Annotated in this window: 93 protein-coding genes, 1 tRNA gene and 4 pseudogenes (1 of these 98 running past the window's edge); 43 read left to right on the forward strand and 55 right to left on the reverse strand. The window is 62.1% G+C overall.

The window, feature by feature from the left end:
- Positions 1 to 59: 59 nt before the first annotated feature.
- The 3 genes and pseudogenes from IEW00_RS15015 to IEW00_RS15025 form a co-directional block, all read right to left on the reverse strand.
- Positions 60 to 722 (reverse strand): annotated as a pseudogene (locus IEW00_RS15015) (nucleotidyltransferase); the annotation flags it as partial.
- 54 nt (positions 723 to 776) lie between these two features.
- Complete coding sequence (locus IEW00_RS15020; protein WP_188515248.1) at positions 777 to 1025, reverse strand: RNA polymerase sigma factor; 249 nt, start codon at positions 1023 to 1025, stop codon at positions 777 to 779.
- Complete coding sequence (locus IEW00_RS15025; protein WP_229737073.1) at positions 1022 to 1912, reverse strand: ArdC family protein; 891 nt, start codon at positions 1910 to 1912, stop codon at positions 1022 to 1024. The genes IEW00_RS15020 and IEW00_RS15025 overlap by 4 nt, the downstream gene beginning before the upstream one ends.
- A gap of 418 nt (positions 1913 to 2330) precedes the next feature.
- On the opposite strand from IEW00_RS15025, the gene IEW00_RS15030 reads away from it, so the two are divergent.
- From IEW00_RS15030 to IEW00_RS15040, 3 genes are all read left to right on the forward strand, one after another.
- Entirely contained in the window at positions 2331 to 2549 is a 219-nt protein-coding gene (locus IEW00_RS15030; protein WP_373282654.1) for a helix-turn-helix transcriptional regulator, read from the forward strand.
- Between the two features lie 12 nt (positions 2550 to 2561).
- Positions 2562 to 2912: a hypothetical protein gene (locus IEW00_RS15035; protein ID WP_188515250.1), complete on the forward strand. Its 351-nt coding sequence runs from the start codon at positions 2562 to 2564 to the stop codon at positions 2910 to 2912.
- A 709-nt stretch (positions 2913 to 3621) separates the two neighbouring features.
- Positions 3622 to 4155 carry a hypothetical protein gene (locus tag IEW00_RS15040; RefSeq protein ID WP_188515251.1) on the forward strand — a complete coding sequence of 178 codons (534 nt, stop codon included), beginning with the start codon at positions 3622 to 3624 and terminating at the stop codon, positions 4153 to 4155.
- Between the two features lie 217 nt (positions 4156 to 4372).
- Here the strand turns inward: IEW00_RS15040 and IEW00_RS15045 are convergent, their stop codons facing one another.
- The 7 genes from IEW00_RS15045 to IEW00_RS15070 all read right to left on the reverse strand — a co-directional run bounded on the left by IEW00_RS15045 (position 4373) and on the right by IEW00_RS15070 (position 12139).
- Positions 4373 to 5458 carry a glycosyltransferase family 2 protein gene (locus IEW00_RS15045; protein WP_188515252.1) on the reverse strand — a complete coding sequence of 362 codons (1086 nt, stop codon included), beginning with the start codon at positions 5456 to 5458 and terminating at the stop codon, positions 4373 to 4375.
- Positions 5459 to 5540: 82 nt separating this feature from the next.
- Positions 5541 to 6014: a GNAT family N-acetyltransferase gene (locus tag IEW00_RS15050; RefSeq protein WP_188515253.1), complete on the reverse strand. Its 474-nt coding sequence runs from the start codon at positions 6012 to 6014 to the stop codon at positions 5541 to 5543.
- Positions 6007 to 6993 carry a hypothetical protein gene (locus IEW00_RS15055; RefSeq protein ID WP_188515254.1) on the reverse strand — a complete coding sequence of 329 codons (987 nt, stop codon included), beginning with the start codon at positions 6991 to 6993 and terminating at the stop codon, positions 6007 to 6009. The genes IEW00_RS15050 and IEW00_RS15055 overlap by 8 nt, the downstream gene beginning before the upstream one ends.
- Positions 6994 to 6995: 2 nt before the next feature.
- The gene (yhhB, locus tag IEW00_RS15060) at positions 6996 to 9101 is read right to left on the reverse strand and encodes a cyclophane-forming radical SAM/SPASM peptide maturase YhhB (protein WP_188515255.1); all 2106 of its coding nucleotides are present in this window, start codon (positions 9099 to 9101) and stop codon (positions 6996 to 6998) included.
- Between the two features lie 12 nt (positions 9102 to 9113).
- Positions 9114 to 9275, reverse strand: a complete 162-nt coding sequence (yhhA, locus tag IEW00_RS17695; protein WP_373282655.1) for a YhhA family cyclophane-containing RiPP — start codon at positions 9273 to 9275, stop codon at positions 9114 to 9116.
- Between the two features lie 580 nt (positions 9276 to 9855).
- On the reverse strand, positions 9856 to 10878 hold the full coding sequence (rtcA, locus tag IEW00_RS15065; RefSeq protein WP_229737075.1) for an RNA 3'-terminal phosphate cyclase: 1023 nt from the start codon (positions 10876 to 10878) through the stop codon (positions 9856 to 9858).
- Positions 10879 to 10912: 34 nt separating this feature from the next.
- Entirely contained in the window at positions 10913 to 12139 is a 1227-nt protein-coding gene (locus IEW00_RS15070) for an RtcB family protein (protein WP_188515256.1), read from the reverse strand.
- Between the two features lie 256 nt (positions 12140 to 12395).
- Between IEW00_RS15070 and rtcR the strand changes: the two genes are divergently transcribed.
- Positions 12396 to 13991 carry an RNA repair transcriptional activator RtcR gene (gene rtcR / locus IEW00_RS15075; protein ID WP_188515257.1) on the forward strand — a complete coding sequence of 532 codons (1596 nt, stop codon included), beginning with the start codon at positions 12396 to 12398 and terminating at the stop codon, positions 13989 to 13991.
- Positions 13992 to 14287: 296 nt separating this feature from the next.
- Positions 14288 to 15373: a DUF5694 domain-containing protein gene (locus IEW00_RS15080; RefSeq protein ID WP_188515258.1), complete on the forward strand. Its 1086-nt coding sequence runs from the start codon at positions 14288 to 14290 to the stop codon at positions 15371 to 15373.
- Positions 15374 to 15481: 108 nt separating this feature from the next.
- Here IEW00_RS15080 and IEW00_RS15085 read toward each other — a convergent pair.
- Positions 15482 to 15781, reverse strand: a pseudogene (locus IEW00_RS15085) (DUF938 domain-containing protein); the annotation flags it as partial.
- A 584-nt stretch (positions 15782 to 16365) separates the two neighbouring features.
- Positions 16366 to 16728: a metalloregulator ArsR/SmtB family transcription factor gene (locus IEW00_RS15090; protein WP_188515260.1), complete on the reverse strand. Its 363-nt coding sequence runs from the start codon at positions 16726 to 16728 to the stop codon at positions 16366 to 16368.
- An 89-nt stretch (positions 16729 to 16817) separates the two neighbouring features.
- Between IEW00_RS15090 and IEW00_RS15095 the strand changes: the two genes are divergently transcribed.
- Together IEW00_RS15095 and IEW00_RS15100 are read left to right on the forward strand one after the other, a co-directional pair.
- On the forward strand, positions 16818 to 17780 hold the full coding sequence (locus IEW00_RS15095; RefSeq protein ID WP_229737076.1) for an acyl-CoA desaturase: 963 nt from the start codon (positions 16818 to 16820) through the stop codon (positions 17778 to 17780).
- Positions 17777 to 19099, forward strand: coding sequence for an SRPBCC family protein (locus IEW00_RS15100; RefSeq protein WP_188515261.1), 1323 nt, complete (start codon positions 17777 to 17779; stop codon positions 19097 to 19099). The genes IEW00_RS15095 and IEW00_RS15100 overlap by 4 nt, the downstream gene beginning before the upstream one ends.
- 139 nt (positions 19100 to 19238) lie before the next feature.
- Here the strand turns inward: IEW00_RS15100 and IEW00_RS15105 are convergent, their stop codons facing one another.
- Positions 19239 to 20150, reverse strand: coding sequence for a hypothetical protein (locus IEW00_RS15105; RefSeq protein ID WP_188515262.1), 912 nt, complete (start codon positions 20148 to 20150; stop codon positions 19239 to 19241).
- A gap of 791 nt (positions 20151 to 20941) precedes the next feature.
- Between IEW00_RS15105 and IEW00_RS15110 the strand changes: the two genes are divergently transcribed.
- From IEW00_RS15110 to IEW00_RS15145, 8 genes are all read left to right on the forward strand, one after another.
- Positions 20942 to 21694: a helix-turn-helix transcriptional regulator gene (locus IEW00_RS15110; RefSeq protein ID WP_188515477.1), complete on the forward strand. Its 753-nt coding sequence runs from the start codon at positions 20942 to 20944 to the stop codon at positions 21692 to 21694.
- A gap of 153 nt (positions 21695 to 21847) precedes the next feature.
- Positions 21848 to 22471, forward strand: coding sequence for an acyl-homoserine-lactone synthase (locus IEW00_RS15115; protein ID WP_188515263.1), 624 nt, complete (start codon positions 21848 to 21850; stop codon positions 22469 to 22471).
- Positions 22468 to 23334, forward strand: coding sequence for a phytanoyl-CoA dioxygenase family protein (locus IEW00_RS15120; protein ID WP_188515264.1), 867 nt, complete (start codon positions 22468 to 22470; stop codon positions 23332 to 23334). Before IEW00_RS15115 ends, IEW00_RS15120 begins: the two co-directional genes overlap by 4 nt.
- Positions 23331 to 23924: a GntR family transcriptional regulator gene (locus IEW00_RS15125; RefSeq protein ID WP_188515265.1), complete on the forward strand. Its 594-nt coding sequence runs from the start codon at positions 23331 to 23333 to the stop codon at positions 23922 to 23924. The genes IEW00_RS15120 and IEW00_RS15125 overlap by 4 nt, the downstream gene beginning before the upstream one ends.
- 329 nt (positions 23925 to 24253) lie before the next feature.
- Positions 24254 to 24811 carry an RNA polymerase sigma factor gene (locus IEW00_RS15130; RefSeq protein ID WP_229737077.1) on the forward strand — a complete coding sequence of 186 codons (558 nt, stop codon included), beginning with the start codon at positions 24254 to 24256 and terminating at the stop codon, positions 24809 to 24811.
- Positions 24808 to 25836: a FecR family protein gene (locus IEW00_RS15135; RefSeq protein ID WP_188515267.1), complete on the forward strand. Its 1029-nt coding sequence runs from the start codon at positions 24808 to 24810 to the stop codon at positions 25834 to 25836. The genes IEW00_RS15130 and IEW00_RS15135 overlap by 4 nt, the downstream gene beginning before the upstream one ends.
- Positions 25837 to 25940: 104 nt before the next feature.
- On the forward strand, positions 25941 to 28484 hold the full coding sequence (locus IEW00_RS15140; protein WP_229737078.1) for a TonB-dependent receptor: 2544 nt from the start codon (positions 25941 to 25943) through the stop codon (positions 28482 to 28484).
- Positions 28485 to 28563: 79 nt separating this feature from the next.
- Positions 28564 to 30693 carry a prolyl oligopeptidase family serine peptidase gene (locus IEW00_RS15145; protein WP_188515268.1) on the forward strand — a complete coding sequence of 710 codons (2130 nt, stop codon included), beginning with the start codon at positions 28564 to 28566 and terminating at the stop codon, positions 30691 to 30693.
- On the opposite strand, the gene IEW00_RS15150 is transcribed toward IEW00_RS15145, so the two are convergent.
- The 7 genes and pseudogenes from IEW00_RS15150 to IEW00_RS15180 all read right to left on the reverse strand — a co-directional run bounded on the left by IEW00_RS15150 (position 30668) and on the right by IEW00_RS15180 (position 36447).
- Positions 30668 to 32419: an asparagine synthase-related protein gene (locus IEW00_RS15150; RefSeq protein ID WP_188515269.1), complete on the reverse strand. Its 1752-nt coding sequence runs from the start codon at positions 32417 to 32419 to the stop codon at positions 30668 to 30670. The two genes, IEW00_RS15145 and IEW00_RS15150, sit on opposite strands and share 26 nt — an antisense overlap.
- Complete coding sequence (locus IEW00_RS15155) at positions 32419 to 33060, reverse strand: lasso peptide biosynthesis B2 protein (protein WP_188515270.1); 642 nt, start codon at positions 33058 to 33060, stop codon at positions 32419 to 32421. Before IEW00_RS15155 ends, IEW00_RS15150 begins: the two co-directional genes overlap by 1 nt.
- Before the next feature lie 59 nt (positions 33061 to 33119).
- Complete coding sequence (locus IEW00_RS15160; RefSeq protein WP_188515271.1) at positions 33120 to 33263, reverse strand: benenodin family lasso peptide; 144 nt, start codon at positions 33261 to 33263, stop codon at positions 33120 to 33122.
- A gap of 509 nt (positions 33264 to 33772) precedes the next feature.
- Positions 33773 to 34687, reverse strand: a complete 915-nt coding sequence (locus IEW00_RS15165) for an HNH endonuclease (protein ID WP_188515272.1) — start codon at positions 34685 to 34687, stop codon at positions 33773 to 33775.
- Positions 34688 to 35259: 572 nt separating this feature from the next.
- Positions 35260 to 35966 (reverse strand): annotated as a pseudogene (locus IEW00_RS15170) (tyrosine-type recombinase/integrase); the annotation flags it as partial.
- 65 nt (positions 35967 to 36031) lie between these two features.
- Positions 36032 to 36289, reverse strand: coding sequence for a hypothetical protein (locus IEW00_RS15175; RefSeq protein WP_188515273.1), 258 nt, complete (start codon positions 36287 to 36289; stop codon positions 36032 to 36034).
- On the reverse strand, positions 36286 to 36447 hold the full coding sequence (locus IEW00_RS15180; protein WP_188515274.1) for a hypothetical protein: 162 nt from the start codon (positions 36445 to 36447) through the stop codon (positions 36286 to 36288). The genes IEW00_RS15175 and IEW00_RS15180 overlap by 4 nt, the downstream gene beginning before the upstream one ends.
- 179 nt (positions 36448 to 36626) lie before the next feature.
- On the opposite strand from IEW00_RS15180, the gene IEW00_RS15185 reads away from it, so the two are divergent.
- Positions 36627 to 38198, forward strand: coding sequence for a Fic family protein (locus IEW00_RS15185; RefSeq protein ID WP_188515275.1), 1572 nt, complete (start codon positions 36627 to 36629; stop codon positions 38196 to 38198).
- 697 nt (positions 38199 to 38895) lie between these two features.
- Here IEW00_RS15185 and IEW00_RS15190 read toward each other — a convergent pair.
- The 3 genes from IEW00_RS15190 to IEW00_RS15200 form a co-directional block, all read right to left on the reverse strand.
- Positions 38896 to 40716 (reverse strand): recombinase family protein, encoded by a 1821-nt coding sequence (locus IEW00_RS15190; protein ID WP_188515276.1) that lies wholly within the window; start codon positions 40714 to 40716, stop codon positions 38896 to 38898.
- Between the two features lie 208 nt (positions 40717 to 40924).
- Positions 40925 to 42148, reverse strand: a complete 1224-nt coding sequence (locus IEW00_RS15195; RefSeq protein ID WP_188515277.1) for a tyrosine-type recombinase/integrase — start codon at positions 42146 to 42148, stop codon at positions 40925 to 40927.
- A 219-nt stretch (positions 42149 to 42367) separates the two neighbouring features.
- Positions 42368 to 42454, reverse strand: a tRNA-Leu gene (locus tag IEW00_RS15200).
- 228 nt (positions 42455 to 42682) lie between these two features.
- Between IEW00_RS15200 and IEW00_RS15205 the strand changes: the two genes are divergently transcribed.
- On the forward strand, positions 42683 to 43630 hold the full coding sequence (locus IEW00_RS15205; protein ID WP_188515278.1) for a complex I NDUFA9 subunit family protein: 948 nt from the start codon (positions 42683 to 42685) through the stop codon (positions 43628 to 43630).
- Between the two features lie 6 nt (positions 43631 to 43636).
- Here IEW00_RS15205 and IEW00_RS15210 read toward each other — a convergent pair whose 3' ends face one another.
- Positions 43637 to 44233: a TetR/AcrR family transcriptional regulator gene (locus tag IEW00_RS15210; RefSeq protein WP_188515279.1), complete on the reverse strand. Its 597-nt coding sequence runs from the start codon at positions 44231 to 44233 to the stop codon at positions 43637 to 43639.
- 60 nt (positions 44234 to 44293) lie between these two features.
- Here IEW00_RS15210 and IEW00_RS15215 point away from each other — a divergent pair, with 60 nt between their 5' ends.
- Entirely contained in the window at positions 44294 to 45220 is a 927-nt protein-coding gene (locus IEW00_RS15215; RefSeq protein WP_188515280.1) for a metal-dependent hydrolase, read from the forward strand.
- Positions 45221 to 45333: 113 nt separating this feature from the next.
- On the opposite strand, the gene recR is transcribed toward IEW00_RS15215, so the two are convergent.
- Positions 45334 to 45930: a recombination mediator RecR gene (gene recR, locus IEW00_RS15220; RefSeq protein WP_188515281.1), complete on the reverse strand. Its 597-nt coding sequence runs from the start codon at positions 45928 to 45930 to the stop codon at positions 45334 to 45336.
- A 56-nt stretch (positions 45931 to 45986) separates the two neighbouring features.
- Here recR and fmt point away from each other — a divergent pair, with 56 nt between their 5' ends.
- Both fmt and truA read left to right on the forward strand, forming a co-directional pair.
- Positions 45987 to 46892: a methionyl-tRNA formyltransferase gene (gene fmt, locus IEW00_RS15225; RefSeq protein ID WP_188515282.1), complete on the forward strand. Its 906-nt coding sequence runs from the start codon at positions 45987 to 45989 to the stop codon at positions 46890 to 46892.
- Positions 46889 to 47629, forward strand: a complete 741-nt coding sequence (gene truA / locus IEW00_RS15230) for a tRNA pseudouridine(38-40) synthase TruA (protein ID WP_188515283.1) — start codon at positions 46889 to 46891, stop codon at positions 47627 to 47629. The genes fmt and truA overlap by 4 nt, the downstream gene beginning before the upstream one ends.
- 189 nt (positions 47630 to 47818) lie before the next feature.
- Here the strand turns inward: truA and IEW00_RS15235 are convergent, their stop codons facing one another.
- From IEW00_RS15235 to IEW00_RS15285, 11 genes are all read right to left on the reverse strand, one after another.
- On the reverse strand, positions 47819 to 49708 hold the full coding sequence (locus IEW00_RS15235) for an XrtA/PEP-CTERM system amidotransferase (protein ID WP_188515284.1): 1890 nt from the start codon (positions 49706 to 49708) through the stop codon (positions 47819 to 47821).
- Between the two features lie 6 nt (positions 49709 to 49714).
- Positions 49715 to 51259 carry an exosortase A gene (gene xrtA / locus IEW00_RS15240; protein WP_188515285.1) on the reverse strand — a complete coding sequence of 515 codons (1545 nt, stop codon included), beginning with the start codon at positions 51257 to 51259 and terminating at the stop codon, positions 49715 to 49717.
- A 1-nt stretch (position 51260) separates the two neighbouring features.
- On the reverse strand, positions 51261 to 52484 hold the full coding sequence (locus tag IEW00_RS15245; protein ID WP_188515286.1) for a TIGR03087 family PEP-CTERM/XrtA system glycosyltransferase: 1224 nt from the start codon (positions 52482 to 52484) through the stop codon (positions 51261 to 51263).
- Positions 52484 to 53578 (reverse strand): FemAB family XrtA/PEP-CTERM system-associated protein, encoded by a 1095-nt coding sequence (locus tag IEW00_RS15250; RefSeq protein ID WP_188515287.1) that lies wholly within the window; start codon positions 53576 to 53578, stop codon positions 52484 to 52486. The genes IEW00_RS15245 and IEW00_RS15250 overlap by 1 nt, the downstream gene beginning before the upstream one ends.
- Positions 53578 to 54468 carry an XrtA system polysaccharide deacetylase gene (locus tag IEW00_RS15255; protein ID WP_188515288.1) on the reverse strand — a complete coding sequence of 297 codons (891 nt, stop codon included), beginning with the start codon at positions 54466 to 54468 and terminating at the stop codon, positions 53578 to 53580. Before IEW00_RS15255 ends, IEW00_RS15250 begins: the two co-directional genes overlap by 1 nt.
- Positions 54469 to 54521: 53 nt before the next feature.
- Complete coding sequence (locus IEW00_RS15260) at positions 54522 to 55760, reverse strand: XrtA/PEP-CTERM system-associated ATPase (RefSeq protein ID WP_188515289.1); 1239 nt, start codon at positions 55758 to 55760, stop codon at positions 54522 to 54524.
- A 31-nt stretch (positions 55761 to 55791) separates the two neighbouring features.
- Positions 55792 to 57498: a hypothetical protein gene (locus IEW00_RS15265; RefSeq protein WP_188515290.1), complete on the reverse strand. Its 1707-nt coding sequence runs from the start codon at positions 57496 to 57498 to the stop codon at positions 55792 to 55794.
- A complete protein-coding gene (locus IEW00_RS15270; protein WP_188515291.1) occupies positions 57495 to 58472 on the reverse strand; it encodes a P-loop NTPase family protein in 978 nt (325 codons plus the stop codon). The genes IEW00_RS15265 and IEW00_RS15270 overlap by 4 nt, the downstream gene beginning before the upstream one ends.
- A 14-nt stretch (positions 58473 to 58486) precedes the next feature.
- On the reverse strand, positions 58487 to 60001 hold the full coding sequence (locus IEW00_RS15275; RefSeq protein ID WP_188515292.1) for an XrtA system polysaccharide chain length determinant: 1515 nt from the start codon (positions 59999 to 60001) through the stop codon (positions 58487 to 58489).
- A 50-nt stretch (positions 60002 to 60051) separates the two neighbouring features.
- Complete coding sequence (locus IEW00_RS15280; RefSeq protein ID WP_188515479.1) at positions 60052 to 60672, reverse strand: XrtA/PEP-CTERM system exopolysaccharide export protein; 621 nt, start codon at positions 60670 to 60672, stop codon at positions 60052 to 60054.
- 273 nt (positions 60673 to 60945) lie between these two features.
- Positions 60946 to 62724: a HAMP domain-containing methyl-accepting chemotaxis protein gene (locus IEW00_RS15285; protein WP_188515293.1), complete on the reverse strand. Its 1779-nt coding sequence runs from the start codon at positions 62722 to 62724 to the stop codon at positions 60946 to 60948.
- 308 nt (positions 62725 to 63032) lie between these two features.
- On the opposite strand from IEW00_RS15285, the gene IEW00_RS15290 reads away from it, so the two are divergent.
- Positions 63033 to 63521: a nuclear transport factor 2 family protein gene (locus IEW00_RS15290; protein ID WP_188515294.1), complete on the forward strand. Its 489-nt coding sequence runs from the start codon at positions 63033 to 63035 to the stop codon at positions 63519 to 63521.
- A 34-nt stretch (positions 63522 to 63555) separates the two neighbouring features.
- Here IEW00_RS15290 and IEW00_RS15295 read toward each other — a convergent pair whose 3' ends face one another.
- Positions 63556 to 64968 (reverse strand): dihydrolipoyl dehydrogenase family protein, encoded by a 1413-nt coding sequence (locus IEW00_RS15295; protein ID WP_188515295.1) that lies wholly within the window; start codon positions 64966 to 64968, stop codon positions 63556 to 63558.
- An 85-nt stretch (positions 64969 to 65053) separates the two neighbouring features.
- On the opposite strand from IEW00_RS15295, the gene IEW00_RS15300 reads away from it, so the two are divergent.
- The 5 genes from IEW00_RS15300 to IEW00_RS15320 all read left to right on the forward strand — a co-directional run bounded on the left by IEW00_RS15300 (position 65054) and on the right by IEW00_RS15320 (position 70092).
- Entirely contained in the window at positions 65054 to 66106 is a 1053-nt protein-coding gene (locus IEW00_RS15300) for a methyltransferase domain-containing protein (RefSeq protein WP_188515296.1), read from the forward strand.
- A 298-nt stretch (positions 66107 to 66404) separates the two neighbouring features.
- Positions 66405 to 67427: an SDR family oxidoreductase gene (locus IEW00_RS15305; RefSeq protein WP_188515297.1), complete on the forward strand. Its 1023-nt coding sequence runs from the start codon at positions 66405 to 66407 to the stop codon at positions 67425 to 67427.
- A gap of 160 nt (positions 67428 to 67587) precedes the next feature.
- Positions 67588 to 69024 (forward strand): amidohydrolase, encoded by a 1437-nt coding sequence (locus IEW00_RS15310; RefSeq protein WP_188515298.1) that lies wholly within the window; start codon positions 67588 to 67590, stop codon positions 69022 to 69024.
- A gap of 134 nt (positions 69025 to 69158) precedes the next feature.
- Complete coding sequence (locus IEW00_RS15315; RefSeq protein WP_188515299.1) at positions 69159 to 69563, forward strand: hypothetical protein; 405 nt, start codon at positions 69159 to 69161, stop codon at positions 69561 to 69563.
- Between the two features lie 199 nt (positions 69564 to 69762).
- Complete coding sequence (locus IEW00_RS15320; protein WP_188515300.1) at positions 69763 to 70092, forward strand: hypothetical protein; 330 nt, start codon at positions 69763 to 69765, stop codon at positions 70090 to 70092.
- A 246-nt stretch (positions 70093 to 70338) separates the two neighbouring features.
- Here IEW00_RS15320 and IEW00_RS15325 read toward each other — a convergent pair whose 3' ends face one another.
- The 5 genes from IEW00_RS15325 to IEW00_RS15345 form a co-directional block, all read right to left on the reverse strand.
- Entirely contained in the window at positions 70339 to 71136 is a 798-nt protein-coding gene (locus IEW00_RS15325) for a crotonase/enoyl-CoA hydratase family protein (RefSeq protein ID WP_188515301.1), read from the reverse strand.
- The gene (locus IEW00_RS15330; RefSeq protein ID WP_188515302.1) at positions 71133 to 71762 is read right to left on the reverse strand and encodes a 2-hydroxychromene-2-carboxylate isomerase; all 630 of its coding nucleotides are present in this window, start codon (positions 71760 to 71762) and stop codon (positions 71133 to 71135) included. The genes IEW00_RS15325 and IEW00_RS15330 overlap by 4 nt, the downstream gene beginning before the upstream one ends.
- A gap of 193 nt (positions 71763 to 71955) precedes the next feature.
- Positions 71956 to 72645, reverse strand: coding sequence for a glutathione binding-like protein (locus IEW00_RS15335; RefSeq protein ID WP_188515303.1), 690 nt, complete (start codon positions 72643 to 72645; stop codon positions 71956 to 71958).
- Between the two features lie 70 nt (positions 72646 to 72715).
- Complete coding sequence (locus IEW00_RS15340; RefSeq protein WP_188515304.1) at positions 72716 to 73429, reverse strand: winged helix-turn-helix domain-containing protein; 714 nt, start codon at positions 73427 to 73429, stop codon at positions 72716 to 72718.
- A gap of 122 nt (positions 73430 to 73551) precedes the next feature.
- Positions 73552 to 74763, reverse strand: a complete 1212-nt coding sequence (locus IEW00_RS15345; protein WP_188515305.1) for an LL-diaminopimelate aminotransferase — start codon at positions 74761 to 74763, stop codon at positions 73552 to 73554.
- 180 nt (positions 74764 to 74943) lie between these two features.
- Here IEW00_RS15345 and IEW00_RS15350 point away from each other — a divergent pair, with 180 nt between their 5' ends.
- From IEW00_RS15350 to IEW00_RS15360, 4 genes and pseudogenes are all read left to right on the forward strand, one after another.
- Complete coding sequence (locus IEW00_RS15350) at positions 74944 to 76776, forward strand: PHA/PHB synthase family protein (protein ID WP_188515480.1); 1833 nt, start codon at positions 74944 to 74946, stop codon at positions 76774 to 76776.
- A 175-nt stretch (positions 76777 to 76951) separates the two neighbouring features.
- Positions 76952 to 77860, forward strand: a complete 909-nt coding sequence (locus IEW00_RS15355; RefSeq protein WP_188515306.1) for a phasin family protein — start codon at positions 76952 to 76954, stop codon at positions 77858 to 77860.
- A gap of 259 nt (positions 77861 to 78119) precedes the next feature.
- A pseudogene (locus IEW00_RS17700) lies at positions 78120 to 78185 on the forward strand (SEC-C metal-binding domain-containing protein); the annotation flags it as partial.
- A gap of 18 nt (positions 78186 to 78203) precedes the next feature.
- Entirely contained in the window at positions 78204 to 79808 is a 1605-nt protein-coding gene (locus IEW00_RS15360) for a hypothetical protein (protein WP_229737080.1), read from the forward strand.
- Between the two features lie 198 nt (positions 79809 to 80006).
- Here IEW00_RS15360 and IEW00_RS15365 read toward each other — a convergent pair whose 3' ends face one another.
- Positions 80007 to 82538, reverse strand: a complete 2532-nt coding sequence (locus IEW00_RS15365) for an ABC transporter permease (RefSeq protein WP_188515308.1) — start codon at positions 82536 to 82538, stop codon at positions 80007 to 80009.
- A 121-nt stretch (positions 82539 to 82659) separates the two neighbouring features.
- Positions 82660 to 83370 (reverse strand): ABC transporter ATP-binding protein, encoded by a 711-nt coding sequence (locus tag IEW00_RS15370; RefSeq protein WP_188515309.1) that lies wholly within the window; start codon positions 83368 to 83370, stop codon positions 82660 to 82662.
- A 53-nt stretch (positions 83371 to 83423) separates the two neighbouring features.
- Between IEW00_RS15370 and IEW00_RS15375 the strand changes: the two genes are divergently transcribed.
- From IEW00_RS15375 to IEW00_RS15385, 3 genes are all read left to right on the forward strand, one after another.
- The gene (locus IEW00_RS15375) at positions 83424 to 84092 is read left to right on the forward strand and encodes an arylesterase (RefSeq protein WP_188515310.1); all 669 of its coding nucleotides are present in this window, start codon (positions 83424 to 83426) and stop codon (positions 84090 to 84092) included.
- 145 nt (positions 84093 to 84237) lie between these two features.
- Positions 84238 to 86904 (forward strand): TonB-dependent receptor, encoded by a 2667-nt coding sequence (locus tag IEW00_RS15380; RefSeq protein WP_188515311.1) that lies wholly within the window; start codon positions 84238 to 84240, stop codon positions 86902 to 86904.
- A 19-nt stretch (positions 86905 to 86923) separates the two neighbouring features.
- Positions 86924 to 87970, forward strand: coding sequence for a tyrosine-protein phosphatase (locus tag IEW00_RS15385; protein ID WP_188515312.1), 1047 nt, complete (start codon positions 86924 to 86926; stop codon positions 87968 to 87970).
- A 129-nt stretch (positions 87971 to 88099) separates the two neighbouring features.
- Here the strand turns inward: IEW00_RS15385 and IEW00_RS15390 are convergent, their stop codons facing one another.
- From IEW00_RS15390 to IEW00_RS15420, 7 genes are all read right to left on the reverse strand, one after another.
- Positions 88100 to 88951 (reverse strand): universal stress protein, encoded by an 852-nt coding sequence (locus IEW00_RS15390; protein WP_188515313.1) that lies wholly within the window; start codon positions 88949 to 88951, stop codon positions 88100 to 88102.
- Between the two features lie 126 nt (positions 88952 to 89077).
- Entirely contained in the window at positions 89078 to 90316 is a 1239-nt protein-coding gene (kynU, locus tag IEW00_RS15395; protein WP_188515314.1) for a kynureninase, read from the reverse strand.
- On the reverse strand, positions 90313 to 91254 hold the full coding sequence (locus IEW00_RS15400) for an alpha/beta hydrolase family protein (RefSeq protein WP_229737081.1): 942 nt from the start codon (positions 91252 to 91254) through the stop codon (positions 90313 to 90315). The genes kynU and IEW00_RS15400 overlap by 4 nt, the downstream gene beginning before the upstream one ends.
- 100 nt (positions 91255 to 91354) lie before the next feature.
- Complete coding sequence (locus tag IEW00_RS15405; protein WP_188515315.1) at positions 91355 to 95578, reverse strand: translocation/assembly module TamB domain-containing protein; 4224 nt, start codon at positions 95576 to 95578, stop codon at positions 91355 to 91357.
- Entirely contained in the window at positions 95578 to 97860 is a 2283-nt protein-coding gene (locus tag IEW00_RS15410; RefSeq protein ID WP_188515316.1) for an autotransporter assembly complex protein TamA, read from the reverse strand. The genes IEW00_RS15405 and IEW00_RS15410 overlap by 1 nt, the downstream gene beginning before the upstream one ends.
- Before the next feature lie 53 nt (positions 97861 to 97913).
- A complete protein-coding gene (locus tag IEW00_RS15415; RefSeq protein WP_188515317.1) occupies positions 97914 to 98669 on the reverse strand; it encodes an arginyltransferase in 756 nt (251 codons plus the stop codon).
- Between the two features lie 395 nt (positions 98670 to 99064).
- Complete coding sequence (locus IEW00_RS15420; protein ID WP_188515318.1) at positions 99065 to 100291, reverse strand: threonine ammonia-lyase; 1227 nt, start codon at positions 100289 to 100291, stop codon at positions 99065 to 99067.
- A gap of 59 nt (positions 100292 to 100350) precedes the next feature.
- On the opposite strand from IEW00_RS15420, the gene IEW00_RS15425 reads away from it, so the two are divergent.
- From IEW00_RS15425 to IEW00_RS15445, 5 genes are all read left to right on the forward strand, one after another.
- The gene (locus IEW00_RS15425; protein WP_188515319.1) at positions 100351 to 101235 is read left to right on the forward strand and encodes an NAD(P)-dependent oxidoreductase; all 885 of its coding nucleotides are present in this window, start codon (positions 100351 to 100353) and stop codon (positions 101233 to 101235) included.
- Positions 101232 to 102905, forward strand: a complete 1674-nt coding sequence (locus IEW00_RS15430) for an amidohydrolase (protein WP_188515320.1) — start codon at positions 101232 to 101234, stop codon at positions 102903 to 102905. Before IEW00_RS15425 ends, IEW00_RS15430 begins: the two co-directional genes overlap by 4 nt.
- A 242-nt stretch (positions 102906 to 103147) precedes the next feature.
- A complete protein-coding gene (locus tag IEW00_RS15435; RefSeq protein ID WP_188515321.1) occupies positions 103148 to 103369 on the forward strand; it encodes a hypothetical protein in 222 nt (73 codons plus the stop codon).
- A 469-nt stretch (positions 103370 to 103838) separates the two neighbouring features.
- Entirely contained in the window at positions 103839 to 104600 is a 762-nt protein-coding gene (locus IEW00_RS15440; protein WP_188515322.1) for a 16S rRNA (uracil(1498)-N(3))-methyltransferase, read from the forward strand.
- Between the two features lie 101 nt (positions 104601 to 104701).
- A complete protein-coding gene (locus tag IEW00_RS15445) occupies positions 104702 to 106090 on the forward strand; it encodes a glutamate--cysteine ligase (protein ID WP_188515323.1) in 1389 nt (462 codons plus the stop codon).
- Between the two features lie 245 nt (positions 106091 to 106335).
- Here IEW00_RS15445 and IEW00_RS15450 read toward each other — a convergent pair whose 3' ends face one another.
- Positions 106336 to 106779: a hypothetical protein gene (locus IEW00_RS15450; RefSeq protein ID WP_188515324.1), complete on the reverse strand. Its 444-nt coding sequence runs from the start codon at positions 106777 to 106779 to the stop codon at positions 106336 to 106338.
- Positions 106780 to 106898: 119 nt separating this feature from the next.
- Here IEW00_RS15450 and IEW00_RS15455 point away from each other — a divergent pair, with 119 nt between their 5' ends.
- Positions 106899 to 107630, forward strand: coding sequence for an extensin-like domain-containing protein (locus IEW00_RS15455; protein WP_188515482.1), 732 nt, complete (start codon positions 106899 to 106901; stop codon positions 107628 to 107630).
- Between the two features lie 62 nt (positions 107631 to 107692).
- Here the strand turns inward: IEW00_RS15455 and IEW00_RS15460 are convergent, their stop codons facing one another.
- Both IEW00_RS15460 and ccmA read right to left on the reverse strand, forming a co-directional pair.
- Positions 107693 to 108364 carry a heme exporter protein CcmB gene (locus IEW00_RS15460; RefSeq protein ID WP_188515325.1) on the reverse strand — a complete coding sequence of 224 codons (672 nt, stop codon included), beginning with the start codon at positions 108362 to 108364 and terminating at the stop codon, positions 107693 to 107695.
- Complete coding sequence (gene ccmA / locus IEW00_RS15465) at positions 108361 to 109008, reverse strand: heme ABC exporter ATP-binding protein CcmA (RefSeq protein ID WP_188515326.1); 648 nt, start codon at positions 109006 to 109008, stop codon at positions 108361 to 108363. The genes IEW00_RS15460 and ccmA overlap by 4 nt, the downstream gene beginning before the upstream one ends.
- 48 nt (positions 109009 to 109056) lie before the next feature.
- On the opposite strand from ccmA, the gene IEW00_RS15470 reads away from it, so the two are divergent.
- The 3 genes from IEW00_RS15470 (at position 109057) to IEW00_RS15480 (ending at position 112173) form a co-directional block, all read left to right on the forward strand.
- The gene (locus IEW00_RS15470) at positions 109057 to 109344 is read left to right on the forward strand and encodes a 4a-hydroxytetrahydrobiopterin dehydratase (protein WP_188515327.1); all 288 of its coding nucleotides are present in this window, start codon (positions 109057 to 109059) and stop codon (positions 109342 to 109344) included.
- Between the two features lie 101 nt (positions 109345 to 109445).
- Positions 109446 to 111152, forward strand: coding sequence for a PHA/PHB synthase family protein (locus IEW00_RS15475; RefSeq protein ID WP_188515328.1), 1707 nt, complete (start codon positions 109446 to 109448; stop codon positions 111150 to 111152).
- A 187-nt stretch (positions 111153 to 111339) separates the two neighbouring features.
- A complete protein-coding gene (locus IEW00_RS15480; protein WP_188515329.1) occupies positions 111340 to 112173 on the forward strand; it encodes an alpha/beta fold hydrolase in 834 nt (277 codons plus the stop codon).
- A 107-nt stretch (positions 112174 to 112280) separates the two neighbouring features.
- On the opposite strand, the gene IEW00_RS15485 is transcribed toward IEW00_RS15480, so the two are convergent.
- Positions 112281 to 114383 carry a malate synthase G gene (locus IEW00_RS15485; RefSeq protein WP_188515330.1) on the reverse strand — a complete coding sequence of 701 codons (2103 nt, stop codon included), beginning with the start codon at positions 114381 to 114383 and terminating at the stop codon, positions 112281 to 112283.
- 170 nt (positions 114384 to 114553) lie between these two features.
- Here IEW00_RS15485 and IEW00_RS15490 point away from each other — a divergent pair, with 170 nt between their 5' ends.
- On the forward strand, positions 114554 to 115343 hold the 5' portion of the coding sequence (locus IEW00_RS15490) for a hydrolase (RefSeq protein WP_229737082.1). The gene runs 431 nt beyond the window's last position; only the first 790 of its 1221 coding nucleotides appear in the window; the start codon lies at positions 114554 to 114556; the stop codon falls past the right edge of the window.

Genomic DNA, 115343 nt, shown 5'->3' on the forward strand with positions numbered 1-115343 from the left:
TATGAACGCAAACCATCCGATCAGCTGCTGCTTGAACCTTGTAAGCGAGGGGCCGTCCACATATGGGGCGTGTAGAAGGTCGTCACTAGCAACACACAATGGTATAGAAACTCAGTCGCTTGATGGAGATCAAATGCTGCCGGTTTGAGAAACCCTTTCTCACGCGCTGTGTTGGCCAAATCGAAGCGCTGCATGGCTACTGGAAACCAATCGTCAAAATACTCCCTTGCCATGGCCAGCGCCTGATCGGGCGTCTTGGGTTTGGGCGTATGCAGCGCCCGGTCATCCGCCTCGTGCAGTGCAATACCGTCCTTCGCTACGTCCATGAAGAAGTAGCGGCCATGCGCCAGTCCATCATTCACCTCCTGGAGCGTGTGGACGATGAAATTGACCGGCGTGTGCAGCGTCCGGTCAATGGCAAGCTCACGGATCAGCCGGTCTTCGAGCTTCAGCCAGTAATCCACGCGCTCAGTCAGCCGCTTGTCGTTGACGATGATCAGCAGATCGAAGTCGGAGCGATAGCCCTTGGCGGTGTGCGGCTCATCGACCCAGCCGCCGCGCGCATAGCTGCCGTAGAGGATCAGCTTCTCGATCCGGCCCTTCTTCTTCCACTGGTGCGTGGCAAGCGCGAGGGCGTCTTCGAACTCTTCGAAGATGATCTGCTTTACGCGCTCGAGCTCGCGCTGCTTGTTGGCCGGGAGATGATCGATGTCGGTTCGCATGGTCCTGTTTACCCTGTAGCTGCACGGGTCGATTGGCAAGGCGGAAGCGGGCGATCATCGCCAGAACTGCCACCACTTGTGGTGGCGTTCGTGCATATGCCGGTCGAGGATGCGCAGCGCGCCTGCAAAGTGATGCTCGACTTGCGCAACGGTGATGCCGTGGATTTTGCCAAGCTCCGCATAGCTAAGCTCATCGACGCGGATGCCGAGGAAGATCTCGCGCTGCATTGGCGACATATTATCGACGGCGCGCTCGGCGCGGCGCAGTTGCCGGCGTTCGGCTCGGGAAAGACGCGGGCTCATGCTGCGTCTCCCGTGAGGGCCAGCAGATAATCTGCGGCCTTGCTGGCCGCACTGGCGGCGCGGAAGATGGCCTTGTCATCTTCGCGCAGGACTGTGAGCCAGGATGCGATGTAATCGCTGTGGCGGACAGTCGGTGCAATGCCAAGTGATGCGCAGGTGAACGCGGCTGCCATTTCGGCAACAAGCTCTTCGCGGGCATAAGCCTGAGAACCGAAGCTACCCTTTTGATCGCGGTCCAGCCGGCTGGCATGGCCGGTCCAGTGACCGAGCTCGTGGAGCGCAGTGCGATACCAGTTGATCGGCTCGCGATAGGCGGCCTGTGGCGGCACCTGAACGAAGTCGTGAAACGGGCTGTAGAACGCAGCATGGCCGCCAATGTTGAACGTTGCACCGCTGGCGCTGATGATTGCATCGGCCTCGGCGATGGCGAGCACCGGATCGGTCGCAACCGGAGCTGCGGTCATGTCCTCGGGCAGACCTTCGCACTGGTCGATGTTGAACACCGTAAACCGCTTGAGGAAAGCAACGGTCCTGGCTTCGCGGTCTTCGCCGCGTGCCTGTTCGGCTTCTGCCTTCGGCGTGAAGCGGTCGGCATAGCAGACGGTGGTACCCTTCTCGCCTTTGCGGACATTGCCGCCAGCGGCCTTCGCCTGGCGGTAGGTCAGCCAGCGCTGGGAACCGTAGCCCCTCATAACTACTTCGGCCCACAGGATCAGGACGTTGATGCCCGAGTACCGCCGGTCGGTTGCTGCGTTGTGCGGCATGGTACAGCCGCAGAGTGCTGTGTCCCAGGGCTGGACCCAGGGAAGCCGTCCCTGCTCGAGCTCGGCGATGATGCGTTGTGTGACCTCAGAATAGAGGCTGTTGCGGGTGGTAGTGTTTTCCATGGCCTTGTCTCCTTCCATCCGGCCCCGGCCCGGAAGGGGCGCTGGGGGGCGGCGAGAAAGAGCTGGCAGCCACGCTGCAACGGACAGCGCGCATGCGCTAAGCACCGCAACGAAGAGGAGGACCCGCACCGCGGGTTGAGCGGTGGCCTGGCGTGGCTAGAGGCGATTGACGGCCCCCGGTGTCCCGCCCGAGCGGGGCAAACGCCGCAGCTTTGCTGCGACCGCAGATGCGCTGCTGAATGATGAAACACGATGAGACGCCGTGAGCAGAAATATTCTGCTTACGCTGCCGTATCCGGCGATCAGCCAGCAGCGCTCCCCTGCCCTATTGCCTGCGACATCATCGCAGGTGGCTCGATTGACGCGCAGCGGCACATCGCCAATCTCAGTCGCAGGCAGGAGCAGATCATATCACAGGATGGAGACAATGGCCATGGCATCCCATGCACCCGAAAGGTTCCTGAGGCTCAACACAGTGCTCGATCGCACCGGGCTTTCCAGAGCGACGCTTTACCGAAAGATCCAGGCGGGCACGTTCCCAAGGCAGGTCAAGCTCGCCGAGCGATGCTGCGGATGGCGGAAATCGGCTATCGAGGAATGGCTGAGGAATCCGATGTTCTACGAGGTAAGCGACTGACGATCAGGCAGCGTGGAAATCGAGCTCCGGAAGCAGTGGCAGGGGTGCAGGCGCAGCACGGTCGATCATGACGCCGCTGTATATTCCGACGGTGATCCATTCGACGGACCAATGGGAAACAACGCGTTGGTCTTTGATCCGCACAATGGCAGCGCCTTCGCGCGCTACGGACTAGGCACATCGCAGCTGTTCGTCATAGGTGCCCAGCAGCAATGGGCTATCGCTGATCCAGACAAGAAAGCGGTCATCATCGTCAAACGGGACTTGCAGCACGGCCTCGATATCGCCGCTGGCTTGAAGGGGCGGCTACCCCGGCACACGCAAAATCGTGATGTTCATTGCAGAATCAACTTTCCTACTTAAGAACAAACATAGAACATGGCTCCACAGGAAGGAGTCTGCAATGATCATTATCGATGGATCGTTTCTGCTGGGCCTCGCTGCCGTCGTGTCGAGTCTCGGCGCACTTTGGCGAGCCGTCCGCAGTCAGGCTGCACCGCCATGCCAGCATCTGCCTGACTGCTCAAAATCGTGCAGTGCAAGGCGCTTTAGCTCGGAGAAATCGAGTGATTAGCCGGAATAGATGAACATAGGTTAAATTTCACCCGACATTCCAATATTGTGCACACGAATTTCAAGCGTTCAGAGTGAACGTCGCGCGCTGGCCATAACCTTGACTAAACAGACAATGGGAACCGACGGGACGCTGCGGTTCGGCGAATCCGAACATGCGATGCGGCACGGTCTAATGCCGCGGGATGTGTACTGAAGACATGTTCGATTCTGGTCGGCTTGTTGCCGCCAACCTCGGGCTCGAACGTGTCGGGTGAGACATCTCAATTCTTCCAATTCGGTTCCACCTGGCAGTCGCTCTGAGCAGACAAATAACCCGTCCGGCAATCGTGAAACTCTGACTGGCGTGCGAATACTATTCGTGAACGTCAAGAAGCGACCTGCCTGACGTTAACCGCCTTCAGGAAGCAAAAATCAGATCGGTTGAAGTGCCGTTTGACAGGACAGCTGACGGGGCGCAGGCTGTTCCTTACGGTATGTTGCAGGCGGGAGAAATTAAATGTCGTCGAACAGATATGCTCTGGCGCTCGTTTTCTGCGTAGGCCCGGCTTCAGTCGCGCTGGCACAGGAGAATGTTTCGCCTTCTCTGGTAGCTGCACCTGTCGCAACGCCAGCCGCTGCTCAAGCAGCGCCATCGGCCCGCTCCGTGCCGCCCAGTACGGTTCTGACCGTCTCGCAACTTGCCGAAATCACCTCGAAGCGTATCGAGGAAGGCGACAAGTTTCAGTTCAGCGTCGTTGCTGATGTCGTCGAGGGCGGAATCATCGCTATCCCGCGAGGTAGCCTGGTTCAGGGCACGATCACCTGGAAAACCGGTCGCGCAATTGGCGGCAAATCGGGCAAGTTCGAAGTGACATTCGATCACGTCACACTGAACGGAAGGAATTACAAATTAACCGGCCTTCACCGGCAGGAAGGTCGAGGCAACAGCGTCGGCGCGTTGCTAGGTTCTATGGTCGTATCGGGCCGTTCAGCAGTCATGCTGCCCGGCCAGATGGCTAATGCCATCACGGCAGAGCCAATTCCGTTTTGACGGCAATGTTCACCTGCCTGATAGGAACGTGCGCTTAGTCATGACAGCTGCCTTCGCTATAGTCGCCGATGACCCACGAGGTGGACCGTTCAAACCCGAAAAGGCAGCAATCCGGAATACTCCCATCCTGTCGGCCACAGACCTGCACGCGGCTTTCGGGCAGTCATCGGTTCAGCAAAAGTGGTATCAAGAAGATGAGATCCGGCCGTCAGAGAACTCAATCGACCCCTGTGAACGACTGGTCGAAAAGCATGGGGCGTGTATCGATTAGCTGCAACGCGTCTTCTATTGCGAGCCCCGGCGCGGCGATCAGCTCGGCTCTGGTTCGTCGGGGCATCGCATTCAGCGCTGCCTGCACATCGGGCGGCGTCAGATAACTCTCCAGTTGCGGCTTACCGACGGCAGAAACTAGGGCCGGGAGATACCGGAACAGCGCCAGCAAATGGGCCTGACGAAGACGAGTGGCTGTTGCTTCGCGGCCTTGCATCACACTCAGGGCAAATTCCTCGATGTCTTGCTGCTTTCCGCTAGCTTTAACGCGTTCAACCCATGAATGCGTTCTGGGGAACCCCATGGTCACGAAGTGAAGATAAGGGTCCTCGATTACTTTGCGACGCGAAGGGTCGGCACCGGCGAGATTAACGCGCGCCTTGCGCGCGTCGGTAGCCAGTCGCGCGCGGATGAACATTCTCGAAGTTTCAGCGTGTAGCAGATCTCCCGCCTGGTCGGTTTCCTCCAAAAGCCCTCCCCAAAGCTCGTAGTCGGACAGCCAATAGGCACAGACCTTATCATCTACGACAACATCGTCTTCGTCTTCTGCTTCAAGTCTCTCTAAGCCTGTATCATACAGGCATTCAGCGGCAATGTAGCCGGGATAGTCTGTCACAAACTCCAAGGGGTGCCTTGTTGCCCCTTCGAGAAGGACGCCCGATCCGGCCGCATTTGCGGCAGATTGCATCGCGCTGACATACCCGCTGCGATATTGGGTATCCGCATCTGCCTGGAGAATCAGAACGTCAGATGACCGCTTCCCACAGGCTGAAGCTATTTCAGTCGCTATACGCACTCCGGTACAGCGCGGTGGCACATAACCTCTGCGACTTTCATGACCGATGGTGACACGCCCCGCGTATCGTTTTTCAATATCATGCAGGATTGTGATTGTGCCGTCATTTGACCCGTTATCTACGACAATAAGTTGGACCTCAGGCGGGCGGTGATGCTCTGGCTGCAAAAGTGACTGGACCGCATGCTCGATATACCCCACCTCATTCAGGCATGGCATCACGATGAAGGTCAGCACGTTTTAACCTCACAAAAGCTCGCCTCCGGATCACAGTCGATTGGGACCTGCTTTTTTGTGCGAGACATCGCGGCTTCTGTGATCATGGACTATTCCTGTGCCGTTTCATGATCCGTTGGATGATTTCAGGCTGGGACACGTCAAAAAAACCCGCGTGCTCGGCAGCAATCCGGGAAGCATCGTTTGACTTGCGCATGTGAAGATAAATCGGGTCGTGCCGGCTTGCATCAGCCGCCAGCCGATAGGCTACCCGCCCTATTCCCTGGCCCTGAGCTTTGGCGTTAAGAAAAATCTGAAGTGATGCATGTACTCCGACCGGGTGTTCGTCGATGAGATTGACGAAAACTTCGCCTGCCCGTTTTCCATCGCACTGAATTTCCCAGTACTCGCCCTCATTCCCGTCGCCCTTTCCCTTTCTTGCCCGCTTCGCAATCAGCGTGATACGAGCTGCGTCGATTTTTGGGCCTCCCTTTGGTGGCACAATGACCTTTGGCTTTGAGGTCGGGCGGGCGGGCCTGCGCCTCCGCTGAACAGGCGGGCGCGGCTCCTCAGTCATAAAGCTCAGCCAACCCGGCACCAAGTCGCGCCCCTGCGGTGGCCCACATCTCTGCCGGGAAAAAGCCTGGTGAAAACGCTATTACTGCGTCCTCCACGCGGCGAAGAACGTCTGCGCCTTTTAACGCGGCGACCACTTCATCTATATGCGAGACGACATCTTGAAGGGGCGGGTCATGGCGAGGGTGGCGATCAGGCCAGTCACCGTCGCCATCATAGCGGTTGTTGAAGTAGTCCATGTCAACATGAAGCAAAACTGGCCCCGGGCCTATCCCATCGAGCCAGTCGTCAAGCTTGTTCGTTGCGCGATATCGCCCGGGCCCGGTGCCAATGACGGATTCAAGCAAGATTGCGGGACGGAGGTGCCCCGGACGAAGCAGGTCGTCCGAATAAGTGGAAGGCAAAAAAGCCCAGTCCCGGGTTTCTGTTACCTTGGGCGGCTGGGCGAGCTGCCGGACGTCACAGTTTGGAAATGCAAGCAGGAAGGGCGTCATAAAGCTCCCCATGCCTATCGCGCCACTCTCGCACGCAGCCAGAACAGTGTGTGGTAGCGTGACATCGAACGGCTGGTTCGTGATCATGTCAACCAGTCCGTCTTCAATCATATCAAGCCTGGGGGAACCAAGATCGCGATGATCGTCAAGGTGAAGAACTGTTATACGGTCGTCAGCCGTCACCCCTGCTCTCTTCGCCCACTCACTCCAGCTCAAAAGTGTCCATGTGTCATAAAGTGCCGTGAGCACTGATCCCGAACGTTGACGCGCGAGGCCCATGCCCGATAGCGGAATACTGTTCCAATCTGTGAGTGCCGCTTCAATCATTGGGTCGACATGACGGCGCGTGCCATCGGGCCATTCAAGCTTGATCTGCCAATAATCGCCAACGAGCGTCGCCGTGGCATCCTTATCGTGAAAATATTCCCGTAACCGGCCGTGTCTGCCGTGCAGGTCGTGCGGCAACAGGGTTTCAGGAATCAGCACGATCAGGCGACAAGCGGCAGTTGCCGCCCGCTGCTTTCCAGAATGTCGACCAGAGAGCGGCCCACCCTCGTCAGATCGCAGCTACGTAACGTCTCAAAAGCCTCGCCAAGATTTCGTTCGGTGTCTTCAAGTTGAGCAATTGCGCGGTTGTGAAGACGCTCCGGCCCGGCGTCCCGTATATGTCGCCAGAAACGGCGCAGCTCAACGAACACAAATGCTGCATGAATGAGTCCGGACACCGGCCTGAGATCCTCACGCCATGGCGAAGCTACCAAAGCGCCCGGTCTGGAAGTGGGATACAGGCGCTCGAGCAGATAGAGCTTCTGATGTCGATACTCGTGAACAAGGGAATCTGCGAGATCGTAGGCATCAATAAGACCGTCGCTCCGATAAATTGACACAAAAAGGGCGCCTGGAACGGAATCATCGCTGAAGGAGACGATTTTATCAGGATGAGCAGAAGGGTCCCGAATGAACTGGACAGCCGAACAGATACTACGCAGTTCTGCGCCAATTGAAGGTCGCCACTCGTCTATGATCGCTAATGCCTGCACTACGAGGTCTCTACCGTTAGCAGAGAGTTCCTCTGGCTCAAACACGATGCTTGTTCCGAACGGTTTGCGGAGCCACTCATCGGCTGCCCCCAGTTCGAGCCTCTCACAATCGCTTGCACGACCAAGGACCCAACCGAGATAGGTGTCATCAACATCTATCGGATTGCCATCCACATCGCGGACCTGTCGCCCGCTGCCAATCAGACTACGCGCCCTTTGCCAGCCAATTGTACCTGCCCGGCGGGCAACATTCTCGAGTACATCATCTTCGAAACTGTCAGGCCGATAGCCGGCGTCAGTCATTGCATGACGCAATCCGTCGAGATCTGCATCAAACGCAGTCTTAGCCAGTTCATTCATTATTGCTGAGCTCAGCTCGGCAAATTCAAAAGCCGCGATGTCGAAGCTGGCTGGTTCATCCGACCCTCGCATGCTTTCAACCAGGCTCTCATTTAACCGGCGAACCACATGCCGAATAATGGCCCGCATTTCAGTGCAGTACACAGTGGGGTTACTAAACCCGCCATCACGAAACCTATGGGGGACAGCTCCACCACCACAGATTTTGACCACATCACATTCGCGGCAGATTGGTGATAGCCCATCCATGGTCAGCAGATGGCGATGCAAAGCCAGTCGCGGGGAAGATGCAACTACTGCAATCGCGGTGTCATCAACCGTGCCCATCAGCCTGCTTGCCCCCTCGCCAGCAACCTTAAGAACATCAAGATCGTGCCATGTCCCGTCAGTCTCAAGTGTGATCAGACTGACGTCCCCAAAACCGAACGCATCCGTACCTGAAGAGAGCCCCGCAGCCCCATCAAGCAGCGCCTCGAACGTCCTTACTGCCAGCTGAGGATAGTGATCCAGCCACATGTCGAAAGCGCGGATCAACCACCGTTCATAAAGGCCCGGATCGGTAGCGCGACCGGGCGGGAGTGTGCCATGATGCGCATCCGGCAAAAGAAAATCAATTTTGGGCACTGCGTGGCGGTCAAAAAAATCGAGCAGGGTTGATGGGCAGACTGCCGGGTCGATGACCGCGATTACTCCTGCGAAAATTTTCGGACGTTGCTTCAACCGCTCAAGGGCGGCCAGGGCGCGATTGAAGCTCGATCGACCCTTGCGCGACGTACGGTGAAGGTCCTGAGCTTCGCGCGGCCCGTCCATGCTCAAAGAGACCCCGATGTTTTCGGCTTCGAAAGCATCGAGGGCGTCATCAGTGAGCAGCAGCCCGTTCGTCTGCAGACCTATGTCCAGCTGAGCCACCTCGCCGACTGCAGATCTTAATCTGACTGCCAGGTCGACAATCTGCGCATGTCCCATAAGTAAAGGCTCACCGCCATGGAATATCACGGCAATACGGCTCAACCCGGCTTCGCGAGCGTAATCAGCCAGTCTGTCTGCGAACGCATCCTGGTGTGCAACTGATAAATACCGCGGTAGCTTTCGCCATCCCTGGTCGGCATGATGATACACGTAGCAGTAATCGCAATCGAGATTGCATCTCGATGCTACCTTCACCAGGAACGACGTGATGGTCGCCCCGCTCATAGCGATGCCGTCCTAGGAACGATTGTGTCGGTGGTGCATCCGATCGTAGCTCGTGATCAGCTCGCTGGCTTTCGCACCTGTCGCAATACGTGCCTGGAGACGCTGAAGGGCCGGATTAACGGTCTTCGATTTCAAAAGACTCACTCGTACGTGTTCAATGTCAACTGCAGCCATGACGTTCTCCTTAGGGCGGTAGACTAAGTCTCCAGCCCAAGGTGTTCAACTGAAAACTCCATCCATTTTGGAGCAATCCTCGCTGTAGTGAATGTTACCTTTTGGCGCGCCCTTTAGGGCTGGAGCAATCCGGAATGCCGAGAAATATTTTCTACATTTGCCACCAGCATAGTACCCGGGAGCTTAGGCAGAATTCTGAAATTTGCGGCGCCGCGATCCTGAGGTATTTCAAACACGTCGATTGGTGTATTTTAGTTAGCATTCGTACCATGAATTTGTACAGGCAGTGAGGCCCCGGCCCCTGTCAACCTGGATGAGATCGCTGTGCCGATCGTCGGCATTGACGACACCAATCGGCCGCTTCTTTCGGCAGCAGGCGCTCATAGTTGTCGATGGGAATGACTGGCTCCAGGCAGAGTGCAGCCAAAGATCACTAAAGCCGCAACTTGGACATACCTGCTGGCCGCTACCGCTATTGGGAAGGTTGTTGAATGGCCGGTCCTTGCCACGATAGGTCTGAAGCCACATGTCGGCTTTCCGACAGTTGCTGCAGGGTATCCAATGGCCGCATGTGTGGTGGTTACCCGATCTCTACCAGTTGCCGCTTATGCCCATCTTCTCCAAAACGAATACTGCGCCCCGTGAAAAGCTCAATGAGCTTCGCTGCTGTGCGCGTGTGGTCGCTGATCTTCACGCTGGTGAACGCCCCGCCTCCTGCGATAGCCATTGGCAACAGCAGCTGATCCTGCAAATAGGGGCCGCAGAAGGCGCCTGACGCCTCGTAGCCAGCCATGCGCTTGCCCGCAGTCACCCCGATCTTCTCGGCAGACAGACCGAGTTTCCCGAAGCCCGAAACCACTTCGGCGACATGCTCGAAACCGGCTTCCAGCAGCAGGGCAACGCCTGGCCCCTGATCAGCGGGCAATTCGCGAACCGTGATGTCGTCGTCCGCCCAGCCGGGCACGTTCTTGAGCGCTGCCTTGCGGATACGCCTGGCAATATCGCCGTCGAGCGATGCGAACAGAACTGTTCCGGCGCGTGAAACTTGATCCCCCCGGGCGAGACACTCTATCCTGCGCAGCGGTGCAGGATCGATTTCGATCTCGATCCGTCCACCGCCGCGCGGGAAAAAGCCGTGCCGCTTGATGGTCGCCGAAACGCGCGGCCCCATCCGCTCGAAAACGGGCAGGAAGCAGCGCGCCATGAAATCGAAAGGCGGTGCCATCGCCGCATGTGTGCCGCCTTCGATCACGAGGCGCGAGGGCGCGCCAGCCAGCGCCAGCGGCACCAGCAACGTCTGGAGCACAAGCGCGGTCGATCCGGCGGTGCCCACCGCGAAGCGGTATTCGCCGGGCGACACCCGTCCGGGACGGAAGGTGATGCGATTCGAGCCGAGCTCGAGCCCTTCGCACTCCGCACCGCCCACCGCACAGGCGGCCTCGATCGCGGTCATGTGCTGACGCATCAGCCCCGGCTGATCGCGACCAGCGCGGATCTTCTCGATGATGAAGGGCTCTCCGGTGAGGAGCGAAAGCGCGCAGGCATAGCGCAGCACCTGCCCGCCGCCTTCGCCCTCGGAGCCGTCGATAGTGATCATGGTCATTCTTCTTTGTCTTCCAATGGCGACGCGAAGGGGTTTACCCCTTCACGCACACCACCTGCTTCAGCGTATGCACGATCTCGACCAGATCAGCCTGTGCGGCCATCACTTTCTCGATCGGCTTGTATGCACGCGGGGTCTCGTCGATTACGCCTTCGTCCTTGCGGCAGGCGACACCCGCCGTGTCGGCGATATGCTCATCGAGTGTGACCAGCTTCTTCGCCTCGGTGCGTGACATGATGCGCCCAGCTCCGTGCGAGCAACTGTCGAAGCTGTCGGGGTTGCCCAGCCCGCGCACGATGAAGCTCTTGGCGCCCATCGAACCCGGGATGATCCCCAACGTTCCCTTAGCAGCACGCACCGCACCCTTGCGGGTGACGAGCACGTTCTCCCCGAAGTGGTTCTCGCGCGTCACGTAGTTGTGGTGGCAGTTCACCGCTTCGCACGCCGCCTCGAAGGGCTTGTCGATCTGCGACCGCAGGGCGGCGATGACATGGGTCATCATGACCTGGCGGTTCAGCCGCGCAAAGTCCTGCGCCCACTCGACCGCCTCGACATAGTCGTCGAAGTGGTCGGTCCCTTCCGGGAAGTAGGCGAGGTCCGCATCGGGCAGGTTGATATGCCACTTGCGCATATCCTGCTTGGCGAGCTCGATGAAGAACGTTCCGATCGCGTTCCCCACCCCGCGGCTGCCGGAATGGAGCATCACCCACACGGCTTGCGCCTCGTCGAGGCACAGTTCGATGAAGTGGTTCCCGGTCCCGAGCGTGCCCAGGTGGACCAGATTGTTGGTGCGTGCGAGCCGCGGGTATTTCGCCACGATGCGATCGAACCGGCGCACCAGCGTCGCCCATCCTTCGATCACCTCTGACGGCGGATCACCCCATGCCCCCTTGTCGCGCCCGCCACGCCCCGAGGAACGCCCATGAGGCACAGCACGCTCGATTGCGGCACGGATGCCTTCGAGATTGTCCGGCAGGTCGCTTGCCATGAGCGAGGTACGTGCGGCCATCATCCCGCAGCCGATGTCTACGCCGACAGCGGCGGGGATGACTGCGCCCTTGGTCGGGATTACCGAACCCACGGTCGCACCGATCCCGACATGCACATCCGGCATCGCCGCGACGTGCTTGAAGATGAACGGCATCTGCGCCGCACGAGCAAGCTGCGCGCGCGCCTTGTCGTCCACCGGAACGCCGCGGGTCCATGCCTTGATCGGCGCGCCACCTTCGACTTCGTGCAGTTCGTATCCGGTCATGGTCATCGCTTCGGTTCCTGCTTTGGCAGTCTCCTGGGGTGGCCGGCCCATTCCGGCCACCCCGACCGCTCGCTGCCGGGCTGTTTGACGGACCCGGCGCTGATAGCGTTGCAGCGACCGTGCCAAACGACCCGTATGTTCGATTGAACTGCGTATATGACTGTAAAATAACGACTTCGTGCACTGTGCTCGTATGCAGCCATTTTGGCGCAACCTGCAATTCCTTATCGCACCCTATCGCTTTTTATCCTACAGTATAGGCATGGCACGCACAACGGTGATCGGGTTTCTGGGCAGCACGCTGGATGGCAGCAAGCGCGATTCCTCGCGCTGGCACAAATGGCGTCCCACCGTCGGCTTGTGCATGCACCAGGACCTAAGGGTCGATCGCCTCGTGCTGCTGCACGGTGCAAAGCATGCCGATCTCGCCCATTTCGTGATCGCCGACATCGCCTCGGTCTCGCCCGAGACAGAAGTTGTGCCTCATCTGGTCCAGTTCGACGATGCCTGGGATTTCGAGGAGGTTTACACCGGCCTACTCGATTTCGCGCAGGGCTTCAGCTTCGACCCCGAGGCGGAGGACTATCTTGTCCACATCACTACCGGCACGCATGTCGCGCAGATCTGCCTGTTTCTGCTGGCCGAAGCGCGCTTCATCCCTGCCAAGCTGCTTCAGACCCAGCCGCCGCGTGGAATGCCTGACCCGGCGGGAACATGGAATGCGATCGACCTCAACCTGTCGCGCTACGACAGCATTGCCCGCCGCTTCGCCGAGGCGCAGGAAGACAGCGCTGCGCTTCTCAAGAGCGGGATTGCGACGCGCAACGCGGCCTTCAACCGGATGATCGCCGAAATCGAGCGGGTCGCCACACGTAGCGCGGCTCCGATGCTGCTGATGGGGCCGACCGGCGCCGGCAAGAGCCAGCTCGCCCGCCGCATCTACGAGCTCAAGGCAAGCCGCCACCGCCTTTCCGGCCCCTTTGTCGAGGTCAACTGCGCGACTCTCAAGGGCGACGGCGCCATGTCGGCGCTGTTCGGGCACCGCAAGGGGGCCTTTACCGGTGCCATGACGGAGCGCGCCGGGCTTTTGCGCAGTGCCGATGGCGGCATGCTGTTTCTCGACGAGATCGGTGAGCTTGGCCTCGACGAGCAGGCGATGATCCTGCGCGCGGTCGAGGAAGGCCGGTTTCTGCCGCTTGGCGCGGACAGGGAAGTAACGAGTCGCTTCCAGCTCATCGCGGGGACCAACCGTGAGCTGCTGGCCGAGGTGACGGCAGGACGGTTCCGCGAGGATCTGTTCGCGCGGCTCAATCTTTGGACCTTCCGCCTGCCCGGCCTTGCCGAACGGCCCGAGGACATCGAGCCCAATCTCGACTACGAGATGGACCGGTTCGCTGCGGCCCAGGATTTGCGCGTCACCTTCAACAAGGAGGCGCGAGAGACCTATCTTGCGTTCGCCACAAGCGCCGCGGCGACATGGCAGGGCAATTTCCGTGATCTCTCGGCCAGCGTCACCCGTATGGCGACGCTGGCCCCCTCCGGTCGGATTGATCGCGAGACCGTTGAGCAGGAAATTGCGCGCCTAAAGTTCCTATGGTCGAATGGGGCATCGTCCGAGCCTGACGTCCTTGCGGAGGTGCTGGGCGAGGAGGAACTGACCAAAGTGGATGCATTCGACCGCGCGCAGCTTGCGGAGGTGGTGCGTGTCTGCCGCCGGAGCGCCAGCCTGTCGGAGGCAGGACGAACCTTGTTTGCCGCCTCCCGCCAGCGGCGCAGCTCGACGAACGACGCTGATCGCTTGCGCAAGTATCTCGCGCGATTTGGGCTGAGCTTCGATCGGCTGCTGCTTTACAAATGACCAGATTTGGGCCGGTTGTTGAAGGGCAGGTCCTAGCTACGAAACGGCCGAAGCCGCATGTCGGCTTTCAGGCAGCGGCCGCACGGCGTCCCATGGCTACAAGTGGGTGGATATCGGAATGGCGGCTCCCCGGATAGCTGCTTCGCCGATCGCTGCCCACCGAGAAGGCTTCACCTGCCTGTGTTGCAGAGCGTTGACCGCTCAAGGGCGAAATATTTTGACGTCGGATAATGGCGTGATGCACGTGCGGTCCTAAGGAAGCCGCAGTTATTATGCCGGTCACAAGGGGTTCAAACATGAAGGGTTTCGCTGCGCTGTCGCTTATCTGCCTTGCATCATTTCTCGGAGCCGCGGACACCAGCGCGCAGGAGTTCAGTCCTCGCGAGTATCGACGCGAAATCGAGAACCCAACGCAGGTGGTGGTTCTGGGAACCACGCATCTGAGCGATGCGGCGGAAGGATGGGACCCCAAGGTCCTCGACCTTCTCTTGGACCGGCTCGCATCCTTCAAACCCGATGTCATCACCATCGAGAACCAGCCGGGACCTACGACCAGCAAGCTATGGTCCTATCGCAGTGTCTATCCTGAGGCGGCTGCCGCCTACGCCGGGCGTGCGTTGTTGATGTCGTCGATCGCCGCACTGTCGCTCGACATGGATATGCCGCAGGCCGAAGCCGAGCTGCGGAGGCATCTTGGCAAGGTTGGCGAGAATCCGACGCCCGCTGCGAGGCGCCGGTCGACCGCGCTGTTCGCCGCCTCGGGCGATCCTTATTCGGCCTTGGTGCAATGGTGGCGGCTGCCCTCCTCCGAGCGGGTTCCCGGCGATGGTGTATCGCGCCGGTTGGCCGCGCTGCTGGAGGAGCTGGGGCTGGAACGCGAGGAGGGGGTAGTGCTTGCCGCTAGCCTCGCCGTGCGGCTCGGGCTCGAGCGCGTCTACCAAATTGATTCGCAGGAGGACGATGTCCTCACACCGGAGGAATCCGATGTGTTTTTCCAGAAGGTCTTTCCAGTTGTGGCAGAACGCTACAACGCGGACCCTGCTGCGAAGGAGCGTGGCAAGATTGAGAACATGACAACGCCCGAAGCCGCCCTCGCCGCCTATCGGAAGCTCAACGACGACCGGATCGAGCGCCGTCTTTCCGAGATCGAATGGCTGGGGGCGATCAAGGAGCGGACCGAGGGGAACGTGGGACGCAAGCGGGTTGCTGCCTGGGAATCCCGCAACCTCAGGATGGCCGCTAACATCCGCGAAGCCAGCGCGCGCGCTCCTGGTGGACGTGTTCTCGTCATCGTCGGAGCCACGCATAAGCTTTGGCTGGAAGCCTATCTCGGCATGATGAGCGACATCGAGATCGTTTCGACGGACACGATCCTAAGATAGATCGCGTTCACCTGCCGATACCGTCTTCGTCCGCAAAGGGTCGTTTGCCGAACGGCAGCTTTTTTCTCGCACCTATCACGAGCGGACATAGCAACGATTCAACTCGCGCTACGCCGAACGCTTCCGGTAAACCAGCGTGAGATTGTTGGCTGGCATTGCGTGGAGGCTGGTGCGCGCGAAGCCATGGTCCGATGCTACGCGATCCATGTCATCAAGGTGGCGCAGGCCCCATGCCGGGTTTCTCGCCCTGAGCGAGTCATCGAACGCAAGATTGGAGGCTGCCGTCTCCACGCCCCGCTCGAGATACGGCCCATAGAGAATAATGGGCGCCCCCTCAGCGAGCACCTGGGCGCAGCCCTTGAACAATCCCAGCGTCGCATCCCACGGGCTGATATGCACCATGTTGATGTACGGCAGGCTCCTGCGGGTCCGCTTTCAGGACCTCGAATCTGTCGCCTGGATGACCGAAACTGGGTGGAAAGCTGCCGTATCGTCAGAGTCGGTCTAGGAACTTATTGGTGGTTTTGTCGTAGCAGAATGCGGGCGACGGACGATGAATGAGAACACCGCGTCGCAACACGACAATCACTATGCAATGTTTCGTTTGTCCCTCGAAATAGAACCCTGCTGTCTCATCATACCGATCATAGGTTTTGCGTTCTTCTGGATCGAGTCGACGTAATGCGTCATCTAATATAACTGTGTCGATATCACCACCAATTCGCAGATCATCCAAACGAACGAACTTCGAGTCTGCGGAGCTGTTCGACGAACATGAAATCGCCATTAGCGCGACGGTTAGAGATAAACAAACTCGCATCCTTCACTTCTGCCGCAAGATTCTGAAGTCAGCAATGGGGTCGGCAAAAGAATTTCCGGTTTTGGCGACATCGCTGCGTTAGCTGCCTGACCAGTTTTGGATGCGCGCCGATCCGGCGTAAGCGACCGATTGTGAGCAGATTCTTGAACGTCCGGTCAAACACTGGTGATCTTTACACGGCATCGCCGGCCGCACTTGGTGGCTCTGGTCTGTCGCCCTTGCTTTGGCGGTCACTCTTTCCTGAAAGTTCGGCACTTTCACGCTTCAATGGCCGCGAAACCGGACATACTTCCTGCACGTAGGAATTGAGTGTGTTGACGAGGTTCTCGGGGATCATGCGGTAATAGACAAATTGCCCGCGCTTCTCGCTTGCGATTAGGCCAGCGTTTTCCAGGATCGAGAGATGTTGGGAAACCGCGGGCTTCGACATGTCAAAGCGCGCGGCGATCTCGCCCGCGTTCAGTTCGGCCTCCGATAGGTAAGCAAGGATCTTGCGCCTTGGCGTCGAGGCGAGCGCTTCGAAAGTTTTCTGCATGGTCCTATTTAAGGAATAAGCTAATCGCTTGACAAGCGCTTTTAGACGATTAAGCCATAAGTTAAATACTTTGTGTAAGGGAGTGGCGAGTGGAGATCGAGGGCGACTTGGTAGACCGTTGCCGGGTAAACAGCCTCGTTGAGGTGCCCGGCTGCGAGCCTGTCCACGGATTGGTGCGCTGGGACCCGGTGCATTCGGTATGGAACGGCGGGATGCTGAGCGCATCACTTGTGCTTGGCCCGGTGTTTCTGACTTGGGACGCAGTGTTGGCATTCGTGATTTTGACCGGTGCCTCACTGTTGCTGGGGCACAGTGTGGGATTTCATCGCCGCCTGATCCATCGCAGTTTTGCCTGCCCGCTGTGGCTTGAGCGTGCGCTGGTCTGGATCGGCACCTGCGTGGGCATGAGCGGCCCCTTGTGGATGATTCGCACCCATGACCTGCGCGATTGGGCGCAGCGAAATCCGCAATGCCATGATTACCTTGCGCATCGCGGTGGGATGTTGCGGGACTATATCTGGCAGGTCCACTGTCGCCTGATACTCGACCATCCTCCCGGCTTCGATCTTGGAGGTGCCGGGCGCGACCCATTCTATCGCTTTCTGGAACGGACATGGATGTTGCAGCAGTTGCCGATTGCCGCGCTGCTGTTTCTGCTCGGTGGATGGGGTTGGGTGATCTGGGGCGTTTGCGTCCGGGTGACGGTATCGGTGACCGGGCACTGGTTTGTGGGCCATCTAGCCCATACACGAGGGCCGCAAAGCTGGCAGGTCGTGGATGCAGGTGTGCAGGCGCATGATGTGCCATGGGCCGCCATCCCGACCATGGGTGAGGCTTGGCACAACAACCATCACGCCTACCCCGGTTCAGCGCGGATTGGCATCCACCCTGGCCAGTCGGATTGGGGCTATGCCTTCATCTGCCTCCTTCGGCGCGCGGGTCTTGCTTGGGATATCGTGCTGCCGGAGCAGCTTGACCGGGCCGAGGCGATCAAGCGCGTCGCTTCGCCGCCTAGCAAAGCCGCGGAAGGTCTGACGGAGGCCCGGACATGAGCGCCGGTTGGCCCGAATTGGTGCGGCGATCGGCCTATTCTGCAGCGTCATTTGCCCTGATCGCCAGTCAGAATCTGGTCGCCTGGGGCGCGATAAAGGCTTTCTCCGTTGAACGAGTGCTTGATGTCGAATTCTGGCTGACGCCGCTCAGTAGTGCGATGTCGATATCATCTTTGCCGCCGATCTGGGGCGCCGTCATCTTCGCCTATTCCTTGCTGGTGGCGTGGCTGCTGGCCTTGATGTCCTTCCAGCTGGCGCGGCGGACAAACCGGGGTTTCATCCTCGCGGTGGGCAGCGTCGTCCCGGTACTGCAGCTGGGAGCCATCCTGCTCAACGCGGTGCTCCCAGCGCGCAAAGCGGTTGATGAAATGCAGCAATCCAGAGCGACCTCGGCGAAAAACGTCACGATGGGACTCATTGCCGGGATCGCGCTCGTCGTACTTGCGGTGCTGATTTCTGCCGTGACCTTTGGCGCCTACGGTTATGGGCTATTCGTCATGACTCCCTTCCTCGTCGGGATAACGTGCGGTTACCTGGTGAATGAGCAGAGCGACCTTGGTGCATCGACCACCATGAAGCTGGTGATTGCGGCAGCGGGTTTGGGAAGTCTGGCCCTCGTCGTTCTCGCCCTTGAAGGGATTGTCTGCATCATCCTCGCGGCACCGCTGGCAATCCCTATCGTCATGCTCGGCGGGGTCATAGGCAGAGGGCTAGCGATCGCACGCCACAATCGGCGCACCCCGCTCGCCAGCGTCGCCATCTTGCCGATGGTCTTCATGCTGGAGGCTGCCATGCCGCCCGATGCGCCAATCGTAACACAATATGATATCGAGATTGCAGCACCCGCGGAACAAGTCTGGCAGGCGCTGATCAGTTCGGAACCGATCGCTCCAGTACCGGGTCTTCCCGCGCTGGCGGGCCTCGCTTATCCAATCAAGGGCACGCTGAAAGATGAAGGGCTCGGCGCAACTCGCATGGGCGTGTTCTCGACCGGAACGGCAATCGAGGTCGTGACCGAATGGGAACCGAACAGGTTGCTGGCTTTCAGGGTCGAGGATGAAGCGCCGGCAATGGAGGAAATGAGTCCCTATCGCCGTGTGCATGCCCCACATGTTGAGGGCTATTTCACCACCGGCGAAACGCGTTTTGTGCTGGTGCCGCTGGCGGGCAACCGCACCCGGCTGAAAATCTCTTCAGAACACCGTCTTCGGATTGACCCCGTGCCCTACTGGGAGCCGATCGCGCGGCTTACCATCCACGAGAATGTCAGCCGTGTGTTGACCGACATCAAAGCCAAATCCGAACTCGACCACACCTGAAAGTGATGCTCTTTAGGTACTATGGCTTGCTCCGCTGGAAGCCGTGACGGTCTACCAAACACTTGAGAGAAGGCTCAAAAATGTGACCGCAGGAATCACCGTTTCTGTACTTAGCTGGTCGTTCGTGCAAACGATCTATTCAGTCTGGAGTGTTGTTGCTTGCTGAAGCTCTTTTCGAGAAAAGGGCAATTTCACGGTAAACCTCTCGCACCGTTTCGAACAGCGAGTGAAAATCACAATGCGAGATCGGTGCATGGCGGAAAATGCCGTATCGATTCTCCGGGTGCATTGTCATGATTCTATCGTCATAGAACTCTTCAAAGAAGCGCATGCCCGACTGATCCTCATCAAAAAGATGGTGAACGAAAGCCTGGGCGTCATATGATGATGGGTTGGGGTTGCCCATCTTTATAAGTTGTCGCCGAATAAGCGAGAATAGAGCATCTAAAGCTACGTAGAGGGGGTAATTTGCTTCTTCCGCAAGCTCGAAGTGCATCGCAATCATTCGAGACTTTAGCAGGGCATGAAGTCCCCGCATCATAAGATCGTCGTCCCTGCTAACCGCTGAAAATACGTCTGCTAGTTTTGTAAGGCTCAGCGGTAAATGATGATACTCAAATGGGGCTCCTTCGCTCGCCACAATCGGTGGCGAGGTAGCAAAGCGGCGCATCCCCTCGATTTCCGCTTGCAAAGCTCCTCCCGCCTTTCGTAGGAAGTCATGGTCGTGTAGCGGCCCGTTGTATTCGACGGCGAAAGAGTCCGACACCGGGTACGGAGCCACGACACCTTCGTCTAAGCCAAGAGCCATAACCATAGCGGAGAGGAATCGAACTTCGACGTCCGCGAGGTCATCGAACTCGGTATAGTATTCCCGGTCTTTTGCATTTGGAATGTGACGGCACGCGGTAAACATGATGCTCTCGGTTTGATGGGCTACGGCCTCCACCAAGCGGATCGGGTCTGCCCAATACCGGCCAAATGGAGACATTGGCCGTAGCACGACGTGAGGTCGGCCTTTCCAGTGAGGGACGTTACGCAAGGTCAGGTTCACCAGCACAGCTTGACCTGTCCTACTTCAAAAGTCACGCGAACTATCAAACGCCGATTTGCCTGATTTCCCCTGCGCGCCTCCGAAAGCAAGAAATCGCCAACCTCAACGGGCATGGTTTTCAACGATCGGGGCTACCGGGCAAACGGCCTACGCTCGGTCTTAGGAACAGCTGCCGCAAATCGCGGCCATCTCGATAACCCGCTAAGCCCCATACCCAGCTACGATTGGCAAGTATGTCCGCTTTCAGGCAAACGGGGGGCGAGCTACAATGACCGATATTAGGGCGCAAACCTGACTGGCCGCTCTGGAGCTTCCGTTTAGCAGTCTCTGCAGAGCAGCTATTCGCAGCAGCTGCCAGAACGGCGTGCTATGGGTCGGGTACGGGCGCCGACCGCAAACGCCTGATATATTAGCATGAGCTGTGCAGCACCCGCGCAACCGCCGACATCGTACCCCTTTGGCATCGAGCGCGCGTATCACGTAGCGCTAATCGTTCACCGACGTCGCGAACCCCAGCGACTTTTAGTTACTGCGTCGCAATAGAACCAATACTGGTCCAAACTCTCATCTCAAGAGACTTTCCCGTAAAAACCTGGGCTGATAAGCTATCCTAGCTGTCGCCATCGCTAGATCGCGGGCTGCGGTAACAGCAGCATAATGATGGGATAAACAGAGGCACATGGTGCATCAACCATTCGGCGATTCCGGACGGGAACCGGAGATTGCCGATCTGAAGGGGTGGCTTGCAGGGTCGACGTGTCGGAACCGCGCCTGCTGCCGGGTTTTTGAACGTGAACCAATGGCACCTGACACAGGAGCTGTCGCAGGAGATTTCCTGCGCGACGGATGAAGTCGCTCTCTTTGCTGCGCTGGAAAAGGCGACAGCGCTGATGGACTTCGATCATTTCGCACTGACATATGACCGACGAGGTCTGTCGGAGCCCGGCAATCTGCTGGTGCACAACTACCCTCAGAGTTGGGCCACAGTGTACAACGGGTTCGATCTTGGCAAGGCCGACCCGGTGCGCCGAGCCGGCGAGCGCGCGCTAACCGGGTTCAGCTGGCGCCAGCTCGAGCACTATATTCCGCTGACCACCGGGGACAGGCAGATGCTGGCGGTCGGCCGCGAAAATGGCCTTGCCGATGGTTATACGGTGCCAAGGCACCTCGTCGGCGAAGCGAGCGGGACCTGTACCTTCGTCATCGGCTGCGAGCGGGATATGCCTGACTATGTCCTTCACTGTGCCGAAATCGTCGGCGCAACCGCCCTGGCTGCCGCACGCAGAATCAGTGGATCAAAACCTGTTGATCCAAGGCCTGTTCTGAGCGAGCGGCAACGCGAATGCGTCTTGTGGTCGGCGCGTGGCAAGACAGCAGGTGAAATCGCAGCAATCCTGGGAATCAGCGAGGAGACGGTAGTCCAGCACCTCAAAAATGCCCGCGAACGATACGATGTGCACGGCCGCCAGATGCTGATCCTGTGCGCGCTGTTCGACGGGCTCATCGGGTTCTCCGATATTTTCGACTGGTGGACGCCAGCCTGAGTGCCCTGCCAGTCCGGGGAATCCTGGTGGAAGCGAATTCGCTGCCTCTGAAACGGCGGGCAGCGGCGGAACACCCCATCCCCTGAAACTGGTATACCAGCAAATGCGCGGTCGTGGTCTGTCTGAAGGACAACAGTCCTCAAAGGAACAGCCATGATCAATGTCTCCGCCCGGGTTCAGCCTTCATGCCAGAAGGAGGCCATGCGCGCCATGTTTGCCGCCCGAAAGCAGGTGTTCGTCGACCTGCTGGGCTGGGATCTGCCGGTGCTGGAGGACAGGTTTGAGATCGATCAGTTCGACACACCTGATGCACGCTACCTGATCCTGCTCGGCGCCGAGGGACAGCACCGCGCCTCGGCAAGGCTTCTGCCCAGTACAGGCCCGCATATCCTCGGCGATCTGTACCCACATCTGTGCGACGGCGAGGTGCCAAGGGGTCCTGCCATCCTGGAGATCTCGCGGTTCTGCCTCGACAGGGACCAGGATTCAGCGTCGCGCCTGTCTGCGCGCAACCAGCTGGTCACGGCGCTGGTCGACCATGCGCTGCGCGAAGGCATCGGCTGCTACACGGGCGTTGCCGAACTTGGCTGGCTGGCGCAGATCCTGCGTTTCGGCTGGCATTGTGAGCCGCTGGGAGAACCGAAGGGCGACATAGGATCAAAGATCGGAGCCCTTTCGATCCGGATCGATAACGAAACACGCGCCAGTCTGAAGTGCACGGGAATTTATGCCCCCCTGTCACTGCAGCTCGTCGAGAGCCGGGAGCCTGTCGCATGAGCACGATATCGTCCGAACAGCTGGCCGCTGCGCTGCTCGATACGGGCTTTTGCATCGTGCCCGATCTCATTCCTCGCACCACGATCGATGCGCTGGCTCACGATCTGGACCGTGTGTTCGCTGCCACGCCCTTCGGCCAGGGCAGTTTCTATGGGTGCAGGACTAAACGTTTCGGTGGCCTCCTCAGGCGATCGGTTCATGCTCACACGCTCGTGCTCGAAAAAACCATCCTCGGGGCAGTGCAGGCTATCCTCGGCGAAGCCTGCGACCGGATCCAGCTCAATGTTGCTCAGGCGATTGAGATTCATCCGGGAGAACTGCGCCAGTTCCCCCATCGCGACCATGACATGTGGAACGGTGAGAAAGGCACGAATGAATATCTCGTCAATGTGATCTGGCCGCTGACACCGTTCACCGCAGACAATGGGGCAACGCAGATCTATCCGCGCAGCCATGGCGCAGCAGGTTTGGCGAGGCAGGACCCGGGGGAGCCTGTGACTGCGCAATGCAATCCGGGAGCGGCGATCTGCTTCCTGGGCTCGACCGCGCATGGTGCGGGTGCCAATCTGACGAACGGCGTCAGGCGCGGGATCGTCATCGGCTACAGCCTTGGATGGCTCAAACCTTATGAGAACCTCTGGCTGGCCTATCCACCCGCTGTCGCCCGGACGTTCCCGCCCGAGCTTGCAGCTCTGGCAGGCTATGTCCAGCACCGGCCCAATCTCGGAAACTATGAAGGCCAGTGCCCGTCCGTACTGCTTGATGATATCGTGCCTGAGCATCTTGCTGCAGTGGATTCCTTGCGTCCCGATCAGACTGCAATGCTGGCTGAGTTTGCCGAACAGCAGCGTCTCGCAAGGTGAGCCCCGCACATGTCATCGAGCCGACTTATGAGGCGATCAGGCGGCGCCTGATGCAGGGTCACTGGCCGCCAGGCACGCGGCTCGAGGCTTCAAAAATCGCAGATCAGCTGCATGTCAGCGTCACGCCGGTGCGCGACAGCCTGTACAGGCTGGCTGGCGAGCGGATGGTGGATTTCGAGCATGGCGAGGGATTTCACGTACCGCGAATGACTGAAAGCGCATTGCGCAATATGTTAGAACTGCATCTCGTCCTTATTCTCGCTGCCGTGGCTACCCAAAGCAGCAGTCCGATCGCCCCGCTGGACGGCGAGAATGACAGTTCTGACGGGTTCGGGTCGCTGTTCCGCGAGATCGCCCGTCGTTCCGGCAATACCGAGCTTACCATCGCTGTCACAGGGCTGGGTGACCGGCTTCTCCCGATCCGGATCGCTGATGTCGCCGTCCTCGACGACACTGCTGAAGAGCTCGGCAGACTCGAAACGGCGCTGTCAGGCAGCGGGGGCCTGCCAGAAATCCGAATGGTGCTTCTCCACTATCATGAGCGGCGCGCGCGGCAGGCTGATGCCTATATCCGCCATATCACCGGCTGAATTAGGATTTCTGCACGCTCCATTTCAATACTATCTGCGAAAAGCACTTTCTGTTGTCCTTGCAACCGCTTCCTGACATTATTGCAGAGCACCCCGCAGATCTGGCCGCGCGGTGCGGAATATTCCGCCAGGCATCATGAGCGCCTGTCCATGCAGGGACAAGCGGCCGCAACGGATCATGTGACTGTCCTTAAGTCACCGAACGTCGGCGCAGCACTGGATGACGGACAGACCGGCCTTGCCCGGTCTGTCGGTTCGTGCCTCACGGGTGCTGTTGCGTGTCTTCGCCAAAGTGGAAAAGCGTTTCTTCAGGCCGTCACCCGTTTTCGGTGTCATCGGCATGCCATGTCCATCCCGATGACCGGCCGCTTCAGGCCGAACCGACCGCGCGCGAGGCCGCCGATCTTGATGCGGCATTCCGGGAGCATGGCAAGGCGCTGCTGCAGTTCCTGCGCCGCAAGGCGAGCCCGCAAGAAGCACCCGATCTGGTCCAGGAGGTTTTCGTGCGGGCAGCGGGCAGCGCTCAGCGCCACAGTCTCGACAATCCGGGCGGCTTCCTGAGGCGCATTGCGCAGAACCTTCTGATCGACAGGTCGCGCAAAGCAGGACGGCAAGGTGCGCCGGATCTGTCCTTTTGCGAGGAGCGCGATTTTGCCAGTCCGCCCCAGCAGGCATGGGATATGGAAGCCGCCGATCTGATGAGCCTGTACGAGGCGGCCGTGGATTCGATGCCCCCCAGGACGCGCGAGGTTTTTCTGATGCACCGGGTCGACGAGCTGAGCTATCGCGAGATACACAATCGGCTGGGGATCAGCGTTGCAACGGTGGAATATCACATGATGAAGGCGCTCGCGCATATCGCGAAGGCTGTGGATTATGACCGATGACATCTGCAGACCGCGATGATGCGACTGACGCGGCTGCGCAGATGTGGCTGATCAGGATGCGCGGCGAAGACGCCGACCTCCTCCGCAGCGAGTTCGAGGCCTGGCATGAAGCCTCGCCCGAACACCGCGCAGCATATCATCGGGCCGGGGAGCTGCTGGCACAGTCGGCGGTATTGAAAGGTTCCGGGCGCTATGGCCCGGCCCGCGCCAGATCCCCTGCCCGCCCGCAAACCCCTGCCCGCTCAAGACCATGGACACGGCAATGGCTCATGACAGGAGCGCTGGCAGCAGCAGCAGCCATGCTGTTTGTGGCGTTCAACGCAGGCGGGACCACGCTTTCAAGCCCGTATGGCAACAATCCCATGGCAGCCTGGGCAGCCGAACCGCTGGTCACGAAGCACGGCGAGATCCGGCGCTTTCATCTGGACGACGGATCGGTGGCCACGCTCGACACCGACAGCCGGCTCGAGGTGGCCATGGGCCCGGACGCCAGGCTTGTACGGCTGGTGAAAGGCAGGGCCCGGCTCCAGATTTCCGACGATGCGAGGCCATTCAGGATCGAGGCCGGCGCAGGCGTGGTGACAGCGAGCCAGGCATTGCTCGACATCGCCAGAGGGGCCGATGGCATGATCGCGGTGACGCTGGCCAAAGGCGGTGCCAGTATCGAAGCGGCTGACGCGCATCGTGGGCCCCGTCAACCGCTGCAGCTCGTTGCCGGAAATGCCCTCGGGTATCGCGCTAATGCGCCCGTTCTCAGCCTTGAGGCGCGACCTGCGGCTCAAGGCATGAGCGACTGGCCGTCCGGCTGGGCCGAATATCGTGTGATCCGGCTCGACCAGCTGGTGGCACAGGCGAACCGCTATGCTGCCGTTCCCATCATCATCAAGGACCCAGCCATCGCCCGGCTCGAGGCATCGGGCCGGTTCAGGATCAGCCAGACCGACAGCTTCATCGAGCGCCTCTCCCGGCTGTTCGGTCTGGTGGCAGAGCGCAGGGCTGACGGCATTCATCTTCGCTCCCGATAAAATTTTTCACGGCCTGACTAAGGTCCGGTCACTGCCAGCGTCATTCCCCCTCCAGAGGCCGGACGTCTTCCCGACAAGCGGCCCTGAACCCGAGGGGGAGAAGAATGATGTCAGGAAAATACCGGTTCGTGCATGCGCTGATGGCGGGCGTGGCGCTGGGATGTGTGCCGGCCGTTGCCCATGCGCAGCAGCACGAGAAGATTGTCTTCGACCAGCCGGCGCAGGATCTGGGCGATGCGCTTCGCAGCGTGGCGGCGCGCGCAGCGATCGAGCTTTACGCGTTGGCAGACGATCTTGAGGGGCTGCAGGCCCCTCGCCTTGAAGGCAGCCTGACCACGCGCGAGGCGATCGAGGCTCTGCTGCGCGGAACCGGCCTTGTGGCACAGTTCGAGCAGGGATCCGTGACGATCCGCCGCGCCGGTGGCAGACGCGCCGGCCAGACCAGCTCGCAGTCCGATCAGATCGTCGTGACCGGCTCACGCATAAAGGGCGCGCCCTCGCCTGTTCCGGTGACGACGGTGACAAGCGAGGACATCCGCAATGGCGGTCTGAACGATCTTGGCGAAGTGGCGCGCAGCCTGCCGCAGAATTTTGGCGGCGGGCAGAATCCCGGCATCGGCAACACGCAGGGCGCACAGAACGAAAATGTGAACGTCAACGGGGCATCGACCTTCAACCTGCGCGGGATCGGCCCCAATGCGACCCTGACGCTGATCAACGGCAACCGCTTCGCATTCAGCGGGATCAACTCGGTGATCGATGTAAGCGCGATTCCCGTGGCTGCGGTCGAGCGTGTCGAGGTGATCGCCGACGGTGCATCAGCCATTTACGGCGCAGATGCGGTGGCGGGCGTCGTCAATATCATCCTGCGGAAAAGCTACGATGGCGTGTCGACAACGGCGCGCGTCGGCGGTTCGACAGATGGTGGCAATTTCCAGCAGCAGCTCAGCGTTCTGGCCGGCACCAGCTGGTCGACCGGCGGCGTGCTTGCTGCTTATGATGTCAGCAGCACTTCTTCGATCCAGGCCGGGTCGCGCAGCTATGCCGTCTCGAACAATCCGGATGCCACCCTGTTCCCCGACCTGCGTCGGCACGCCATTCTCGTCAGCGCCCACCAGGCTTTTGGTGATCGTGTCGAACTGAGCGCCGACGCCATTTTCAAGACGGGCAGACAGATCGGGGCCTCGGGCTTCTCCGCTACTGTGCCGGTCACCACGTCTGGCAACCAGGTTCGCACCGAGTTCGAGACATTCGGGATTGCTCCGAAAATAGTCGTCGATCTGTCTGACGGCTGGACCTTCGAGACCCTCGGTTTTTATGGCACCGACACAACCGATGGTCTTACCCGGGTTTATTCCGGAGGTATTCAGACGAGCACCGGCCCACGATACTTCTTCAACCGGAATTTCTCGGTTGAGGCGGGGCTTCAGGGCGCACTGTTCGAACTGCCTGGAGGACCCGCCCGTATTGCGGCGGGCGCTGGTTACCGCTCCAGCTTTTTCGAGGCGAGGCTTGGCGGCAGGGCGTTCGACCAGCTTCGCAGAAATTACTTTGCCTATGGGGAGCTGTTTCTGCCGCTCACCAGCCCGGAACAGGGCGTCGCTCTTGCGCACCGGGCATCGCTGACGGGTGCGCTGCGCTATGAGGATAACTCGGATTCAGGCGACATCGTCACTCCGAAGCTTGGCATGATCCACGAGCCGGTAGCCGGGCTGACGTTTGGTATCTCATGGGGCAAATCGTTCAAACTGCCGACGCTCTTTCAGCAATATACAGGCTATTCGGCGGTTCTGGTGCCGGTTGGCGGCTTCGGACAGGGTTTCCCGGCGAGCTCGACGCTCGCGATTGCCCAGGGGGCGAGCGAGATGCTGGGTCCCGAGCGCTCGGAGAACTGGACCTTCAGCGCGACGGTGAAACCGGTACGAGGTCTCGAGCTGTCAGCGGCTTATTTCCATATCGACTATACGGACCGGGTAACGCCTCCGCTCGCCTCCGGCGCCGGCGCGCTCAACAACCCGATCTTCGCCGATCTCATCACCTTCAATCCGTCAGCAGCTTTGCTTGATGCACTGTTCAGCGGCGCGAACGGCGGGCTACAGAATGGGACTGGCGCTCCTTATGACCCGCGGCGGGTGATCGCGCTTCTGGATGCGCGCACCCGCAATATTGCCCAACAGACCTATAGCGGCGTTGATGTGGGGTTACGATACGACCTTGAGACTGGCCCGGGTCAGCGGCTCTCGCTGAGCGGCGGCGGTACATGGATGGAAAGCAGCCAGCGTCTTCTTCCCGGCCTGCCCGTGACCGAACTTGCCGGAAACATCTTCTTTCCGCCGCATGTTCGCGCGCGGGCTGGGGCGACTTACAGCACAAAGCGCTTCTCGCTCTCCTCCTTCGTCAACCATAGCGGCGGCGTAACCGACAATCGCAGGCCGGTCCGGACTAAGCTTTCGTCGTTCACCACCCTGGATCTGACGGCGCGCCTGACGCTGGGGACAGGGACTGAGATCGCGCTCAATGCCCTCAACCTTTTCAACGAGAAGCCCGATCGCATCTTCACGGCAGCCGCGTTCGACGCAGCCTTTGATACGACCAATTATTCGGCGGTCGGGCGCTTTCTCGGCCTGACGGTGCGCCATGACTGGTAAGCCGCGCGCGAAACACGCAAGCCTGACAAAATGCTCGCTTCTTGGCGGGTTGGCATTGATCGTGTCCTGTCCGGCGGCGATGGCCGAAGATCCGGGCCGCCGCTGGACGCTGGAAGACATCGTGTCGGTGCCAAGGGTGATCTCGATGGCATTGTCATCCGATGGAACCGAACTGGCTTATATCGAGCGGACTGCGGACATTGCCGGGAACCGGACGCTGCTCGTGCTATATCGGCTGGATCTGGCTTCGGGCGTCAGGACAGAGATTGCGCGTGCCAATGCAGCCGATAAGCTCGAGGCAATTGCAGGAAAGCGGGCCTGGAATGTCCTGCTCGATCTGGGCGACGGACAGCAGCTGTACCAGATCGATTCCGGCGCATCGGCCCGACTTGTTCTTGCCAGCGAGGCAAAGGTCACTGTCGGACAGGCCGAGGGCAATCTGTTCACCGCATCGTTGCTCGCGCCGCATCGTGTCGGCGTGTTGGCCTATGACTGGTCTCCCGATCGGAATTGGTTGTGGTACGCAGCGCTCAGGCCGGGACCCGGCGATCCGCGTGTCCAGTTCGACAGCGAGGTAACGGCGCAGAAGTACCGGCGCCGAGCGCCTGTACCTGCTGTTGTCGAGCTGCGGCTGCGTGCGGCGTCAGGCGAAGACACTCTCATCGCGACCCGCCCCGTGAGCGATCGCCTCGCATTCTACTTTGCCGCCACCGTGCGATGGGGCCAAGACGGGCTGCGGTATTTCGTCGAGACCACATCGGGCACCAAGAGCGATGAGTCAGAAGCGTTCGATCTGAATTTTGCCTCGCTGGTCAGCACTTCGGCAGGCAAAATGCAGGGGCTTCCATCGGTCGACTATCTCAGGGGGCCGCGTGGCGGTCAGCTGGCCAGCGATGGAACGGGGCCATCGCTGGACCTTATCGAAACAGGTCCTGACGGCACGAAGCACCGCTATGGCAGATACGGTTTCTACGTCGGGGACCCCAGGTCCGCCGCGAGCTGGCGATCCGGGGACGGCAGACGCATGGTTCTTGGCGTGCGGACTACAAGCCATCCGCGTTATGGACTGGCGGTCGTCTCGAAAGCGGGCATACGCACCATCCTGAACGAAAAAAGCCTGAGCCGATGCGATTTTCGGGCTGATCTGTCATGGGGGATCTGTGTGGAGGAATCGCTCAGCCAGCCCCCCCGGTTTGTCAGGGTCGAGCCCGGAAGCGGCAAAATCACAAAGGTCCTGGCTCTATCAGCGCGGCATGAAGCGATAGCGCCGTTAAAAATCACAGCACACCAGTGGAAGAACCGTGCTGGTCACAATGCCACAGGCTTCATCGTCTGGCCTCGCAACTATGAAAAGGGCCATCGGTACCCCGCAATCCTCGTGACCCATGGCAGTGATGCTGATGAGCGATTTGCAGACCAGGATCTTCAATGGGATTATCCTGTCCAGGCCTGGGCCGAGCGGGGGTATTTCGTCGTTCTGATCAACGATCCGTCTCCCCGCCAGAACCCGGACCTGATGGCGGGCTATGCCCAGTGGCGCTCGGGCACGGGCCCCGTGTCGCCAGCTGAAGTTCAGGATAGTGCCTGGATTGATGTGGTGCACATGCTGGAAGATGTGGTGAGCCAGCTGGTCCATGACGGGCTGGTGGATGGCAGCCGGGTCGGAATTGCAGGCTACAGCCGGGGATCCCAGATCACGAATGTGGCCGTCACGCAGTCCGGTCTTTTCAGAGCCGCTTCGAGCGGGGATGGCAGTTTTCTTGAGCCTTCAGCCTGGTCCCAGGTGATGCGATCTTACACAGCCATCTTTGGCGGTCCCCCAGCCGGGCCTTTTCTCGAGAACTACCGTCGCCTGTCGCCCTCTCTGCGCGCTGACCATGCCTGTGCAGCTGTGCTCCAGCAGATGGCAACGCCCTTTGCCGGTGCGATTGATTTCCATATGAGCCTCAGGGCAGCGCGCGTTCCTTCGCAGATAAGCCTTTATCCAGGCGAAACGACCGCTACCGATGAAACGCACCTGTTTCACATTCCATCGAACCGTCTGGCTGCCATGCGCGAGAACCTTGCATGGTTTGATTTCTGGCTTCGCGACGTGGAGCAGACTGACGGCTCCTCTGGGGGACGTGCCGACCACTGGATCGGGATGGCGCGCGACCGAAGCGCCCCTTGCCCGGCACTTCCGGTCATTTCATCCGATGGTCTGCCCTGAGCCCGTCAGAGCTGGTCCACCACTGCGCCCAGGCCTCTGCAGCACATATTGCCAGGATCCGACGCGCGGATTGGGAACCTGCAGCTGTGGGAAGCTGCGCCTGGCTGAGGATCGAAAGGTCCAGCATTCCTGCCCGGGCGAGAAGACCGCCGCGCAGGAGATCTTCGGCTTTGCTGCGGTTTGCCAGATATATTTCCCTCATGAAGCCAGAGGGGCCTCCTTTGGAGGTTCGTCTGAGCAGCTCGTCCGGCACGATTCCCCCGAAAGCTGCGCGGGCGACTGCCCGGTTGACCCCGCCATGAACCCAATGCCACGTTGGAATGCGCAAGCAGAGTTCGACGACTGGCTGAGACATTAGCGGAGCAATGTGCGTCAGATACGCCTGGCGCGGATACAGCTCGATGCTGCGATGGGCCCGGAGGAGCTGCTTCACATGCCCGACCTTGCCCGGAAGTGCGTCCGGCGGCGGATTGAGCCAGGGATGGAGTGCCTGCTGGGGTGCCATCGCTTCGAAGAACGAAGGTGACAGACCGGACATATCACACAAAGTCCGGGGCGGGCCGCCCGCCTTTCGGTGAATATCCCAGGCCTGTCGGAGAATTGTCGTGCCGTCCGCTCCGGTCATGATGCCGATATCGCGCAGAGTGTTCATGATTCCGGAGCGTGAGCCCTGAGAAATGAACCGGTCGACGAACGGAGCGGCCGTGCGCAGGCTGCAGAACACGTTATCGCCACCATTACCGGAAAAATATGCATCAACCGGATGATCATCACGAAATGCGCAATGTGTGGCCTGCATTGCCTGCAGAAAATACGCGGCATTTGGCCAGGGGTGTGTGGGCGCCGCAGGCTGCTCAATATCGACCGATCCGATGTCGAAGTGCCGCTCGTGCAGCCGAAGGCCGAGCGCATGCGTCAGAGCAGACGCATAGCGACGCTCATCTCCACCCGCTCCGCTGCTGACGAGATTGACACAATGCAGTGCTGCGGCTCGTGGCTGGGCGCAGCAGGCGACTATGGAAGAGTCCAGCCCTCCGGAAACTCCGATCAGGATGGACTGGAAACAGGAGGCCCAGGATCCGACGCAGTCAGAAACGACCTTGCGAAGTCTGGCTGCGGCATGGTCGAAGGCTGGAGACGTTTCCGGGCAGGTCCAGTGCCATGGCGACCACCATGCGTTCACGGTATTTCCTGCCGGTGAACTGCTCAGGCACTCACCCGCCAGCAATTCGGAAACGCCGGACAGACAGGTGTTGCGGCCCATGGCATCCGGGCTGGCAAGAAGTCTGCCGATCTCTGTCAGATTGACGGCACCCGCCCCCCGGGTCACCAGATCCGCCACATCGCCCGCGAGCACTGCGCCGTCCGCCCGGGTGCGATAATAACATGGCAGCAGACCGGACGGGTCGCGTATCACCGAGACAGCACCATCCGGGTCAACAACGACCGCAACATAGGCACCCCAGTATTCCTGCAGGAGCATGCGTCCTTTGCTAGCCCCGATCCCGTGGGCTGTTTCAGTATCGAACTCCAGAACGCGCCGGCGAGGCGGTTTCCGGGAAAACAAATGTCCGATGATGCAGCCTGTGCTGCCAATCCTGATTACGGGTAAATGGCTCCACACGCGAACGGCAGGATCATTGAACGAAGGCTCTCCCATATCGCTGACAGGCAGGACCTGACAGAAAGCCGCCGGGTTGATGTCTATGATGAAACGCCCTGCCATCAGACCACCAGTATCGGCGTGTAGGGCTCGACCAGCTCGAGTGGGTCTGTCAGGATTGTGTCGCCGGACTGGACCCAGGCATGCGCTGAAAAGGGAAGCGCTACCCCAATCACGAGGTTCGCATGACATCCCTGGCTGGCAAGAACCTGCTTCATGGCGATGCTCCTGACGAGGCACTGGTCTTTTGCCGGAACGAAATGCCGGGCCTGCTGAAATGCGGCCGTCACACGAGAAACCTGGTGCTCCTGATCCTGCGCGACGGATTGCGCCACTGACCAGCCGGGTTTCAGAATCTCCGCAAATGGCCGGCGCCGGAGCATCCGCCGTGCGCTGATCTGTGCTGCAATCGCTCTGATGGTGAAAACGACATCGGCAGACAGCGGTGGTTGATTTCCAAGTCCGGATGTCGGAGCCGGGACTTTACGGCTGTGCATTGTCGGATCATCGCGACCCTCGGCTATGATGTTCCGTGCGATCAGCCAGTGAAAATCGGCGGCATCAGCACTTTGCTCAAGGAATCGCCGGAACCTCGCGTCCGCTCTGTCCTGCAGCAGAAAATATCGTTCGCGATCAGTGTCCAGAAATATCGAGGCTGCCCCGAAGAGGCAGTAGCGCAGGTGCGGAGACAGTCTGTAGTTCATCGCGATGGCTTAATGACCGGCAATGGCGTGCAGCCAGCAGGCTGCACGCCACCGGCTGCTCAGTCTTCGGAAGCCAGTCCGAAGACCAGGAACCGCTGATTGGTCTCGACGTCTTCGTCGCCGAGGATCGAGGCACCGCGGGTTTCTTCCTGGACAGCGCCGAGATCGATGACGTCGTCATTCTGGGTTTCAAACGAGTTCATGCTCAGTTCCTTTCCATCAGATGCGATCAGTATGATCGCAGGGAAAGGCTATGACTCACCAACAGACAGCGCTATTTAATAATCGGCTTATAATCCGGACCTCCTGAACAAAAAGGTAACCGGGTAATCGGAAACGCGCGTCGGAGCCCGCACTGGCATCTTTAGCTAAAAGCCTGGACATCCACACCAGGACCCGGTCACACGCTGATATTGAAGCAGCGCTATTTCATCCTGTACAAATACAATGCTAAGGCAATTATAATTGGAACCGAATGCGGCTCTATGCAGACCACTGGTGTCAGGGTATTTCAATGCACAACATCCATAGTGACATCGTGGCACAGCAGATCGTCGATGGCTCGTATTATGGCGTGTAATCATCCAACCAGTTGCCTTGTCGCGGATCAAGTGGCAATGGTTCATACCAAATTTGGATCGTTGTCATTCATGCTAATGTTCAGGTCGCTCAGCCCTACAGCCTGGTTCGATCGGATCTTCTGACCGCCATTTTAAGCCAGGGGCCGTGCGAACCGCTCTCGATGCCGAGCAACGAAATCAGGGCGTGGACGAAGACTTGGGTCGCGTGGCAGACGAATCTGCTGCCCGACTGGCGGGAACAACTGCAGGTATTCTGACGGAATCTTGTTATGTGAGACCAATAGCCGGAGATTGTCGTCAAAAGTGATAAGATGCCGGTCAAACAGCCAGTGCGCAGTTGCCGATAGTGCCACCCCATTCTGGACAATGTCTGGCCCGCCATCGGCAACCGACCAAATGTGTGCAGCCTGTGCCTCAGCCTTCCCGCCACCATTGACGATTTTGAGCCCCGTGACGGCGCAGGTGTTTTCATATGCGCCTAGGACGTGATGTCGAAAATTGGCATCACGGATCTTGCGATTGACGAGCATCTGCTCAACCCGCCGTTCGGCAAAGTGATCATCCAGCAGCATTCTGGTTTCAGCGTCGATCCGAAGAGAGTCGAGCTCGAGCCTGATCCGATTGGACGGATCAAGCGTTTCAGTCAGACCAGCATTGACGATTGCCACAAAATCGAAGCTGTCGAGTACCCGGACCGACTTGCCACGCATGGTGCGTCCTGCAGCACCTGGGCTCGCCATCTCCCTAAGAAAGCGCTCTGCAAAGCGGCCATCTTGGGCTCGGTAAGGAACAGGCTGATCGAATTCAAGATAGTCGAGAACCCTGGCGTAGTAGCGGCTTGAGTCACCAGGATCGCGATCGATGCGCTCGACAACGGCTGCAGCGATGTACGCCATCCTTCCGCCAGCTATGCGGCTTTCACGATAGACGATCCAGTCGCCAATCAAGTCCCTAGCAACCGGAAGGTAACGGCTAGGGAAATGGTAGCGCTCGGTAATCTCGTCATCGTACCGAGAGTTACCGCTGATTTCGAAAACCCCTTTCATAAACCTCGCCTGCAAGTGAGCCCAATGTAAGGAAAATGCCTGGATAATGAACTGCCGTCTAGGGACAACGGTTCAACCTGCCTTCTTTCGGACTTGAGGCCTTGACCCGACTAGATGCAATCGTACGGCGCGACTAAAGGGTAATCGATAACTTCTTTCTGCAGTGATATCGATGTTACAGATCAAGAGGCCGTGGCCTCCGCATTTAACCTAGGACGGCCATTGCCACCGTTTTGCGGCGACCACAGCTGCGATGTAAATGGTAGTATAGGACAAAGTACGCTGAGCAAATTATCGGATTTGCGGGCTTTTGCTGCACGGGGACCGAGGTGCCTCCTGCCGCAAATTCTGCGGTAACGCCGCAAGAAGCAAAATTGACGCGCGGCGGCACTTAGCAACTCTCGGTCCCAGTCAACAGCAGATCACATCAACATTATCTAAACTCCAATACGCCAGCCCTGCCCGCGCCAACCCCGGATTTCGTTCGAGCGTTCCGAGATTACAGATCTTAAGCCGCAAAGCCGTTTGCCCGAAAAAACCGCGAAGCATTACCTCGCAAGTCCCGTAACCCATCAGCCAACCGCCCTATTCCTAGCGCTAACCGTCGCAGGAATTTGAGCTGGCATATCAGCGCGCATCTCATCCAAATAGTCGCTCCACCACTGGTGCATCACGACCCGCTCATCCCAGTAGCGCCCGCGGTTGTATACGCCGCGAATGCTGTTGGCATCTGCGTGCGCCAGGGATCGTTCGATGGCATCCGGTGACCACTTGCCGCTCTCGTTGAGCAGGGTAGACGCGGTAGTGCGAAGTCCGTGCGCGGTCACTTCGCCAACGGCAAAACCCTCCGGCGGAAGCACTGATTGACTGTGTTCTCGCTCAATGGTCGCTTCCACGTATGGAATGCCGGGAAGACATAGCCATCTGGCCCGGTCAACTCGAACAGCTCATGCAGATATTTCAGCACCTGACGTGACAAGGGAACTTCGTGCGGTCGCCGCATCTTCATGCGCTCGGCAGGAATCTTCCAGACTGCGCTGTCGAGATCAAATTCGGACCATACCGCCATACGCAACTCACCCGGGCGGGTCATGACATGTGGCGACAGCTGCATTGCGAGCCGCGTAATCTTGTGACCACTGTAGCTGTCGATAGCGCGGAGCAGCTCCCCTAGCCGCCTCGGATCACTCTCGCCGCGCCCGGTTGCAACAGCATACCGAAAGACACGACCTGCAAAAGATCGAGAGCGTCGTGCAGTCTCATATTTGCCTTGCGCCTCGAACCATGCTGATCGTCAAGCTACTGAAAGGAAACAGCTTTCTCCTCATGCCGCCGCATAGGGCGTCAGGAAAGCACAAAGAAAAGGGGTGACTGGAAGGATGACTGTGATTGCGCGTTGGCAACTGGGTAGGTGTCGGCGTCTCCGGCCTCTTCGACATAAGGCAGGTCGTCCTTCCATTTGGCGGACATGTCGTGGTGCCAGAAATCATGGGGAGGGTTCACATGCGAATCGGCGCAGATGATCTTGTAATCGATCGGCGTGCTAATGTTGGGCGCATCTGCGGCGCGCGGTTCACGGGCGATATCAGCAATGTCGTTCATGGGTCCGCTCCTAGCCGCGGCGCGACATCGCGATAGAAAAAGGCTTCGGCCTGTTGCGCGCCCGAGGTCAGCCAGGTCGACAGTGTTGAATCGAACACCCCCTTGATGCAGATCTGCTCGGGCAGATCTCCGCGATCGCCCTCACAAGCGATGCGCATTCCGATTCAGTGAGAAAGTGCAGTCGATTGAACGGATCATTCGGTTAGTACAATCCTCGAGGTTCAGCACAAAAACCTAATTATCGCTCGACACAATAACCTAAAAATGGCACATCATAAAAACCTAAAACCCGCGCAACACGAAAACCTAATGGATGCGCATCTTCTAGGCGACCGTGATGGCTACTCCCCAACAAAAGCTCGCGGACGCGCTCGACATGCTCCGCACAATCCAGGACCGCAACCGCGTCGCCATTCGCAGTGACGATCTCAGCCGATCCCAGCGCGAGCTGCTCATGAAGCACGGCTTCCTGCAAGAAGTCATGAAGGGCTGGTATATTCCCGCACGGCCTGATGCAGGCGCTGGCGAAAGCACGGCGTGGTATACCTCATATTGGGGCTTCTGCAGCGCCTATCTGAACGAGCGCTTCGGCACAGAATGGTCCCTCTCTCCCGAACTCTCGATTGCCCTTCAAACGGGGAATCGCACGGTTCCAAAGCAGCTCCTCGTGCGTACGCCGAAAGGCGGCAACAAGCCGACGTCACTGCCCTTGGACACCTCCTTGTTCGACGTCCGGGCGGCAATACCGGCACCCGAAGATATCGAGGTGCAGGACGGATTGCGCCTTTTCTCGATCCCCGCTGCCCTCATCGCGAGTGCACCCGGCCTCTACGAAAACAATGCGATCGACATTCGCGCTGCGTTGGCAACAGTGCGAGACGCGTCCGAGCTGTTGGGACGGTTGCTCAAAGGAGGACACAGTGCGATCGCCGGTCGTCTGGCGGGTGCCTTTCGCAACATCGGGCGCGAGCGCATCGCCGACGACATTCTGAAAGCGATGCGCTCGGCAGGCTTTACCGTTCGCGAGCAGGATCCGTTTGGGACAAAGCTTGAGACCCTCCTTCCAGCGCGTGAACGCTCCCCCTATGCGGGCCGCATCCGCCTGATGTGGCAAGAGATGCGTGGAGCAGTCCTCGAGCGATTTCCACCGCCGCCAGGTCCGCCCGCCGACACAGAGGCCTATTTCAAGCGCGTGCAGGACAGCTACGTCACCGACGCCTATCATTCTCTCTCGATCGAGGGCTATCGCGTCAGCCCGGAACTGATCGAGCGCGTTCGCAGCGGCACGTGGAATCCGGAAGTCTACGAGCAGGACCGCGAATACAGGGACGGATTAGCTGCTCGCGGCTACTGGCTTGCCCATCAAGCTGTTCTCAACAGCCTGAATCGCGTCCTTGCCGGTGAAAACCCCGGCCTCGTCGCTGACGAGGAGCATGGCGACTGGTATCGCGAGATGTTCACGCCAAGTGTCACTGCCGGACTGATTGGCGCGAGCGATCTTGCCGGATACCGCAACGGTCAGGTCTATCTGCGCGGCTCGATGCATGTACCGCTCAACTGCGATGCTGTCCGCGACGCAATGCCAGTGTTCTTCGAATTGCTGAGCGAAGAACCCGAGCCTGCCGTTCGCGTCGTCCTGGGTCATTTCATTTTCGTCTACATCCATCCCTATATGGACGGGAATGGAAGGACTGGCCGCTTCCTGATGAATGTCATGCTCGCGGCTGGCGGTTATCCGTGGACGGTCGTGCCCGTCGAGCAGCGCGTCGGCTATATGGCTGCGCTGGAGGAAGCCAGCGGCCGGCATGACATTCGCCCCTTCACCGAGTTCCTGGCGCGATTACTGGACCGCGAAATGAGGGGGGAGACAGTCGCTCGGCTCCCAGATGAGATTGCCGGGCCTCTTTGACGCCAACCGGGAGTTTCGGTGGCTCGAACAGCGTCGCGATCTATCGCACCCGCGCGAGCTAACCTGCGGCCGCCTCCGACCGGCTTTGAAAAATATGCCATAAGTACACCATGAGCGTATCCCGATCGGAAAAATCGAGGCCGCTACTCGACACGTGGGACCTGCACAGCGTCGCGACCACCGCCTATCTCGAGACTAAGGAAACAACGCCTCGGGATCTTCAGAATTACACCTCATCGCGCTGGCTGATGTCGCTCGGCCGTGGCGCCTTCAGAACTCCCAATGGAGACGGTGACCCGGCAAGGTGCGCTGTACATCGTACTCGAACGGTACCTGCAGCACAGCCTCATATCGCTGCCAACCTGACGCCGCAGCCGACGGACACAGGAACGATCCTGGCGCTTCTCGCAGAATCACCTTTCCTACATGAGAACATTTGTGGAACATTGGCGGCTGTGAAGGAGTTTGCAATGATCATCATCGATGGATCGTTTCTACTGGGTATCGCGGCTGTGCTTTCAAGCTTGGGCACTTTCTGGCGCGTCGTCCGCAATCACTCCACCCCGACCTGCCAGCGGTGCGGTGAGTGTCCGAAATCATGCTGCAAATGAAAAAGCTGTTCAGAGGGTCGAGGGAGGATTCCGGGAGAATTCGAGAGGCAAGAGGACGATATGGAGCGATATATAGTGCTAAGAGACTATGGCCCCTCCGGGGCCTGATCGCCGGCTGGCCACATACCGCGTCCATAGAGATTGCGAGGATTGACGGGCCGCCGGGGCTCCGGAAATCCGAACATCCGACGTTGCACCGCCCAATCCAGCGGAATATGTGCCGAAGCCAACGTCGAACGGTCCAGTTTTTCGGGCTGAGTGCCGTCGGCAATGGCCGCCAGCATATCGGGTGCCAGGTAGTTCAGGCGGACAAGACGCGAAAAATACCCCGGAGAACGACCAAAGCCTTTTGCCAAGCCATTGAGATCGAGTTCGCGGTTCCGTTCCATGAATTGCAGCGCTGCGCGCGCGTTGCGCAGCAAGAGGACAAGTTGCTTGTTGGGCTTGCGCCTTCTGGAAGGCTCACACGGCAGCACCGTGAACACAGGCCACCGTTCAGCAGCAATGACGCTCACCGGGACCTTGATGGCATGGCGCGCCTTGCTTGTCGGCCAGTCTGCGGGGCGACCGACAAATGCTCCCTGCCCTTCCCATTCCAGAAAACGCACGAGCTCGATCAGACGAAAATGGAGGGTGACAGCATCTGGTGAAACCTCGACGCTTTCCAGCAAAGCCGAAAACAGCGAGGGCATCTGCTCGCCTGGCAAGCCGGAAAGCCGCTGAGAGGCCCGCCTGCCGGTCTGGACCAGTTGCTGGAGTTCGCTACCGAACAGCCCATGCGCCACAAGCGCAGAACGAAGCTCGGCGCGATCCGCCAGAAACGAATGAACGCTTGCCAGAACCACCGCGTCAAGCCGGTCAGCCCGTGTTCTGTAGGCACGGCGATACTCGGCCTGCGACCATTGGGCGTTGCTCGAAACATAGAAGTGGTAGGGCGTGCCGTTCAGCCAGTTGGCATCGATCAGCATATGGCGGCCGAGGTCATCCCACAACAGGCCTGCGAGAAAATGGTTCGTGCCCGAGGGACCTGGCCCCTTGCGTCTGCGCTTCTCGACGAGCACGCAGGCTGCGTCCCATGTGCCGCGATCAATGATCGGCGCATGGCGGCCCGGCCAGGTCCGTTCATGGCCCCTGATTTCACCGACATAGATCGGATTTCGCAGGATGTTGTAGACTGTGCCCGGGCTCAAGGGCCTTCCACCTCTGAAAGAGCCGTTCCGCATGCTTTTGATCGAACTGCAAAATCCGGCTTCCCGGACCGCGCTCATGGCGGCAGTGAATGTGCCTTGGCGCAGAAACGCCTCGTAGATGAACAGTACGATTGCCGCTTCCGCCTCGACAACCGCCAGCTCTCCATTGCGGTACTCGTACCCGAAAGGCGCAAGTCCCCCATGAATGCGCCCATGCCGCTTGCGGGTACGGATGCTGTCTCGCACCCGCTCGGCGATGAGTTCGCGCTCGAACTGGGAAAAGGTCAGCAAGACGTTGAGGATCATCCGTCCCATGCTGTCAGACGTATCGAACGCCTGTGAAACGGATACCAGACCTACCCCGTGCCGGTCGAAGATCTCGATCAACCGGACAAAGTCCGCAAGGCTCCGCGTCAGTCTGTCGATCTTGTAGACGACAACCGTATCTATCTCGCCCGCCTCGATGTCGTGCATGAGCGCGGCGAGAGCGGGCCGGTCGATTCCGCTCCCTGAATGCCCGCCATCGTCATAGCGCTTCGGCAACACCATCCAGCCTCGATATCGCTGGCTCGAGATATAGGCAGAACATATCTCGTGCTGCGTTGTCAGCGAATTGACCTCCTGTTCAAGGCGGCTGCTCGTGCTTTTGCGTGTGTAGATGCCGCAGCGCCGTGGCGCGACGATAACGGGCTCCGACATTGCGATGCTCCTTTGCATAAGCCGCTACAGTGAGTGCCTTCGCGCCACTTGAGCAGACTGGTGTGGACACAAGAGCTGCACCTGCAGCCTGACGGGCTTGGACACTCGTCACATTCGTTGTGCGTCGTGGGCCTTGGCAAGAGACTGCGGTGAAATGGTCGCTCACACCATCGGAGGGATTTATGCAGCGCCGACTTGATGAAGCTAAACGGCGGAACGAGGCAGGTCAGGGGCGCGCTCGGGCTTTTGCCGTGCGCTCAACCGGTACGCGCTCTCGCAACTCGTCAAGATAGTCACTCCACCACTGGTGCATTGCGACCCGCTCATCCCAATAACGCCCGCGGTTATACACGCCGCGAATGCTGTTGGCATCCGCGTGCGCCAGGGATCGCTCGATGGCATCCGGTGACCACCTGCCGCTCTCGTTGAGCAGGGTGGACGCAGTAGTGCGAAGCCCGTGCGCGGTCACTTCGCCAACGGCATAGCCCATCCGGCGGAAGCACTGATTGACTGTGTTCTCGCTCAATGGTCGCTTCCAAGTATGGAATGCCGGAAAGACATAGCCATCGGGGCCAGTGAGCTCGAAAAGCTCACGAAAATACGCAACAACCTGACGCGAAAGGGGGACTTCATGAGGACGGCGCATCTTCATGCGCTCGGCGGGGATCTTCCAGACTGCATTTTCGAGATCGATTTCTGGCCATACCGCCATGCGCAGTTCACCGGGACGGGTCATGACATGTGGCGACAGCTGCATTGCGAGCCGCGTGATCCTGTGACCGGTGTAGCTATCGATCGAGCGAAGCAACTCCCCCAGTTGCCCGGGCTCAAGGATCGCGGCGTGATGCTTTGTTTTGGGAACGATCAGCGCACCGCGCAGGATTGAGCTCGGGTCGCTTTCGCCACGACCTGTCGCAACAGCGTACCGAAAAACACGACCGGCAAATGATCGGCAGCGCCGAGCAGTTTCATGCTTGCCCTGGGCCTCGACGCGCTTCAGCGCCGCTAACAAGTCGACAGGCTTGATGTCCGTTACCGGAAACGTCCAGATCGGCTTGAGCTGTTCAAGCAGCCAGTTGGCTTTTTGCGTTGTTGCGTCCGACTGGCCTTCAGCGACCCTTTTGTCGATATATTCTCTGGCAATCTCGCCGAAACTGTTCGCAGCGCTAAACGCTGCCACCAGCTTTTCGCGCCTCCGCTCTTGAAGCGGATCTGAACCGGCTTCCAGTTTGTTTCGTGCGTCGTCGCGGCGCTGGCGAGCCTCAGCGAGCCCCACGTCAGGGTAGCGGCCAAGTGCCAACCGCTTCTGCTTGCCCATGTAGCGGTATTTGTAGCGCCATAGTTTCGACCCGTTCGGATGGACCTCCAGATACAAACCGCGCTCGTCCGTAATCTGGGTAACCTTGGCGGCCGGACGGGCGTGCCGGATTTGAAGCTCTTTCAATGCCACGTGCGAATCTCCTCAACAGGTCCGGCTACGGACTAGCGAGGGCATTTCGGGGTCATGGGGCCATCAACATTTTGCCTGGGGCCATATTGCCCAAACAATGGCACCTCATGGCACCGGATTGCCTGATATCGCCTGGCACGTTCCGGGATCGGTGAGGCTTAAAAATGGCAGATTTCCGCCGGTTTGTCGATCCTGGTGGGATGCCCTGACACGGAAAAATGGTGCCCAGAAGAGGACTCGAACCTCCACGCCCTTGCGAGCGCCAGCACCTGAAGCTGGTGCGTCTACCAATTCCGCCATCTGGGCACGGGGTAGGAGGGGGCCACTAGCCGCTGTATTTGTGCCCGTCAACTGCCTGCGAACCGATCAATCAAAAGAATTTGCGCACGGCCCCGGTCGCGGGCTGATACATTAGCACAATTGCGCCGTTGCCTCTGGCGATCGGCTGATGCAAAGGCATCGGCGGACGCTTGTTCGTGGACGCCCGATGCGGGCGGAGCGGCGGACAGGTAAGCAAAATTACGGGACAGACACATGCGCGACACGTTGATCACGATCTTTGGCGGCGGCGGGTTTCTTGGCCGCCACATCACCCAGCAGCTCACCGCTGCGGGCGCGCGTGTCAGGATCGCGCAACGCAACATCCGCATCGCGCAGGATGTCAAACCGCTGGGCAATCTGGGCCAGACCCAGCTGATCGCGGCCGACATCCGCAAGCCCGAGACGGTGGCACGCGCGGTGCATGGCGCCGATGCCGTGATCAACCTTGTCGGCATCCTCAAAGGCGATTTCGACGCGTTCCACCACATCGGTGCGGCCAATGTCGCCAAGGCGGCTGCGGATGCAGGATGCGCGGCGCTGGTGCATGTCTCGGCCATCGGTGCGGATCCGCAATCGGCCAGCGGCTACGGCCGCAGCAAGGCCGCAGGCGAAGTTGCGGTCCAGGCGGCGTTCCCCAGTGCAACCATCCTGCGCCCCTCGATCGTCTTTGGCCGCGAGGACCAGTTCGTGAACCGCTTTGCCGGGCTGATCGCATCGCTGCCGGTCGTTCCGATCATCGGCGGCAAGGCGAAGTTCCAGCCGGTGCATGTCGATGATGTCGCGCAGGCGGTCGTGCTCAGCCTGGCCGATCCCGCACGCTTTGGTGGGCAGACGTTCGAGCTGGGCGGCCCCGAGGCAGTCAGCATGGCCGAGCTCAACAAACGGATCGCCAAGGAAATCGGCGCCGATCGCAGCTTCATCGCGATGCCCGATTCGCTTTCCGGGCTGATGGCGGGCCTCACCGGCTGGCTTCCCGGCGCGCCGATCACCCGCGACCAATGGGCGATGCTGCAGACCGACAATGTCGTGGCACCCGGGGCGCAGGGCCTCGAAGCCTTCGGGATCACCCCCAAGCCGATGGCGGCGGTCATCGGCGACTATCTGGTGCGCTTCCGCAAGCAGGGCCGGTTCGGGGTGCGAACCAAGACCAAGGGCGATTGACCGCGCCTAGGCGAGTTGCTCTGCATGCCACAATGACAACGAGGCGCTGAGCTGCTTTTCCGCCTGTGCCCGCGCGGTATTGCGGTCCAGGCCCAGTGCACCTGCCAGTTGCGCGCCCATCAGCGCATCCCCCAGCGCCATGGTGCAAAGCACCAGCGTGTCCTCGTGCAGCGTGCGGCCCTCGGGGCCATGCTCGGCGAGCTCATCGACCAGTTGGTGAATCGCCTCGACGATCGGGTCGAGTGCATCCTCGTTGCCCGACAACAGCATCCAGCAGGCGAGTGCCCCTGCCCCTTCACGATCGAACGCATCGAACGCCAGATCGACGATCTCGCGGGTCGCCCCCTCGCCGCTGCGCAGCTTGACCACCGCCGCGCCGATCGTGTGGCAGATCGATTGCGCCAGATATTCGGCCAACGCCTTCTGCAACCCCGATGCCGATCCGAAATGGTGGAGCAGATTGGCATGCGTGCGCCCGATTCGCCCGGACACGGCCTTGAGCGTAACCGCCTGCGGCCCGGTTTCAATCAGCAGATCGCGCGCGGCCCCCAGAGCGGCGGAGCGACTTTCCTCGGGGCTCAGCCGTCTTTTCGCTATTGACATCTATGTAAGTAACCTTATCGTCAGCAATGTAAGTAACACTCCAGCATTATGGACCCCGCCATGAACGCTCCGCAATCCTTTTCAGCGCCCGACGCAGCTACCCTGGCTCCGCTCGATCGCCAGCATACGCCTGCCGATCTGGAACTCGTGGTCCGTGACCGCCGCTTTGGTCGCGACAGCAAGATGCGGCGCTGGTGGATGGGTGGCGATCCGATCGGCACTGCGTTCTACAACGCGCTATCGGTCACTTTCCCCAAGGGCGAGGCGTTCTTCATCGAAAGCGTCAAGGCGTTCCGCGAGGGCACCCCCGAGCGGCTGGCAACCGAGATCCGCGCGTTCGTGAAGCAGGAAATCAACCACACCCGCGAGCATGTCGCCTTCAACCGCCGGGTGGTGGAAGCAGGCTATGATGTCCGCTCGCTGGAAGACCATGTCGATCAGGCGCTGGCACTGACCAAGGACAAGCCCAAGATCGCCAACCTTGCCTCGACCATAGCGTTGGAACATTTCACCGCAATCCTGGCGCAGCAGCTGCTTGCTAACCCCAGGCATCTGGAAACCGCCGATGCGCAATCGCGCGATCTGTGGCGCTGGCACGCGATGGAAGAGATCGAGCACAAGGGCGTAGCGTTCGACACCTGGCTGCACGCAACCAAGGACTGGAGCCGCTGGCAGCGCTGGAAGGTCAAGTCGCTGGTGATGCTGATCGTCACCAAGAACTTCACCGTGCACCGCGCGCGCGGCATGGCCGAGCTGCTGCGGCAGGATGGCCTGACAGGACCCAAGGTCTGGGCGCAATTGTTCTGGTACGCGTTCGGCAACCCCGGAATGGCGCGCAAGATCATCCTGCCCTGGATCAGCTATTTCCTGCCCGGCTTCCATCCGTGGAAGCACGACGACCGCTATCTGATCCAGCTCGCCGAAAGCGATTACCGCGATGCGGTGATGGACAGGGGCGATGCACCGGCGCTGGTTCCGGCGGAGTAAGCTCCCGGTCCGCTGCCCCGTTCTCCGGCGAAAGCCGGAGCCCAGGGGCGAGGTTGCACAATCCGACTCCTGGACTCCGGCTTTCGCCGGAGAACGGCAAGGCCAAAAAGCCCCTACACCATCGGTTTCCTCGCCCGCAGCGCCTGCGCCAGCGTACCCTCATCGAGATAATCGAGCTCGCCCCCCATCGGTAGCCCCTGCGCCAGCTGGGTGAGCCGCACCGGATAGCCTTCGAGCCGCTCGGCGAGGTAATGCGCGGTGGTCTGGCCCTCGAGCGTCGCATTCATCGCCAGCACGACCTCGTCAATCCCGCCGGCCGCCACCCGCGCGACCAATGAGGCGACACCCAGGTCTTCCGGGCCGATGCCATCGAGCGCGGACAAGCGCCCCCCCAGCACATGATAGCGCCCGACGAACAGGCGGGAGCGATCGAGCGCCCACAGATCGGACACCTCCTCGACCACGCACAGGCTGCGCGGGTCGCGGCGCGGATCGGTGCAGATGCCGCACGGGCTCTGCGTATCGACATTGCCGCACAGATCGCAGGTCGAAAGGTTGGCGCGGACCCGCTCCATCGCATCGACCAGAGGCGTGAACGCGGTTTCGCGCTTCTTGAGCAGATACAGCACCGCCCGGCGCGCGGATCGCGGCCCCAGCCCGGGTAGCCGGGCGAGCGCGGTTGCCAGATCCTCAATCTCTTGCGATGCCATGGCCTGAGCTTTAGGGAGCAGGATCACTGCCTGCAAAAGAAAAGTCACCCTTCGCCATGCGCCTCGCCTTTATGGGAACCCCCGATTTTGCCGTGCCGACGCTGCAAGCCCTGGTCGATGCGGGACACGAGATCGCTGCGGTCTACAGCCAGCCCCCACGTCCGGCCAATCGCGGCAAGAAGCTGACCCCCTCCCCGGTGCAGCTGCTGGCCGAGCAGCTGGGATTGGAGGTGCGCACCCCTGTTTCGCTCAAGGGCGACGAAGAAAAGGCCGCCTTTGCCGCGCTCGGTCTCGATGCCTGCGTGGTGGCGGCGTACGGCCTGATCCTGCCGCGCGCGGTGCTCGATGCGCCCCGTCATGGCTGTCTCAACGTGCACGGATCGTTGCTGCCGCGCTGGCGCGGGGCGGCGCCGGTGCAGCGCGCGATCCTAGCGGGTGATGGACAAACGGGCGTCACGATCATGCAGATGGAGGCCGGGCTCGATACCGGGCCGATGCTGCTCAAGGGCGAGACCCCGGTGGCGGGCAAGACAGCGGGCGAACTGACGCACGAAATCGCCGAACTGGGTGCGCGACTGATGGTGCAGGTCCTCGCCGACCTTGCCGCCTATCCGCCGGTGGTACAGCCCGAAGACGGCGTGACCTATGCGGCCAAGATCGACAAGGCCGAGGCGCGGCTGGATTTTGCGCGCAGCGCGGTCGAGGTCGAACGGCAGGTACGCGCGTTCAACCCGATGCCGGGCGCGTTCTTCGAGCTGCAGGACGAGCGGTTGCGGGTGCACGCGGCAGAAGTGGTCGAAGGCGCAGCGACGCCCGGCACGGTCCTTAATGACCGCCTTACCATCGCGTGCGCCAACGGTGCGATCCGTCCGGTGATCATCCAGCGCGCGGGCCGTCCGGCGATGGCGCTCGACGACTTTCTGCGCGGCTTCTCCGTGACCCCGGGCACGCCGATCGCATGACCCGCTTCGCGTTGACGCTGGAGTTTGATGGCGCGCCTTATATGGGGCTGCAACGGCAGCCGCACGGCCCCAGCATCCAGCAGCATGTCGAGGAGGCCGTACACGCGATCACTGGCGAGCAGGTGACGCTCCACGCTGCCGGACGTACCGATGCAGGCGTCCACGCGCTGGCGATGCGCGCGCATGTCGATATCGAAAAAGCCATCGACCCGTTCCGGCTGATGGAGGCGCTCAACGCCAAATTGCGTCCCGAACCGATCGCGGTGCTGGGCTGCGCTATCGTCCCCGATGACTGGCACGCGCGCTTTTCGTGCCTGGGGCGATCGTACATCTATCGCATCACCAACCGGCGCGCGCCGCTGACGCTCGAGCGCGGCAAGGCGTGGCAGGTGTCAGCGCCGCTCGATGCCGCAGCGATGCATCATGCTGCGCAGCATCTGGTTGGGCATCACGACTTCACCACGTTCCGGTCGGTGCACTGCCAGGCGGCCAGCGCGGTCAAGACGCTCGACCGGCTCGATGTGGTGCGTGATGGCGACGGCATCGATATCCACGCCGCCGCGCGCTCGTTCCTGCACCATCAGGTGCGCTCGATGGTCGGCTGCCTGGTGCTGGTCGGGCGAGGCAAATGGTCGGGCGAGGACTTGAAGGCGGCGCTGGAAGCGAAGGATCGCGAGGCACTGGGGTTCAATGCGCCGCCCGATGGGCTGTATTTTGCAGGCGCGGTGTATCCGTAAAGCCCTCCCCCTTGATGGGGGAGGGTTGGGTGGGGGTGATCTCTCCGGATTGCGACACTGCGCCGTTGTACCAAGCCGCACCGTCACCCTCACCGCTGCGACTAGGTGGCAAAGCCACCAAGTCTCGCTGCCTCTCCCATCAAGGGAGAGGCGTTAGAGGTGCGGGAAAGGAGAGGCTCGATCACCCTCTTAAAACACCCGATCCAGCGCCTTGTCGAGCATCCACAATTGCCACAGCAGCCGCGCATTGTCGCTGCGGCCCGAAATGTGCGCCTCGGCGATCTCGCTCAGCCTGGCGGTGTTGAACCAGCCAATGCGCGCCAGCGCCGAGCCTGTCGCGATGCTGCGCGCCTGCTCTGCGAGCGGCCCGCGGAACCACTGCGCGATCGGGCTGACGAAACCCATCTTGGGGCGATACAGGATGTCGTCGGGCAAGGTGCCGCGCATCGCGCGCTTCATCAGCCACTTGCCGTGCCCGCCGCGCACCCGCATCGCATCGGGGAGCGTCGCGGCGAACTCGATCAGCCGGTAGTCGAGCAGAGGCTCGCGCGCCTCGAGGCTGACCGCCATGCTGGTGCGATCGACCTTGGTCAGGATGTCACCGGGCAGCCACAATTTCATGTCGGCATATTGCGCAGCATCAAGGCCCGTGCGCGCAGGGGCGGTCTCCATCAGCGCGATCATGTAATCTTCGCCCCGGTAGCCGCCAAGCGCCTTGAGCTGACTGTCCGAATACAGCGACTGCCGCAGCGCGTGTCCCGTGACACCGACCGCATCGGTATAACCCTCTGCGCCTGAGCGCGCGAGCGAGAGCAATGTCGATTTGGCACGCAACGGGCGCGGTGCCCAATCGGCTTTGGGATACAGCGAACCCAAAGCCCCGAACACCGGACCGCGCAGCCCCTGAGGCAACAGGTTGCGCACCCGCTCCTCGCCGTGGTGGAAGACATGGCGGCGATACCCGGCGAACGCCTCGTCGGCGCCATCCCCCGACAGCGCCACGGTGACGCTTTCGCGCGCAAGCTGGCAGACGCGGAAGGTCGGCAGCATCGAGGCATCGGCAAAGGGCTCGTCGAACTGCGCCGCGACAGAATCGATGATCGCGATATCGTCGGGCGACACCGTCCGGCTGCGGTGATCGGTGGCGAAGCGTTCGGCGATCCGCCGCGCATAATCGCTCTCGTCGAGCTCGGCGACGTCGAAGCCGATGCTGCAGGTCTTGACCGCCTGGGTGCTGCGTTCGGCCATCAGCGCGACCACGGTGGATGAGTCCACCCCGCCCGAGAGGAAAGCGCCCAACGGCACGTCGGCGACCATGCGTGATGCCACCGCCTGACGCATATGGTGCATCAGTTCGGCCTCGAGATCGGCGGCCGAACCGCGCGCACGCTTGGAAAAATCGACGTCCCAATATTGCTCGGGCGAAGGGATCGGCTTGCCCCGTTCGAGCATCAGATAATGCCCCGCAGGAAGCTTGTGCACGCCTGCGACAAAGCAGCGGTGATCGGGCACGTAGCCGAACGCCAGATAGTCATCGACGGCCTGCGCGTCGGGCGCGCGGCGCAAGGCAGGATGCGCGAGCAGGCCCTTCAATTCGGATGCGAAGATCACGCTGCCATCGGGAAGTGCCGCGTAATGCAGCGGCTTTACTCCCAGACGATCGCGCGCGATGAACAGCCTTTGGGTCCGCTGGTCGTGGATCGCGAAGGCGAACATGCCGTTCAATCGGTCCAGACAGCCCACGCCCCATTGCCGCCACGCCGCAAGGATCACCTCGGTATCCCCCGAGGTACGGAAGCGGTGGCCCAGCGCGGAAAGCTCGGCGCGGACTTCCTTGAAGTTATAGATCTCGCCGTTGAACGTCAGGACATCGGCTTCGTCCTCGCTCAGCATCGGCTGCGCGCTGCCTGCCAGGTCGATGATCGAGAGCCGCAGGTGTCCAAGGCCAATGCCCGGCGCGGTCCAGCAGCCGTTGCCATCGGGCCCGCGATGCAGCATCGCATCGGTCATCAGCCGGATCCGCGCAGGATCGACCGGCTTTGCGGTCTCAATATGGAAGATGCCCGCAATTCCGCACATGGCCGGTCAGCGCCCCGCCAGGACGGCATCGGCGAGCTTGCGCGGGCCACCGGCGTCGGCGATCAGCGCATCGAGCGTACCGCGCGCCGATCCGTCGCCGCTACGCTCTGCCGAAACGATCAGGATCATCGCGCTCTGCGGGCGGCGCAGCAGCCGCGCCTTGAGCGATTCAAGGCGGATCGCCAGATTGCTGCCGGTCTGCACATCGCCGGTGCGGTAGTAGGTCGCAACGTCGCGGACGACCCGGCCAGTGCCGGTGATGATGTCAAACCTGCCATCAGCGAGCGGCGGCCCCTGCTCCACCCACGACCAATCGCCATCGGGATCGAGCGCGCCCTGGCCATAGCCGGTGATCTCGCGGCCCTCCGACTGGCCATCGTACAGCGCCGCGAACACATCGACCCGCCGGCCATCGCGGACATAGGTCGCGATCACGGTGCGGTTGCTGCCATCGGCGCGCGGGGTCCAGGCGACAGATGGCGCATAGGCCTGGCGCTGCCATCCGGAGATATCGGGAAGCGTATCGCTCACCGGTATCGCGGCAGGCGCGGGCAATCCGGCGAGCGACCAGGCCAGCGGCGCGGCGATCAGCAGTGCGGCGCCGGCAAGAACGGGGCGAACCGGCGGCGCGGCAAGACGGGATTTCAACGCCAGCTGCTCGGCAAGCGCAGGTTCGATGAACGGATCGCTCACCTGCCGGTCGAAGAACCGCCAGCCGATCGCCATCACCAGCAGCAGCACCAGCGCAAAGAACACCCAGCCGTAGAAGATGTGATCGAACCCGGCAGCAAAATCGAGCCCGTGATGGTGCGCGATATAGATCGTGCCGAACGCGCGCACGCCGTTTGCCAGCACCGGGACGACGATCGCCAGCGCAACAATGCCGATCCGACGCGGCCAGCTCTTGAAGCAGACATTGGCGACCAGCACGCCATACGCGAACATCGCGATCAGGAACTTTACCCCGGAGCATGCCTCGGCGACCCGGAACAAGGCTGTCGGGGTCGAGATGAACACACCCTCGATGTGCGCCGGGATTCCGGTCATCCCCAGCAGCGCCATCGAGATGTCGGCGGTGATCACCTGCAGCCGGGGCACCAGCTCTTCGCCCACTGGGACCAGAAAGAACGCATAAGCCAGAGGGAATAGCAGCGCGCGGGCGACCTGCGGCCCGAGCAGCGCCAGCGTGCTGCCCTGCAGGAACATCACCAGCGCCAGGTGCCGCGCCAGCGCAACACCCGCAGCTTCGCCGAGCACCCAGCCTGTCGCAGCCGCCGCCATCACCACGAGCCCCGGCCACCAGGCCGAAGGGACGATCCGCTTGAGCTCGTCCTGACGCTGCAGCACCAGCCAGCCCAGGATGAACGGGATCAGCAGGATGTGGTTGAAGGTGGAGCTGTCCCACCAGATCATCACCATGTCCGCCGCATCGCGCACGAACACCAGCACGATCACCGCCCAGGCGATTCCTAGCCGAATCAGTGCAGACCGCCATGCGGCGCTTAACGGTTGCGGGGTGACGGGAACCGCATCGGCGGCAACGCTGGCCATATCAGGCGGCGCTTTGCAAGGCGTGGACAGGGGTATCCAGCCACTGAATCAGCGGGGCGAGCAGTGCATCCCATTGATAGCATTGAAGCATGTGATCGCGACCTGCCTGCCCCATGCTTGCCGCGCGCGTAGGATCGGCGACCAGCGCGTTGATCGCAGCGGCCATCGCGGCGTCATCGGCGGGCACCACGAAATGGCGATCAGGCTCGGCGATGATCCCTTCTGCAGCGGCAGCCGATGCCACCACCGGGCGCGCCAGAGCCATCGCCTCAAGCACCTTGTTCTGGATACCGCGCGCGATCCGCAAGGGCGCGACCACGACATCGGCAGACGCGATCCAGGGGCGGATGTCATCGACCGCGCCGGCCACTTCCACGCCGGGCAGGCTGGCGAGCGAGCGCACCGCTGCGACCGGGCTGCGCCCGACGATATGGAAGCAGGCATCCGGATGAACCGCCCGCACGGCGGGAAGCACAGCCTTTGAAAAATGGACGACCGCATCGATGTTGGGCGCATAATCCATCTGCCCGGTGAACACGAGATGCGGTCCGGGGCGATCGGCATAAGGCGCGGCTGAAACGTCGGCAGGGTCGTAGGACACCGTATCGACACCGTTGCTGATGCCTTCGACCCGTACCGCAGGATCGTCCAGCGTATCTCGAAACAATTTGGCCTCTGCCGGGCTGACAAACAGCGACAGGTCGGCGCGGCGTGCCACCTGCTGCTCATGCGCGCCCAGCAGGCGCGCCTCACGGGCATGGACCAGCTTCATCGGACCCTGCGTGGCCCCCGCATAGGCGGCAAACTTGGCCGAATCCATGTCGACGAAGTCCATCACCACCCGGCACGCGAAGCTCGGCGGGATGAACTGCGCCATCTGGCTGGAGTAGATGAAGATCGTATCGATGGGCCGCGTCGCCAGCAGACGGGTGACAAAATGGCTGATACTCGGGCTCTCGAACGCCACCAGCGACACCGGCTTGCCCACCGCCAAGGCCGTCAGCCCGGCGCGCACATTCGAAATCGTCCGGCGGACAAGGATATGGCTGGTCGCGGCCCAGGCCAGTTCGACCTCTGCGGCCAAGTCGGCGTCGGTCTCGCCGAAGGTCGCGACATGTACCGGCCCACGTGCAGCCAGCGCGCGCAGCATGGCATGCGACCGGATCTTGTCGCCCCGGTCGGGCGGAAACGGAATGCGGTGCGCAAGGAAGAGCGTCTCGCCCATCAGCCCAGACCGTTCGCGATCAGCGGCCCCAGGCGGTTGGCGATCGGCAATGGCAGACGCTGCCACAAGGCAATCTGCAGCCGGTATTTGGGGCTGAGCGGATTGACGTCGCGTGGTGGCTGGCCATCGGCGTTGCGGATCGCATAGCTCAATGGAGCGGGCTCGAAGCCCCAGTTCTTCTTGAACGAAAACGCGCCGCTGCCGACCTTCGACCGCCCGAAATCGAACCGCACACAGCCGCGCCGCCGTGCATGGTTCATCAACGCATAATACATGACATCGTTGGCGCGGAGGCCACGCGCCGCCCACACACCGCCGCCCCAGAACGGCATCACGGTGCCGCGATGATAGAGGTTGAGCACGCTGGCGACCGGGACATCGCCGTGCAGCACGGTCAGGATATCGGCATCGTCGCCCAGCCCATCGAGCACCGCCTCGAACAAGGCGCGCGGAAACACCGGGGTGCCCAGATTGCGCACGCTGGTCGCATAGACCGCATAATGCTGCTGCCGGTCGAGCGCGCTGGTTCCGGTGCGCACGACGAGACCGTTGGCTAGACCCTTGCGCACCTCGGCGCGCTGCTTGCGCGGCACCCATTCGAGCTGCTTCTGATCGGCATCGGGGCTCTCGGGCACCAAGTCGGCGATGAAGCCTGCATGCGCGTTCGACTTGATCGTCCAGCACGGATTCTCGGGCAGCCAGCCACCGCGCAGCTCGAGCGTCGGCGCGCTGTAGCGTTCGGCCAGTTGCCAGCCGGCCTGGCTAAGCGCCTGCGCACTGGCACCATCGCTGGCGATGATCCCGCCATCGACCGCGAAACCGGCCGACACCATCGCGCGGCCGAACAGCGGCGAGTGCACCGCGTGCAGCGGAAGGTAACCGGTCAGGTCGCCTGTTGTGTCCTCTGCGACCAGCGCGAGGAAATCATGCCCGGTCGCGCGGGCCACCGCCTCCCCCCAGGCGATGCGGTGGAACGCGGTGGCGTCTTCGCGGCCATCCATCCACGCCGACAGCCGGGCGATGTCCTGCGGGTCGGCAAGGTTCACCAGACGCACTTTGGGGGCAGTCAGCGCGGGAGGTGCAAAGTGCAGCATCACAGCCGTCCCGCCGCCAGCGGAAGCGCGATCTCGTCGATCCGGCACCAGTTGAAGTCGCGGGTCAATTGTTCGAGCTTGCCCGCCATTGCGCCCAGCTGGGTGTAATGGCGGATGTTCGACTTGAGCGGCGCACCGGCAACGCGGGGCTGATCGGGATCAACCTCCCACGGGTGGAAATAGAAGATCGCCGGCTGGCCATCGGTCGCATTGACCCGGCGCAGCGCCCATTTTGACAGCGCATAAGGCAGGATGCGGAAAAACCCGCCGCCACCCGCGCCGAAGCGGCGCTGGCCCAGCTCGACCGTGGTGACCGGCAGTTCGATAAGGTCCGATCCTGCGACTGGGTGAAACGCAAAGCGCGGTGCCTCGCGCCAGCCATAATGGTCGTGCGCGATTGGCGCGACGCTCGACGAATAGGCATAGCCCTGTTCGGCCAAAATGGGATGCGCCCAGGGCGTGCGCCGATCGATCGAGAAGCTGGGCGCGCGATAGCCCCGGATCGCGACTCCACCTGCGTCCTCGAGCGCCTTGCGCGCGCGATCGATATCGGCGCGGAAGGCATCGGGGGTCATCGTGAAGACGCGGGTGTGGTCCCAGCCATGGCTGGCGATCTCGTGCCCTTCGGCGATAATGCGGCGGATCAATGCAGGGTAGCGCTCTGCCACCCAGCCCAACGTGAAGAACGTCGCCTTGACCCCGCAGCGGGCGAACAGATCAAGCACTGCGCCGGTGTTGTGTTCCACCCGGCTGGCGATGCTCTCCCAATCGCCTTTGGCAATCGTGTTCTCGAACGCACCGACCTGGAAATACTCTTCGACATCCACGGAAAGCCCGTTGACGATGGCGCGCGCATCGGTGCGATCTGGTCCCAGCGATGCTTCGCGCACGGTGTTCAGCTCCAGGCAAACGGCCGTAACGGCCCGAAAATGATGCTAGGCGATCAGGCGGCGCGACCCTTGGGCCACATTCCGGCGGATTCATCCTCGACCCATCCTACCAGCAAAGCGAGCACCCGGTGCAATGCCTTTTGCTGTTCGGCCTGCTGCGCTTCGAGTGCATGCACGCGGGCGAGCAAGGGTTCAAGATCGACCTGCGCCTGGGCGGGGCGCGCCTCAAGCGCCTGCACCCGGTCGAGCGCGGCCTGCAGTTCGTTCACCAGAAACCTGCGTTCGTCTTCCTGCTGTCCGGCAAAGGTCCGGACCTCGGCGACGAACTGGTTGAAATCGGCCTTGCTGACTTCGGGGATCGCAGGTGCCGCCATAGCAGCTACCGGCATTTCAGAGCCAGGCGCGACCGACGCGGCATGGGCGGCATGCGATGCAGCACTGGCGAGCGCGGCGTCGTTCTGCCAGTCGTCATCGGTCATCGCATCGACCGCCAGATCGGCCACCACCGCCTCGACCAGAGCCGCATCGACGGTCTCGCGGTTTTCTACAGCCGCCATCAGCAGCACGCGGTTGATCAGCATGTTGATCTTGCGCGGGATACCACCGGTTTCGGCGAACAGCCTGGCCCACAGATCGTCGGCAAACGCCGGACGCCCCTGCCAACCGACTAAAGCCATCCGATGCTCGACATATGGCTGCAGTTCGTGGCGCTCCATCGCACCCAGGTGATGCGTGGCGATGATCCGCTGGCGCAATTGTTCCAGCCCCGGCGCGCCCTGCACTGAAGCACGGAACTCGGGCTGGCCGAGCAGGAAGATCTGCAGCAGCGGGTGGCTTCCCAGTTGGAAGTTCGACAGCATCCGCAGCTCCTCGAGCGCGGGCAGCGGCAGGTTCTGCGATTCATCGACCACCAGCAGGCAGCGGCGTCCAGCGCGCGCCTCGGTGTGAAGGAAATGCTCGATCGCACCCAGGGTGCCGGTCTTGTCCAGCCCTGCGGTGGCCACGCCGAAGCTGCTCGCCACCATGTGCAGCAGATCATCGCCCTTGAGCTGGGTGGTGACGATCTGCGCGGCGGTCAGCCGGGCGCTATCCACGGTCTGCATCAGGTGCGCGACCAATGTCGATTTGCCCGCGCCGATCTCGCCGGTGATGATGATGAAGCCCTCGCCCTGCGCCAGGCCATAGCCCAGATACGACATCGCCTTGCGGTGCGTGGCGCTCTCGAAATAGAAGCGCGGATCGGGGGTCAGCTGAAAAGGCCGTCCGGTGAGGCCATAATGGGTTTCGTACATGGGCGTGCCCCCTGATCTTGCTTATGTAAACTTACTGGAACGAATAGCGCAGCGCCAGCAGCGCCGACGCGATCAGGCTGCTTTCGAAGCCCTTGGGATCGAAGTAATCCAGCCCCACCGCAACGCTCCCCGAGAAGCGATTGGTGAAGTTGCGGAAATAGGCAGCGTTGGTGCCAATCCCCAGCACATCGGAACCTGCGCCATTGAACGTCTGGCCGGGGCCGTTTTCAAGATAGGTCGCGTAGACCGTTCCTGTCAGGCTCGACCGCGGATCGAGCTGCTTGGCGCCGACATAGCTTGCGAACCAGACCTCATCGATGGTCTGATCAAAGCCAGCCAGCGCGCCGGTATCGGCCGCGAAGAACTTGCGGCGGCTGTAGCCCGCGCCGAGGCCGTGGGTCCAGCTGCCGCTGGTCAGGCTGACCTGGCCGGTTACGCCGCGAGTGCGGAACGCCGAGGAAGCGACCGACTGCAGCGAATCGTTGAGGCAGCCGCTGCCCGAACCACCGAACACGCACGAATTGAGATCACCGCTCAGCGGATTGCGGGTGGCATCGAACTGCGTGGGCAATCCCGCCAGATTGTCGTTGAGCCGCGATCCGAAGCCCGCGACGAGATCGTACACCGTCAGATTGGCCGCTAGACGCTGGCTGGGGGTATAAGTGAACGACCCGTAATAGGTCAGGCTGTCATAGCGTCTGCCGATCCGCGCCTCGAGCGAGGTACGCCGACTGGGCCGCCACAGCACGCCGACATCCCAGATGAGGCCGTCCTGATCATATGACAGCAACCGCGGCGAGTTCTGGTCGGTCACCAGGCGCCCGTCATCGCCGACCACGGGATTGCCCGCCGCATCGCGCAACGCGTCCCGCTCGGAAATCTCGATGTCCTCGTAACCCACACCGCCGACGATCGCCAAGGTCGCGCTGACCGGAACGGTGACATCGGCGCGGATGATCTTGTCCTCGAAGCGTTGATCGAGCTGGCTGGCATCTTCGCGAAAATACCCACCGCTCACCGACCATCCGATCGGCAGGAACCCGCCGGGCTGCTGCCCGAACGCCAGGCTGGCAGCGTGGCTCACGCTGTCGCCGAAAATGTCGACCGGTCGCTGACCTGCAGGCAAGGCAACCGTATTGGCGTCAACCTTGGTATAGCCGATACGATAGGCCGCGTTGACATCCACCGTGCCAACCTGCGTTGCCAGCGTCGGACCGGCATATGCCGAATAGACCTGGGTGACGTTGTCGGATCCGCCGATCAGGTTGCTGGGGGCGGCACCGGCGCCATCGATCCGCGAACGGATACCCAGCGCGCCTGCTTCGATGGACAGCGTGTTGGGGATAATCTGCACATTGGCGCGCGCAATGCCGCTGATCGCGTCCTGATCACCAAAATCGTCGTTCCACGAGAAGCGGCGCTCATAGCGGACACTAACCTGCGCTTCAGCACGCGTGGTCTGCACCGCCGCATCGACCCCGACCGCTACCAGGCTATAGGTCAAAAGATCGCCGCCATTCTTCAGGTCGGCGCTGATCAGCTGGCCGACTTCCAGATAGGGCACCACGACAGTGCGCTGGCGGCCCGAGCTGCCCTCACCGCGATCACCGCCCTGCTGCGCTAGCGGGCCCTGCTGGGCCAGCGCCGCCTGAGGAACCACTGCAAGCGCGACCGCAAGTGCGGCCAGCGGCAGGCCGCGTTTGCCAGAACTGAAAGCAGACCATCTTTGCATGGTCATTCTCCATATCCATAATAGGATCCGAAGCTGCGACCCGAGGGCGAGAATTTCACCCCGTTGAGCAGCAGCTGAACCTGGTTGCAGCCGGAAATCAGCCCCAGCGCGTCGCGCAGCGCGCGTTCGCTGGTGACATCGGCACGCACCACCATCAGCGCGTGGCCGACATGCTGGGCGAGCGTTGCCGCAGGTGATGCGGCAAGCAGCGGCGGGGAATCGAAAATCACGATCCGGCCCGGATGGCCCTCGGTCAGCCGGGCGAGCACATCGAGCGTATGCGCCGATGCAAGATATTCGCTGTCGGTGTTGGTCTGCCGTCCCGCCGGCAAAACCGACAAGCCCCGGATATCGGTCGGGATGATGCAATCTTCCACCGCGACCTTGGGATCGGCGAGCGCATCCATCAGCCCGCGCTGCCCCTCGATGCCCAACGACGAAAGGATGCTGGGCTTGGCGAAATCAGCATCGACCAGCAGCACGTCATGGTCCTGCTCGGTCGCGATCGACAGCGCAAGGTTGATCGCGCTGTAAGTCTTGCCTTCGTTGGGCTGCGCCGAACAGATCAGGATTCGCTGCGCGGCTGCGCCGAGCCCTGCATTGGCTTCGGCCTGGATGCTGGCGAGCAGCCGGCGTTTGACGATGCGGAACTCTTCGGAGATGCTGGTCACAGGGCCATCGGGGACGATGAACGCGCGCTCGCGCAGATGATCGCGGTCGATGACCGCCACCGGCATGGCGGGGCCACTGCGCGGACGCGGCAAGGGGGCAGCCACGGGAGTTGCTCCCGCGACCGGTGCACGAACCGCAACGGTCTCGGAAGTATCCGCCTGATGGGTCTGAGTTCCGGCAGCATCGGGCAGCTGCGGACCGGGCTGATTCAGCGCCTTGCGGAAATCATACATGTTGGCAGCACGCTCGATCAACGATGGCGTGCTGCTGGATTTATCCGGCGACGGGATGGGGTCGTGCATGGTCATGTCTCTTTTATCCCTCACACCACCGAGCCGCGCTGGATAAACTCGATCATCAGCAGCAGCAGGAAGACCCCCACAAGGGCGCCACCCGACCCCAGATACATCCTGAGTTTACGCTTGCGTTCATCGCGCTGCGCCTGGGTCAGCATCTGCGAGATCGATCCGATCACCTGCAAGCCGCTGGCAGCTTCCAATTTGGCCGCCGTAGGATAGCTCGCACCGAGCTGACCGAGCGCGAATGCTCCGCCAATGCCGCCCGCGATACCTGCGAGCAGAACCCCGACCAGCAACATCGGACGGTTGGGCGCAATCGGCGTGCGCGGGCTTGAGGGCGGTGTGATCAGGTCAAAGCGGACCGCGTCGGTCTCGGTTTCGACCTGCCCGCGCAGCCGCACCTGCTCGCGATCGGCGAGCAGCTTGTCATATTGGGTCTTGAGCACCTCATAATCTCGCGCGATCCGAGCCTGTTCGGCGGCGACCCCCGGCTCCTGGATCTGCTTGGCGACCATCGCGCTCATCTCGCCCTGGAGCGCGGACTTGCGCGACTGCAGTGCGGTGACGGCGGCCTGCCGCTCGGCCTTCATGCTGATCAGCGAGCTATACGCCGGATTGGAAACGCCAAAATTGGTGCCCGCGCCCGCGCCGGCTGCACGCAAAGCCGCGATCTGGCTTTGCATCGCGACCACATCGGGATGCTGGTCGGTCAGGCCGCGCGCCTTCATCGAGGCAAGCTCGCCTTGCGCTTGTGCCAGCGGGTTCACCCCGCCGCCTGCGCCGCCGGCGATCGTCTGCGGAGTGCCGGCAATCTGGCCGTTGATCGCAGCCAGCGCGCTTTGCGCGGCGATCAGCTGCGAATCGATCTGGTTGATCTCGACCCTGCCCGATTCCAGACGCTGGCTGACCGATCCGATCCCTGGCAGCATCCCCAGATTCTCGGTCTCGAACCGCACCCGCTTCTGCTCGGCTATCTCGAGCTCTTTCTGCCGCTTGGCGAGTTGTTCATCGAGGAAGCGCAATGTGTCGCTGGTCTCGCCGCGTCCGCCTGCAAGGTTCGCTTCGACAAAGATGTCGATCAGCTTCTGCACGACATCGCGTGCCAGCGTCGCGGCCTCGCCATCGGACCGGTCGCCTGCCGACATCGTCGCCGAAATCTCGTACAGGTTGTCTTGCTCGGACTTGATCTTGATCGCGCCGCGAAGCCCGCCGACTGCGCCTTCGACCTCGCGTGGGGTCACCAGATTCTTGCCCAGATCGGTACCACGCACGACCTTTTCGAGGTTGGCGACAGAGGTCAGCGTCTGCTCGACGGTATCGATCTGCTTTTGCCGCTCGACTATGCTGATTCCGGTATTGTCGGGCAAAATCGCCTTGGTCTGGACAAAAAGCTTCGCCTGCGATTCATAGGTATTGGGGATCAAGGCGACCGCCAGCCAGCCCAGCACGCAGATCGCCCAGGCGATGGCCATCGCCAGCCAACGGCGTTGCCACACGCTGTGAACAGCAATCCGGAATTCTTCGTACAGGCCAGTCATCGGTCAGGCTTTTCTTTCGCTTATACGGTGCGGATCGGCGTTTCTGGCAATCAGAACATGCTTTCCGGGATGATAATAACATCTCCCGGCTGCAACAGCACGTTCGCGCGGCTGTCACCCTTTTTGATGAGGTCGCCCAGCTTGATCGGATATTCCTGCTGACGCCCCGAAATCTTGTCGAAGCGCACCAATTTGGCACGGTTGCCTGCGGCGAATTCGGAAAGGCCGCCCACCGCGATCATCGCGTCGAGCAGTGTCATATTGGCACGGTAAGGGATCGATGCAGGCTTTTCGGTCGCGCCGACGATCCGCACCTGCTGCGAGAAGGTGCCCGCAAAGGTGTTGACGATCACCGACACGATCGGCTCCTGAATGAACTGCGACAGCTGCAGCTTGATGTCTTCGGCCAGCATCGTCGGAGTTTTGCCGACGGCGGGCATGTCGGTGATCAGGGGCGTGGTGATGCGGCCATCGGGGCGCACCTGCACCTTGGCGCCGAGCTCGGGATTGCGCCAGACGAACACGGTGAGTTCGTCGAGCGGGCCGATGATATAGTCATCACCCGGGCCATCGGAGAGCGAGACGAACGATGCCGGGGGCAGCTGCGGTCCACTTGGAGTTGCGGCACACGCGGCAAGCAGAGCGGTTGCCGCCAGCGCCGCAATTCCCATTTTCAACAGACGGAACAATCCCATGTCAGCACCTTTTTCGTCCACCGGCGACTCCGTACTCCGCCACCTGCACACAGCAGGCAGCCCGGGCCGGGTCCACGCAGATTAGCATCAGCTATGGCGAAAAAGGGTGAACATAGCGTTAGTGCTTGATGGTGCAGATGATTTTACACCGCCGCACTAGCGGCATCGGGCGTGCCGTCACACGCCATCGCCATCAAAACTGAGCAGGCGAAAGGCCGCCCCAGTGGCTCTTGGAGCGGCGTCGACCGATCAGGCGTAAGCAGCCGTCTTCGGTTTCTTCATCGCGGAATGCGAAGCACCCGCCCTCAAAGCTCCAGGCGCATCGATCTTGAAGCGGTTTGCCTCGTCCGCCAGCGCCTCGACCTCCGACGAAAGGTTGCGTGCCGCTGCCGACGTTTCTTCCACCATCGCCGCGTTCTGCTGGGTAGAATTGTCCATGGCGCCGATCGCACCGGCGATTTCCGCGATGGTGGAGGACTGCGCCGCATTGTCGGCCGCCATGCTGGCCAGCAAAACGTGAACCTCACCGACATCGCCCGAAATATTGGCAAGGGCGCCGTCCACCTTGTGAACAGCCTCGACCGCAGCTCCGATCTCGGTCTGCGTGACCGTCAATTGCTCTCGTGCGCGTTTCGCTTCCTCTTCGGCCCGCATCGCAAGCGCGCTGACAAGATCCGCGACCACAGCAAAGCCGCGCCCGGCATCGCCGGCACGCCCCGCCTCGACGGCCGCGTTCATCGCCAGAACACGCGTCTGGAAGGCGATCTTGTCGAGGCCTTCGATCACGCTGTCGATCCCCTTTGCGGTTTCCGACACGCGCCCCATCGCCTGCACCGCCTCGACCGCCACCGAACGGCTGTCGGCCACGGTGGCAATCGCGCCATCGGCGCGCTGAACCGTGGAGGTGGCAGCGACGACCGACGCCTTCAGCCGCCCGTCGATCTGTGCGATGGCCGCGGATGCTTCCTCAAGGTTGGCGGCATTGCTCTCGGTCCGGCGCGCAAGGCTTTCCGAGGCCTGAGCGATTTCACCCGACCCTGTGCGGATCGACGAGGCGCTCTGCGCTACCGAGCCAATCAGCGACCGCAGCGAATGCAGCGCCTCATTGAAATTGGTCTTCAACTCTGCATAGGCCGGTGGGAAATCGGCGACGATCGGCGATGTCAGGTCACCCGCAGTGAGCGAGGCAAGGCTCTGGCGAAGCGCGCCGGTCACGACGGTCTGCTCGGCTGCAGCCGCCGCCGCTGCGACGCGCTCCTTGGCGATCACCGACGCCAGAAACGCATCGACGGCGCGCGCGATGGTTCCGATCTCGTCGCGCTGATCGAGGTTGGGCAGCTTTGCATCGCCCGAGGATTTCGCCAGACCATTGATGATATCAGCGAGCATGTTGATCGGAGCAACGACCTTGCGGGTAATCGTCAGATACGCGATGGCAAGCGCCACGCCAGCACCCAGCGCGAGAACCAGCACCATGATGAGCGCGGCTTCAAGCGCGGACAGCGCGTCGCTCGTCACCTCCGAAGCCACGTTGATCTGCAGGTCCAGCAGCTTGCCGATTTCCGTCGATACCGGGTCGATCGACCGATAAAGATCATTCACGACAAAGCGGTCGAGCGCTGCACGGTCGCGTGCCGCAAGGATCTGGATCAGCCTGGCGACTTGCACGTCGGCCCGCTGCATTTGCGACTCTGCCGCCGATACCAGCCGCACTTCCTCATCCGTGAGCGTCGTCGAGCGATACCGCTGCCAGGCTGCAGCGATCTTGCTCTTGCCGTTGCGCACTGTCGTCTCCGCCTCTGCGAAAGACACATTGCCGTTCCGGGCCTTGTGCGCGGCATCGACAATATCGACGGCATAGCTATCCACCGTCACCTTGAGATCGCTCATCGGCACGACGCGATCGTTGAGGATGGTTGCCAACGCCTCGGCGTTGTTCTTCGTCGACCAATAGGATGCGCCGACGATCAGCACAGTGGCTGCCGCCAATAGGCCAAGACAACTCAGCAGCTTTTGCTTCAAGGTCACGCGGCAGACTCCTGATCGACGTCGAACAGCATTGGCCAAACGCTGGTCCAGCGGCTGGAATGCTCTCGGTTGTCTCATAGGAGATCGCGCAGAGTCTGTGGCGGATTGACGGTGTTTTTTAATGTGTCGTGGGAAGCAATACACCCAACGAAAGCTATCATGCGACAACGCCCGCCATCGCGCGCGGAAACTTGCCTGAATGCAGTCAATTGAAAGATCGATATCTGCTGGACTTGCAAAGGTGCGTGTGTGCTTAATCGTGGTCAGGCTTCATCAACTGCGATGCAGCCTGCCTAGGGGGTGAAGCCATGCGAAAATCAGTATTCCTGGCTGCCGCAGTATTGGCAGCCGTGACTGTGCCGGCGTCCGCGTCTTGGCGTGCCGCAAATGCCGAAGTCGAAGCGGCGGCAAAAACACCGCGCGTGGCAGCTGCCTTGGCAACGACCGAACGAATGGATCAAGCTATTCTGGCGCGCGACAAGGATGCTTTTTCAGCCATTTTTGCCGATGATACGGTGGTCAACAATCCGTTCAATCGCATAGCACGCAAATCGGATGCCGTGCGGAACTTGGAAACCGGACTGATTGACTACGAAACGCTCGAGCGAACGATCGAGTATGCGGCGGAACGTGGCGATCATGACGTCGTGCTGATGGGTGTCGAGGTGTTGACTCCGGTTGGCAAGGCGCGGTTCGCGGGTGAAAAAATCAGTCGCCGCGTCACCGAAGTGTGGACCGACGAAAGCGGTGAATGGAAACTCGCGATTCGCCAAGCAACCATCTATCGAACACAATGAGGTACACCACACGCTGGCCTCAGCCGCCTGCCCCTCACCCCCGCCGCCGCGCCAGAAACCGCGCCCAGCCCCGGCTCCACTTGTTGAACACCTTGCCCTCATCCGAAGCAAAAGCCGCCGCCTTGATGTGCTCCGAGCGGTTGGGATAGGGCACGATCAGGCTGGCGACGCCGAAGGTCGAGGATTTGCCCGCTATCATCATCGCGATCGGCAGGATGAGGTCGCCCGCGCCGCGCCCGACCACCGTACCGCCGATGACCTTGCTGCCCTTCTTGACCAATTTGACGAAGCCGGTGACCTCGCGCTCGGTCACCGCGCGGTCATTGTGGTCGAAGTCCTGGCGCCACACGGTGATCTTGTCGCCATGCACCTTGCGCGCCTCGTCCTCGGTCATGCCGACCTGCGCGAGCTCGGGGTCGGTATAGGTGACCCAGGGGAGCGCGGCATAGTTCGCCTTGGTCGGCACGCCCAGGCTGATCTCGAGCGCGACGTTGCCGCCCTCATAGCCGCTGGCATGGGTAAAGCGCGGTCCCTCACGGCAGTCCCCGATCGCGTAGATATGCTTCGCGCTGGTCCGCCGCCGGGCATCGACGGCGATGCCCTTCTTGTCGTATCGCACGCCCGCGACCTCGAGCCCCAGCCCGTCGAAGTTGACCTCGCGCCCGGTGGCGATCAGCAGATGCGTGCCGGTGATCGTGCGGCCATCCTTGAGCGTCAGTACCAGGCCTTGGTCGTTCTTCGCCACCGCATCAGCTTCGGCATCATGGATCAGCTCGATCCCCTCCCCGGTCAGCCGGTCGATGACGATTTTCGCGGCGTCGGCATCGTCCTTGGGGAACGGGCGCCCCTTGGTCGCGACGACAACCTCCGACCCCAGCCGCCGGAACGCCTGCGCCATCTCCATACCGATCGGACCGCCGCCCAGCACGATCAACCGCCCGGGCAGTTCGGTCAGTTCCCAGACATTGTGGTTGGTGAGGTACGGGACTGCATCGAGCCCCTTGATCGGCGGGACGTACGCGCGGCTACCCACCGCGATCACGATCCGCGGCGCGGTGTAGGTGGTGCCGCCGACGACCACGCTCCTGGGCCCGGACAGGCAAGCATCGCCGCGAACCACCTCAACCCCCATGCCTTCGAAGCGCTCGACGCTGTCATGCGGCTCAATGGTCTTGATCGCGTGGTGCACCGCATCGTGCACCGCGCGGAAATCGACGACCGGCTCGACCGACGCCATCCCGAATTCGGCGGCATTGCGCATGTCGTGCGCGCGGTGCGCGGCGGAAATCAAGGCCTTGCTCGGCACGCAGCCGGTGTTGAGGCAATCGCCCCCCATCGCTGCGCGCTCGATCAGCAGCGGCTTCAGCCCGAACATCGCGAGCCCGCCCGAGCAGACCAGCCCGGCAGACCCTGCCCCGATGACGATCACGTCGTGCGAATATTTCATACACCCCGTTTCGGTGAAACAATGCGGCTGGTTACCGCGAATTCTTGTCGCTAGACCATGTGCGCCAGTTGAGGGGGAATCCAGCATGAATCTCGAAAATTCGCGTGAATATTACGGCAAGGTGCTGTCGGAATCGGCAGACCTGCGCACCGATGCCTGCACCACCGCCGAACGCCCCCCGCTGGCAGTGATCCAGGCGCTGGCCAATGTGCACCCCGATGTGAAGGCGCGCTATTATGGCTGTGGCCTGATCGCGCCGTCTTTCATTCAGGGCGCGAGGATCCTCGATTTGGGCTCGGGGTCGGGGCAGGACGCGTATATCCTCGCGCAACTGGTGGGCGAGCATGGCGAGGTCGTTGGGGTCGATGCCACGCCCGAACAGCTTGCGGTCGCCAACGCGCATCTCGAATGGCACCGCGAGACCTTCGGCTATGCCAAATCGAACGTCCGCTTCGTCGAGGGCGATATCGAGAAGCTCGACGCGCTCGATCTGGAACCCGGCAGCTTTGACATCATCGTTTCCAATTGCGTCATCAACCTCGTCGCCGACAAGGCCAAGGTGTTCGCCGATGCGCACCGGCTGCTCAAGCCCGGCGGCGAGATGTATTTCTCCGATGTCTATTCCAACCGGCGGGTGCCGCTGCATCTGCTCACCGATCCGGTGCTGCACGGCGAATGCCTGTCGGGCGCGCTTTACTGGGGCGATTTCCTCAAGCTGTCCAAGGCGGCAGGCTTCACCGATCCGCGCCTCGTGAAAGATCGTCCGCTGGGCATCGGCGATCCGCGCATTGCCGCCATGCTCGACGGCATCGATTTCTTCTCCGCCACCTATCGGTTGTTCAAGCTCGATGACCTCGAGCCCGAGTGCGAGGATTACGGCCAGGCGGTGGTGTATCTGGGCAGCGTCGAGGGCGAGGAGCGCGTGTTCACGCTCGACAAGCACCACCAGATCGAACGCGGGCGGATCTTCCCGATCTGCGGCAACAGCTGGAAGATGCTGGCCGATACGCGCTTTGCCGAGCATTTCCAGTTTATCGGTGATTTCTCGACGCACTATGGCGTCTTCGCCGATTGTGGCGGCGGCCTGCCCTTCGCGCAGAGCACCGGCGAGGATGGCGATCTGGTGGGGTGCTGTTGAGCGCGTTTCGTTTGAGCGGGTCTCGTGTGAGAGCGGTTCGTTTGAGGACGTATCGCTTGCGCTCGGGGCCCACCACATCCGCTCAGCCTGAGCCTGTCGAAGGCCCCGCGATGTCCTCACCCAGACGTCTCCCGTTCTCCGGCGAAAGCCGGAGCCCAGGGGCTGGATTGCACTGCAGCCGCTCTGGATTCCGGCTTTCGCCGGAAAACGGCTGGACCAGAAGGCCACCCTATGCGCGGGGCCTTCGACAGGCTCAGGCTGAGCGGAGGGTGTTAGCGCTCCTCCATCCGGGGCGCATATGCACGTCTTTCTGACCGGCGCCACAGGCCTTGTCGGCGGGGCGCTGGCGGGCGCGTTGCTCGATGCCGGGCACCGCGTCACCGCGCTGGTGCGGGGCGTAGGGCGCGATGTGCTCGATATGGACGGACGGAATCGCATCGGCGAGATCGGGGTGCTGCAGGGCGATGTCGCGCTCCCTGGCTTCGGGTTGGTGGAGACGCCGCCCGAGGACATCGATCTGCTGGTCCACTGCGCCGCGACCGTCGATTTCGCCGCTGCCGAGGCTGTGCACGAGGCGGTCAATGTCGGCGGCACCGCGCATGCCATCGCGTTGGCACAAGGCTGGGGCTGCCCATTGCTGCATGTCTCGACCGCTTATGTCTGCGGCCGCGCCGATGGCGATATCGCCGAGGTTGCCGCCAACCCGGCAGCGGATTTCACCAACGGCTACGAGGCCAGCAAGGCCCGCGCCGAAGCCCTAGTCGATACCGCGCGCGCGGACGGTCTCGCTGCCGCGATCGCCCGTCCCGCGATCATCGTCGGGCGCTTAAGCGATGGCGCGATTGCCCGCATCGACGGGTTCCATCACCTGTTCCGATTGTTCGGATCGCCGCTGCTGGGTGCCGTCCCCGCAGCCCCCGATGCCGCGTTCGCGATCGTGCCGATCTGCCACGTTACCTCCGGGCTGATGGCGATGGCGCAGGACATCGCCGCGTTCGATGGTCGCCATGTCCATCTGGTGGGTGCCGCGCCGTTCGCGATGGCGGATATGCTGCGGATCGTCAGCGGCTATCCGGGCACCGTGCCTGCGACGATGATCGCGCCCGAGCAATATCACGCTAGCGAGCGCGACCGGCGCATCGCGATGGTCCACCGGCGGATAGGTCCGCAGTTCTTCGACTATTTCGTCCGCAGCCCGCGGTTTTCGGGGGATACGCTGCGCGACATCGCGGACATTGCGCCTCCGAGTGTGGATGAGGCAGCGTTTCGCCGGATGATCGATCATTGTATTGATGCCGGGTTCCTGGACTGGCGGTCATAGTCCATTCTCCGGCGGACGCCGGAGCCCAGGGGCGAGATTGAGCTATCGTCGCCCTGGATTCCGGCTTTCGCCGGAAAACCATGATTTGGCACGCCCAGCTTGCACTCTTCCCTCCCCTCCAACATGATGCGGACATCACATCAAAAAGGGGCCGTCCTCCATGAAACATCTGCTGCTCACCGCGCTCGTCTTCACCCTCGCCACCCCGGCCCAGGCATCCGAGGCGGAGGACGCCGCCACCGCGCAGGTGCTGACCGCGATCGATGGCCGCTATGACGAGACCGCCAAAGTGGCGCGGCAGATCTGGGAATGGGCCGAGGTCGGCTACAAGGAGGAACGTTCGAGCGCGCTGCTGCGCGAGCGGCTCAAGACCGCAGGGTTCAAGATCACCGAAGGCGTGGCGGGCATCCCCACCGCGTTCACCGCCGAGTTCGGCAGCGGCGGGCCGGTGATCGCGATCCTCGCCGAATATGACGCGCTGCCCGGGATCAATCAGGATGCGATGCCGACGCGCGCGCTGATCGACGGCAAGGGCGCGGCGCATGCCTGCGGGCACAATCTGTTCGCGGCAGGATCATTGGGCGCAGCGCTCGCGGTGCGCGACTGGCTCAAGGCCACCGGCACGCCGGGCCGGGTGCGGCTGTATGGCACGCCCGCCGAAGAAGGCGGCAGCGGCAAGGTGTACATGGTTCGCGAGGGGCTGTTCAAGGACGTCGACTTCACGATCCACTGGCACGCCGATGACGAGAACTCCGCCGCCGCGAGCACCAGCCTTGCCAACCGCTCGGCCAAGTTCCGCTTCACCGGCGTCTCGGCGCATGCCGCCGCCGCCCCCGAGCGCGCCCGCTCGGCGCTGGACGGAGTCGAGGCGATGAACATGATGGCCAACATGATGCGCGAACACGTTCCGCAGCAGACCCGCATCCACTATGTCATCACCGAAGGCGGCAATGCACCCAACGTCGTGCCCGATTTTGCCGAGGTGTTTTACTACCTCCGCCACCCCGATGCCGATCAGGTGCGCAGCATCTGGACGCGGCTCGAGGCGGCAGCGCAAGGCGCGGCGCAGGGCACCGGGACCAAGGTGGAGTGGGAGATCATCCACGGCAACAACCCGCTGCTGGTCAACGAACCGCTCGCCAAGATGATGCACGCCAAGCTGACCCAGGTCGGCGGCATCAGCTACACGGCGCAAGAAACCAAATTTGCAGAAGGCATCCGGGCGAGCTTCGACAAGCCCGAATTGCCAATGGGAAGCCAGAGCGAGATCCAGCCTTACGACGTTTCACTCGGCTACGGCTCGACCGATGTCGGCGACGTCTCCTACGCCACGCCGACCGTCGGCGTCCGCACCGCAACATGGGTTCCCGGCACCTCATCGCACAGCTGGCAATCGGCGGCGGCGAGCGGAATGACCATCGGCTTCAAGGGCGCGCAGGTCGCAGCCAAGGCAATGACGCTGGCGGCGATCGAGCTCTACACCAACCCCGCGCTGCGCGACGAGGCGACGGTGGCCTTCAAGGCCGCATTGGGGCCGGATTACGAGTATCGCTCGCTGCTGGGTGACCGCAAGCCGCCGCTGGATTATCGCGATTGAGGCGCTTCCGTTCGTTCGCTGTGGCGCGTCGGTCTGCGCCTGCCTGGAACATCACGAGGAAATGGCAAGATTGGTATAGTTTACGGGGTTCCGAACCTTTTAGCAGCCTCTGAACCAGCAGGAGAAACAAGAGGATGACATTCGCATTCTGGTTTATGATCGCTGCGCTTGCGCCATCGGTCGCTGCTGCAGAGACACCTCCTTCCTTCTGTCAGCGCATGGCAGCCGAACTGCCCATGAAGGAAAAGCGCGTGGCAGGATCGGTTCGGGCGTTCGATATGCAGACGTTGACGGCCGCGCAGCGTTTGCTGGTCGGCGGCAGCACCTTTTTCAGTCTCAAGGTGGAGGCCGTAAGCGACAGCCCGGACGAGGAACAACGGATCGATGCAATGTGCTCGACGGTTCCCTGCACGATGGAAGGGCCGTTCCGGTTGACCTTGGGGCTGAAAGACGGCTCGGCTCATCAGTTCGAAGCACTGCCTGACGAGCGGGCCCGGATCGAATATGTCGGAACACGCATTCGCTGTTCCGATCTATAGCTGCAGCAATTCGGCTCGTCAGGGCGGTAGCCGTTGCGAGTTTAACCCGCCGTGCGCCTTCCCATCCACAATCGGTCGTTCCGGCCGGATCGGCAAAAGCCCCAAACCGGTCAGGCAGCCTGCGTAGCGATTTTGCCAGCAGCGGAAATTCTTTTACCGACCCCTTTGCAGACGTTGGCACGATGCGCGATGATCCGGCATGATCCGTTGGTTCAGCCTCGCTGCATTCGGTGCTCTACTTGCCCTAGGCTGGGTTATTTTCGAACTAGCGAATGCCTGGCCAATCAATGCGGACAAGATACCCGGTCTGCGAGCGATGTTCGCGGTTTTTTCCCTTCTGGCAACGGGCGCTTTTCTCTTCGTCCGCTGGCGTCTGCTGCCCGCCGCTTTATTGCTCACTGCATTCGTATTGATTGCCGCTCTCTCAAACGCTGTGTTGACCATCCCGTATCTCGCATCAGCGGCTGTCGTAGTGCTGATGGTAGCGGTGCTGAGCCGCCTTTTCGGACCACCCCTTAACGTCAGCTAACCACCCAGAAATGGTCATTCATGCCGAGTAAAACCAACACCAAAAGCGGACGTTAAAAAAACTCAAGAAGACAGCTTCATGAGTGCCTTGCTTCTGCGACTCGCTGGCGAACGCGGCGGGGGTGTGACCACTTTGAAACTCACAAACTACGCCCTTTTCGTTTTCCGGCGAAAGCCGGAATCCAGGGCGACAGCAGCGCAATCTGACTCCTGGGCTCCGGCTTTCGCCGGAGAACGGGATGGTGGATCAGCTGAAGTTCGCGGGCCTTTTCTGCATGAAGGCGAACACCGCTTCCATCTGATTAGGCGTGCGGATGATCTTTTCCTGGAGCACGCTTTCTTCCATCAGGATCGCGTCGGTGTCCAAATCCGGGGTGCGGTTGAACAGGTTCTTGGCGGCGCGCACGGCATCCGGGTTCTTCGCTGCGATGTCGGTGGCGATGGCCATTGCGCGGGCGTGCGGATCGGCATCGAGATGCGTGGCAAAGCCGATCCGGCCCGCTTCCTCGCCGGAGAATTCGCGGTTGGTGTAGGTCAGCTCACGCAGCACATCGTCGCGCACCGTGCCGCGCCACAGCGCATAGCCGCCCATGTCGGGGATCAGCCCCCAGCGCATTTCCATGATCGACAGCCGCGCATCGGGCGCGATGATCCGCATGCACGCGCCCGACATGATCTGCAGACCTCCGCCGAAGCACACGCCGTGGACGGCCGCGATCACCGGCATCGGCAGCTTGCGCCAGCCGAAGGCGACCTGCTGGAACTTGTTGGCGTTGCCATAGGTGCGGTCGGTGAGCGCGGCGGGCGCATCACCACCCGAGCTTCCGCCGGGCGCGGTGAAGCTGGCCATGTCGAGCCCCGCGCAGAACGAGCGTCCCTCACCCGAGAGCACGACCGCGCGCACGCCGGGTTCGTTGCCCAGCCGGTCGATCGCGGCGATGATGCCATCGAACATCGCCGGATCGAGCGCGTTCATCTTGTCCGCGCGGTTGAGCCGGACATCGGCAACGTGGTTATCGATGGTGATGCTGACCCGGTCGTTCATGAAATGCTCTCTCCCTTGGCGCTTGCGAGCGCCTGTTCCACCAGTGGCAACTGGTCGTTGCCAAAGTACATATCGCTGCCGCCAACGAAAATCGAGGGCGAACCATAGCCGCCGCGCGCCACCAAGGCTTCGGTGTTGGCGCGCAGCCGGTCCTTGATCGGCTGGCTGTTCGCCGCGGCGATCAGGGCCGCGCCATCCATGCCGATGCCTGCGGCGACCGCAGCGACTTCCGCTGGATCGTCAAGGTTGCGCTGATCGACGAAATAGGCGTGGAACGCGGCTTGCGCAAAGCGTTCGAGCGCGGCCTGGTCATCCTCGAGCGCACACGCCGCGCGCATCGGTGCGATGCTCTTGAGCGGGTGGTGCGGCGAGGGGAAATTGAGCTCGACCCCGGTCCATCGCGCCCAGTCGCGCAGGGTTTTGCCCATATGCCGGAACTTGGGGCTGCTGCCATCTTCGCGCGCGGCGTAGACCGACGGGTTTGCGGCATTGAACACCCCGCCGACCAGGATCGGCGTCCAGCGGATCGTCGCATTGTGCCGAGCCGCCAATGGCCGGATGTTGTGGAACGCGAGGTAGGTCCACGGGCTCGAGAGATCGAAGCAAAATTCGATTTGAGGGGTCATGCGGTGACGTTCCTTTCTTGCCCGTTCTCCGGCGAAAGCCGGAGCCCAGGGGTGAGTTCAATCTTCCCATGCCTCATCCCGTCATTCCCGCGAACGCGGGAATCCCGCTGTTTCGCGACCGCAGCGCAGAAGCGGGACCCCCGCGTTCGCGGGGGTGACGATGGAAACGAAGGTGCGCAAGAACCGCAACCCATCACGTCTTGATCCCGAACAACGTCTCGCGCGTCTTCGCATCGGCCTGCGGGTTGCGGTTGATCGCGTCCTTCATCACACCCAGCCCCGCCTGCAGCGCGGGCCGCGCACGGCACAGCGCGTACCAGCGGGCAACGTTAGGATAATCGTCGAGCGTGATCTCCTGCCTTTTGTGGGTCAATATCCACGGGAAAATCGCCATGTCGGCAATGGTGTATTCATCCCCCGCGACATACTCCGCATCGCCCAGCCTGCGGTCGAGCACGCCGTACAGCCGCGCCGTCTCACGCTCATAGCGGTCGATGGCATAAGGCAGCTTCTCGGGCGCATACAGCTTGAAATGGCCGTTCTGCCCGAGCATCGGCCCGAGGCCACCCATCTGCCACATCAGCCATTCGAGCACCCGCGTGCGCCCGCGCAGGTCGGCAGGCATGAACCGCCCCGCCTTGTCCGCCAGATACAGCAAAATCGCGCCGGTCTCGAACACGCTTACCGGATCACCGCCACCGGGCGGGTCATGATCGACGATCGCGGGGATACGGTTGTTGGGGCTGATCTTGAGAAACGCGGGTTCGAACTGCTCGCCGGCGCCGATGTTCACCGGCTTGACGGTGTAAGGCAGGCCGCATTCCTCGAGCATGATCGCAATCTTCCACCCATTGGGGGTGGGGGCGTAATACAGGTCGATCATCGGGTTATGGCCTCTCCAGACGGATTCGCATTGCGTCTTGCAACCGATCATAACGCGGCGTGCAGCGCTGTCACCCCCGGGGTTGGGGCGCGGTCACCAACCGGTAGCCCTGACGCTTGACCGTTTCGATTTGCACCGCGCCCCGCAGGGCCACCAATCGCTGGCGCAGCTTGAAGATATGCACCTCTGGGCTGTTGGTGCCTGGGTCGAACGCGGTGCGCCAAACCGTATGGAGCAGCAGCTCGCGGCTGACCGCCAGCCCGGCGTGCCGCGCCAGCACCAGCAGCAGATCGAACTCGCGCGGCATCAACGGCAGCGTCTGGCCTTGCCAGCACGCCTGCCGCAACCCGGTATCGAAGGTGAAGCCCGCCAGCATGACGATGCCCTTTGCCGCCGCCCGCGTTCGCTGGGTGGCAATCATCCGCGCCGCCAGTTCGCAAGGCGCGATACGCGCCGAGACCGCGTCGTCCGCCCCCGCCAGGATCAGCCCTGCCCTTGCCTCAGCAGCGTTGACGCCCAGGACGATCAACGGTGCGATGCGGGGTGGATTCTGGCCAAGCAGCTCGCGCACCAGCGCACGGTGGCGGCGGTCGCACAGCACCGGGGCGATCGGCGTCGGAATGCCAACAGGGTCGGCAAGTTCTGCGCTCACACCAAACCGCGCAAGCGACTGGACCTGTGCCGCCATCACCGCGCGATCGGAACCGATCGCCAGCCATGCCAAGGGCGCACCGCACGCCGCAGTGCCGGTTCTGGTCGGAGCTGTCCTGTCGTCGCGCCACATCGCGCTTCCCCCGCAGGTGCCCGCCGGGGCACGCTGCCGGAGATAAAAGCGCGTTCATCGACGCGATGAGAGGACAACAGGCTCCGAAACGGAGGAACACGGCCCCCCAATCACGTCCCCGATCAGCTGCCGACGGCTTGCCCTGGCGCATTGACGCCCATGCTGGTGAGGTAGCGCTTCACGTTGCGTGCGGCCTGGCGCAGCCGCTGTTCGTTCTCGACCATCGCGATGCGGACAAAACCCTCGCCGTCCTCGCCATAGCCGACGCCCGGCGCAACCGCGACCTTGGCGTGCTGCAGCAATTGCTTGGAAAACTCGAGGCTCCCCATGTGCTTGAGCGCGGGTGGCAGCGGGGCCCAGGCGAACATCGATGCGCGCGGCGGGGGGATGTCCCACCCTGCCCGGCCAAAGGCCTCGACCATCACGTCGCGGCGCTTGTGATAGAGCTCGCGGTTCTTTTGGACGATGTCCTGCGGGCCGTTCAATGCCGCGCATGCCGCCGCCTGAATGGGGGTGAATGCTCCATAATCGAGATAGCTCTTCACCCGGGTCAGCGCCGAGATCAGCGTCTTGTTGCCCACGGCAAAGCCCATCCGCCATCCGGCCATCGAATAGGTCTTCGACATCGAGGTGAATTCGACCGCGACATCCTTGGCGCCGGGGACCTGCAGGATCGACGGCGTCGGGCAGCCATCGAAGTACAGCTCGCTATAGGCCAGGTCGGACAAGACCCAGACCTTGTTCTCCTTGGCCCACGCGACCAGCCGTTCGTAAAAGGCAAGGTCCACGACCTCGGCGGTGGGGTTGGACGGATAGCCGACGACCAGCACCGACGGACGCGGCACGGTGAACGCCATCGCGCGGTCGAGCGAGCGCCAGTAGTTCTCATCCGGAGTGGTCGGCACCGAACGGATCGTGGCCCCTGCGATGATAAACCCGAAGGTGTGGATCGGGTAGCTGGGGTTGGGCGCGAGCACGACATCGCCCGGCGCGGTAATCGCGTTGGCAAGGCTGGAGAGCCCCTCCTTCGATCCCATCGTCACCACGACCTCGGTTTCGGGGTCGAGCTCGACGTTGAAGCGGCGCGCATAATAGTTCGCCTGCGCCTTGCGGAGGCCCGGGATGCCTTTGGACTGGCTGTAGCCATGCGCATCGGGCTTCATCGCGACTTCACACAATTTTTCGATCACGTGCGCCGGCGGCGGCAGGTCGGGATTGCCCATGCCCAGATCGATGATGTCCTCTCCGCCCGCTCGCGCCGCAGCCCGCATCGCATTGACTTCGGCAATGACATAAGGGGGCAGGCGTTTGATGCGGTAGAATTCTTCGGACATATCGATTTCGCTTTTCAGTTCTCCGTGAATGGAGCGCGCTGTTTGACGTATGTGGGTGCGCGTGTCGAGCAAAAGCGGCTAGCCGGATCGCTGCGGGCGACACGCGGAACCAAGAGACGGCTTATCTTTGCAATCCGGGGCTGCTAGGACATGCGCAAAGAGCAAAAGCGAGAGATGACCATGTCAGGCGATACCGAACTCACCACTCCGGGCCTGCCCACGCTGGAAGAGATGCAGCACTGGACCTGGGTGGTCGGCCGCGCGCAGCAGATGATGCTCGAGCACGCCGCAACGATGGCCCAGCAAACCATGGCCCAGCAGACCCCGATGGACATGAGCGCCTTCACCAGCCCGCAGGCGCTGCAGGCGCGGCTGCCCGCCTGGATGGGCAGCATGCCGCAGGCGATGCTCGATGCGCAGGCCGATATGTGGCGCGACGGCATGACCTTGTGGCAGGGCTTCATCGGCGCGATGACCCCGCCTGCGATGCTCGCCCAGAACGAAGGCGGCCCGCCCAAGACCCCCGGCAGCGTCCCCGAACTGCGCACCGACCGCCGCTTTGCCGCGCGCCAGTGGCACGACAACCCGGTCTATGCGCTGATCCAGCAGAGCTATCTGATGGTGTCCGAACAGATGCTGCGCGTCGCCGACCGGGTGGATGGCCTCGAGCCGCGCCAGAAGGAAAAGATGCGCTTTGCGCTGAAGGGCCTGCTCGACGCATCGAGCCCCGCGAACTTTGCGATGACCAACCCGCTGGTGCTGGAAAAGATGGTCGAGAGCAAGGGCGAGAACCTGCTCAAGGGGCTCGAGCACATGCTGGGTGACATGCGCAAGGGCCAGCTCACCCACACCGACCCCGATGCGTTCGAGCTCGGCCGCAACATCGCGATGACCCCGGGCAAGGTGGTCTACGAAACGCCGCTGTTCCAGCTGATCCAGTACGCCCCCACCACCGACGATGTGCTCGAGATCCCGCTGGTGATCTTCCCGCCGTGGATCAACCGCTTCTACATCCTCGATCTCAACCCGCAGAAAAGCTTCGTCCGCTGGGCGACCGAACAGGGCATCACCGTGTTCATGGTCTCGTGGAAGTCCGCCGACGAGAGCATGGCCGAGATCATCTGGGACGATTACGTCAAGGCGCAGATCGAGGCGATCGATGTCGTGCGCGATCTGCTCTCGGTCCCCCATGTCCACACCATCGGCTATTGCGTCGCGGGCACCACGCTCGCCGCCACGCTGGCTTTGCTCGCCAAGCGCGGCGAGGCAGAGCGCGTCAAGTCGGTCACCTTCTTCACCGCGCAGGTCGATTTCGAAAAGGCGGGCGATCTCACATTGTTCGTCGATGACGAGCAATTGAAGCTGGTCGATCAGTTGGGCGCCAAGGGCTTTCTCGACGGGCGCTATATGGCCGCGACCTTCAACCTGCTGCGCGGGCGCGACCTGATCTGGAACTATGTGATCAACAACTATCTGCTGGGCGAGGACTATCCCCCGTTCGACCTGCTCCACTGGAACGGCGACACCACCAACCTGCCCGCCAAGTGGCACAAGTCGTACCTCAAGGATTTGTATCGCGACAACCGGCTGGCGCAGCCCGGATCGATGGTCGTCGACGGCACTCCGATCGACCTGCGCCTAATCGAGACCCCGGCCTATGTCCAGGCAGGCAAGGAAGACCATATCGCCCCGCTCGAAAGCGTCTGGCGGCTGACCGATCACCTGTCGGGCCCCACGCGCTTCGTGCTCGCAGGATCAGGCCATATCGCAGGCGTGGTCAACCCGCCCTCGATGCAGAAATACCAGTACTGGACCAACGAGGACGAGGTGAACGGGCTCGAGCACTTCATCGCGGGCGCGACCGAGACCAAGGGCAGCTGGTGGCCCGACTGGGCCGCCTGGCTCAAGGTGCACGCCCCCAAGACGATTGCCGCCAAGGGTGCGCGCGTACCGGGCAAGGGCAAGCTCAAAGCCATCGAGGATGCGCCGGGGCGTTACGTCAAGCAGCGCTGACGCGGTTGCGAAATCGCACGGTTTGGGCTAAGGCTGTGATCGGCCAGCGTTCCGCAATGCCGGGCGTTTGAGCTACAGCATGGCTTTTGTGCACTGCAACATTTTTCCTTGACGGGCCTAACCTGGATCACTATTGTGCACTGCAGCATAACGCAGCAGACGAGTGGAACCAGACATGTCCGATCAGAGCAAGACCCCGCCTGCCAAGGATGGGACAGTTGCACCGGCAGCCGCCGTTCCCGCAGCCGTCGCAGCGCCCAAGGCAGACGTCAGCGCCAAGGCTGAAAAGCCCGACGCCACCACGACCGATACGCTGAAGACCGAAGCTTCCAAGACCGTGCTGGCCCAGGCTGCCGATCCCGTGATCGCGCCTGTCGAAGCCAAGGTCGTAGCGAAGCCCGCGTCCAAGCCGGTCCTGGCCAAATCTACCGAGGCCAAGTCCGCCGAAGCCAAGCCCGCTGCAGCCAAGCCTGCCGCGTCCAAGCCCACTCCACCAAAGATGGCCAAGCCTGCCGCAAAGACGGCTGCGCCCAAGGCCACGAAGCCCAAGTCCGCAGTCACCAAAACTCCGGTTGCCGCCAAGGTTGCCGCTCTTGTGAAGAAGAAGGAATCCATCATGACCACCACCGAAACCATCACCGCCGAAACCAAGAAGGCCGCCGAAGCCATGACCGATCGGGTCAAGAACCTGATGGGCGACGTTTCGACCCGCGCCAAGACCGCCTATGAAAAGGGCACCGAAATGGTCAGCCAGGCGACCGAATTCTCCAAGGGCAACGTTGAAGCCCTAGTCGAATCGAGCAAGATCGCAGCCAAGGGCGCGCAGGACATGGGCCAGACCTATGCCGAAGACACCAAGAAGACCTTCGAGGAAATGACCGCGGCGCTGAAGGAATTCACCACCGTCAAGTCGCCCACCGAGTTCATCGAGCTGCAGAGCAAGCTGGTCCGCAAGACCTTCGACACCGCTGTTGCACAGACCTCGAAGAACAGCGAAGCCTTCCTCAAGCTCGCCGGCGACGTGATCCAGCCGATCTCGAACCGTGTCAGCGTGGCCGTCGACAGCTTCAAGAAGGCTGCCTGACCCAAAAGCTTCCCACCGCCTTCAACGGCGGTCGGGAAACCAAAAAAGCCGCTCCGGGCAACCGGGGCGGCTTTTTTTGTTTGTTTGTTAGGTCGTGAATATATCGTCGGCCAACTACGCTGGGACTTGCCACGATGTTGAACGCTTGCGACTGTCCGGATTTAAGCCGCAAACGAGGGAAGCCGCCCTTCGTTCAATTCGGCACGGGCAACTAATCCTGCCATCTTTACAATTGCGGTCAGTTCCCCATCTTTCTTTTATGAAGGTGGGAAGAAATCAGCAATGCCCCTGCGGCAGCGGTAAAAAATTTAAAAAATGTCACGGAGGACATGGACCTATTCCCGTGACTGATCCTGTACTCATCAATGCACTCAATCAGTCGAGGGAACACTTCAAAGCAAAGGAATTCATCCGTCAGGCGCAACAGGGTCGAGGGAAGCCGATCATCGCGACAAAGTGGAACGATCATCAGGTTGTAGCCGTCGGCAACAAGGTGATGTTCTCCAAGAGCTGGAAGACATTTGTCGATTTCTTGGGCCATTATCTCAAGGATAAGCTGACGCCAGAATGGGGGAACGCTGAGATTGCCAAGCCTCTCGCTGAAAGGCACACGATCATGCAGTGGTATGACGCGGTTTGCCGTCTCCAGCAGGCGACGATCACGAGTCCTGGCGAACCGACTTCGATGGAGATGAAGGGCGTCTTGGCCTGCTATTTTGGCCTCGCCTACTCTCTATATCTGATCGAGCACAACGTTGAACTTCAAAGCCGAATGATTGCTCGGTTGAAGGATCGATCAAACTTTCAAGGTGCATATTATGAACTCCTAGTCGCGCGCGTCCTGATTGCCGCAGGGTTCGAACTCACCTTGGAAGATGAAAACGACAGAAGGTCGCAGCATTGCGAGTTTGGAGCCATCTCCAAAGACACCGGGGAAAAGTTCACGATCGAAGCAAAAATGCGTTCGATATCTGGCATTTTGGGTAAGGACCATACTGATGGAACGCCCGAGGAAAAGGCGGGCAATCCGATCTCGCACCTCGCGACGCATCTGCATGCAGCCATGCGAAAGCCTGCGGATGGCCAGAGAATGATATTTATCGATCTGAACGCTGAAATGGCACCTGACGTCAGTGAGGAGAACAGGCCAGCCTTCGTCGATGCAGTAAACAAGCGCCTAGCTCGCTACGAGCATTTGCAACTTGAGAACGGCAAGAAGGCGTATGTTTTCGTCACGAATATGACATTTCATCGACACCTTCTGGAAAGCGCCCAAATGATTTGCATTCCTGGTAGCGTCGGCATTCCAGATTTCAACCGGAGCGGGGCAATGAAGCTCTCGGAAATGTATCTGCGCGAGAAGAAACACGCTGATGCCTTTCGAGTAGTCGAAAGCATGGAAAATCTTCTGAGCTTTCCAACGACGTTCGATGGTTCAATGCCTGGATTTACGTTGAGCGGCGAGAGACCACCTGTGCAAATCGGTCAAAAATACAACTTTGAAGGGGCGAGCCCGGAGGGGGCAGGCCTTGTCGGCGAAGTCACTGATGCAATTGTTGATGAGAATGCGAAGGAGGTAATTGTAGCCATCTACACAGATGACAAACAGTCGTATTTGCTGAAGGAATCAATGACTGACGCGCAATTGGCGGATTATCGCGCTCACAAGGAAGCTTATTTCGGAAAAATCAAGTATGTGCCGAAAGGCATAAAAACACCTTACGATATGTTTCAATTCTTCATGCAGGGTCAGAAAGACATGAAGCGAGAAACGCTCCTCGAGTTCATGAAATTGACGGAAGGCGAGGCGAGAGGCAGGTCGGATGAGGATCTGCTGATCGAATATTGCGAACGATTGGTGGCTGGCAGTGGCCTGTTTAAAGTCGTCGATGGTGTGCTGACGAACGAACCTCGTGAGAAATCAAGTGGCACGTATAGTCCCGATTGACTGAACGGATGGCCGTTATCAGGAAATGCCAAACGAGCTTTGAACGGCGGCAATGTCAGCGGCAGCGGATGGCGGAACTCGGTGAGCGGAACGACCGGCGTTAGCTTAAGCCGACGTACATGTTGCTGGGTCGGAATGGCGTGATCTGGGTCGGAATCGGCAACTCTTGATCAAAGCTCTGGTATAGTAAGGCCCCCCTCACAACTGCCTTAAAGCCTGCGCAGGCCGCGCCGCGAGCACCGGCAGCGAGCCCGCAAGGCCCAGCCCCAGCGTCAGCAGCGCGCCTCCGCCGAGCGTCGCCAGCACCACGCCCCAATCGGGTTGCCAGCCGAAGCTGAAGATCTGGGTGATCACGTACCACGCAGCGAGCACCCCCAGCCCCAATGCGACCACCGCCAGCAATGCCGCGAGCAGCCCGTATTCGAGCGCCTGCGCCGACAATATCTGCCGCCGCGTCGCGCCCAGGGTCTTGAGGATCACGCTGTCGTAGATCCGCGCCTGGCGGCTGGCGGCGATCGCGCCGATCAGCACGGCGATGCCCGACAGGATCGCGATCGATCCTGCGGCGGCGATCGCGGTGGCGATTTGCGTCAGGATCGTCGAGACCTGGCCGATGACATCGCGCACCTCGATCACCGTGGCTGAGGCGAACCCGGCAAGCACCGCCTTCGAGACCGCGCGCTCGAGCACATCGGTCTGGGGCATGCCCTTCAACGACACGGTGGCGGCCAGGTTGTGCGGCGCATCGCGCAGCGTGTTGGGGCTGAACACCATCACGTAATTGAAGCCCATCGTGTCCCAGTTGATCTGGCGCAGCGAGGCGATCTTCGCGGTGAACTCGCGCCCCAGCAGGCTGACGGTGAGCCTATCGCCCACCTTCAGGTCCAGGCTGCGCGCCATCTCCTGATCGACCGAGACCAGAGGCGGGCCGTCATAGCCCTTGGGCCACCACTTGCCCTCGATCAGCTCGCTGCCGTCGGGCAGCGTCTCGGCATAAGTGAGCCCACGCTCGCCGCGCAGCACCCAGGCGTTGTCGGGAATGTCCTCGAGATCGGCAACGCGGATGTTCTTGTAGCCGGTGATCGTGCCGCGCAGCGAGGGCACGGTGTTGACCTGCGCGCCGGGTGCGGCCTTGCTTACGGCATCGCGGAACTGCGCCTCTCCAGTGACGGGGACGTCGAGCACGAACAGGTTGGGCGCCTCCTTGGGCACGTTGCGGGTGATCTCGTTGGTGAGGCTGGTCTGGATCCCTGCGAGGATCACGAACAGGGTCAACCCCAGCCCCAGTGCTACCACCAGTTGCCCGGTCTGCGCGCCGGGGCGGTGGAGGTTGGCCAGCGCCAGACGCAGCAGCGGCGCCTTGGGACGCGGCAGCCTGGCGGCGGTCCAGCGGATGCCCCAACCGATGCCTGCGAGCATCAGCAGCACGCCCGCGGTCGCGGCCATGAACCACGCCGAGAACTGCGCCTCGCGCGCGGTGACCAGCGCCAGCACCACGATCGCGCCGATGCCGCCGCCGACCAGCGCCAGCGTCGTGCGGTCGGGCCAGCGGTTGCCCTCGACCAGCGAGCGGAACAGCCCTGCGGCCGGGATATGCCGCGCGCGTGCCAGCGGCGGCAGCGCGAAGATGAACGCGATCAGCAGGCCGTACACCGCGCTCACCACCAGAGGCAGCGGATGGATGGCAAAGCCGGGCTTGACCGGAAGGATGTCGCCCGCCGCCGCGATGATCGCAGGCGGGATCAGCGCGCCAGCGATCAGCCCGCCGAGGATCGCGAGCGTCGAGACCGCGAGGATCTGCACCAGATAGATGCGCAGGATATCGCCCGAGCCCGCGCCCAGGATCTTGAGCGTGGCGATGCCAGCGCGCTTGGTGGCGAGGTACGACGCGACGCCGTTGCCGACGCCGATGCCTGCGATCACCAACGCGGCGAGCCCGACCAGCGAGAGAAACTGCCCCATCCGCTCGATAAAGCGCGAGGTTCCCGGCGCGCCGCGATCGCGGTCGCGCATTTCCAGCCCTGCCTCGGGGAACTCGGCCTTGATCCGGTCGATCGAGGCCACCGGGTCTGCCAGCGGGCCGACCTTCACGCGGTACTTGCTCTCGTACATGCTGCCCGGCTGGATCAGCCCGGTGCGCTGGATGCCAAGATCGGAAACGAGCGCGACGGGGCCGAGGGTGAAGCCCTCGCCCAGCCGGTCGGGCTCGTCGGCGATGATTGCTGCAATCGTGAACTCGCCCTCGCCGAAGCGGATGGTGTCGCCGGGCTTGAGGTCAAGCCGGTCCGCCAGCCCCGCGCCGATCACCGTGCTGCCGGGATCGAGCGGCGCGTAGGCGCCGGATTGCAGCGTCAGCGTGCCGTAGAGCGGGTAGTCGTAATCCACGCCCTTCAATTCGGCGAGGATCGCGTCGGGTCCGGTACCCTGGGTGCGCGGACCGGTGCGCTGGGCCATCGCCTGCATCCGCACGGTTTCGGACACGGTGCCCTCGCGCTCGAACGCGGACCTCTCGGCCTCGCTCGCCATCCGTTGCGACATCGTGACCTCGAAATCGCCGCCGAGGATCACCTGCCCGCGCTGCGAAAGCTCGCCGGTGATCGACGCGGTCAAGCTGCCGATCGTCGCCAGCGTCGCCACGCCCAGGAACAGGCAGACGATCAGCAGCCGAAGCCCGCGAAACCGCCCGGACAGGTCACGCCGTGCGATCCGCCAGATCTGCGCCCAGGTCATGCTGCGCGCCTCTCACCATCCTGTTTTCCGGCGAAAGCCGGAATCCAGGGGCGGCTGTAGTGCGATCTGACTCCTGGGCTCCGGCTTTCGCCGGAGAACAATAGCGCGAAAACGGGAAGCTTCACGCAGCCCCTCCCGCACGATCCGCAATGATCAGCCCGTCACGCATCTCGATGACGCGGTCGCAATGCGTCGCCAGTGCAGGATCATGCGTAATGATCAGCAATGTCGCGCCGCTCGCCTTCTGCCGGCCGAACAGCAGGTCGATGATCGCATCGCCGGTCGTGCCGTCGAGGTTGCCGGTGGGTTCGTCGGCAAAGATGATATCCGGCCCCGGCGCCATCGCGCGCGCGATCGCCACGCGCTGCTGCTCGCCGCCCGAAAGCTGGCTGGGATAATGGGTGACGCGGTGGCCAAGCCCGACCGCCTCAAGCTCGCGCGCTGCGGTGCCGAACGGATCGTCGCGGCCAGCCAGCTCGAGCGGCACCGCGACGTTTTCCAGCGCGGTCATCGTCGGCAGCAGGTGAAACGCCTGCAACACGATGCCGATGCGTCCCCGCCGTGCCTTGGCGAGGCCATCTTCGTCCATCGGCCCGAAATCGAGCCCGGCGACAGTCACCTCGCCGCTGGTGGCGCGTTCGAGCCCCGAGAGGATCGCCATCAGCGAAGACTTGCCCGATCCCGATGGTCCGAGCAAAGCGACCGACTGGCCGAGCGGAATTTCGAGGTCGATGCCCTTCAATATCTGCGTCTGGTTGCCGCTTTCGCCGAGCGAGAGGGTGACATTGCGGGCGGCAATGGCAATATGGGTTCGCGTCTGGCTATCAGGCATGAAATGAAAGGGCTTTCGCTTTGGGTCGGAACATCCTCCTATATGGGGCAGCTTTGTTGCTTGTCCATTGCACTGCAGCATGTTCGCAGCCGTCGGACGAAGCCACACCTGCGCCGGTCGAAAGCGCAAACGCGCCCGCTGCGGATGCCGCGCTCAACGCGGACACCAAATTGGTGATGGCGTTCGGCGACAGCCTGTATGCCGGCTATGGCGTCAAGCAGGACGAAAGCTTCCCCGCGCAGCTCGAAAAGGCGTTGTCAGACAAGGGCCTCAAGGTCTCGGTGCATAACGCCGGCGTATCGGGGGATACAACGGCTGCAGGCCTGCAACGGCTGGCATTCGCGCTCGATGGTCTGCCGCGCAAGCCCGACCTGGTGATCCTGGGCCTCGGCGGCAACGACATGCTCCGCGGGATCAACCCCGACCAGACGCTGAGCAACATGGAAGCGATGCTCAAGGAACTGCAGAAGCGCGATATCGACGTGGTGATGACCGGCATGATCGCCGCGCCCAACCTGGGGCGGGATTATGCGAGCAGGTTCAACCCGATCTTTACCCAGCTCGCCGAGAAATATGACGCAGAACTGTATCCGTTTTTTCTCGATGGCGTGATCACCGATCCCAAATTGATGCTGCCCGATGGCGTCCATCCCAATCCGCAGGGGATCGCAAAAACTGTTTCGGGAATCAGCAGCTTGGTCGCAGACGAGCTGAAAGGCTGACCGCGACCACTGCGGTTTGATGACAAATACACTGCATTTGTGCGGCGTTCACGCGCGGAAAATCGTATAATCTGTCACACCCGCGCCGTGGCGGAGTCATCGCTTGGCTTTAGCGCACCCTCGATTGACAACGGGGGGTTGCACCATGATTCTGAAGACACGTACCAGCGCGTTGCTGTGCTCATCGATTGCTGTGCTGGCGTTTGCCGCAATGCCTGCAATGGCGCAGAGCAGCGAGCAACCGGATGATTCTGATCAGCCTGCCGAAATCATCGTCCAGGGCGCGATCATCACCGCGCAGGGCGAATCGATCGCGCAAAAGCGCAACGCCGACAACCTGATCGACATTTCCGCCGCTGACTCGGTCGGGCGCTTCCCCGACCAGAACAGCGCCGCTGCGCTGTCGCGGCTCCCCGCCGTCGCGGTGCAGCGCGATCAGGGCCAAGAACGCTATATCCAGGTGCGCGGCGCGCCCAACCGCTGGACCTCGGTGAGCATCGACGGCATCCCGATGATCGGGGTCGATGAAGGCGGTCTGTCGCGCGCCTATCGCTTCGATGCGGTGCCGGCAGTGCTGCTCAGCTCGCTCGCGATCAACAAGTCGCTCACCCCCAATCTGCAGGCCGAGGCGATCGTCGCAAACATCGATCTGCGCACCTTCTCGCCGCTGGCCGGCAAGACCGGCTTCCACGTCCAGGGCGATGCAGGGTACGGCCTGATGGAGCTGGGCGATGGCGAGCAGCGCCAGGGGTCGATCCGCGTATCGTACAGTGATGGCACATTCGGCGTGGTTGCGGGCGCATCGCACTACCGCCGCGAGCAGGTGACGGACAACCGCGAGGTCGGGCTTTACGACGAGCCGACCAGCGCTGCCGACACTCAGTTCGGCCCGACCGAAATCGACATCCGCAACTATCGGCTGGTGCGCGAGAACAACGGGCTGTTCGCTGGGCTCGAATATTCGCCTGCAGTGGGTCAGCGGCTGTACCTCAAGACGATCTACACCGAGTTCAAGGACGACGAGCAGCGCGACCAGTACGAGGTCCGGCTCGACCGGGCGCTGTCGGGTACGCGCAATCTTTCGGGCGGCGATCTGGTACGCGTGCCGATCCGCGCTTCGTTCAACCTCGGCGAATACCGTACGCGCAACTTCATCAACACCATCGGCGGCGATTACGAGGACAACGGCTGGAAGGTGAACTTTGCTGCGAACTACACCCGCACCGAGAACACCACGTATCTGCCATTGGTCCAGGCGAGCACCGCGACCGCGACATCGCCCTCGGTCAGCTTCGATTTCAGCCGGCCCAACTTCCCGATCGTCCAGCTGTTCCAGACCGTGCCGGGGGCAACCCCGGGCAGCTTCGTGCGCGGTCCGGCGCTGGCGAACTTCGACCAGACCACGATCATCAACGCCAACACCGCGCCTGCGATCCTCATCCCAATCGCGCAGGACGTGTTCTCGGACAGCTACACCGTGAAACTGGATGTCGCCAAGGAATTGGGCGACCTGACGTTGACCGGCGGCCTGCTGTATGCCGACCGTGATATCGACGGGTTTATCTTTGCCGCTTCGAACGCCGTCGTACTTTCGCAGGCAGCTTTGGCTGGAACCGGGCTCAGCTTCAATCCGGCGAGCTACATCACCGATCAGCCTTGGAGCACCGGCTTCCCGTTGGGTCTGAACTTCAATTATGTCGACAACACCCGGATGCGCGCCGATTTCGATAACATTCTCGCGACCCTGCAGAGACAGGGACGGTTCAATTCGGCCAACAACGTGCCCGCAGAAAACCGCTTTGCGCTCACCGAAAAGACGCTGACCGGCTATGGTATGGCGAAGCTGGTGTTCGATGGCGGTCAGGTGATCGCAGGCGCGCGCATCGAGCATTTTCGCATCGGCAATCAGGGCCAGGCGCGTCTCGCCAATGGCACCTTCGTGCCGCTCTCGGCGCCGCAGGAATACACCGACATCTTCCCCAGCATCAACGCGCGCTTCGATGTCACCGACAACCTGGTATTCCGGGTCGCGGGGCAGCGCGGCATCGCCCGGCCCAGCTTCGGGGAAATCCGCGTCGGCTCTGCGATCAACGACACCAACAGCCCCGGCACGATCAGCGGTGGCAACCCCGATCTGCAGCCCGAATACACCTGGGGTGTCGATGCCAGCGTGGAATATTACATTCCCGGCCAGGGCATCCTCTCGGTCGCGGGCTTCCACCGCTGGGTCGACAACGTGCTGTTTTCAAACGTCCAGATCGTCGGATCGAACGCGTTCGACAGCAATGGCATCGACCGCTCGGGCTATCTGCTCGGCTCCAGCTTCAACGGCAATTCAGGCGAACTCTACGGGGTCGAGTTCAACTATCAGCAGCAGTTCACCTTCCTGCCCTCGCCGCTCGACGGCTTCGGCTTCCAGGGCAACCTCACGCTGATCGAAGGCAGCTTCGATACCGACCTCAGACAGAACATCGGCTTCCCCGGCACATCGGACACGATCGTCAACGCCTCGCTGTATTACGAGAAATACGGGCTTTCGGTGCGCGCGAGCTACCAGTGGCGGTCCGATTATCTGGAATCGCTGTCGATCGGCACCGGCGGCGGCGTGGCGACCGGCGACGAGTTCCGCGGCGGCTATACCAATGTCGATGTCGCGATCCGCTATGACATCACCCCCAACATCAGCGTGTTTGCCGATCTCAACAACCTGACCGATGCCAAGTACACCGCATTCCTGGGCACCCGGGCGCGCCCAACCGAGGTCGAGCAAATCGGTCGGCGCTACCTCGCTGGCATCCGCTTCGGCTTCTGACCTGAAAGGACTTGATCCCATGCGCATCAAAACGCTTTTCACCCTCGCTCTGCTGGCCGGCACCGCCCCGGCCTTGGCGGTCGATAATGTCACCGTTGCCCGCATTGATGCCGATACGGTCAAGGTCACATGGCGCGACAGCGATCCGGTCGATATCATCGTCACCGACACCCCGGTTGCCGCAGGCGCGGCCACACCGGTGGTCAAGGCCAGCCGCAAGGGCGAGGCCATCATCCCCATGCCTGCCGGCACGCGTCAGTTCGTCGTGCTGCGCGATGGCGGCGATGCCTCGCTGACGCTGGCAGCCGAACGCGAACTGCCGCTCGCCAAGGGATCGAACTTCCGCGATCTGGGCGGGTACAAGGGTGCAGGTGGCAAGACGGTACGCTGGGGCAAGGTGTTCCGCTCGGGCGCGTTGCCGCTGCTCACCGAAGAGGATTACACCCTGCTCGGCGGGCTGAATATCGGCACCGTCGTCGATCTGCGCTCGCTCGAGGAGCGCGAAATCGCCGCGACCCTGCTCGACGACCGCACCGGCGCGCTGTTCGTCTCGAACGACTATTCGCTCAAACCGCTGATGGCCAATATGGGCAGCATGCAGGGCGAATACGTCTACACCGGTATGGAAAAGCTGCTCGCGCCTCAGTACCGCTCGCTGTTCAAGCGCTTGCTCGCAGATGATGGCGCGGTGATGTATCACTGCTCGGCGGGCCAGGACCGCACCGGGATTGCTTCGGCGCTGATCCTGAGCGTGCTGGGCGTGGACCGCGAGACGATCTTGGCAGATTATCACCTATCTACCGAATTGCGGCGTCCGCAGAACGAACTGCCGCCGCTGGACCCGGCGGATCATCCCAACAACCCGATCGTGCAATATTATGCCGCCGCTGCGAAAAAGCCGGGCGGTATCAAGGCCGAGCCTTTGTATTCAGCTTCGGGCAAATCGCACCTTGCGCAGTTTTTCGAGGTGATCGATCGTGATTACGGCGGCGTCGAAGGGTATCTGGCGACTCTGGGGGTCACGGCTATCGACGTGGCGCGGTTAAGGTCGCTGTATCTGGAGTAAAGCCCTCTCCCCTTTTGGGGAGAGGGTTGGGAGAGGGGAATGAACTGCCGCAGCCCCCTCTCAGCTGCGACTAGGTAGCAAGGCTGCCAAGTCTCGCGTCTCTCCCCTGACGGGGAGAGAGCGGCGTAGTTACCTGAACAGCAGCACCGACATCTGGCCCGATCGGATCATCTGCGTTGTCGTGCTGCCGACCAGCATCCTGCGCAGCGGGCTGTGGCCGTAGGCACCCATCACGAACATATCAATGGCCCGCTCCAGGGCGAGTTGTTGCAGCACGCCATCGGGAGAGCCTTCGCGCTGGATCGCCGTGACGCCGGGGCGCCCGGTAAACTGGCTTTGCGCCCAGTCGATATGTGCGGCATTCCTGTCGGTATAGCCTCCCACCAGCGCAATATCGATCTCCAGCCCGCCGAACAGCGGTGATGTCGATACATATTCGAGCGCCTTGCGGCTGGATGGGCCGCCATCAAACGCAATCGCGATGCGCTGCGGTTGTTTGTAGACCCGCGTCGCGACCAGCACCGGTTTCTGGCACTGGCGCACCACGCGCTCGACCTTGCTACCCAGATGGCCCTTGGCGAAATTGGCCTGCGCGCCGCGTTTGCCGATGATGACCATATCGCTGAACGCCTCGCGTTCGGTAATCGTCTCGACGATCCCGCCCTCGCGCTGTGTGGTCTCGATCCGCTCGATGCCCAGTGCGCGAAGCTGATCGGTGGCGGCCTGCAGCAAAAGCTCGCCCTGACGCCCGGCAAGATGCCCTTCGGCCACCTTGAGCGAAAGGATTTCATCAAGCAGACCCGGCTTGCTGGCCAAATCCATCGTATCGCCCAGCTCTTCGCGCACCTCTTCTGTGGCATTGCGCTGGATAACATGCAGCAGCTCAACCGTAGCATCGAGCCGCGATGCGGCCCATGCGGCGTGCTCACACACTGTCTGCGAATAATGCGATACGTCTAGGCAGGCCAATAGGCGGGTCATATTTCTCTCCTGTTTAGTGTTGGGCCGCTATGGCCTGATCAGATGCAGCGTATGGTGCTTGCCGTTGCCGCATCATGGCGCGTCTGTTGTCCAACGTTCATCTTCGGCTGATGGTTTCGCAGTTTGTCAGGTGACTTTGCTCATAGTGCTGAACTCGGCCCGCTTCCAGCGGCCATCGTCGATGATTGCAGCCAGTCGGTCAACCGCCTGCCACAGATCGACAAATCCCAAATAGAGCGGCGTCAGCCCCAGCCTCAGGACATCGGGTGTCCGGAAATCGCCAATCACCCCTGCTTCGATCAGTGCACGGTTGATTGGCCAGGCATGCGGATGCGCAAAGCTGGCATGGCTACCGCGCTGATCGGCGCGTTCAGGTGTGATCGGGGCAAGGTCCGGGCAGCGCGCCGCCATCAATTGCGTCAGGAAATCGAACAGCGCGCGCGATTTGCTCCATAATGCATCGCTGTCTGCCTCCAGCATCAGATCAATCCCACCTTCAAGGGCCAGCAGCGACAGCATCGGCGGGGTTCCTGCCAGGAACCTTTCGATCCCGGGCGCGGGGATATAGCCATCGGTCATGGCGAATGGCGAGGCGTGCCCCATCCACCCCTGGATCGGCGAACCCAGAAATTCGAGTGCCTCGGCCGAGACATACAGGAACCCCGGCGCACCGGGACCACCGTTGAGGTATTTATAGCCGCAACCGACCGCAAAGCGCGCGGTATCGCTGCCCATGTCGAGCGGCACCGCGCCGACCGAGTGCGACAGGTCCCAGATCAGCGGTACGTTGTGCGCGTCGGCCAGCGCCTGCACGCCCGCAATGTCGAACCGCTCGCCGGTCTTGTAATGTACATGGGTCAGCACGATCAGAGCGGTGTCGGGACCGATCCGGTCGGCGATCTGATCGCGCGGCAAGGCGTCGAGTGTCATCCCGTGCTGGCGTGCGACTCCGGCGGCGACATGCAGATCGGTGGGAAAGTTGCCGCTTTCGGTGAGGATGGACTTGTCCTGCCCCGGGCGCGCGGCAAGCAACGCCATCATCAGCTTGTAGAGGTTCACCGTGACCGAATCGCAAACAACGACCTCGCCCGGCGCGGCGCGGATCAACTGCGCGATCTTGTCGCCGATCCGGCGCGGCGCGCCGATCCAGTCTGCATCGTTCCAGCTGCGGATCAAGCCGCTGCCCCACTGCCGATCGACCGCATCGCGCATCAAGACCGAGGTTGCCCGGGGCAACGCACCCAGCGAATTGCCGTCGAGATAGATGACGCCTTCGGGGAGCACGAACCGGTCGCGCCATTCGCGCAACGGATCGGCGGCATCGCGGGCCTCAGCTTCGGACAGGGAGGGATAAGGGGACGTCATGGCATTCTCAACAGTTGCTTGATCCGCGCCTTTTGCGCCGCCCAGCTGCGGCTGGCAGGCGCGATCAGCTCGACATGGCCCTCGGGCCCGTGGATCTGGGTTTCGACCGTGATCCCGCGCCTGGCCATCGCAGCGGCATAGTCGTTGGCATATTCAGGCGGCGCGATCCGGTCCTTGTCGGTGTGGAACTGGATCTGCTGCGCGTTGCTCACCGGCATTTCGGGCGGCGATGTCAGCGCGAACGCATCGCCTGCCATCGCCTTGGGCGCGTCCGTTCCGCAAGCATGCCCTTCGCGTGCCATCGCCGCACGCAGATCGGCGATACCGGCCTGGCTGATCGCTGCATCGATCCGCAGCGGATTAGCTCCCCGAAGAGGTTCACCTGCGGCCAGCGCCTGACGCGCGGCGAGCCACAAGGCCAGATGCCCGCCTGCCGAATGGCCGATCGCGATCACGGTGCCAAGATCGAGGTGCAGCGCCTGGGCCTGGCTTGCCAGCAAATCCGCCGCCGCGCCGACATCCTGATACGTGCCGGGATAACCGCCACCGCGATCGACCCCGCGATATTCGATGTTCCACACTGCTATGCCGTCCTTGCGCAGATCATCGGCGATGTAGTTCATGATGTCGCGGGTCGCGATTTCGGTCTGCCAGCACCCGCCATGGATCATCACCACCACCGGATGCGGGCCCTTGCCCTGCGGCAGCCACAGATCGACCAGCTGCAGCGGGTCATCGCCATACGCCAGCATGCGATCAGCCACGGGGCGCGGTTGATCGAGCAGATCGGGCCATTTCATGATCGGCGCGTCGTCTGGCTGATTCACCATGGCCGCCACCGATGCATCACCGGCGAGCCGGATGCCGAGCAGCACCATCGCCAGCACGATGGCGCCCCATTTGATCGTCTGCACACTGCGTCCTCCGATTTGACCCATAATTGCAACCATCGTGATCCGGCGAAAGCCGGGGCCCAGGAGCGGATACACTCCAGTCTCGCCTCTGGATTCCGGCTTGCGCCGGAAAACTGGTCAAGGCTCAATAATCCCTCGATATCCGCACATTGGCGCTTTGGCGACCGATCGTTGAGATCGATGACAGCAACGACAGCCAGCGAGTGATCTGAAACTCGATCTGGGTCGCCGAATAGCCGCGTCCGTCGGTGACGATTTCGACATAGGTGTTGCGGGTGATGTATTTTCCCGCCGCGATGCTGGTGCCCTGCCCGGTGGTCTGGTCGCCCGCGACGATCCGAAGCCGGTCGAGCCCGATCGCCCCGCGCAGCGCGTTGATCGGATCGAGCCCGCCGCCACCGCGCAGCGAGGCCAATGCGGCTGCGAGCTGCACCGCTTCGGGCGCCGAGATATCGGTGATCGATGAACCGAACAGCAACCGCGCCAGCAGTTCGTCCTCGGGCAAGGCAGGCGTGCTGGTAAAGCTGATCTCCGGTGCCAGACCGGTGCCGCGGACGTTGATCGTGGCATTGAGGTCGGGCAGGTTCGCCGATGCGGCGATATCGAGCGAGGGGTTGGGCGGTGATTCCCCGCGGAAATTGATCCGGCCGCGCGCCAGTTCGAACTCGCGTCCGGAAAACTCATACTCGCCGCGGATCAGATCAGCCTGCCCGGTGATGCGCGGGGCATTGACGGTGCCGGTAAGCGTGATATCAGCGCCCCACTCGCTGTTGAGCCCAAGCCCGGTCACGGTGAACTGGTTGGTGGCGCGCGCCTTGACATCATACTCCCAGATAGCGGGCCGTTCGCGACGCGGCGCTTCATCGGCGCGGCGGTTGATCTCGCGGATGTTGATGATCGGCAGCGCCTGCGCAGCGTTGAACTGCCCTAGGCGGAAGCGGCCACGGTTGAGCACGACATCGCCCCCCAGCGTTCCCGAGGTTCCGTTGGACGAAATGGTGAGCGGCCCAGTAACGGTCGCGCCAAAATCGTCGCGGTTGACCAGCAGCGCATTCCTGGCGGTTGCCCGCAGCTCGACCGCGACGCCTTGCGAGGGCGAGGCAAACAACCCGCCATAATCGACATAGCCCGATCCGCTCAGCGTACCGTTCGGCCCTGCCTTGCCACTGAAGCTCGAGAAGGTCAGCCGCGACCCGTTGAACTGGCCGCGCGAGGCGATGTCGGTAATGATCGTGCCCGAAAGCGCACTTTCCAGCCGCGCGGTCCGGGTGGCGAGAACGCCATTGATGCGCGGGTCGAGCAGGCTGCCGGAAAGATCTGCCGAGACGCCGACCTGACCGGTCACATCGAACGCCTCGACCCCCAACAACCGCCACAGCGAATCCGCCGGGCCATTGAACCGCAACTGCCCGGCAAGCGCGCCGCGTTGCAACCGCCCGAACAGGTCGAACCCGGCTGGCAGGCCGCTGATCCGCGCCTGCGCGCGCCCCACGGTCTTGTCCTGTTCTGCGATCACCGCGCGCATCGCAAGTGCATTGGCGGTCAGCGCCAGATTGGCCGAAATATCGACCGGCCGCGAGCTGACGATCAGCCCGGTACGCGTGAGATTGTCGAGCTTGAGACTGGCCTTGCCGGTTGGAACCCCGCCTTCTGCCTGGCGATAGCTGAGCGTGCCTGATGCGTTGCCGCCAAAGCCGAGTTCGCGCACCGCAATGTCGAACAGCGCCATCGGCACGGTGTTGAACTGCGCGGTGACATCGGTCAGCCCGCCACCAAAGCGCCCCTGTGCGCCAATCCGTCCGCGCCCGACGCGGAGCACTGCTGGCGCCAGACCCCATCCGCCATCGTCCAGCTTGCTTAGCCGGGCCGGTTGCACCAGCCGCAGCCGGCGGTTGCCATATTGGCCGTTGCCCGCAATCACGAGCGCGTCGCGGGCGACCTGGACGCTGGTCTGCAGATCGAAGGCGCTGCCCCGTCGGCCCGCGAGCGATGCCGTCACCCGGCCCTCGCCGTTGACCAGGTTCGCGTTTGCCGCCAGCCGGCCGACAAACAGCGGCCCCCGCCCGATACCCTGCGCACGGATGCTGCCGGCGATGGTGTTGCGGCCCTCGGCGAACAGAGCGTCGATTTCCACCGCACCCCGGTTGATGGTGATCGGCACCTCGCCATCGAACCGGGCATTGGCCAGATCGATCAGCGCCTTGACCCCCTGGCCCTCGGTGCGCGGATCGAGCGTGACATCGCCGGTGATGCCACCGCCTGAAACCGTCAGCGCACCCTCGATCCCGGCACGGGTGGCAAAGATATCGCCCGCAAACAGCGCGCGCGACACCGTGAAGCGCTCGATCTCGATCAGGGTGCGCCCGGCCTCGCGCGCATAAATGCGGCTCACGCCTTCGATCGGCCCCAACGTCGATTGACCAGTAACGTCGACCGAGAACCCGTCGGGCACGGTTCCCAGCGCCAGTCGAAGATCACGGACGCCCAATGCCGGTAGCGGATCGTCGAGCGTGAGCACCGCGCGGGTATCGCCGCGGACCGAATCCGCGCTGACGTCGAGCGGCCCGTAATCGCGGTGGCGACCGCTGGCGCGCAACACGATGCGGCCATCGCCCTCGAGCCGCCCGCCACCGATCAGCGCCAGCTTTTCTGCCGCCAGGCTGGCATCGCGCAGCACGAAGGGCTGGCCCGCGCCATAGCTGAACCTGGCTGCGAAGCGTGGGCTGGGCCCAATCAGCGTCACCACGGTCTCGTTGACGATGCTGCGCATCAGCACCCGGACATCGCCGAGCAGGTCCCAGCGCGCACCGCCCCCAAAAGCCAGCCGCAGATTGGCATCGATATCCGCACTGCCAACATTCTCGACCCCGAAGGCAGGCAAACGCACATCAGCGACGGCCAGATAGCGCCCGCGCTGGGCACTGCCCGACAGCTGGACCAACGCCGTGAACGCGCGGCTGGCGAGCCGGATCGGATCGCTGCTGAGCTGCCCGTCACGCATCCGCACTACGCCCTGTCCGGTCAGTCCGGTGGCCAAACGGTCCCCATAAGCATTGCCGGTAACGACGCGCGCGGCGCGGACATTGACCGGGATATTGAAGTCCGCGCCGGTGCGGGTGAGCGTCCCTTCCGCCAGCAGCCCATCGGCGCTGATCCCGGCCAGCGCCAGCCGGTCCGCGGTCAGCCTGTACGGCGCGGTCAGATCGGTGAAGCTGCCGTCGAGCGTGATCGCGCCGCGCAGGTTGCGCGCCTCCAGCCCCTCGGCGAGCAACTGGGGCCGGGTGAGCAAAGCCAGAATTTCAACGTTGTCGAAGCGGTTTGCGCCCAGATCGATTGCGCCCTTGGCATTCACCCTCCCCGCCGGCGCCGCCAACGCCAACGTGCCGGAGAGCACCCGCGCATCGAGGGTTCCACGCGCGCCCACGCCCACCGCCGGACCCAACGCCCGCGCCATGCTGGTACCGATCAGCGGCGCGGGGCGAATATAGCCGCCGATCCGGACATTGCCCTCGCGCTGGTTGATATCGAGCGCGGCGAGTTCACCCGGGCCTAAACTGGCTGCAAGCTTGCCCTGCCAGAAATCCCAGTCGCCGCGGCCCTTGATCGAGCCGGTCAGATCCTGGTTCAGCCCGGCGATCGCAGCAATCGCGCCGTCAACAAGCGCATTCACCTCAGCGTCGATCATCAACCGGTTCTGCACGGGCATCGCATCGATGGTCACCGCCAGCCGATCGGTGCCGTCGGCCAGCGCCGCGCGCGCATCGACCAGCACCCGGCCCGATCGGATATCGACCTTGCCCGCGATGTTGCCCACCCGGCGCGCCCCGGCGATCCCCTGACGGATCACGAAACCATCGGCCCGCAGCCGGTCGATGCGAATATCGAACGCAGGCAGCAGCGGGTCGTCGGGGTCGCCCGGGTTCAGTTCGGGCAGGCTGCGCAGTTCGCCGCGCCGGATCACCAGATCGCGGATATCGAGCCGGTTGCTCAGGAACTTGAACGGCCGCCAGTCGAGATCGACGCTTGAAGCGGTGAAGAACACGCGGCGCGTGTCATGGACCTCGACCCCGCGCAGCACCGCGCTGCCATAGATCGACCCATCGATCCGCGCTACGCGCAGCTTGAGACCCGATTTGAGCTGATATCCGGCAAGCTGATCGGCCAGGAAGCGGCGGCCTGGCCCGGTGTCCAGCGCCAGCACCAGCGCGCCGATCGCGACTGCCAGCGCCAGCAGCGCGAGCAAGAGACCCCTCACCCAGCGGACGGGCCTGCGCTGGACAACCGGAGCTGCCTCGTCAGCCGGCGGCACGGCGGCATCGTCCGGCGTGGTGATCGTCTCGTCGGCCATCAGAACGCCTGGCCCAACGAGATATACACCCCGATCCGGCTGTCTCCGGTCTGCCGATTGAGCGGGGTGGCAACATCGATCCGCAGCGGGCCGAAGCTGCTGTAATACCGCACGCCGACGCCTGCCCCATAGCGCATTCCGGTCAGGTCGGGCAGGCTGTCCGCATAAACATTGCCGGCATCGAAAAACGGGACGATCCCGAACGCGCCGAAGCGCACCCGGGCTTCGAGCGAAAATTCTGCCAGGCCGTTGCCGCCGATCGGATCGTCATTGCCGTCGCGTGGGCCGATCCGCTGGAAGCCATAGCCGCGCACCGATCCGCCGCCGCCTGCATAGAAACGGCGGGAAGGTGCGATTTCGAAGCGGTCTGCGCCCAGGGTACTGCCCAGCCGCACCCGGCCTGCCAGCACGATCCGTTCCGAGACCGGCTGGTAATAGCTGCCGTCGAGCTGGATCCGGGCATAAGCCTGGCTGCCCGATTGCAACGAAAATTCGGGCGATACCCGGCCGCCCAGCCGGAAACCGCTTTTGGGATCGAGCAGATCGTCACTGCCGTCATACATCAGCGATACGGGCGCAGCGGCGATGAAGAAGGTCCGCCGGGCACCGCCGTCGATCCGTCCGCGGCCATCGCGTTCATCGGTCAGAACGAGTTCGGCGCCCAGCGACCATGTCCATTTCTTCTGGAAGATCAGGTTGGTCTGCCGTTCAAGCGAGCCTGCCACCAGGAAGGTTCGCGCCTCGAAAGCATCGCGGTTGATGTTGCTGGCAAGCACCTGCGCGGTAAGCACCCTGTCGCGGGTCATGAAATTGTTGCGGCGATAAACCAGGTTGAGCAGCTGTTCCTGCGTGCCGCCCACCGCACGGGCGCGCACCGCGCCTTCGGGCGGGAAGAGATTGCGGTGCTCCCAGCTGACCTCGGCGCGAATACCCTCGCCGGTGCCATAGCCCAGCGCGCCGGCAACGGTGCGCAGCGGCGCGGCTGCGGTTTCGACCGCGATATCGACGGTGCCCGGCTCGGTGCCTTGTGGCGGGAGTGCTGCGACCGGGGTCAGCGTGACCGTGGAGACGAGTCCGGTGGCAAGGATCGCGCGGCGCAGATCGTCGACATCCGATGCCTGAAAGATATCGCCGTTGTCGAACCGCGCGATCCGCTGGAGATGGCGCGATCCAAACAGGCTGTCGTCGCCCACGACGATATCGCCAAAGCGATACTGCCCGCCCGGGGTCACCGGCACCGTCAGCGCTGCGCTGCGCAGTTCATGATCTATCAGCAGATCGGGCTCGCCGGTTTGGGCAAAGGCAAAGCCCGTCTCCAGCAGCCGGGTCAGTAGCGCCAGACGCCCGGCGACGATCTTGTCCGAATTCGCAGTGTCCCCCGCCGCCATCCCGAAGACCTCGCGCATTGCCGGCACATCGACCCCGACCGCATCCAGCCCGGCCAGATCGATCGAACTGAGCGTATAGACCGGTCCGGTGGTAATATCGAAGGTCAGCGCGACCCGTTCTTCTCCTTCGATCCGCGCGATCGAATTGCGCACGTCGCCGTCATAATAGCCATAGACGTGCAATATATTGTCCAGCAGTTCGCGGTCGTCGCGCGCGCGGCGGTTGACCTGCGCCAGATTGGCATCGTCATCCGAGAGCGTCTCGAGCGCCGAAAGCAACCGGAACCGATCGGTAAATGCACCCTGATCGAGCGCCTGCAGGTCGGCTGTCGGCTCAAAGTTGACCACGACCCTGTAGCGCACATCGCCATCGTCAATCTCGCGCAGGCTCCGGCGTTCGGCGCGGCGCTGTTGCCGTTCTGCCTGTCGCTCGGCCTGACGTTCTGCGCGCCGGGTGTCTGCCTCGACGTCGGTACTCTCCGACGCGGAGCCGGTCTCGCCGACCGGCACCGCCGCAACGAGGCCATCGCGAACATCGTCCGCGCCGGTTGCAACGCTGTCAGGGTTGGCACTGTCGGCAGCATCGGCCGACTGGGTATCGGCAGGCAGCGCGTCTTCGGTCGCGAATTCGCCCGGCCATGCAGGAACGTCATCGCCTTCGGGCCAGTCGACCTCCATCCCCGGCAACTGATCGAGCGGGGCAAGCGGATCGATGTCCAGGGGGTCTGCCATCTGCCGCATATCGACGGCATCAGGCGCGGTGAGCTGGGGTACTGGAGTTGCGGCTGGGGCGTCTGTTTCCTGCGCGCGCGCTTCACCCGCCGGTACCAGGCTTGCGGCCAGCAAAGCCAGTGTCCAGGCCGTTGCCAAGGGCGCGCGATCAGCCAGACTCATCAACCCATTGCCTTCAACGCGAACGGGTCCTGTGCCGCGGCCGCGCAAAACGTCTAGACGTCGCCTGCGTCGCGTTCAAGGTCGAAGGGGTGCCAGCCATCGGGCCCAAGCAGTTCAAGTGGCTGGTATTTCATCTTGTACTGCATGCGCGGCGAAGATTTTACCCAGTATCCCAGATACACATAGGGGAGCCGCGCCCGCGCCGCGCGCTGGATGTGGTCCATGATGATATAGTTGCCCAGACCCCGACGGGTGGGATGCTCGGGCTCGTAGAAGCTGTAGATCATCGACAGGCCATCGCCCTGCTGATCGGTGAGGCACGCGCCGACAAGCCTGCCCGCGCTGCCATCGGGATTGGGCTCGCGATATTCGATGACATAGCTGCGCACTGGCGAATGCTCGACCATGTCGGCATAGTCCATGTCGTCCATCTCGGACATTCCACCGCCGGGATGCCGGGCCTTGAGATACCGCTGAAGCAGGTCGTACTGCTCCTGCGTCGACCAAGGGCGGCAAGCCGAAACGATCAGGTCGCGGTTCCGTTTGATCAGCTTGCGCTGGCCTGGACTGGGGACGAACTGGTCTGCGACCACACGCACCGACACGCAGGCGCGGCAATCGAGGCAGCTGGGGCGATAGGCGACGTTCTGGCTGCGGCGAAATCCAATGCGGCTCAGCGCATCGTTGAGTTCGTCGGCATGCGGGCCGTTAAGTTCGGTGAAGACCTTGCGCTCGCTCTTGCCCGGCAGATACGGGCAAGGACCGGGATTGGTCACGAAGAATCGGGGAAAGCGGGCCGGTGCGCTCACGTGCAGGACGATCCTTTTATCTGGTGCCAATCATGCGGGAAACTGTCCCGGGCCGGTATGGTCGATAAGCCACAGCGCCGCCAAGGCTGTTAACCAACTTTCATGGTTAAGCAGCGCCAAGTCGAGTCAATTTGGCGGCAAACTGCGCCGCACTGTGGATAAAGGAAGGATTCATCGTGAATCTCGGCCTCCGGTAATCTACTGAGGCTTGCCGGGATGCGCCTAAGCCCTCCCCCTCGATGGGGGAGGGTTGGGTGGGGGTGATGTCTCCGGATTGTGGCGGAGGTTCCGGGCCGCACCGTCACCCTCACCGCTACGACTAAGGCAGCAAGCTGCCAAGCCTCTCCCATCAAGGGCGAGGCGAGCAGCAGCGAAGCTCCCGGGGGTTGACTCCCTCAGGCCACCTCGACCAGCCCGACGTCGTAGCCGCCCGCCTTGAGCGAGGTGATCAGCGCTTCGAGCTGGCCGCGGTCGCGGGCTTCGCATTCGATGTCGGTGATCAGGCCCTTGGCGGGCAGGTTGGTGAAGACGCGCTGGTGGTAAATCTCGATGATGTTGACCTGATGCGCGTCGAACTGGCGCATCACCTTGAACAGCGCGCCAGGGCGGTCCTGCAGCGCGATGCGCAAGCGCGCAAGACGCCCCGAGCGCGCCAGATCGCGCAGCAGCACGTTGGCGAGCAGCCGGGTGTCGATGTTGCCGCCGCACAGAACGACGCCCACGGTCTGTCCGGCAAAACGCTCGGGCTCGGCGAGCAATGCCGCAAGCCCAGCGGCGCCTGCGCCTTCGGCCACGGTCTTTTCGATCTGCAGCAAAAGGCTGACCGCGGTTTCAAGCTGGGGCTCGGTCACCAGCACGATGTCATCGGCAAGCGCGCGGACGATCTCGCGGGTGAAATTGCCAGGCTGCTTGACTGCGATGCCTTCGGCCAGCGTATCGCCTTCGCACGGGTAGTCGGTGCCCTTCACTGTGTTGTACATGCTGGGATAAAGCCGCGCCTGCACCCCGGTGAGCTTGATCCCCGGCTTGATCGCGCGCGCAGCCGTGCCCATTCCGGAGAACAGCCCGCCGCCGCCGATCGGGATCACGAAATGGTCGATCTCGGGCGCGTCCTCGAGCATCTCGATCGCGACCGTACCCTGCCCCGCCGCGATCACCGGATCATCGAACGGATGGACGAAGGTCAGCCCCTCGGTGATCTCCAACTCGCGGGCATGGGCATAGGCGTCATCATACTTCTCGCCGAACAGGATCACCTTGCCGCCGTTGGCCTCGGTCTGCTGGACCTTGATGGTGGGCGTGGTCTTGGGCATCACGATGGTGACCGGAACCCCCAACCGGGTGCCGTGCCAGGCCAGGCCCTGCGCATGGTTGCCCGCCGAGGCGGCGATCACGCCCTTGGCCCTGGCCTCGTCGCTCATCTGGCTGAGAAAATTGAGTGCTCCGCGTTCCTTGTAGGCTGCGGTGAACTGCAGGTTCTCGAACTTGAGATAGACCGTCGCCCCGGTAATCGCCGACAGGGTCTTGCTGACAAGCGTGGGCGTGCGGACGATCGATCCGGCGATGCGGGCGTGCGCAGCGCGGATGGTATCGAGGGTGAGCTGGTCGGAAAGGCTGGTCATGTCGGCTGCGGCACCTAACCGATATGGCGCGGATTGAAAACATCCGTTAAGGCACCGCCATGGCAAATATAGCATTTATCGGCATTGGTGTGATGGGGGGCCCCATGGCCCGGCATCTGGGCAACGACGGGCACTCTTTGGCGCTGTACAACCGCAGCCCGGCCAAGGCGCAAGGCTGGCTGGCAGCGCATCCGCATCTGGCCGAAAAGGTGCGTGTCGCCGCAACCCCTGCGGAAGCAGCCGAGGGCATGGACGTGGTGATCACCTGCGTCGGCAACGACGATGATCTGGCGCAGGTCGTGATGGGCCGCCAGGGCGCGTTCAACACGTTGAAGCGTGGCGCGGTCTTCATCGATCACACCACCGTGTCCGCCACCATCGCCCGCCAAATTTCGGTCGAAGGCCGCTCCAAGGGCATATTGTGTGTCGATGCGCCGGTCACCGGTGGACAAGCGGGTGCCGAGAACGGCACGCTCGCGATCATGTGCGGCGGCAAGGCAGACGCCATCGAGGCGGCAAGCCCGATCATCCAGAGCTATTCCTCGCGGATCGTCCATGTCGGTGGCCCGGGCGATGGCCAGACCACCAAGATGGTCAACCAGATCTGCATCGCAGGCGTGATCGGCGGCTTGAGCGAGGCGATGCGCTTTGCCCAGGCCAGCCGGCTCGATCTCGACAAGGTGTTCTCCGCGATCTCGGGCGGGGCCGCGCAAAGCTGGCAGATGGACAACCGCTGGAAGACGATGTCGCAAGACAGCTTCGATTTCGGCTTTGCCATTGACTGGATGCGCAAGGATCTGGGTCTGGCGCTCGATGAAGCCCGCGCCAACGGCTCGTCGCTCCCGGTGGCCGCGCTGCTCGACCAGTTCTTTGCCGAAGCGCAGCACCTCGGCGCAGGCCGCCAGGATACCAGTGCCCTCATCCGGAGACTTCCGCGCAAATGATCGCCAGAACTTTATCGCGCGGTTTCGCGCTTGCTGCCGCATTGCTTTCGAGCGCCGCAACCCCCGCTCTGGCCGATGGCCTGATCGACAACGTCAATGGCATGACGCTCGATGCCAAGGGCAAGGTCGTCAATTTCACCGGGCTGGTCATCGACAACGACGGCAAGGTCAAGACGCTGCTCGAACGTCGCGACAAACGCCCCGAGAAGCTTGATTACAAGCTGGACGGCGAAGGCCGAACACTGATGCCCGGCATCATCGATGCGCATGGCCATGTCATGGGGCTGGGCTTTTCACTGCTAACACTCGACCTCTCGGGCACGCGCACGCTCGAGGAGGCGCTTGGCCTGATCAAGGCCTATGCTGACGAGAACCCGTCACGCCCCTGGATTATAGGACGCGGCTGGAACCAGGAAAAATGGGGTCTCGGCCGCTTTCCGACAGCAGCCGATCTGGATGCGGTCGTGCCTGATCGACCGGTGTGGCTTGAACGGGTCGATGGACATGCCGGCTGGGCCAACACTGCTGCGATGCAGGCAGCCGGCGTCAAGCCCGATGCCAAGGATCCTCCCGGGGGCCGGATCGAGCGGATCGGCGGCAAGCCTGCGGGCGTGTTCGTCGATGCCGCCGAGAGCCTGGTTGCGAAATCGGTTCCGATGCCGCGCGCGGTTGACCGTGATGCCGCATTGATCGCCGCGCAGGACCATCTGTTGGCGCTCGGCATCACAGGGATTGCCGACATGGGCACCTCGATCGACGACTGGCAGGCCTATCGCCGCGCGGGCGACGAGCGACGTCTGTATGTTCGCATCATGGCCTATGCCGGCGGCATTGAATCGATGGTGGCGATTGCGGGCCCCCGCCCCACGCCATGGCTCTATGATGACCGTTTGCGGCTGAACGGGGTAAAGCTGTATCTCGATGGCGCATTGGGATCGCGCGGCGCAATGCTCAAGGCGGACTATGCCGACAAACCCGGCGAACGTGGCCTAGCTTTCGTCAACGATACCCAGTTGCTCAACATGATGAGCCGCGCGGCGATGGATGAGTTCCAGGTTGCAGCCCATGCCATTGGCGATGCCGCCAACGCGCAAGTGCTCTCGGCGATCGAGGAGCTGGCCAAGGACTATAAGGGCGACCGCCGCTGGCGGATCGAGCACGCGCAGATCATCGATCCGGTCGACATACCCCGCTTTGCCGAGAACGGCATCATTGCCTCGATGCAACCCGTGCACCAGATTTCGGACCGATTGATGGCCGAGGCGCGGTTGGGTACGGCACGCCTGGCCGGGGCGTATGCCTGGAAGACGCTGGTCGATGCCGAGGTTCCGCTGGCGTTCGGGTCCGACACTCCGGTTGAATCACCCGATCCGTTTGCCGGGCTGGCTGCCGCAATCACCCGCGAAGGTGCCGATGGTCAGCCTTTCGGTGGCTGGCAACCGCAAGAACGGCTCGGCAGGGTTCAGGCAATCGATGCCTTCACCCGCGGCGCTGCTTACGCAGGTTTTGCCGAGGATCGCTTCGGAACGCTCCAGCCCGGGATGCGCGCCGATTTCATCCTGCTGGATGTCGATCCGCTGCTGAGCAGTCCGGGTGACCTGCGGACCGCCAAAGTCGTGGAAACCTGGGTCGGCGGCGTGCGCCGGTATGAGGCGCGAAGGGGGCGCTAACGGCAAGTAAGAGAGGTTTGTTTACGTTTGCGAAAGCATTCGTTGCCCGCGTGCAACAGCTTGCGACAAAAGCTTTTTTGCGGCGGAGCGAGACGGCTTTGAGTCTTGCATGGTGGGAACTTTACTCGTAGTTGGGCATTGAGCGTCGGGAAGAGCTCGTAAAACACTCTTTTCGCAATGGGTTGCAATCCCTGTTTCCTCAATGGGTTAGGGAACTGAACTAAGACGTGACGGAGGCTATAATGAAGAATCGTATTGCTGCAGCTGCTCTTGCTGCACTCGCCATCGCCGCAACGCCGGTATTGGCACAGGCCAGCGCACAGCGCGTTTCGGCTTCCTCGACTGAGGAAAACGAAGCTGCTGGCGGCGCCGGAATCATCATCGGTATCGTTGCCGCTGCTGCCATCATCGGCGGCATCGTGATCGCTGCCGATCAGGACAGCGACACCCCGACCAGCCCCTGATTTCGATCAGACTGGTTGGATCGCACTGATCCAATGAATCAAGGAAACGGGGTCTTTTGGCCCCGTTTTTTTGTGCCTGTCGGCCTCTTGGTGGACGGTTTTTCAATCGCTTCGCAACCTCGGCACCACCAGCGCCGAAGCCTTGGCACGACCGGGGTTTTGCGGTGGCTGCTCACGCTTCCAAAAAAATCATACCGGCTGTCTTTTTTTCGGAACCATATTTGGCGATCTTGGTTTTTGATTCAGGACGACAGACCAAGCCCCCCTCGTAATGTCGTCCTCACAAACATGAGCCCGGGCGCGCGATCCTCCCCCCTTCTCATCGCGCCCGGGCTTATACCCCACCTTCACCGTTGGATGACGTCGCAATGATGCAGCTTGCATCGCCGGACTGACGCGGGCGCCCTTTTATCCCGACCATTTACGCCGCGCGCTGGACGCAGTCATCGGCGGGGGCTAACCCCGTTGAATGACCGCAACCCCTGCCTGGCCCCCGCGCTCCGCCCCACGCCTATTTGTCGATACGCCGCTGACCGACGGAATGTCGGTGCGGGTCGAGGGCAACCAGGCGCATTATTTGATCAACGTGATGCGGCTGGCCGAAGGCGCTGCCGTCAAGCTGTTCGACGATGTCAGCGGGGAGTATCTCGCAAAGGTCAGCGCACGCGGCAAACGCGACCTGACGCTGACCATCGAAAGCCTGCTACGGCCCCGCGACGTCGTTCCCGATTTCTGGCTGTGCGCAGCGCCGATCAAGAAGGCGCGGTTCGATTTCCTCGGCGAAAAGGCCTGCGAACTGGGCGTGGCGCGGTTCGTACCGGTGCTGACCGACCGTGCGGTGGTTGACAAGGTCAAGGACGACCGGTTGCGCGGCACGATGATCGAGGCCGCCGAGCAATGCGAGCGCACCGCGCTGCCGCAGATCGCAGCATTGACAAAGCTGGACGCTCTGCTCAAGACTTGGCCCGAAGGCCGCCACCTTTTCTTTGCCGATGAACGATTGCACGAATCAAGCGGTGCTACGCTGGCGCAGGCGCTCGTTCGCCACACCGGCCCGGCAGCGGTTCTGATCGGGCCCGAAGGCGGCTTCACCGACAGCGAGAATGCCGCGATCCGCGCACACCCTGCCGCGGTCCCGGTTTCGCTCGGTCCACGCATCCTGCGTGCCGAGACCGCCGCAATCGCAGCGACAGCCGTGTGGATGGCGGCACAGGGCGATTGGGCCGCTTGAAAGCAGCGCTATCGCCCCCATTACACAATTAGGGCTGGCTTGGGTTGCAACGCGCAACTAAAGCGAGCGACGATAACAGATCCAGGGTTCAGGGCGCATCGATGAGCACACGTACTTCCACCGGCCAGGACGAGCCCGTGATCACCTCCATCGCACAGCTCGCAGAGCCGATGCGCGAGGGTGAAAAGCCCAAGGCCGACTGGCGGATCGGCACCGAGCATGAGAAGTTCGTGTTCTGCCGCAACGATCACCATGCCCCCAGCTATGACGAACCCGGCGGCATCCACGACCTTTTGATGTCGATGACGGAATTCGGCTGGGAGCCCGTCGAAGAGCGCACCGCTGCTGGTGGCACCAACGTCATCGCGATGCGCGGCCCCGATGGCACCGTCAGCCTAGAGCCCGCAGGCCAACTCGAACTGTCGGGTGCGCCGCTCGAAAACCTGCACCAGACCTGCGCCGAGACCGGGCGCCACCTCGCCCAGGTCAAGGCCGTGGGCGAGAAGACCAACACCGGGTTCCTCGGAATGGGGATGTGGCCCGACAAGACCCGCGCCGAGCTGCCGATCATGCCCAAGGGCCGCTATGGCATCATGCTGAACCACATGCCGCGCGTCGGCTCGATGGGTCTCGACATGATGCTGCGTACCTGCACCATCCAGGTGAACCTTGATTATGCAAGCGAGGCCGACATGGCCAAGAAGTTCCGCGTCGGCCTCGCGCTGCAGCCGCTGGCGACCGCCTTGTTCGCCAACTCGCCGTTCACTGAGGGCAAGCCCAACGGCATGCTCTCCTACCGCAGTCATATCTGGTCGGACACCGACCCCGCGCGCACCGGCATGCTGCCGTTCGTGTTCGAGGACGGCTTCGGCTATGAACGCTATGTCGAATACATGCTCGACGTACCGATGTACTTCGTCTTCCGCGACGGACTCTACATCGATGCCGCCGGCCAAAGCTTCCGCGATTTCCTGAACGGCAAGCTCCCCGCGCTGCCTGGCGAATATCCGACGCAGAGCGACTGGACCGACCACCTCTCGACCGCCTTCCCCGAGGTTCGGCTCAAGAGCTTCCTCGAGATGCGCGGCGCCGATGGCGGACCGTGGAGCAAGATCTGCGCGCTGCCGGCTTTGTGGGTCGGCCTGCTCTACGACCAGACCGCGCTCGATGCGGCATGGGATGTGGTCAAGGGCTGGACCATAGATGAGCGCCAGACGTTGCGCGATTCGGTGCCCAAGATGGGCCTCAATGCACCGATCGCAGGCGGCGGCAAATTGCTCGACATCGCCGCCGAAGTGCTCGACATCGCTACCTCAGGCCTCGCCGCCCGCGCCCGCACCAACTCGAGCGGCGACAACGAAACCGGCTTCCTTGAACCGCTGCGCGACACCGTCGCCCGCGGCCGCACGCCGGCCGAAGACCTGCTCGCCAAATACCATGGCGAATGGGGCGGCGATCTGAGCCGGATCTATGACGAGATGCAGTTTTGATTTTTTACCATCGCCCGTGACCCCTTCCCCTCGCCTTTGACCTCTCCCCCTCTCCCTTGATGGGAGAGGGTTGCAAAGCCTTGATGAGCGAAGCGAGTTTAGGCGAAGCTGGGTGAGGGTGACGCGCGGACTCGTTTCAGCATTCCCTTCACCGTCACCCCCGCGAACGCGGGGGTCCCGCTATTGCTTGAACGTTGAAGAAGCGGGATTCCCGCCTTCGCGGGAATGACGGAGGGTGGTGTAACTCACACCTGTGCCACCTGTCCCTGCCTTGCCCGCGCCGGGTGCCGCGCCGCCAGCAGAAGGTACCAGCCGATCAACACCGTGTTGGGCAGAACATTGCGCCAGAAGCCGGTCGCGATGGAAAGGCCGCTATCGACGATATACCAGAGCAGCAGCGCGACCGTGATCCCGCGCCACAGCGCCAGTGACTGCGCGTCGGGCACCTCGCTCGTCCCGCGCACCACCGCCAGCACCGTCGCGCCCCAGCCGAGGGTCACCGCACCCATCAGCGCCAGAGAAAAGCGAAAGGCGGGGTCCCAGGTGATCGGCCCCGGACCAGCGAGGATCGCGAAGAGCCCGCTCACCCCCGCGCTGGTTACCTCGAAAGCGCCGCCGATGAGTACCAGCCCGAAGATCATCACCGCGCCGCACCAAATCTGCATCTGCGCCTGCCATTTGCTGTTCATGCCTGCGTCTCCCGTCTGGATTGAATGACCTTGGGTATGTCGCGATCAGCGGCAGAACAATTACGCCACAGGTCATCGCGCTGCATCCTTATGCGGCCGATCTGCGTAACCTCGTCCATATGCGTATTCCCAACATCATCGGTCTGGCCCGGCGGCTGATCTGGCTCGCCATCTTTGTGTTCGCACTGCTGGTGCTGTTCGCCTGGCTGAGGCCTGGACGCGAGGACATGCCATGGACGCCGTTGAGCCTGAGCGACCCCATCGGCATGTCCACCGGGCGCAAGGTCGCGCGGCTGACCGGCGATCGTGATGGTTGTATCGCACTGCTCGAGACATCAGGGCTGGAATTCGATGCATTGGAACCGCGGGGCAGCGACCAGTGCCGGGTCGAGGATGCAATTCGGCTGGATGGCACGCAGGACCTGCTGGCGATGACCCCGCGCTCGGTCGCGCCCTCGTGCCCGGTGATGATCGGCATGCTGATCTGGCAGAACCAGGTCGTGCAAGCGCAGGCGCAGGAGATCTTCGGCCAGCGGGTGGCGCGGATCGAGACCTTTGGCAGCTTCTCGTGCCGCCGCATGTATGGTCGGAGCGAAGGCGCGTGGAGCGAGCATGCCCGTGCCAATGCGATCGATATCGGCGCATTCGTACTGGCCGACGGGACGCGGATATCGGTGCTGGGCGATTGGCCGGGCGAAGGCGACAAAGCGATGTTCTTGCGCGAGGTGCGCGATGGTGCGTGCGATCTGTTCTCGACCGTGCTGTCGCCGGAGTATAATGCGGCCCACGCCGACCATTTCCACTTCGACATGGCTGATCGCGGCGAAATGGGGTGGCGGGCCTGCCGATAGAGCTTTTTCGAGTTGACCGTTTTCCGGTCAACGGCTCGGAAAACGCGGCAACAAAAACCCCGTTACTCGCGCCCGGCGCGGATCGCGGCACCTGCGGCGATCGGACAGATCACGGTGAGCAACAGACTGGCCGCGCCCAGCAGCATCAACCCGTTCTGGCTGCCGGGCGCAAGACTGCCCGCCCCGAAGATCAGCAGCGGCACCGCCAGCGGCAGCAGGAGCAATCCGCCCAGCGCCGCACCATGGCGCAAGCCGGCGGTAAGCGAGGCGATCATCACGCCCAAGGCAGCGAGCGCCGGTGTCGCGAAAGCAAGGCCGATCTCGACGATCATCAACTGCTCGGATGTCTGCCCCAGCAACCCTGCCGAGATCACCGCCGCGAGCATCAGCGGCGGGCCGAAGCTGAGCCAGTGGCCGATGGTCTTGGCGAGCGCGATCAGCTCTTCGGATATCCCGCGCACGACATACTGGTCGATCATCCCCTGATCGACATCGGCCTGCACCAGCCGGTCGATCGGCAGGATGCTCGCAAGCAACGCCGCAACCCAGATCACCCCGCCGCCGGTACGGCCCAGCAACTGCGCGTCGGGACCGACCGCAAACGGATAGATCGTCGCCACCGCGAGGAAGAAGATGATCGGCATGATGAAGCCGGAAGACCCGCGCGCGCCGCCGCCCAGACCAAAGGCCAGCATCAGCTCGCGCCGAATCAGCGTCAGCAGGGCTGCGATCATTCGGCGTCTTCCAGCATTTCTTTGCCGACGAAATCGGCGAGCGCCAGCACCTTTGCGCCGTGCATCGGCAGCGGCTGGTGCGAGGCGGCGAGCACGATGCCCCCGCCTGCCCGGTGATCTGCGATCATTGCACCTAGCCGCTCGATCGATGCGGTATCGAGACCGTTGGCGGGCTCATCGAGCAGCCACACCGCCGCGCGCGAAAGCTGAATCCGCGCCAGCAACGCGCGCTTGCGCTGCCCGGTCGATAGAAACCGCACCGGCACATCGGCGAGATGCGCGAGATCTACGGCTGCAAGTGCCCGGGTGATGTCGGCAAGCGCGGTGCCATCAATATGCGCCCAATGCGCCAACGCGCGCGCTAACGGCTGGCCCTGATCGAGCGCAACACGTTCGTCAGCCAGCGCCATGCGGCCTTTGACTTCGACCGTCCCTGCATATGCCGATAATAGCCCGCCGAGCACACGGATCAGGCTGGACTTGCCCATGCCGTTGGGCCCGGTGACATGCAACGCCTCGCCGGGATTCAATGCGAACGACACCCCGGCAAACAGCATCCGGCCGCCGCGCACGCAGGCAAGGCCGGTGCATTCCAGCGCCGCTTCGCCATCAAAATCCTTGGTTTGTGCAGCATCTTGCGCCATCTGCTCCCGGATGGCGCATTTGCCGCCCGCTGCCAAGAGGAGACCTTCATGGTAACCAAACTCACCGATATCGAGCGCACCACCGCCTTGTCCGCGCTGACCGAATGGAACCACGAGCCGCTCCGCGACGGGATCACCCGCACGTTCAGCTTCACCGATTTCGTCGAGGCGTTCGGCTTCATGACGCGGGTCGCGATTCTTGCCGAGAAAGCCGATCATCACCCTGAATGGTCGAATGTCTACAACCGCGTCGAAATCCTGCTCACCACGCACGATGCCGGTGGGCTTTCGCAGCGCGATATCGACCTGGCGACCGAGATCGACGCGCTGATCTGACCCCTTCGGCGGCCATTGTGCAGGCCGCCTGCTCTCTATACGATGCCTGCCAGACCGACCCTGCATGAACGGGGCGGCGAGGCATTCTGGAGAGCAAGCTTATGGCAGACGACACCCCGAATCTGGTCGATGAGGCCGCGCAGTCGACGACCGCGCTGGGGCCATTGATGGGGCTGGCAAGAGAGGACTTTGTCGGAGCGATCGGGCTGTTGCTCCGCGAAACCGCGAGCGATCCGGCCCGCACCATGCGCCACGCCCAGATGTTCTCGGAAGACGTCGTCAAGATCATGATGGGCCAGTCGCAGCTGTCGCCTGATCCCAAGGACAAGCGCTTCATGGACCCGGCCTGGCAGTTCAACCCGTTCTTCAAGGCTGGCGCGCAATATTACCTGGCCGTGCAAAAGGGCATGAAGACCTGGATCGACGAGCTCGAGCTCGACGCTCTCGAGCGTGACCGCGCCAACTTCATCTCGGCGATCATCATCGATGCGCTGGCGCCGACCAACACCCTTATGGGCAATCCGATGGCGCAAAAGCGGATCGTCGATTCAGGCGGCCTGTCGCTGCTCAAGGGGCTGAAAAACGCCTATAACGACATGGTCTATAACGACGGCATGGTCAGCCAGGTCGACAAGAAGCCGTTCACGCTGGGCGAGAACGTCGCGACGTCGAAGGGCAATGTCGTCTATCGCGACGAGATCATGGAGCTGGTGCATTATGCGCCGACGACCGACGAGGTCCACGCGATCCCGCAGCTGACCATCCCGCCGCAGATCAACAAGATGTACATCAACGATCTGTCGCCAGAAAAATCGGTGGTCAAGTGGCAGCTCGACAACGGCATCCAGACCTTCGTCATCTCGTGGCGCAACCCGCAAAAGGAGCATGGGGCTTGGGCGATGGCGGATTACATCGCCGCCTGTACCCGCGCGATCGACGTGGTGTGCGAGATCACGGGTTCGAAGAAGGTCAATGTTTCGGGTGGCTGCTCGGGCGGGCAGACGCTGGCGATGCTGCTCTCCAAGCTCAAGGCATCGGGCGATGACCGCATCGGCGCGGTGACATTGATGGTGTGCGTGCTCCACCCCAAGCAGACCGATATCGAGGCCGGATCGCTGATGAGCGACAACGGCCTGGCGCTCGCCAAGCAGCGCGCGGCGAAAAAGGGCGTGATCAAGGGCAGTGATCTTTCGCGCGGCTTTGCCTGGCTGCGCCCCAACGACCTGATCTGGAACTATGTCATCAACAACTATCTGATGGGCGAGGACCCGCCGGCGTTCGACGTGTTGTTCTGGAATGCGGATGCCACCAACCTATCGGCGAGCCTGATGGGCGACTTCCTGACGATCTTCGAGACGCTCGCCTTCACCAAGCACGGCGAGGTCGAGATGGTCGATCACAAGATCGATCTGTCGAAGGTGACCAACGACCTGTTCATCCTGGGCGGGGTGACCGATCACATCACCCCATGGCGCGCGTGCTATCGCTCGACGCAATTGTTCGGATCGAAGAACGTCGATTTCGTGCTCTCGCAATCGGGGCATATGCAGGCGATCCTCAACCCGCCGACCAACCCCAAGGCCAAGTATTTCCGCATGAAGGGCAATACCCCGACCAAGGCAGGCAAGACCCCTGCGGACGTCGATGCGTGGCTGGCCAAGGCCGAGGAGGTCAAGGGCAGCTGGTGGCCGTATTGGATGGAATGGCTGCAGGCGCGCTCGGGCGACAAGATGGCTGCGCCTTCAAGCACCGGCAGCAAGAAAAACCGCGCGCTGGAACCTGCGCCGGGTCTGTATGTACTGGAATGAAGCATGCAAATAAAATCCTCTCCCGGAACGGGAAGGTGGCATGATGTAGCTATGACGGAGGGGAAGCGGTACGATGTGCTTTTTCAGGCGCCGTACAAGGGCGCTTTGCCTCCGCCGTGTCACGGCCCCCCTCCCCGGATCGGGTAGGATTTGAGTACAATACCATCCAACCGACAGGAATTCCCTTTTGGCCAGCAAACCCAAGCCAACCGCCGCTAGCGGCCCCGAGATCACCATGGAGGTGGCCGATGGCCGCACCCTGCGCGTGGCTCGGTGGCGCTTTGACGAAGGGCTGACCAAGCCGCCATTGCTGTTCTTCAACGGCATCGGGGCGAACATGGAAGCGGTCGCGCCGTTTGCCGAGATGATGGAGGAGCGGCCGTTCATTACCTTCGACATGCCCGGTGTCGGCGGATCGCCAGATCCCAAGGTACCCTATAACGCCTTCCTGATGGCGCGCTGCGCGTGGCTGCTGCTTCAGCAGTTCGAGATCAAGACGGTCGATGTGATGGGGGTCAGCTGGGGCGGCGCGATGGCGCAGCACTTTGCCCTGCAGCACCCGGGCAGTGTCAACCGGCTTGTGCTCGCCGCGACGACCGCAGGTATGCTGATGGTTCCCGGCAATATCGCCGCGCTCAGCAAGATGGCCGACCCGCGCCGCTATATCGACCCCAGCTATATGGAAAAGCATTTCGCGACGCTCTACGGCGGTTCGACCGACGGCGCGACCGGCCACACCGGCCGCATCACCCCGCCCTCCAAGATGGGCTATTTCTATCAGCTGCTCGCGATGATCGGCTGGACCAGCGCACCATTCCTGCCGTTCATGAACAAGCCGACATTGATCCTGATGGGCGGCGACGATCAGATCGTGCCTCCGATCAACGGCCAGATCCTCAAGACGCTGATCCGCAATTCGGAGCTCAAGATCATCGACGATGGCGGGCATCTGTTCATGCTCAGCCATCTGGAGGAAAGCCTGGACGCGATCCGCGAACATCTGGATGCGGTGGAAGCGTAAACACAAATTCGTTTTCCGGCGAAAGCCGGAATCCAGAGGCGACTACAACGCAATCTGACCCCTGGATTCCGGCTTTCGCCGGAGAACAGGTTGTGAGTGCATGAGCCTCAGCCCGCCTTCACCCGCTGCCGGTATGCATGCAGCAAAGGCTCGGTATAGCCGCTGGGCTGGTCGATCCCCTTGAACACCAGATCGCGCGCAGCCTGGAACGCGAGTGAGCCCTCGGGATCGCTCGCCATCGGGTGATACAGCGGGTCACCAGCGTTCTGCGCATCGACCTTGGCCGCCATCCGCAGCAATGCCGCATCGACTTCCTCTACGGTGCACACCCCGTGGAGCAGCCAGTTGGCCAGAGCCTGGCTGGCGATGCGCAACGTGGCGCGGTCTTCCATCAGGCCGATGTCGTGGATGTCGGGTACCTTGGAGCAGCCAATGCCCTGATCGATCCAGCGCACGACATAGCCCAGAATCCCCTGCGCGTTGTTGTCGAGCTCGGCGCGGATGTCTTCGGGCGACCAGTTCTGCCCGGCGGCGAGCGGGATGCTCAGCAGCGGATCAAGGTTCGGCACCGGCTGGGTGGCGATCTCGGCGCGGCGGGCAAAGACATCGACCTTGTGGTAATGCATCGCGTGCAGCGTCGCGGCGGTGGGCGATGGCACCCAGGCGGTGTTCGCGCCGGTCAGCGGATGGCCGATCTTCTGTTCCATCATGTCGGCCATCATGTCGGGCGCGGCCCACATGCCCTTGCCGATCTGCGCCTTGCCATCGAGCCCGCATTGGAGCCCGATACCAACGTTACGCGCCTCGTAGGACTTGATCCAGTCCGAGGTCTTCATGTCGCCCTTGCGGACCATCGCGCCTGCCTGCATCGAGGTGTGGATCTCGTCGCCGGTGCGATCGAGGAAGCCGGTGTTGATGAACACGATCCGGTTCCGCACCGCATGGATGCACGCGGCCAGGTTGGCCGATGTCCGCCGCTCCTCGTCCATCACGCCGACCTTGATGGTGTAGCGCGCAAGGCCCAGCATGTCCTCGACCGCATCGAACAGGTCGTTGGTGAATGCGCACTCTTCGGGCCCGTGCATCTTGGGCTTGACGATGTAGATCGATCCAGCGCGGCTGTTGCGGTACCGGCCCAGCCCCTTGATATCGTGGCAGCCGATCGCGCTGGTGAACACCGCATCGAGAATGCCTTCGGGCGCTTCTGACCCATCGGCGAGCAGCACTGCGGGATTGGTCATCAGATGCCCGACATTGCGCACGAACAGCACGCTGCGGCCCGGCAAAGTGAGCGCAGTGCCATCGGGCGCGGTGTAGTCACGATCCGGCTCAAGCGCGCGGGTCATCGTCTTGCCGCCCTTGGGGAAGCTGGCTTCGAGGTCGCCACGCATCAGCCCCAGCCAGTTGGTGTAGGCGTTGGTCTTGTCCTCGGCATCGACCGCGGCGACCGAATCTTCCATGTCCACAATCGTGGTAAGTGCCGCCTCGAGCAGAACATCGGCGATCCCGGCCGGATCGTCCTTGCCGATCGGGCTGGCGGGATTGATGACGATCTCGATGTGCAGCCCGTTGTGGCGCAGCAGCAGGTTGGCGCCATTGGTGCCGACAATCTGTGCGGGATCGGCAAGCGCAGGCGCCCCGCCGGTAAAGTCCGCCCAGCTGCCGTCCGCGAGCGGCACCGCGTCATCCAGAAACGCCTTGGCCGCCTTGACCACCGCAGCGCCGCGCACCGCGTCATAGCCGCCGGGCTGCGCGGGCGCGGCATCGAGCGCGTCGGTACCGTAATATGCGTCGTACAGGCTCCCCCAGCGCGCGTTGGCGGCGTTGAGCACGAACCTGTCGTTGAGCGAAGGCACAACCAGCTGGGGACCTGCCATCGTCGCGATCTCGGGATCGACGTCCTGGGTGCCGATGCTGAACGGCTGCGGCTCGGTCACCAGATAACCGATGTCGTACAGGAAGGTGCGATACTCCATCGCGTTCATCGGCTGGCCCTTGCGCACCCGGTGCCAGTCATCGATCTTGGCCTGCAGGTCCTCGCGCTTGGCGAGCATCTGGCGGTTAACCGGCGCAAATCGATCGAGCAGCGCGGCGAAATCCGCCCAGAAGCGGTCGGCGTCGAGCGCAAGCGGGGCCAGCACCGACTCAGTGACAAAGCCGTGCAGCGCGGAATCGATGCTGATGCCGTTGGTCTGGATATAGTCGCTCATTCCCGGTCCTCTTTGCTTGATACGAACCCCCCGCGCGCAGCGCGCAGGGAAATTCAGAGTATTTCCGGGGAGGAATGAAGCACCGGCTATGGCAAGGCAAGGCGCCAAAGTAAATCCGCTTTGCCCACAACGGGTGGCGGCATGCGACCAACCGGGCTATGGCATGGCGGATGACGACGAGCCTTGCCAGCCTCACCGCATCCGAACGCGATGTCCTCGATACGATCGACCAGTCCGCAATGCTGAGCCAGGTCGAGTTATGGGCGGCGATCAACAGCGGATCGGGCAATCTCGACGGATTGGCGCGGACCGCCACGCTGCTTGCCGAAGCCTTTGCGGCACTCCCCGGCGACGTGCGGCTGGTCGATCCTGCGCCGGTCGATGCAGTGCGGACCGATGGCAGCATCGATGCGATCAAGCGCGGACAGCATCTTGTGGTCAGCGTTCGCCCCGATGCACCGCTGCGGCTGCTGCTCACCGGGCATATGGATACGGTGTTTCCCGTCGATACCGCCTTCCAGACCCTGACCTGGCTCGAACCCGGCGTGCTGAACGGCCCCGGCGTTGCCGACATGAAGGGCGGGATTGCGGTGATGCTGGCGGCGCTGCGCGCGGTCGAGACATCGCCGCTCGCAGCGTTAATCGGCTATGACGTGATGATCAATAGCGACGAGGAGGTCGGATCGGGATCGTCCGCCGCGCTGATCGCGGAACTGGCCAGAGGCAAAGTCGCCGCGCTGACCTATGAGCCCGCGCTTCCAGATGGCACGCTGGCGGGCGAGCGCGGCGGATCGGGCAATTTCTCGGTCATCGTCACCGGCCGCTCGGCGCATGCCGGGCGAAACCCTCAGGACGGGCGCAACGCGCTGGTCGCCGCCGCTGATCTGGCAGTGCGGCTAAAGGCACTGACCCGCGATGGACTGTCGGTCAATCCGGCTAAGATAGATGGCGGCAGCGCCA

This window comes from Blastomonas aquatica, from assembly GCF_014639875.1.
In the GTDB taxonomy this organism is placed as follows: Bacteria; Pseudomonadota; Alphaproteobacteria; order Sphingomonadales; family Sphingomonadaceae; genus Blastomonas; species Blastomonas aquatica.

Excerpts from the sequence above, each read along its gene's own strand:
- IEW00_RS15020 (WP_188515248.1), bottom strand. The coding sequence starts at position 1,025 with ATGAGCCCGCGTCTTTCCCGAGCCGAACGCCGGCAACTGCGCCGCGCC.
- IEW00_RS15025 (WP_229737073.1), bottom strand. The coding sequence starts at position 1,912 with ATGGAAAACACTACCACCCGCAACAGCCTCTATTCTGAGGTCACACAA.
- IEW00_RS15030 (WP_373282654.1), top strand. The coding sequence starts at position 2,331 with ATGGAGACAATGGCCATGGCATCCCATGCACCCGAAAGGTTCCTGAGG.
- IEW00_RS15040 (WP_188515251.1), top strand. The coding sequence starts at position 3,622 with ATGTCGTCGAACAGATATGCTCTGGCGCTCGTTTTCTGCGTAGGCCCG.
- IEW00_RS15050 (WP_188515253.1), bottom strand. The coding sequence starts at position 6,014 with ATGACTGAGGAGCCGCGCCCGCCTGTTCAGCGGAGGCGCAGGCCCGCC.
- yhhB (WP_188515255.1), bottom strand. The coding sequence starts at position 9,101 with ATGAGCGGGGCGACCATCACGTCGTTCCTGGTGAAGGTAGCATCGAGA.
- yhhA (WP_373282655.1), bottom strand. The coding sequence starts at position 9,275 with ATGGCTGCAGTTGACATTGAACACGTACGAGTGAGTCTTTTGAAATCG.
- rtcA (WP_229737075.1), bottom strand. The coding sequence starts at position 10,878 with ATGACCATGATCACTATCGACGGCTCCGAGGGCGAAGGCGGCGGGCAG.
- IEW00_RS15070 (WP_188515256.1), bottom strand. The coding sequence starts at position 12,139 with ATGACCATGACCGGATACGAACTGCACGAAGTCGAAGGTGGCGCGCCG.
- rtcR (WP_188515257.1), top strand. The coding sequence starts at position 12,396 with ATGGCACGCACAACGGTGATCGGGTTTCTGGGCAGCACGCTGGATGGC.
- IEW00_RS15080 (WP_188515258.1), top strand. The coding sequence starts at position 14,288 with ATGAAGGGTTTCGCTGCGCTGTCGCTTATCTGCCTTGCATCATTTCTC.
- IEW00_RS15090 (WP_188515260.1), bottom strand. The coding sequence starts at position 16,728 with ATGCAGAAAACTTTCGAAGCGCTCGCCTCGACGCCAAGGCGCAAGATC.
- IEW00_RS15100 (WP_188515261.1), top strand. The coding sequence starts at position 17,777 with ATGAGCGCCGGTTGGCCCGAATTGGTGCGGCGATCGGCCTATTCTGCA.
- IEW00_RS15115 (WP_188515263.1), top strand. The coding sequence starts at position 21,848 with ATGATCAATGTCTCCGCCCGGGTTCAGCCTTCATGCCAGAAGGAGGCC.
- IEW00_RS15120 (WP_188515264.1), top strand. The coding sequence starts at position 22,468 with ATGAGCACGATATCGTCCGAACAGCTGGCCGCTGCGCTGCTCGATACG.
- IEW00_RS15135 (WP_188515267.1), top strand. The coding sequence starts at position 24,808 with ATGACATCTGCAGACCGCGATGATGCGACTGACGCGGCTGCGCAGATG.
- IEW00_RS15140 (WP_229737078.1), top strand. The coding sequence starts at position 25,941 with ATGATGTCAGGAAAATACCGGTTCGTGCATGCGCTGATGGCGGGCGTG.
- IEW00_RS15145 (WP_188515268.1), top strand. The coding sequence starts at position 28,564 with ATGGCCGAAGATCCGGGCCGCCGCTGGACGCTGGAAGACATCGTGTCG.
- IEW00_RS15150 (WP_188515269.1), bottom strand. The coding sequence starts at position 32,419 with ATGGCAGGGCGTTTCATCATAGACATCAACCCGGCGGCTTTCTGTCAG.
- IEW00_RS15155 (WP_188515270.1), bottom strand. The coding sequence starts at position 33,060 with ATGAACTACAGACTGTCTCCGCACCTGCGCTACTGCCTCTTCGGGGCA.
- IEW00_RS15160 (WP_188515271.1), bottom strand. The coding sequence starts at position 33,263 with ATGAACTCGTTTGAAACCCAGAATGACGACGTCATCGATCTCGGCGCT.
- IEW00_RS15165 (WP_188515272.1), bottom strand. The coding sequence starts at position 34,687 with ATGAAAGGGGTTTTCGAAATCAGCGGTAACTCTCGGTACGATGACGAG.
- IEW00_RS15175 (WP_188515273.1), bottom strand. The coding sequence starts at position 36,289 with ATGAACGACATTGCTGATATCGCCCGTGAACCGCGCGCCGCAGATGCG.
- IEW00_RS15180 (WP_188515274.1), bottom strand. The coding sequence starts at position 36,447 with ATGCGCATCGCTTGTGAGGGCGATCGCGGAGATCTGCCCGAGCAGATC.
- IEW00_RS15185 (WP_188515275.1), top strand. The coding sequence starts at position 36,627 with ATGGCTACTCCCCAACAAAAGCTCGCGGACGCGCTCGACATGCTCCGC.
- IEW00_RS15190 (WP_188515276.1), bottom strand. The coding sequence starts at position 40,716 with ATGCAAAGGAGCATCGCAATGTCGGAGCCCGTTATCGTCGCGCCACGG.
- IEW00_RS15205 (WP_188515278.1), top strand. The coding sequence starts at position 42,683 with ATGCGCGACACGTTGATCACGATCTTTGGCGGCGGCGGGTTTCTTGGC.
- IEW00_RS15210 (WP_188515279.1), bottom strand. The coding sequence starts at position 44,233 with ATGTCAATAGCGAAAAGACGGCTGAGCCCCGAGGAAAGTCGCTCCGCC.
- IEW00_RS15215 (WP_188515280.1), top strand. The coding sequence starts at position 44,294 with ATGAACGCTCCGCAATCCTTTTCAGCGCCCGACGCAGCTACCCTGGCT.
- recR (WP_188515281.1), bottom strand. The coding sequence starts at position 45,930 with ATGGCATCGCAAGAGATTGAGGATCTGGCAACCGCGCTCGCCCGGCTA.
- fmt (WP_188515282.1), top strand. The coding sequence starts at position 45,987 with ATGCGCCTCGCCTTTATGGGAACCCCCGATTTTGCCGTGCCGACGCTG.
- truA (WP_188515283.1), top strand. The coding sequence starts at position 46,889 with ATGACCCGCTTCGCGTTGACGCTGGAGTTTGATGGCGCGCCTTATATG.
- IEW00_RS15235 (WP_188515284.1), bottom strand. The coding sequence starts at position 49,708 with ATGTGCGGAATTGCGGGCATCTTCCATATTGAGACCGCAAAGCCGGTC.
- xrtA (WP_188515285.1), bottom strand. The coding sequence starts at position 51,259 with ATGGCCAGCGTTGCCGCCGATGCGGTTCCCGTCACCCCGCAACCGTTA.
- IEW00_RS15245 (WP_188515286.1), bottom strand. The coding sequence starts at position 52,484 with ATGGGCGAGACGCTCTTCCTTGCGCACCGCATTCCGTTTCCGCCCGAC.
- IEW00_RS15250 (WP_188515287.1), bottom strand. The coding sequence starts at position 53,578 with ATGCTGCACTTTGCACCTCCCGCGCTGACTGCCCCCAAAGTGCGTCTG.
- IEW00_RS15260 (WP_188515289.1), bottom strand. The coding sequence starts at position 55,760 with ATGTACGAAACCCATTATGGCCTCACCGGACGGCCTTTTCAGCTGACC.
- IEW00_RS15265 (WP_188515290.1), bottom strand. The coding sequence starts at position 57,498 with ATGACCATGCAAAGATGGTCTGCTTTCAGTTCTGGCAAACGCGGCCTG.
- IEW00_RS15270 (WP_188515291.1), bottom strand. The coding sequence starts at position 58,472 with ATGACCATGCACGACCCCATCCCGTCGCCGGATAAATCCAGCAGCACG.
- IEW00_RS15275 (WP_188515292.1), bottom strand. The coding sequence starts at position 60,001 with ATGACTGGCCTGTACGAAGAATTCCGGATTGCTGTTCACAGCGTGTGG.
- IEW00_RS15280 (WP_188515479.1), bottom strand. The coding sequence starts at position 60,672 with ATGGGAATTGCGGCGCTGGCGGCAACCGCTCTGCTTGCCGCGTGTGCC.
- IEW00_RS15290 (WP_188515294.1), top strand. The coding sequence starts at position 63,033 with ATGCGAAAATCAGTATTCCTGGCTGCCGCAGTATTGGCAGCCGTGACT.
- IEW00_RS15295 (WP_188515295.1), bottom strand. The coding sequence starts at position 64,968 with ATGAAATATTCGCACGACGTGATCGTCATCGGGGCAGGGTCTGCCGGG.
- IEW00_RS15300 (WP_188515296.1), top strand. The coding sequence starts at position 65,054 with ATGAATCTCGAAAATTCGCGTGAATATTACGGCAAGGTGCTGTCGGAA.
- IEW00_RS15305 (WP_188515297.1), top strand. The coding sequence starts at position 66,405 with ATGCACGTCTTTCTGACCGGCGCCACAGGCCTTGTCGGCGGGGCGCTG.
- IEW00_RS15310 (WP_188515298.1), top strand. The coding sequence starts at position 67,588 with ATGAAACATCTGCTGCTCACCGCGCTCGTCTTCACCCTCGCCACCCCG.
- IEW00_RS15315 (WP_188515299.1), top strand. The coding sequence starts at position 69,159 with ATGACATTCGCATTCTGGTTTATGATCGCTGCGCTTGCGCCATCGGTC.
- IEW00_RS15320 (WP_188515300.1), top strand. The coding sequence starts at position 69,763 with ATGATCCGTTGGTTCAGCCTCGCTGCATTCGGTGCTCTACTTGCCCTA.
- IEW00_RS15325 (WP_188515301.1), bottom strand. The coding sequence starts at position 71,136 with ATGAACGACCGGGTCAGCATCACCATCGATAACCACGTTGCCGATGTC.
- IEW00_RS15330 (WP_188515302.1), bottom strand. The coding sequence starts at position 71,762 with ATGACCCCTCAAATCGAATTTTGCTTCGATCTCTCGAGCCCGTGGACC.
- IEW00_RS15335 (WP_188515303.1), bottom strand. The coding sequence starts at position 72,645 with ATGATCGACCTGTATTACGCCCCCACCCCCAATGGGTGGAAGATTGCG.
- IEW00_RS15340 (WP_188515304.1), bottom strand. The coding sequence starts at position 73,429 with ATGTGGCGCGACGACAGGACAGCTCCGACCAGAACCGGCACTGCGGCG.
- IEW00_RS15345 (WP_188515305.1), bottom strand. The coding sequence starts at position 74,763 with ATGTCCGAAGAATTCTACCGCATCAAACGCCTGCCCCCTTATGTCATT.
- IEW00_RS15350 (WP_188515480.1), top strand. The coding sequence starts at position 74,944 with ATGTCAGGCGATACCGAACTCACCACTCCGGGCCTGCCCACGCTGGAA.
- IEW00_RS15355 (WP_188515306.1), top strand. The coding sequence starts at position 76,952 with ATGTCCGATCAGAGCAAGACCCCGCCTGCCAAGGATGGGACAGTTGCA.
- IEW00_RS15365 (WP_188515308.1), bottom strand. The coding sequence starts at position 82,538 with ATGACCTGGGCGCAGATCTGGCGGATCGCACGGCGTGACCTGTCCGGG.
- IEW00_RS15370 (WP_188515309.1), bottom strand. The coding sequence starts at position 83,370 with ATGCCTGATAGCCAGACGCGAACCCATATTGCCATTGCCGCCCGCAAT.
- IEW00_RS15380 (WP_188515311.1), top strand. The coding sequence starts at position 84,238 with ATGATTCTGAAGACACGTACCAGCGCGTTGCTGTGCTCATCGATTGCT.
- IEW00_RS15385 (WP_188515312.1), top strand. The coding sequence starts at position 86,924 with ATGCGCATCAAAACGCTTTTCACCCTCGCTCTGCTGGCCGGCACCGCC.
- IEW00_RS15390 (WP_188515313.1), bottom strand. The coding sequence starts at position 88,951 with ATGACCCGCCTATTGGCCTGCCTAGACGTATCGCATTATTCGCAGACA.
- kynU (WP_188515314.1), bottom strand. The coding sequence starts at position 90,316 with ATGACGTCCCCTTATCCCTCCCTGTCCGAAGCTGAGGCCCGCGATGCC.
- IEW00_RS15400 (WP_229737081.1), bottom strand. The coding sequence starts at position 91,254 with ATGGGTCAAATCGGAGGACGCAGTGTGCAGACGATCAAATGGGGCGCC.
- IEW00_RS15405 (WP_188515315.1), bottom strand. The coding sequence starts at position 95,578 with ATGGCCGACGAGACGATCACCACGCCGGACGATGCCGCCGTGCCGCCG.
- IEW00_RS15410 (WP_188515316.1), bottom strand. The coding sequence starts at position 97,860 with ATGAGTCTGGCTGATCGCGCGCCCTTGGCAACGGCCTGGACACTGGCT.
- IEW00_RS15420 (WP_188515318.1), bottom strand. The coding sequence starts at position 100,291 with ATGACCAGCCTTTCCGACCAGCTCACCCTCGATACCATCCGCGCTGCG.
- IEW00_RS15425 (WP_188515319.1), top strand. The coding sequence starts at position 100,351 with ATGGCAAATATAGCATTTATCGGCATTGGTGTGATGGGGGGCCCCATG.
- IEW00_RS15430 (WP_188515320.1), top strand. The coding sequence starts at position 101,232 with ATGATCGCCAGAACTTTATCGCGCGGTTTCGCGCTTGCTGCCGCATTG.
- IEW00_RS15435 (WP_188515321.1), top strand. The coding sequence starts at position 103,148 with ATGAAGAATCGTATTGCTGCAGCTGCTCTTGCTGCACTCGCCATCGCC.
- IEW00_RS15440 (WP_188515322.1), top strand. The coding sequence starts at position 103,839 with ATGACCGCAACCCCTGCCTGGCCCCCGCGCTCCGCCCCACGCCTATTT.
- IEW00_RS15445 (WP_188515323.1), top strand. The coding sequence starts at position 104,702 with ATGAGCACACGTACTTCCACCGGCCAGGACGAGCCCGTGATCACCTCC.
- IEW00_RS15450 (WP_188515324.1), bottom strand. The coding sequence starts at position 106,779 with ATGAACAGCAAATGGCAGGCGCAGATGCAGATTTGGTGCGGCGCGGTG.
- IEW00_RS15455 (WP_188515482.1), top strand. The coding sequence starts at position 106,899 with ATGCGTATTCCCAACATCATCGGTCTGGCCCGGCGGCTGATCTGGCTC.
- IEW00_RS15460 (WP_188515325.1), bottom strand. The coding sequence starts at position 108,364 with ATGATCGCAGCCCTGCTGACGCTGATTCGGCGCGAGCTGATGCTGGCC.
- ccmA (WP_188515326.1), bottom strand. The coding sequence starts at position 109,008 with ATGGCGCAAGATGCTGCACAAACCAAGGATTTTGATGGCGAAGCGGCG.
- IEW00_RS15470 (WP_188515327.1), top strand. The coding sequence starts at position 109,057 with ATGGTAACCAAACTCACCGATATCGAGCGCACCACCGCCTTGTCCGCG.
- IEW00_RS15475 (WP_188515328.1), top strand. The coding sequence starts at position 109,446 with ATGGCAGACGACACCCCGAATCTGGTCGATGAGGCCGCGCAGTCGACG.
- IEW00_RS15485 (WP_188515330.1), bottom strand. The coding sequence starts at position 114,383 with ATGAGCGACTATATCCAGACCAACGGCATCAGCATCGATTCCGCGCTG.